Annotated in this window: 86 protein-coding genes and 1 pseudogene (1 of these 87 only partly in view); 64 read left to right on the top strand and 23 right to left on the bottom strand. The window is 71.2% G+C overall.

Annotated elements, in window-relative coordinates:
* Nucleotides 1-132, top strand: a 132-nt coding sequence (locus K4G59_RS06380; RefSeq protein ID WP_231250136.1) for an integrase core domain-containing protein, incomplete at its 5' end; no start/stop codon positions are given.
* A 233-nt stretch (nt 133-365) separates the two neighbouring features.
* On the opposite strand, the gene K4G59_RS06375 is transcribed toward K4G59_RS06380, so the two are convergent.
* A complete protein-coding gene (locus tag K4G59_RS06375) occupies nt 366-794 on the bottom strand; it encodes a VOC family protein (RefSeq protein WP_231250118.1) in 429 nt (142 codons plus the stop codon).
* A 209-nt stretch (nt 795-1003) separates the two neighbouring features.
* On the opposite strand from K4G59_RS06375, the gene K4G59_RS06370 reads away from it, so the two are divergent.
* Both K4G59_RS06370 and K4G59_RS06365 read left to right on the top strand, forming a co-directional pair.
* Complete coding sequence (locus K4G59_RS06370) at nt 1004-2611, top strand: Na+/H+ antiporter NhaC family protein (RefSeq protein WP_231250117.1); 1608 nt, start codon at nt 1004-1006, stop codon at nt 2609-2611.
* 101 nt (nt 2612-2712) lie between these two features.
* Nucleotides 2713-3561: an alpha/beta fold hydrolase gene (locus K4G59_RS06365; protein ID WP_231250116.1), complete on the top strand. Its 849-nt coding sequence runs from the start codon at nt 2713-2715 to the stop codon at nt 3559-3561.
* Here the strand turns inward: K4G59_RS06365 and K4G59_RS06360 are convergent.
* The 6 genes from K4G59_RS06360 to K4G59_RS06335 all read right to left on the bottom strand — a co-directional run bounded on the left by K4G59_RS06360 (nt 3547) and on the right by K4G59_RS06335 (nt 7827).
* Entirely contained in the window at nt 3547-4116 is a 570-nt protein-coding gene (locus tag K4G59_RS06360) for a GNAT family N-acetyltransferase (RefSeq protein WP_231250115.1), read from the bottom strand. The two genes, K4G59_RS06365 and K4G59_RS06360, sit on opposite strands and share 15 nt — an antisense overlap.
* Complete coding sequence (locus K4G59_RS06355; protein WP_231250114.1) at nt 4113-4529, bottom strand: VOC family protein; 417 nt, start codon at nt 4527-4529, stop codon at nt 4113-4115. Before K4G59_RS06355 ends, K4G59_RS06360 begins: the two co-directional genes overlap by 4 nt.
* A 66-nt stretch (nt 4530-4595) precedes the next feature.
* The gene (locus tag K4G59_RS06350) at nt 4596-5510 is read right to left on the bottom strand and encodes a YihY/virulence factor BrkB family protein (protein WP_231250113.1); all 915 of its coding nucleotides are present in this window, start codon (nt 5508-5510) and stop codon (nt 4596-4598) included.
* 127 nt (nt 5511-5637) lie between these two features.
* Complete coding sequence (locus tag K4G59_RS06345; protein ID WP_231250112.1) at nt 5638-6543, bottom strand: pseudouridine-5'-phosphate glycosidase; 906 nt, start codon at nt 6541-6543, stop codon at nt 5638-5640.
* Complete coding sequence (locus tag K4G59_RS06340) at nt 6540-7442, bottom strand: carbohydrate kinase family protein (RefSeq protein WP_231250111.1); 903 nt, start codon at nt 7440-7442, stop codon at nt 6540-6542. The genes K4G59_RS06345 and K4G59_RS06340 overlap by 4 nt, the downstream gene beginning before the upstream one ends.
* Before the next feature lie 37 nt (nt 7443-7479).
* Nucleotides 7480-7827, bottom strand: a complete 348-nt coding sequence (locus K4G59_RS06335; RefSeq protein WP_231250110.1) for a DUF3054 domain-containing protein — start codon at nt 7825-7827, stop codon at nt 7480-7482.
* Nucleotides 7828-7879: 52 nt separating this feature from the next.
* On the opposite strand from K4G59_RS06335, the gene K4G59_RS06330 reads away from it, so the two are divergent.
* The 8 genes from K4G59_RS06330 (at nt 7880) to K4G59_RS06295 (ending at nt 17174) form a co-directional block, all read left to right on the top strand.
* A complete protein-coding gene (locus tag K4G59_RS06330) occupies nt 7880-9166 on the top strand; it encodes a cytochrome P450 (protein ID WP_231250109.1) in 1287 nt (428 codons plus the stop codon).
* 29 nt (nt 9167-9195) lie between these two features.
* Nucleotides 9196-10260 (top strand): glycoside hydrolase family 43 protein, encoded by a 1065-nt coding sequence (locus K4G59_RS06325; protein WP_231250108.1) that lies wholly within the window; start codon nt 9196-9198, stop codon nt 10258-10260.
* Nucleotides 10261-10285: 25 nt separating this feature from the next.
* Entirely contained in the window at nt 10286-11092 is an 807-nt protein-coding gene (locus tag K4G59_RS06320) for an acyl-CoA thioesterase (protein ID WP_231250107.1), read from the top strand.
* Between the two features lie 155 nt (nt 11093-11247).
* Nucleotides 11248-13476, top strand: coding sequence for a hybrid sensor histidine kinase/response regulator (locus K4G59_RS06315; RefSeq protein WP_231250106.1), 2229 nt, complete (start codon nt 11248-11250; stop codon nt 13474-13476).
* Nucleotides 13473-13850, top strand: coding sequence for a response regulator (locus tag K4G59_RS06310; RefSeq protein WP_231250105.1), 378 nt, complete (start codon nt 13473-13475; stop codon nt 13848-13850). The genes K4G59_RS06315 and K4G59_RS06310 overlap by 4 nt, the downstream gene beginning before the upstream one ends.
* Nucleotides 13847-15004, top strand: a complete 1158-nt coding sequence (locus K4G59_RS06305) for an adenylate/guanylate cyclase domain-containing protein (RefSeq protein ID WP_231250104.1) — start codon at nt 13847-13849, stop codon at nt 15002-15004. The genes K4G59_RS06310 and K4G59_RS06305 overlap by 4 nt, the downstream gene beginning before the upstream one ends.
* The gene (locus tag K4G59_RS06300) at nt 15001-16563 is read left to right on the top strand and encodes a peptide ligase PGM1-related protein (RefSeq protein WP_231250103.1); all 1563 of its coding nucleotides are present in this window, start codon (nt 15001-15003) and stop codon (nt 16561-16563) included. Before K4G59_RS06305 ends, K4G59_RS06300 begins: the two co-directional genes overlap by 4 nt.
* A complete protein-coding gene (locus tag K4G59_RS06295; RefSeq protein WP_231250102.1) occupies nt 16560-17174 on the top strand; it encodes a histone deacetylase in 615 nt (204 codons plus the stop codon). Before K4G59_RS06300 ends, K4G59_RS06295 begins: the two co-directional genes overlap by 4 nt.
* Here K4G59_RS06295 and K4G59_RS06290 read toward each other — a convergent pair.
* A complete protein-coding gene (locus K4G59_RS06290; protein ID WP_231250101.1) occupies nt 17171-18277 on the bottom strand; it encodes a hypothetical protein in 1107 nt (368 codons plus the stop codon). The two genes, K4G59_RS06295 and K4G59_RS06290, sit on opposite strands and share 4 nt — an antisense overlap.
* 58 nt (nt 18278-18335) lie before the next feature.
* Nucleotides 18336-19388: a hypothetical protein gene (locus K4G59_RS06285; RefSeq protein ID WP_231250100.1), complete on the bottom strand. Its 1053-nt coding sequence runs from the start codon at nt 19386-19388 to the stop codon at nt 18336-18338.
* Between the two features lie 124 nt (nt 19389-19512).
* On the opposite strand from K4G59_RS06285, the gene K4G59_RS06280 reads away from it, so the two are divergent.
* The 4 genes from K4G59_RS06280 to K4G59_RS06265 are packed head-to-tail and all read left to right on the top strand — an operon-like array spanning nt 19513 to nt 22849.
* Nucleotides 19513-19815 carry a hypothetical protein gene (locus tag K4G59_RS06280; protein WP_231250099.1) on the top strand — a complete coding sequence of 101 codons (303 nt, stop codon included), beginning with the start codon at nt 19513-19515 and terminating at the stop codon, nt 19813-19815.
* A gap of 5 nt (nt 19816-19820) precedes the next feature.
* Entirely contained in the window at nt 19821-20723 is a 903-nt protein-coding gene (gene mshB / locus K4G59_RS06275) for an N-acetyl-1-D-myo-inositol-2-amino-2-deoxy-alpha-D-glucopyranoside deacetylase (protein ID WP_231250098.1), read from the top strand.
* Nucleotides 20720-21085: a hypothetical protein gene (locus tag K4G59_RS06270; protein ID WP_231250097.1), complete on the top strand. Its 366-nt coding sequence runs from the start codon at nt 20720-20722 to the stop codon at nt 21083-21085. Before mshB ends, K4G59_RS06270 begins: the two co-directional genes overlap by 4 nt.
* Before the next feature lie 9 nt (nt 21086-21094).
* Nucleotides 21095-22849, top strand: coding sequence for a VanW family protein (locus tag K4G59_RS06265; protein WP_231250096.1), 1755 nt, complete (start codon nt 21095-21097; stop codon nt 22847-22849).
* A gap of 14 nt (nt 22850-22863) precedes the next feature.
* Here K4G59_RS06265 and K4G59_RS06260 read toward each other — a convergent pair whose 3' ends face one another.
* Nucleotides 22864-23781: a GNAT family N-acetyltransferase gene (locus tag K4G59_RS06260; protein ID WP_231250095.1), complete on the bottom strand. Its 918-nt coding sequence runs from the start codon at nt 23779-23781 to the stop codon at nt 22864-22866.
* Between the two features lie 54 nt (nt 23782-23835).
* On the opposite strand from K4G59_RS06260, the gene fdxA reads away from it, so the two are divergent.
* Together fdxA and dapC are read left to right on the top strand one after the other, a co-directional pair.
* Nucleotides 23836-24162, top strand: a complete 327-nt coding sequence (gene fdxA, locus K4G59_RS06255) for a ferredoxin (protein ID WP_056604759.1) — start codon at nt 23836-23838, stop codon at nt 24160-24162.
* Entirely contained in the window at nt 24159-25265 is a 1107-nt protein-coding gene (dapC, locus tag K4G59_RS06250) for a succinyldiaminopimelate transaminase (protein WP_231250094.1), read from the top strand. Before fdxA ends, dapC begins: the two co-directional genes overlap by 4 nt.
* 4 nt (nt 25266-25269) lie before the next feature.
* Here the strand turns inward: dapC and K4G59_RS06245 are convergent, their stop codons facing one another.
* Genes K4G59_RS06245 through K4G59_RS06235 form a run of 3 tightly spaced genes read right to left on the bottom strand, consistent with a single transcriptional unit; the run spans nt 25270 to nt 27759 of the window.
* Nucleotides 25270-26238 (bottom strand): VldE C-terminal domain-containing protein, encoded by a 969-nt coding sequence (locus tag K4G59_RS06245; protein ID WP_231250093.1) that lies wholly within the window; start codon nt 26236-26238, stop codon nt 25270-25272.
* Nucleotides 26239-26240: 2 nt separating this feature from the next.
* Nucleotides 26241-27170, bottom strand: a complete 930-nt coding sequence (gene dapD / locus K4G59_RS06240; RefSeq protein ID WP_231250092.1) for a 2,3,4,5-tetrahydropyridine-2,6-dicarboxylate N-succinyltransferase — start codon at nt 27168-27170, stop codon at nt 26241-26243.
* A 43-nt stretch (nt 27171-27213) separates the two neighbouring features.
* Nucleotides 27214-27759: a DinB family protein gene (locus K4G59_RS06235; protein ID WP_231250091.1), complete on the bottom strand. Its 546-nt coding sequence runs from the start codon at nt 27757-27759 to the stop codon at nt 27214-27216.
* A 318-nt stretch (nt 27760-28077) separates the two neighbouring features.
* Here K4G59_RS06235 and K4G59_RS06230 point away from each other — a divergent pair, with 318 nt between their 5' ends.
* The 3 genes from K4G59_RS06230 (at nt 28078) to ileS (ending at nt 33129) form a co-directional block, all read left to right on the top strand.
* A complete protein-coding gene (locus K4G59_RS06230; protein ID WP_231250090.1) occupies nt 28078-28983 on the top strand; it encodes a hypothetical protein in 906 nt (301 codons plus the stop codon).
* A gap of 204 nt (nt 28984-29187) precedes the next feature.
* A complete protein-coding gene (locus K4G59_RS06225; protein WP_231250089.1) occupies nt 29188-29673 on the top strand; it encodes an SRPBCC family protein in 486 nt (161 codons plus the stop codon).
* 252 nt (nt 29674-29925) lie between these two features.
* The gene (gene ileS / locus K4G59_RS06220; protein WP_231250088.1) at nt 29926-33129 is read left to right on the top strand and encodes an isoleucine--tRNA ligase; all 3204 of its coding nucleotides are present in this window, start codon (nt 29926-29928) and stop codon (nt 33127-33129) included.
* An 11-nt stretch (nt 33130-33140) separates the two neighbouring features.
* Here ileS and K4G59_RS06215 read toward each other — a convergent pair whose 3' ends face one another.
* Nucleotides 33141-33626, bottom strand: a complete 486-nt coding sequence (locus K4G59_RS06215) for a quercetin 2,3-dioxygenase (protein ID WP_231250087.1) — start codon at nt 33624-33626, stop codon at nt 33141-33143.
* A gap of 130 nt (nt 33627-33756) precedes the next feature.
* Between K4G59_RS06215 and dapE the strand changes: the two genes are divergently transcribed.
* From dapE to K4G59_RS06190, 5 genes are read left to right on the top strand one after another with little or no spacing between them, the layout of a single operon-like run.
* Nucleotides 33757-34821, top strand: a complete 1065-nt coding sequence (dapE, locus tag K4G59_RS06210; RefSeq protein ID WP_231250086.1) for a succinyl-diaminopimelate desuccinylase — start codon at nt 33757-33759, stop codon at nt 34819-34821.
* Complete coding sequence (locus K4G59_RS06205; protein WP_231250085.1) at nt 34818-35588, top strand: LOG family protein; 771 nt, start codon at nt 34818-34820, stop codon at nt 35586-35588. Before dapE ends, K4G59_RS06205 begins: the two co-directional genes overlap by 4 nt.
* A complete protein-coding gene (locus K4G59_RS06200) occupies nt 35585-35893 on the top strand; it encodes a DivIVA domain-containing protein (RefSeq protein ID WP_231250084.1) in 309 nt (102 codons plus the stop codon). The genes K4G59_RS06205 and K4G59_RS06200 overlap by 4 nt, the downstream gene beginning before the upstream one ends.
* Nucleotides 35894-35909: 16 nt before the next feature.
* Entirely contained in the window at nt 35910-36332 is a 423-nt protein-coding gene (locus K4G59_RS06195) for a hypothetical protein (RefSeq protein WP_231250083.1), read from the top strand.
* Nucleotides 36333-36355: 23 nt separating this feature from the next.
* Nucleotides 36356-37087 (top strand): M14 family zinc carboxypeptidase, encoded by a 732-nt coding sequence (locus tag K4G59_RS06190; RefSeq protein WP_231250082.1) that lies wholly within the window; start codon nt 36356-36358, stop codon nt 37085-37087.
* A gap of 3 nt (nt 37088-37090) precedes the next feature.
* Here the strand turns inward: K4G59_RS06190 and K4G59_RS06185 are convergent, their stop codons facing one another.
* Complete coding sequence (locus K4G59_RS06185) at nt 37091-37888, bottom strand: enoyl-CoA hydratase/isomerase family protein (protein WP_231250081.1); 798 nt, start codon at nt 37886-37888, stop codon at nt 37091-37093.
* 184 nt (nt 37889-38072) lie between these two features.
* On the opposite strand from K4G59_RS06185, the gene K4G59_RS06180 reads away from it, so the two are divergent.
* The 3 genes from K4G59_RS06180 to K4G59_RS06170 are packed head-to-tail and all read left to right on the top strand — an operon-like array spanning nt 38073 to nt 40130.
* A complete protein-coding gene (locus K4G59_RS06180; protein WP_082587569.1) occupies nt 38073-38240 on the top strand; it encodes a DUF3117 domain-containing protein in 168 nt (55 codons plus the stop codon).
* A 2-nt stretch (nt 38241-38242) separates the two neighbouring features.
* Entirely contained in the window at nt 38243-39775 is a 1533-nt protein-coding gene (locus K4G59_RS06175) for a leucyl aminopeptidase family protein (protein WP_231250080.1), read from the top strand.
* A 16-nt stretch (nt 39776-39791) separates the two neighbouring features.
* Nucleotides 39792-40130: a hypothetical protein gene (locus K4G59_RS06170; RefSeq protein ID WP_231250079.1), complete on the top strand. Its 339-nt coding sequence runs from the start codon at nt 39792-39794 to the stop codon at nt 40128-40130.
* 20 nt (nt 40131-40150) lie between these two features.
* Here the strand turns inward: K4G59_RS06170 and K4G59_RS06165 are convergent, their stop codons facing one another.
* Entirely contained in the window at nt 40151-40810 is a 660-nt protein-coding gene (locus K4G59_RS06165) for an O-methyltransferase (RefSeq protein ID WP_231250078.1), read from the bottom strand.
* 223 nt (nt 40811-41033) lie between these two features.
* On the opposite strand from K4G59_RS06165, the gene sigE reads away from it, so the two are divergent.
* Genes sigE through K4G59_RS06150 form a run of 3 tightly spaced genes read left to right on the top strand, consistent with a single transcriptional unit; the run spans nt 41034 to nt 43713 of the window.
* Nucleotides 41034-41624 carry an RNA polymerase sigma factor SigE gene (gene sigE / locus K4G59_RS06160; protein WP_231250077.1) on the top strand — a complete coding sequence of 197 codons (591 nt, stop codon included), beginning with the start codon at nt 41034-41036 and terminating at the stop codon, nt 41622-41624.
* Complete coding sequence (locus K4G59_RS06155; protein WP_231250076.1) at nt 41621-42136, top strand: anti-sigma factor family protein; 516 nt, start codon at nt 41621-41623, stop codon at nt 42134-42136. Before sigE ends, K4G59_RS06155 begins: the two co-directional genes overlap by 4 nt.
* Nucleotides 42133-43713, top strand: coding sequence for a trypsin-like peptidase domain-containing protein (locus tag K4G59_RS06150; protein ID WP_231250075.1), 1581 nt, complete (start codon nt 42133-42135; stop codon nt 43711-43713). The genes K4G59_RS06155 and K4G59_RS06150 overlap by 4 nt, the downstream gene beginning before the upstream one ends.
* Here the strand turns inward: K4G59_RS06150 and K4G59_RS06145 are convergent, their stop codons facing one another.
* Nucleotides 43714-43965, bottom strand: a complete 252-nt coding sequence (locus K4G59_RS06145) for a helix-turn-helix domain-containing protein (RefSeq protein WP_231250074.1) — start codon at nt 43963-43965, stop codon at nt 43714-43716.
* A 100-nt stretch (nt 43966-44065) separates the two neighbouring features.
* On the opposite strand from K4G59_RS06145, the gene K4G59_RS06140 reads away from it, so the two are divergent.
* The 3 genes from K4G59_RS06140 to K4G59_RS06130 are packed head-to-tail and all read left to right on the top strand — an operon-like array spanning nt 44066 to nt 47006.
* Entirely contained in the window at nt 44066-44785 is a 720-nt protein-coding gene (locus K4G59_RS06140; RefSeq protein WP_231250073.1) for a hypothetical protein, read from the top strand.
* A gap of 4 nt (nt 44786-44789) precedes the next feature.
* The gene (locus K4G59_RS06135; RefSeq protein ID WP_231250072.1) at nt 44790-46073 is read left to right on the top strand and encodes a CpaE/TadZ family protein; all 1284 of its coding nucleotides are present in this window, start codon (nt 44790-44792) and stop codon (nt 46071-46073) included.
* Between the two features lie 54 nt (nt 46074-46127).
* Nucleotides 46128-47006, top strand: coding sequence for a calcium-binding protein (locus tag K4G59_RS06130; protein ID WP_231250071.1), 879 nt, complete (start codon nt 46128-46130; stop codon nt 47004-47006).
* Here the strand turns inward: K4G59_RS06130 and K4G59_RS06125 are convergent.
* On the bottom strand, nt 46985-48319 hold the full coding sequence (locus tag K4G59_RS06125) for a hypothetical protein (protein WP_231250070.1): 1335 nt from the start codon (nt 48317-48319) through the stop codon (nt 46985-46987). The two genes, K4G59_RS06130 and K4G59_RS06125, sit on opposite strands and share 22 nt — an antisense overlap.
* Nucleotides 48316-48771: a hypothetical protein gene (locus tag K4G59_RS06120; protein WP_231250069.1), complete on the bottom strand. Its 456-nt coding sequence runs from the start codon at nt 48769-48771 to the stop codon at nt 48316-48318. Before K4G59_RS06120 ends, K4G59_RS06125 begins: the two co-directional genes overlap by 4 nt.
* A gap of 150 nt (nt 48772-48921) precedes the next feature.
* Here K4G59_RS06120 and K4G59_RS06115 point away from each other — a divergent pair, with 150 nt between their 5' ends.
* The 4 genes from K4G59_RS06115 to K4G59_RS06100 are packed head-to-tail and all read left to right on the top strand — an operon-like array spanning nt 48922 to nt 52615.
* Nucleotides 48922-50352 carry a wax ester/triacylglycerol synthase family O-acyltransferase gene (locus K4G59_RS06115; protein ID WP_231250068.1) on the top strand — a complete coding sequence of 477 codons (1431 nt, stop codon included), beginning with the start codon at nt 48922-48924 and terminating at the stop codon, nt 50350-50352.
* On the top strand, nt 50349-50693 hold the full coding sequence (locus tag K4G59_RS06110) for a DUF6912 family protein (protein WP_231250067.1): 345 nt from the start codon (nt 50349-50351) through the stop codon (nt 50691-50693). Before K4G59_RS06115 ends, K4G59_RS06110 begins: the two co-directional genes overlap by 4 nt.
* Nucleotides 50694-50739: 46 nt before the next feature.
* Nucleotides 50740-52380 (top strand): L-glutamate gamma-semialdehyde dehydrogenase, encoded by a 1641-nt coding sequence (pruA, locus tag K4G59_RS06105; protein WP_231250066.1) that lies wholly within the window; start codon nt 50740-50742, stop codon nt 52378-52380.
* Nucleotides 52381-52417: 37 nt separating this feature from the next.
* Entirely contained in the window at nt 52418-52615 is a 198-nt protein-coding gene (locus tag K4G59_RS06100) for a hypothetical protein (RefSeq protein WP_231250065.1), read from the top strand.
* Here the strand turns inward: K4G59_RS06100 and K4G59_RS06095 are convergent.
* Nucleotides 52605-53072, bottom strand: a complete 468-nt coding sequence (locus K4G59_RS06095) for a DUF2505 domain-containing protein (protein WP_231250063.1) — start codon at nt 53070-53072, stop codon at nt 52605-52607. The two genes, K4G59_RS06100 and K4G59_RS06095, sit on opposite strands and share 11 nt — an antisense overlap.
* Before the next feature lie 75 nt (nt 53073-53147).
* Between K4G59_RS06095 and K4G59_RS06090 the strand changes: the two genes are divergently transcribed.
* Nucleotides 53148-58013 carry an NAD-glutamate dehydrogenase gene (locus tag K4G59_RS06090; RefSeq protein ID WP_231250061.1) on the top strand — a complete coding sequence of 1622 codons (4866 nt, stop codon included), beginning with the start codon at nt 53148-53150 and terminating at the stop codon, nt 58011-58013.
* 78 nt (nt 58014-58091) lie between these two features.
* Here the strand turns inward: K4G59_RS06090 and K4G59_RS06085 are convergent, their stop codons facing one another.
* Both K4G59_RS06085 and K4G59_RS06080 read right to left on the bottom strand, forming a co-directional pair.
* Complete coding sequence (locus K4G59_RS06085) at nt 58092-58862, bottom strand: sulfite exporter TauE/SafE family protein (protein ID WP_231250059.1); 771 nt, start codon at nt 58860-58862, stop codon at nt 58092-58094.
* The gene (locus tag K4G59_RS06080) at nt 58859-59569 is read right to left on the bottom strand and encodes a FadR/GntR family transcriptional regulator (RefSeq protein ID WP_231250058.1); all 711 of its coding nucleotides are present in this window, start codon (nt 59567-59569) and stop codon (nt 58859-58861) included. Before K4G59_RS06080 ends, K4G59_RS06085 begins: the two co-directional genes overlap by 4 nt.
* Before the next feature lie 120 nt (nt 59570-59689).
* Here K4G59_RS06080 and K4G59_RS06075 point away from each other — a divergent pair, with 120 nt between their 5' ends.
* Genes K4G59_RS06075 through K4G59_RS06065 form a run of 3 tightly spaced genes read left to right on the top strand, consistent with a single transcriptional unit; the run spans nt 59690 to nt 63637 of the window.
* A complete protein-coding gene (locus K4G59_RS06075) occupies nt 59690-61009 on the top strand; it encodes an SLC13 family permease (RefSeq protein WP_231250056.1) in 1320 nt (439 codons plus the stop codon).
* A gap of 4 nt (nt 61010-61013) precedes the next feature.
* Entirely contained in the window at nt 61014-62195 is a 1182-nt protein-coding gene (locus K4G59_RS06070; RefSeq protein WP_231250055.1) for a CaiB/BaiF CoA transferase family protein, read from the top strand.
* On the top strand, nt 62192-63637 hold the full coding sequence (locus K4G59_RS06065; protein WP_231250053.1) for a carboxyl transferase domain-containing protein: 1446 nt from the start codon (nt 62192-62194) through the stop codon (nt 63635-63637). Before K4G59_RS06070 ends, K4G59_RS06065 begins: the two co-directional genes overlap by 4 nt.
* 185 nt (nt 63638-63822) lie before the next feature.
* On the opposite strand, the gene ku is transcribed toward K4G59_RS06065, so the two are convergent.
* Complete coding sequence (ku, locus tag K4G59_RS06060) at nt 63823-64755, bottom strand: non-homologous end joining protein Ku (RefSeq protein ID WP_231250051.1); 933 nt, start codon at nt 64753-64755, stop codon at nt 63823-63825.
* A 16-nt stretch (nt 64756-64771) separates the two neighbouring features.
* Between ku and K4G59_RS06055 the strand changes: the two genes are divergently transcribed.
* The 22 genes and pseudogenes from K4G59_RS06055 to K4G59_RS05955 all read left to right on the top strand — a co-directional run.
* Nucleotides 64772-65701 (top strand): ATP-dependent DNA ligase, encoded by a 930-nt coding sequence (locus K4G59_RS06055; protein ID WP_231250049.1) that lies wholly within the window; start codon nt 64772-64774, stop codon nt 65699-65701.
* Nucleotides 65698-66603 carry a non-homologous end-joining DNA ligase gene (gene ligD, locus K4G59_RS06050; RefSeq protein WP_231250048.1) on the top strand — a complete coding sequence of 302 codons (906 nt, stop codon included), beginning with the start codon at nt 65698-65700 and terminating at the stop codon, nt 66601-66603. The genes K4G59_RS06055 and ligD overlap by 4 nt, the downstream gene beginning before the upstream one ends.
* Nucleotides 66604-66724: 121 nt before the next feature.
* Nucleotides 66725-66871 carry a hypothetical protein gene (locus tag K4G59_RS06045; protein ID WP_231250046.1) on the top strand — a complete coding sequence of 49 codons (147 nt, stop codon included), beginning with the start codon at nt 66725-66727 and terminating at the stop codon, nt 66869-66871.
* A gap of 22 nt (nt 66872-66893) precedes the next feature.
* A complete protein-coding gene (locus K4G59_RS06040) occupies nt 66894-67586 on the top strand; it encodes a response regulator transcription factor (protein WP_231250044.1) in 693 nt (230 codons plus the stop codon).
* A gap of 15 nt (nt 67587-67601) precedes the next feature.
* Nucleotides 67602-68792, top strand: coding sequence for an FAD-binding protein (locus tag K4G59_RS06035; protein ID WP_231250042.1), 1191 nt, complete (start codon nt 67602-67604; stop codon nt 68790-68792).
* Nucleotides 68793-68862: 70 nt separating this feature from the next.
* The gene (locus K4G59_RS20635) at nt 68863-69222 is read left to right on the top strand and encodes a hypothetical protein (protein WP_372461790.1); all 360 of its coding nucleotides are present in this window, start codon (nt 68863-68865) and stop codon (nt 69220-69222) included.
* Nucleotides 69223-69437: 215 nt separating this feature from the next.
* Nucleotides 69438-71006, top strand: a complete 1569-nt coding sequence (locus tag K4G59_RS06030) for a M20/M25/M40 family metallo-hydrolase (RefSeq protein WP_231250040.1) — start codon at nt 69438-69440, stop codon at nt 71004-71006.
* Between the two features lie 214 nt (nt 71007-71220).
* Nucleotides 71221-71979 (top strand): annotated as a pseudogene (locus K4G59_RS06025) (ATPase, T2SS/T4P/T4SS family); the annotation flags it as partial.
* 20 nt (nt 71980-71999) lie between these two features.
* Nucleotides 72000-73364 (top strand): recombinase family protein, encoded by a 1365-nt coding sequence (locus K4G59_RS06020; RefSeq protein ID WP_231250039.1) that lies wholly within the window; start codon nt 72000-72002, stop codon nt 73362-73364.
* Entirely contained in the window at nt 73361-73732 is a 372-nt protein-coding gene (locus K4G59_RS06015) for a hypothetical protein (RefSeq protein ID WP_231250037.1), read from the top strand. The genes K4G59_RS06020 and K4G59_RS06015 overlap by 4 nt, the downstream gene beginning before the upstream one ends.
* A gap of 498 nt (nt 73733-74230) precedes the next feature.
* Nucleotides 74231-74554, top strand: coding sequence for a DUF2742 domain-containing protein (locus tag K4G59_RS06010; RefSeq protein WP_231250036.1), 324 nt, complete (start codon nt 74231-74233; stop codon nt 74552-74554).
* Nucleotides 74551-74826, top strand: a complete 276-nt coding sequence (locus tag K4G59_RS06005; RefSeq protein ID WP_231250034.1) for a hypothetical protein — start codon at nt 74551-74553, stop codon at nt 74824-74826. Before K4G59_RS06010 ends, K4G59_RS06005 begins: the two co-directional genes overlap by 4 nt.
* Nucleotides 74823-75191 carry a hypothetical protein gene (locus K4G59_RS06000; RefSeq protein ID WP_231250033.1) on the top strand — a complete coding sequence of 123 codons (369 nt, stop codon included), beginning with the start codon at nt 74823-74825 and terminating at the stop codon, nt 75189-75191. The genes K4G59_RS06005 and K4G59_RS06000 overlap by 4 nt, the downstream gene beginning before the upstream one ends.
* A gap of 214 nt (nt 75192-75405) precedes the next feature.
* The gene (locus tag K4G59_RS05995; RefSeq protein WP_231250031.1) at nt 75406-75711 is read left to right on the top strand and encodes a WhiB family transcriptional regulator; all 306 of its coding nucleotides are present in this window, start codon (nt 75406-75408) and stop codon (nt 75709-75711) included.
* 145 nt (nt 75712-75856) lie between these two features.
* Entirely contained in the window at nt 75857-76006 is a 150-nt protein-coding gene (locus tag K4G59_RS05990; protein ID WP_231250030.1) for a hypothetical protein, read from the top strand.
* A gap of 14 nt (nt 76007-76020) precedes the next feature.
* Complete coding sequence (locus tag K4G59_RS05985) at nt 76021-76287, top strand: hypothetical protein (protein WP_231250028.1); 267 nt, start codon at nt 76021-76023, stop codon at nt 76285-76287.
* Nucleotides 76288-76299: 12 nt separating this feature from the next.
* Nucleotides 76300-77091: a hypothetical protein gene (locus K4G59_RS05980; RefSeq protein ID WP_231250027.1), complete on the top strand. Its 792-nt coding sequence runs from the start codon at nt 76300-76302 to the stop codon at nt 77089-77091.
* Between the two features lie 268 nt (nt 77092-77359).
* Complete coding sequence (locus K4G59_RS05975) at nt 77360-77539, top strand: hypothetical protein (RefSeq protein WP_231250026.1); 180 nt, start codon at nt 77360-77362, stop codon at nt 77537-77539.
* A 611-nt stretch (nt 77540-78150) separates the two neighbouring features.
* Entirely contained in the window at nt 78151-78669 is a 519-nt protein-coding gene (locus K4G59_RS05970) for a hypothetical protein (RefSeq protein WP_231250024.1), read from the top strand.
* 575 nt (nt 78670-79244) lie between these two features.
* Nucleotides 79245-79820, top strand: coding sequence for a helix-turn-helix transcriptional regulator (locus K4G59_RS05965; RefSeq protein WP_231250022.1), 576 nt, complete (start codon nt 79245-79247; stop codon nt 79818-79820).
* Nucleotides 79821-79873: 53 nt separating this feature from the next.
* Nucleotides 79874-80356, top strand: coding sequence for a hypothetical protein (locus tag K4G59_RS05960; RefSeq protein ID WP_231250021.1), 483 nt, complete (start codon nt 79874-79876; stop codon nt 80354-80356).
* A gap of 450 nt (nt 80357-80806) precedes the next feature.
* On the top strand, nt 80807-81164 hold the 5' portion of the coding sequence (locus tag K4G59_RS05955; RefSeq protein WP_231250019.1) for a thermonuclease family protein. The gene runs 344 nt beyond the window's last position; the window shows 358 of its 702 coding nt (coding positions 1-358); it begins with the start codon at nt 80807-80809; the stop codon falls past the right edge of the window.

Genomic DNA, 81164 nt, shown 5'->3' with positions numbered 1-81164 from the left:
ACCTCAGAAGACGTCCGTCGAGGAGCACTGTCAGGATGGCTTCATCAGTACAACCACCACCGGCCCCACTCAGCCCTCGGTGGCCAACCACCCATCACCCGGTTGGACAACCTGGCTGGAGATCACATCTAGGTCGGGGCTCGGACCAGCCTTGACCGTCCGGCGGTCCGCAAATAGTCCGCAAGAAGTCACGCGGAGCCCGTTCCTGACCAACGGCTGCCAACGGCTCACGAGCAGCGTCTTGCCCAGGTCAGAGGCCCTCTTCCGGCTGGGCCCGCACCATGTCCGCACGGGTGTTCACGGGGATCGACCTGAACGGGTCGCTCAGGTAACCACCTGGTTCAACCCCCGGCCTGCGGGTCTGATCAGAAGAACTGGTCGATGAGCACCGCATTGCCGTCGGGGTCGGTGAGTGTGATCGACGCCGGACCGGACTCGCCCTCGGCGCGGGTTTGCAGGGCGACACCCTCCTCCTCGAGAGATGCCTGGATCGTGCGGACGTCCGCATACGACTCCAGTCTCTCCATCCGGTTGGTGAGGCCCGGATTGAAGGTGAGGACGTTGCCCTCGAACATCCCGTGGAACAGACCGATCGTGGTCTCACCGTTCTTGAGGATGAGGTAGTTGTGCTCGGCCGAACCGCCGGTCACCTCGAAACCCAGCTTCTCGTAGAACGCACGTGACGAGTCCAGGTCCGCCACGCTCAGGGAAACCGAGAAGGCACCGAGCTCCAGGCTTCCGGGGAGGCCGGTGGGGGCGGCGGCGACCGCGGGCAACTCCTCGAAGTCCGACATCCGGCAACTGTCGCTACCGGGGTCACGCATGTCAACCGCGCCGGACCGGCCTTCTGAGGAGTGACACGCGACGGCGTCACCGACCGATCCCGGTCAGGGCCCGCGTTCCGTGGCTGATCTGCACCGGATCCGCCTCTGGGCGAGGGAGCGGGTGCCGCGAATCGGGGTTCGGGTCTAGTGTCGTGCCCACCGTCCGCAGAGGAGTCGGCATGGTCGACAGCTACCCGATCCTGACCCTGCTACCACCGCTGCTCGCCATCGGGCTGGTGGTGGCCACCCGCAAGGTGCTGCTCAGCCTCGGCCTCGGGGTCGTGGTCGCGGCGCTGCTCATCGAGGGGTTCTCGCCCTGGGGCTCGCTCCAGCAGGTCCTCGGAGCGTTCGGCGAGATCTTCTGGGTGGACGGAGCGGTCAACACGACGAAGGTCTACATCCTCATCTTCACCCTCATGCTCGGCGTGATCACGGCCTTCATCATGATGTCGGGCGGCACGCACGCCTTCGCCGAGTGGGCGCAGACGAAGATCAAGACCCGCCGCGGGGCGACGATGCTCCCGGCTGGGCTGGGCATGGCGATCTTCGTCGACGACTACTTCAACGCACTGGCCGTCGGCCAGGTCAGCCGTCCGGTGACCGACGCCCACCGGGTGTCGCGGGCCAAGCTGGCCTACCTGGTCGACTCCACCTCCGCGCCGGTCGCCGTGCTGGTGCCGTTCTCGAGCTGGGGGGCCTTCATCCTCGGCCTGATCGGCACCGAGGTCGCGGCCTCGTCGTTGGACCTCAGCGACATCGGTGCGTTCCTGCAGGCGGCCTGGGCCAACTACTACGCGTTCGCGGCGCTGCTGCTGGTCGCCTTCGTGGCCGTCATGCAGCTCGACCTCGGCCCGATGCGCGGCGAGGAGCGGCGCGCGATCCTCGAGGGCGAGTGCTTCGACGGCAGCGACGAGATCCCCGGCCAGCTCGCCGAGGACCTCCCGGTGCACCGTCCCGGCGCCAAGAACGCGCTCCTCGTGCCGTTCGCGATGCTGGTGCTCGGCGTGCTCGGCGGCATCGTGTGGACCGGCCAGCGGGCTGCCGGCTCGTGGTCGGTGGTCGACATCCTCGCCTCGACCGACGTCACGTTCGCGCTGATCGTCGGCGGTCTGTTCGGTTTGCTCGCGGCGGTGTACTACTACGCCCGCGACACCTCGGAGAACCCCAAGTTCGGCTACAGCACCTTCGGCCGGGGATGGCTCGAGGGCGTGAAGTCGATGCTGCCCGCGGTCAGCATCCTCATCCTTGCCTGGATGCTCGGCTCGCTGATCGAGGCCGTGGGCACCGGGGAGTACCTCGCGGACCTCATCGAGAGCTCGTCGCTGTCCCCGTCCTGGCTGGTGCCGATCGTGTTCCTGCTCGCCGCCGCCATGGCGTTCGCGACGGGCACCTCCTGGGGCTCCTTCGGCCTGCTCATCCCGCTGGCCGGCGGCATCATCAACTCCCTCGACGCACCCGAGCTGCTGCTGCCCGCGCTCGGTGCGGTCCTGGCCGGAGCCGTCGCGGGGGACCACGCCTCGCCGATCTCCGACACGACGATCCTCAGCGCGACCGGGGCCGGGTGCAACGTGATCACCCACGTCACGACCCAGCTGCCCTACATGGTCACGGCGGTCGTCGCCTCGACGGTGGGCTACGTGGTGGTGGCCCTCGGCGGCTCGGTCACGCTTGGTCTGGCGGTCACGCTGGTGGGCACGGGCGCGCTGGCCCTCCTCGCCATCCGGGTGTGGGGGCCGGTGGTCGACGACGCGCACCGGCCCGAGCGACAGGGCACCGGGACGGACTGATCCGTTCCTGCGTGGACGACCGGCACGGCCGTCGTTCCTGACCGGGATCCTTCCCGGGCTACCGTTGGGTAACCACCCCCCCGACGGCAAGGACCCCGACGATGACCCGACTGGCGCCGGACACGGTCGTGCTCCACGGCCACGAGCTCTCGTACGTCGACAGCGGCGAGGGTCCAGCGGTCCTCTTCATCCACGGGATCCTCGGCTCCCAGGGTCAGTGGGCCCACCTGGTCGACGAGGTCGACGAGGACCACCGCGTGGTGGTGCCGGACCTCTTCGGCCACGGGGCCTCGGCGAAGCCGACCGGCGACTACTCGTTGAGCTCGCACGCCGCCACCTTGCGCGACCTGCTCGACCACCTCGGCATCGACCGTGTCACCCTCGTCGGGCACTCGCTCGGCGGCGGGATCGCGATGCAGTTCTACTACCTCTTCCCCGAGCGGGTGGACCGCATGGTGCTCGTCTCGAGCGGGGGCCTCGGGCGTGAGGTCAACCTCGTGCTGCGATCGGCCACCCTCCCCGGCGCCGAGCAGGTGCTGAGCGTGATCGCGTCGGCGCCGGTGCTCGACAAGGTGGAGGCGGTGGGCCGCGGTGCGCAGAAGGTCGGCTGGAAACCGGGCGCCGACATGGGGGCGATCTGGCGTGGCTTCACGTCCCTCGGCGACCGTCGGAGCCGCCGCGCGTTCCTGGCCACGACCCGCTCTGTCATCGATTTCGGTGGGCAGAGCATCAGCGCCCATGACCACCTCGGTGCCGTGACGGCGCCGCCGACGCTGATCGTGTGGGGCTCGAAGGACCGGATGATCCCCGCGTGGCACGCACTCAGCGCCCAGCGTGCGCTGCCGGAGTGCCGGGTCGAGCTGTTCGAGGGCGCCGGGCACTTTCCCCACCTCGACGACCCCGACCGGTTCGCGCGGGTGCTGCGGGAGTTCATGTCAGCCGACGGCTGAGGGTTCGCGCCACTCGTCCTCGAGGAGGGCGAAGACCAGCTGGGTGGCCCACGCGCCCTTGAAGTGCACGCCGTCGACGAGCCGCGCCTCCTGTCGGAACCCGAGGCGACCGAGCAGGCGGGCGGACATGTCGTTGCCGTCGATCACGACGGCGCTGACCCGGTGGAACCCCAGCCCGTCGAAGGCGAGGTCGAGGACCGCGGTCGCGGCCTCGGCGGCGTACCCCCGGCCGTGGACGTCGCGGGCGAAGGCGAAACCGAGCTCGCCCTGGCGCTCGGAGGCCCACTTGAGCAGCACCTCGCCGATCACGCGGCCGGTCTCGCGGAGCTCGACGGCGAGCACCAGCCACTGGCCGGGCTCGCGCAGCTCGGCCTGGTCGAGCTTCACCGCCAGCGTCTCCTCGGTGGCCGCGCGGTCGCGCACCGGCCACGGGATGTGGCGCACGGCCTCGGGGTCGCTGTGGAAGACGACGAGGTCGCCGAGGTCCTCCGACCGGTGCGGGCGCAGGAGCAGCCTCTCGGTCGCGATCGGCAGCGACACGGCGAGGGGACTCACAGCGCGAAGTGCCCGGGGGCCAGGCTGCGCAGCACGCAGAACTCGTTGCCCTCCGGGTCGGCCAGCACCACCCAGGTCTCCTCGCCGGTCTGCCCGACATCGACGTGCGTGGCGCCCACTGCGAGCAGGCGCTCGACCTCCTCGTCGCGCGAGCGGTCGACGGGGGAGAGGTCGAGGTGCATCCGGTTCTTGACCACCTTGTCCTCTGCGACCGCGGCGAGGAACATCGTCGGCGGCACCGGCCCGCTGCGTACGGCGTCGAGCAGGGCCTGGTCGCTCGCGCGGGCCGGACCGATCTCCACCAGCCCGGGCTCGCGGTCGAGCACCACCCAGTCGAGGGCCGCGGTCCAGAAGTCGGCGAGCCGGTCGGGGTCGTGGCAGTCGAGGGAGATCTCGGTCAGTCGGGAGGCCATGCGCCGATCCAAGCACGGCGCACACTGGTCGGGTGCCCACCCGCGAGCCTGCTGAGCGGGTCGCGCTCACCACGTCGTGTCGCGGTCCGTCTCCTTCTCCGCCTCGGCGTTGACCTCGGCGCCCACCAGGACGACCAACGCGGTGATCCAGAACCAGAGCATCAGGACGGCGACCCCGGCCAGGGAGCCGTACGTCGAGCTGTAGCGTCCGAGGTTGTCGACGTACAGCGAGAACCCGAGCGAGGCCAGCATCCACGTCGCGGTGGCGACGACGGAGCCGACGGACACCCACGCGAGCCGTGGCGCGTCGCGGTCGGGAGCCACGGTGTAGACGACTGCCGTGCCGGTGAGCACCGCCAGGACGAGTCCGACCCAGCGACCGACGTCGAGCATCGTGCGGGTCGTCCCGGGCGAGGCAAAGGTGTCCAGCAGGACCGGCGCGACCGCGATCAGTCCGATCGCGACCAGCACGAACACGATGGCGCCGAGGCTCAGCAGCAGCGCAAGGCCCTTGCGCCGGACGTAGCTCCTGGTCTCCTCCTCGTCGTAGGCGGCGTTGACGGCCGTCATCAGGTTGCTGACCGCGGCGGAGGAGGACCAGAGCGAGAGCAGGACCGAGAGCGCGAGCGACAGGCTGAGCGCGTCGCGCGACTCGGCGCTGATGGCCTCCATCTGGCTCACCACGAGCGCAGCGGCGTCCTGCGGCAGCGCGGCGGCGACGGCCTCGGCCTGGCGCGTCACGGTGGAGGCGTCGGCCAGGAGCCCGTAGACCGACACGGCCGCGACCATCGCGGGGAACAGCGAGATGAAGGCCCAGAAGGCCACTCCGGCAGCCATCAGCGGTACCTGGTCGGCGCCTGCCTCCTGCCACACGCGCCGAGCCACCTGCGTCCAGCCCTCGCGGGGGATCCCCGTGGGGTAGCGCGGTCCTGTCCGCCGCCGGTGCTCGCCACCCTTGTCGGGGCGTGTCGACTCAGGCATGCGTGCCTCCGGCGGTGCGACGGGCTGGTGGTCCACCCTTACCCGCTCAGCTGGGTGGCGACGCGGCTTGGTCGAAGTCGTCATCGAAGTGACACATCCGCCGGGGCGGCGGCACGGGCGAGGCGGGTCAGGGGCGGGCGTACGCCGTCGCGATGGCCGCGCCGAGGCGCGCGTTGTGCTCCACGAGCGCGATGTTGGCCGTCAGCGAGCCACCCTCGGTGATCTCGACGATCCGTCCGAGCAGGTAGGGCGTCGCGTCCTTGCCGCGGATGCCGAGGGCGTCCATGTCGGCGAGCGCGCGGTCGATGATCACGCCGATCTCCTCGGCCGGGATCTCCGACTCCTCCGGGATCGGGTTGGCGACGACGACGCCGCCGGCCAGCCCGAGGTCCCACTTGGCGCGCATCAGCGCAGCGACGTCGGCGGGTGAGTCGAGGCGCATGGGCGCGGCGAACCCCGACCAGCGGGAGAAGAAGGACGGGAAGTCGTCGGTGCCGTAGCCGACCACCGGCACGCCGAGGGTCTCGAGCTTCTCCAGCGTCAGGCCGATGTCGAGGATGCTCTTCACTCCGGCGCACACCACGGCCACCGACGTGGTGGACAGCTCGGTGAGGTCGGCCGAGACGTCGTACGTCGTCTCCGCGCCGCGGTGCACGCCGCCGAGCCCGCCGGTGACGAAGACGCCGATGCCGGCCAGGGCGGCCAGCCGCATCGTCGAGGCGACGGTCGTCGCGCCGTGCAGGCCCTGCGAGACGACGTAGGGCAGGTCGCGGATGGAGACCTTGATGACCGAGTCGTCGGAGGCGAGGAGCTCGAGGTCGTCGGCCGAGAGCCCGATGGTGGGCCGGCCGCGCAGGACCGCGATCGTCGCGGGAACGGCGCCGGCCTCGCGGACGATGCCCTCGACGGTGCGCGCCATCTCGACGTTCTGCGGGTAGGGCATGCCGTGGCTGATGATCGTGCTCTCCAGCGCGACGACGGGCTGCCCGGACGCGAGCGCGTCGCGGACCTCGTCGGTGACGGTCAGGTTCAACGGTGCTCCCTCGTGTGGTGGTGCATGGCTGCGGCCAGGTCCGGCCGGACGGTGTGGGGGCTCCCGATGGTGGCGGCAGCGGCCCGGTGGCCGTCGCGCGCCGACTCGACGGGGTCGTCGCCGCGCAGCCACGCCGCGACCCAGGCGGCGAGCATCGCATCACCGGCGCCGGTGACGTCGACGACCTCGGCCGGGACGGCGGCCAGGTGCACCGGTTCGGTGCCGCGGCTGCACATCCACGAGCCGTCTGCCCCGTGGCGGACCCACACGTGCTCGACGCCGCGGGAATGGAGATCGGCGACCGAGGAGTGCCAGTCGGCGGTCGGGCGCCCGGTCAGCGCCGCGAGCTCGTCGGCGTTGGGCGTGACGAGGAAGAGGTCGTGCACCAGGTCGGCCAGTCGGGCGGCCTTGGCGACCGAGACCGGCTCGAAGGCCAGCGGCACCCCTGCCCGCGCGGCGGCCGCGACCACGCGCGCGGCCTGGGCGTGCGCGAGGTTGCCGTCCAGGACGACCAGTGCCGCGTCGGTGAGGTGGACGGTCTCGAGGACCAGCTCGTCGACCACCGCCATGTCGGACACCGCGGCCACCAGCTCGCCGCGGTCGTCGAGGACCGCGGTGTAGGTGCCGGTCGCGCCCGGCACGCGGCGTACGGCGGACACGTCCGCGCCGCATGCCGCGGTGACCCGCAGCGCCTCGTCGCCGAAGGCGTCGTCGCCGACCGCCGAGACAAGCCGCACCGGCGCGCCGAGCAGACCGAGGCAGGCGGCGATGTTGCGCCCGACGCCGCCCGGCGAGATGCGCGTGCGGCCCGGGTTGCTGGTCGCGGCGACGAGCGGGGCGGACGTCCGCGCGACGACGTCCATGTTGGTGCCGCCGACGACCACCACCCACTGCTTCACGCCGCCGATCCTGACAGACGCGGCCGTGGGGCGGGCGTCAGCGTCGGGCGCGTGCACCGACACTGGCGAGGACACCCCTGGGCAGGACCAGCAGTGCGCCCAGGACGAGGGTCGCGACGACCACGAAGGCCGTCGCCGTGCCCTGCCCCGCGACCTGCCGCAGCACCATGCCGCCGACGAGCGCACCGAGCCAGACCACCACACCGGAGGTGACCGCAGCAGGTGGGCGACGGGCCGCGGCCAGGAGCGCCCGGGCGAGCAGCGCGCCCACGAGGAAGGGCCAGGCTGTCGACCACCAGCCGCCCACGGTGAGGGTGCCGTAGTGGCTGAGCCGGCCGACGACCGCGAAGACGCCGACGAGCAGGAGGTCGATCAGCAGCCACATGCGAGCCAGCCTAGGCAGGGCGCGGATAGTCTCAGCGGATGAGGTGGGGCGCATGAGGTCGGCGGTCCACTGGGGTGTGGCGCACGGCCTGCCGACGCTGCTGCTGCGCCGTGCCGCCGACCGGGGCGACCTCCAGGCGCAGCTCATCCGCGTCGGCTCGCTCGGCACTGACGACGTCTTCGGCCTCGTCGAGGCGATCCGCTCCCGCGGCCCGATCTACCGCTCGCGGATCGGCCACGTCGCCACGAGCCACGCCGCGGTGCGCCACGTGCTCACCAGCGACGACTTCCGCACCGGCCTGCCGACCTCGCAGGGGCCGATGGGGCGGATCTCGCGGTGGGCGGCGCCGACCACCCTGCACCCGGTCGAGCCACCGTCGTTGCTGGTCACCGAGCCGCCCGACCACACCCGCTACCGCAGGCTCGTGACGCGGGTCTTCACCATGCGCGCCGTCGAGCGACTGCGCGAGCGCACCGAGGAGATCGCCGCCGACCTGCTCGACGCCCTGGAGCCGCGCGCGGGCGGCGCGGTGGACCTCGTCGGGGCCTACTGCGCGCAGCTGCCGGTCACCGTCATCGCGGAGGTGCTCGGGGTGCCCGAGCGCGACCGCGCCCGCGTCCTGGACTTCGGCTCGGCCGCGGCGCCCAGCCTGGACCTGGGACTCGGACTGCGGCGCTACCGCTCGGTGTCGCGGGCGCTGGCGGAGTTCGACGCCTGGCTCGGCCACCACCTCGACCACCTGCGCCGCCACCCCGGCGACGACCTGCTCAGCCAGCTGGTCGCCGTACGCGACGACGGTGCCGGGCTGAGCGAGACCGAGCTCAAGGCCACGGCGGGCCTCGTCCTCGCCGCGGGCTTCGAGACCACGGTCAACCTGCTGGGCAACGGCATCGCGCTGCTCCACGACCACCCCGACGAGCGCGCGCGGGTGGTCGCCGACCCGCCGCTGTGGACCAACGTCGTCGAGGAGGCCCTGCGCCTGGACCCGCCGGTGCTGCTGACGGGCCGGATGGCGGTGCGCGACACCGAGGTGGCCGGGCAGCCGGTGCGTGCCGGGACGATGGTCACCGCGATCCTCGCCGGCGCCAACCGCGACCCCGACGTCTTCGAGGACCCGACCCGCTTCGACGTCGCGCGGGCCAACGCACGCGAGCACATCGCCTTCTCCGCCGGCCGCCACCACTGCCTCGGCGCGCAGCTGGCTCGCCTGGAGGGGGAGGTGGGGCTGCGGGCGATCTGGCGGCGCTTCCCCGACCTGCGCCTCGAGCCGGGGGCGCGACGCCGCGAGACCCGCATCCTGCGCGGCTTCGAGACCCTTCCTGCCACGTTGCGCCCCTGAGGGACCACCCGACGGGGTAGGTTCCCCCGGTGCCGATCCGGGGAGCAGCGCGCCTGCTCGTGCTGCTGCTGACCGCTGGTCTGCTTTCCGTCGGGCTGTTGTCCCTTCCCGGACCGGCGCTCGCCGCCGACCGCGTGCCCCGACCGGTCCTCGACCTCGACTTCCCGGACCCCGCGGTCGTGTCCGCGCCCGGCGGGCTGGTGGCGTACGCCACCGGCGATCGCGTGCCGCACGCGTGGTCGCGCAGTGCCGACGGACCGTGGCGGCGCGGCGGCAGCCTGCTGTCCCACCGTCCCTCGTGGTCGCGCGACGGCGGCATCTGGGCCGTCGACGTGGCCCGCGTGCGTGGTCGCTGGCTGCTCTACTACGCCACCCCGGTGAAGGGGATGGGCGAGCACGGGCGCTGCATCGGAGTGGCCCGCTCGCGCTCGGCCCGTGGGCCGTTCCGCCCGGTCGGCCGCGCACCGCTCGTCTGCCCGTCGTACGCCGGCACGCCGACCGCCCAGGACCCGTTGCTGCCGCGCGACCCCACGCTGCCGCGCGCGGGCGTGATCGACCCGTCCTTCTTCCGCGACGTCGACGGGACGGCGTACCTGCTCTACAAGACCGACCGGATCCCCTCCACGCTGCGGATCGTGGCGCTGACGCGCGACGGGCAGTCGGTGGGCGCCGGGGCGACGAGCGTCGAGCTGGTGCGCTCCGCCGGAGTCATCGAGAACCCGGTGCTCACGCCGCGCCCCGAGGGCTACGTGCTGCTGGCTTCGGAGGGCGACTGGACCCGGTGTGGCTACCGCACTCGCTGGCTGCGCTCGACCGCGCTGCTCGACTGGACGCTCGCGGAGAGCGGGACCCTGCTCGACACCGCGACCACGGGCCTGTGCGGCCCCGGCGGCGCAGACCTGGTCGAGACGCCCGACGGGCGCACGCTCGCCTTCCTGCACGGCTGGACCTGCCGTGGCACCACGCTTCCGTGCGCCGGCACCGGCAAGTGGGACCACAAGCCGCGCCAGCGCGGCCGCCGGTCGATGTACGCCGCCCGCCTCGACTGGGTCAGCGGGCTGCCCGTGGTCGCGGGGTGGCTCCGCGCGCGTTGAGGCTCCCTCGACCTAGGCTCGGGCCATGGCCTCCGAGTGGGACACCCACACCGCCCTGACCGCGACCGCCGACGGCACCCACGCCGTCGAGCTCGACCCCGGGTGGGTCGTCGGTGGTGGCGTCAACGGTGGCTACCTCCTCGGCGTGGTCGGCACGGCGATCGCGGAGGCGGTGCCGGCCAGACCGCACCCGCTCGCGGTGAGCGCCTACTACCTGTCTGCCGCGCGGCCGGGACCGGCGCAGGTCTCGACGGAGGTGCTGCGCGAGGGCGGCTCGGTGGCGACGGTGTCGGCCGAGCTCGCTCAGGACGGGGTCGCCCGCATCCGCGTCCTGGCGACGTACGGCGACCTGCGCGCCATGCCGGACGACGTCGCCACCACGGCCGAGCCCCCGCAGCTGCCGCCGCTCGAGGACTGCGTGGCCGGCTCGCTCGCACCGGAGGAGACACGTCGGGTGGCTCCGGTGATGGAGCGCTTCGACATGCGCTTCGACCCGGCCTGCATCGGCTGGGCCATGGGTGCCCCCAGCGGTCGCGGGCACATCCAGGCCTGGTTCCGGATGGTCGACGGCCACGACGTCGACCCGGTCGGCCTGCTCATGGTGTGCGACGCGCTGCCGCCGGTCACCTTCGACCTGGGGCGGCCGGGCTGGGCGCCGACGCTCGAGCTCACCGTCCACGTCCGTGCCGTCCCGACGCCGGGGTGGCTCCGGGTCTCGCACCGGACCCGCAACGTCGCCGGCGGCATGTTCGAGGAGGACTGCGAGGTCTGGGACTCAGCCGGTCGACTGGTCGCCCAGAGCCGCCAGCTGGCGATGCAGCCACGCGGCTGACCTGCGCACTTGCGGTTGAGTCGCCCAGAGACTCAACCCGTATCCCGGGCGTGTCGCGGTCAGGACCACGCGCCGCGGGATCCCGCGAATGGGGCTTGCCGCCATCGTGGCCGGTGGAGCACACTCGAGGTGCGGGGGCTTGTGTGGAGGGTGCGATGGACGGTGGCCCACTGGGCGAGACCGAGAGCGGCCCGGACAGCGACCGCGTGCTGCTCGACGTCCAGACGGCCGCCACCCGCGAGATCCTCGAGGCCCTCGGGCGGGCCGGCACGGACCCCAGTGGTGTCCTCGACACCATCATCGACCGGGCCGTGCACCTCTGCCGGGCCCAGGTCGCCCAGCTCTACCTCGTCGACGGCGACACCTTCCGGCTGTCCCGCATCTCCGGCGACGTGCCCGCCGACTTCATCCGCTATGTGGAGGACCACCCGGTGGGCCGCTCGCGAGAGAGCCTCCTGGGCCGGGTGGCCGAGGACCGATGCACCCAGCAGATCACTGACGTGCTGCAGGACCCCGACTACGGCCGGCACGACCTGCAGAGCCTGGCCGGGTTCCGCACACTGATGTCGGCCCCGATGCTGCTCCACGACGAGGTCATCGGCATCCTCTCGGTGTGGCGCACCGAGGCCCAGCCGTTCGACCCTGCGGAGGTCGACGTGCTGAGCGCATTCGCGGTCCAGGCCGCGATCGTGCTTCGCCAGGTCGAGCTGGTGGGCGCGCTGGAGGCGCGGAGCGGTGAGCTGGCCGCCAAGGTCACCCAGCTCGAGGTCCTCCGCGAGATCGGTGAGGCGATCAGCTCGACGCTGGACCTCGACGAGGTCCTGGGTCGCATCGTCAGCGGAGCCGTGCGCCTCTGCTGGGCGGCCGGCGGGTCGATCATGGAGTACGACGCGGCCGCCGACTGCTTCCGGGTGCGCGCCACGGCCGGGGGGAGCCTGGCGCTGACCGACCGGCTGCGGGCCCTCACCATCCGGCGGAGCACGTCGCCCGTGGGCCGGGCCGCGGTCGAGCGCTCGACGCTGGTGGTGCCCGACCTGGCCTCTGCCTCCCGCGACGAGCACCTCGACATCCTGCTGGCGGACGGCTGGCGCTCGCTCCTCGCCGTACCGCTGGTCCGGCAGGACCAGCTCGTAGGTGCGCTGGTGATCCGCCGCCGCCGTCCCGGTGACTTCGGCGCCGACACCCCCGAGCTGCTGCGGACCTTCGCCAACCAGTCCGGGCTGGCGGTCGTCAACGCGCGGCTCTTCGGGGAGCTCGACACCAAACGGGCCGAGCTCGAGGTGGCCAGCCGCCACAAGTCGGAGTTCCTCGCGAGCATGTCGCACGAGCTGCGTACGCCCCTGAACGCCGTCATCGGGTTCTCGGAGGTGCTCCTGGATCGGATGTTCGGCGACCTCAACCCTCGGCAGGAGGAGTACCTCCGCGACATATGGACCTCGGGCAGGCACCTGCTGGAGCTGCTCAACGAGATCCTCGACCTCTCGAAGGTCGAGGCCGGTCGGATGGTCCTGGAGCCCAGCCTGGTCTCGGTGCGGGCCTGTCTGGACTACGTCCTGTCCCTCGTGCGTGACCGCGCCGCGGCGCACGCCATCGACCTCGGCCTCGAGGTGGCCGACGACGTCGGGATCGTGTGGGCCGACGAGCTGCGGCTCAAGCAGGTGGTGCTCAACCTCGTGTCGAACGCGGTGAAGTTCACCCCGGACGGCGGGGCGGTACGGGTCCTCGCCACGCGTGAGGGCGAGGACGTCGTCGTCCGCGTGAGCGACACCGGGGTGGGGGTGTCCCCGGAGGACCGGGAGCGGATCTTCGAGTCGTTCCAGCAGGGGCGCCGCGGTGCGCCCACGGAGGAAGGGACCGGGCTCGGGCTGACCCTCTCGCGCCGCATCGTGACGCTCTTCGGCGGCACCCTGTGGCTCGAGCCCCAGACCGTCGGCAGCGTCTTCGCGTTCCGCCTGCCGCTGCCGCCCGTCGAGCCCGCGATCGAGGGAGACGCTGACAGCCTGAGCACGGTTCTCCTGGTCGATGACGATCGGGCCTCGCTGGACCTCATGACCGCCTATCTGGCTGCCTCGCCCGTACGGGTGCTCCATGCGCGGGACGGGCACGAGGCGCTGTCCGTCAGCCGCACGGCGGCGCCGGACGCCGTCGTGCTCGACATCCGGTTGCCACGCATGGACGGCTGGGAGGTGCTGGCCCGGATGAAGGCGGACCCCGCGACGCGGTCCATCCCGATCGTGGTCGCCTCCATCATCGACGAGCGGCAGCGAGGCCTGCAGCTCGGCGCGGCGGCGTACCTGCTCAAGCCGGTGCGCCGCGACGACCTCCTCGACGCCCTGCGGGGCCACGGGCTGGAGCTCGAGGGGTCGGAGGTGGCGTTGCCGTGAGCCCGCGCATCCTGGTGATCGAGGACAACGCCCTCAACCTCAAGCTGGTGCGCGACGTGCTCGAGCACGCCGGCTACGTCGTCGGCTCCGCAACGACCGGCGAGCTCGGCGTACGCGCCGCCGCGACCGAGCCCCCCGACCTCGTGCTCCTGGACCTGCAGCTCCCGGGCATCGACGGCCACGAGACCCTGCGATGCCTGCGCGAGGAGGTCCTGGCCGACGGGGTCCCAGTCGTCGCGGTGACCGCGTTGGCGATGGAGGAGGACCGCGAGCGGGCCCGGCGATCGGGCTTCGACGGCTACCTGGAGAAGCCCATCAGTCCGCGCGCCCTCCCGGGTCAGGTCGAGAGGTTCTTGACGCGAGGCCCTGGATGAACGTCACCGAGGAGCAGGGGCGACGCCGCCTCACGACCGTCCTGGCGGTCGACGACCAGGCGGCCAACCTGCGCCTGCTCGACGCGATCCTCTCGCCGCGCGGCTACGACGTGCTCACCGCGGCGAGTGGCCAGGAAGCCCTGGACGTCCTCCGGGACCGACCCGTCGACGTGGTCCTCCTCGACGTGCAGATGCCCGGCATGGACGGCTGCGAGGTGTGTCGCAGGATCCGGGGCGATCCCACCACCGCCTTCCTGCCGGTCGTGATGATCACCGCGGGCGGCTCTGCGCAGCGGCTCGAGGGGCTCGAGGCGGGTGCCGACGACTTCATCACCAAGCCGTTCGAGCAGGGCGAGCTCCTGGCGCGGGTGCGCTCGCTCGCCCGGATCAAGGGCTACCAGGACACGATCGGTCGGCAGGCGGCGGAGATCTCGGCCTGGAACCGGGAGCTCGAGGCGCGGGTGACCGAGCAGGTGGAGGAGCTGGAGCGGGTCGGCAGGCTGCGACGCTTCCTCTCACCGCAGCTGGCCGACCTGGTCGTCAACGACGAGGAGATGCTGGCCAGCCACCGCCGCGAGATCGTGGTCGTCTTCGCGGACTTCCGGGGCTTCACCTCGTTCGCCGAGGCGTCGGAGCCCGAGGAGGTGATGCACGTCCTCGCTGAGTACCACTGCGCCCTGGGCGCCCGCATCGACGAGCATCGAGGCACGCTCGAGCGGTTCACCGGGGACGGGGTGATGGTGTTCTTCGGCGACCCCGTCCCCGACGAAGACCCCGCCGGCTCGGCTGTCGCGATGGCGCTCGACGTGCGGGAGGACGTACGCCGCCTGGCAACCGGCTGGCACCGGCGCGGTCACGACCTCGCCCTCGGCGTCGGGGTCGCCCAGGGCTACGCGACCCTCGGGCGCATCGGCTACCCGGGTCGCTCCGACTACGCCGCCATCGGCAGCGTGACCAACCTGGCCGCACGGTTGTGCGCCGACGCGGGGCCGTGGCAGGTGCTCGTCACCGACCGCGTGCTGGCCGATGTGGAAGAGCGCGTGGCCTCAGAGCTCGTCGGCGACGTCCAGCCGCGGGGGTTCAGCCGACCGGTGAGGATCCACGACGTCACCGCCGTGGCCACGGGGCGGGACCACGAGGAGGTGAGCCGATGACCCAGCAGACCACGCTGCCCGATCTCGACGAGGACCAGCGCTACGAGGCGTACGACCGGTTGCAAGGGCGGTTGTCCGGCATCTGGCAGGCGATGCGGACCGACCACGCGGACGAGTCCGCCGTCGTCATCCCCTCGATCAGCCTCGAACGCACGACGGCCGGCAGCGGCACGCTCATGCAAGCCATGGAGGAGCGGGCCCTCTTCCTGCTCCTGCTGCTGCGCCAACCCATGCTGAGGATGGTCTACGTCACCTCTGGACCGATCGACGAGGAGATCGTCGAGTACTACCTCGGGCTGCTGCCCGGCATCATCCCCAGCCACGCCCTCCGGCGCCTGCACCTCGTCTCGGTCGGGGATGCTTCCCCGCGGCCGCTCAGCGCCAAGCTGCTCGAGCGGCCCCGGCTGCTCCGCCGGATCCGGGACCTGATCCCGGACCGTTCGGTCAGCCACCTGATCCCCTACAACACCACCGAGCTGGAGCGGGACGTTGCGCTGAGCCTCGGCATCCCGGTCTACGGCTCGGACCCGCGGCTCGCTCCCCTCGGCAGCAAGTCGGGCTGTCGCCGGCTGTTCGGCGAGGTCGGCGTACGTGCCCCCGTCGGGGCCGAGGACCTCACCACGCTCGACGACCTCGTCACAGCGGTGGCCAGGATGCGGACCCGTCGTCCCGAGCTGGCCGAGGTGATCGTCAAGATCAACGAGGGCGTGTCGGGGTCGGGCAACGCATTGGTCGAGCTGAGGGACCTGCCCACGCCGGGCTCGGACGACGAGCCTGCCGTGCTCCGGGACCGACTCGAGGGCCTCCAGCCAGAGGCTGCCGACCTCACTCCGAGCGACTTCCTGGTCGCGTTCGAGCAGCTCGGCGGCGTCGTCGAGGAGCGCATCACGGGCATGGCGCTGACCAGTCCGAGCGTGCAGATGCGGGTCCTGCCCGACGGGACCGTCGAGCTGCTGTCGACCCACGACCAGCTCCTCGGCGGTGCCAGCGGGCAGAAGTACCTGGGGTGCGTGTTCCCCGCGGACCCGGCGTACTCCCGCAAGATCACGGAGCCCGCGATGGCCATCGGGCGCCACCTCGCAGGCAAGGGCGTCCTGGGTCGCTTCGCCGTCGACTTCGTGACCGCGCAGGACGACGCGGGGGATTGGGAGGCGCACGCGATCGAGCTCAACCTGCGCAAGGGCGGCACGACCCACCCGTTCCTGACGCTCCAGTTCCTCGCCGGTGGCTGCTACGACGGCGACCTCGGCACCTACCGCACCGCGTCCGGGGCCGCGAGGTATCTCGTGGCCACCGACCACCTCGAGGACGACCGGCTCCGCGCGCTGACGACGCGCGACGTGCTCGACGTAGTCGTACGGCGCCGGTTGCATTTCGACCAGTCCCGCGAGACCGGTGTGGTCCTCCACATGATCAGCTGTGTCACCGAGTGCGGTCGGCTCGGCATGACCGCGATCGGCGACAGCCCCGAGCAGGCCTGGGCGCTCTACCAGGAAGCGTGCGCGGTCCTGCTGGAGGAGGCGGGCAGGGCCGGCGAGCCGGGGGACCTGCCGGAGTGAGCGACGACGGACTCGTCTGGTATGCCTCGTTCGGCTCCAACCTGTCGAGGGCGAGGCTCGGCTGCTACATCTCCGGCGGCACCCCGCCCGGCGCACGCCGCTCCTACGAGGGCTGCCGCGACCGGACGCCCCCGCGTGACCACCGGACCACCACCCTCCCCGGTCACCTGCGCTTTGCCGGTGAGTCGACGGTGTGGGGAGGGGGTATGGCGTTCTACTCGCGGTCGGGCGAGGGCATCGTGCACGCGCGTGCCTACCTGCTGGGCGTCGAGCAGCTCGTCGACCTGGTCGCGCAGGAGGCGCGACAGCCGGTGGGCACGGCGCTGGCACTCGCCGCCGACGGGCCCACACGGCACGGGTTGTCGGCGGTCTACGACGTGCTGATGGATCTCGGCAGGCTGGACGGTCGCCGAGTGCTCACCCTCAGCTCGTCTCGGCACCACCCGCTCAGGCCGCCGTCGCGTGCGTACCTCCGCACGATGGTCGACGGGCTCACGGACGGGTTCGGGCTCGACGAGGATGCCCTCGTCGGCTACCTCGCGTCGGCCGAGGGGATGCTGCCGACGTGGCCCGAGGAGGCGCTGCGCAAGGTGCTCACGCCCGGTCGCTAGTCGAACCAGGCCCGGTCCATCGCGACGATCCAGCGCCGTCGTGGGTGCTCGGTGAGCGACCAGATCCGGTCGGTGGACGGCCAGTAGGACAGGTCCTCCGGACCCATCGGCAGCGCCCAGCGTCGCCGCCGCATGGACCCCGGCCGACCGGCGTACACGCTTCCGGGCATCCAGGGGCCGTGGGAGACGCTGACGTGGAACCGGCCGGCCGCCATCACCGCGCCCTGCATCTGCCGCACCCCGCCGTCGTCAAGGGCCAGCGGTCGGGAGAACCCGTCGTCGCCGGTGGAGAGCTGCCACGTCATCGGGTCGAGGGGGTAGCGGGCCAGGCGAGTGGTCGCGCCGGCGCGCAGGGCGTACTCGCCCGCGACGAGCGCGGGCGGGTCCGAGTGCCGGTCGAGCGACATGAAGGAGTAGCGCAGCTTCTCGTGGCCCTCGTCGGTGAAGGCCTGGTGGGTGAAGCGCACCGGCAGGACGTAGCGGTGGCCGAAGGAGTGGACCGCGCTGCCCTCGACGCCGAGCCGGTCCGGGTGGTCGTCGTCGCCGGGGACCCGCATGATGTCGTCGACGCGCGCGGTGACGAAGCCACGGCTGGTGGCCGCGACGTGGAGGTAGGGCCCGGCCCAGACGATGCCGCCGGCGTGGATGTTCATCGGCCGCAGCACCAGCCGCCCGTCCTCGTCGAGCACCGGCGAGACCAGCAGCACGTGGCGGTAGGTGCCCGAGTCGAGGTCGACGAAGGTCACCCGCGACCCGCGCTTGGTGCCGTCCCTGCCGGTGGAGTACCACGTCGTGACCAGCACCCGGCGGCCGTCGACGTCCTCGGTGTCGGAGGCGTCGGCGCTCGTCGAGATGCCCTGGGGGTACCACTGCTCGTCCCGCTCGTCGTAGTCGTCCCACCGCCACGCCTCGCGCACCGCGCGCCCGAGGAGCCGGGGCAGCACCCGGGCGCGCCGGACGCGGTACTTCAGGTCAGCGAGCAGCCCGCCGAGGCCCGCGGGCTCGCCGAGCAGCCCGGCGAGGGCTGCGATCTCCCGCACGTTCTCGTCCGTGCGCTGCAGGTGCACGCCCTCGACGTACGGCATCTCCGACGCGGTGGACATGCGGGTGACCCTAGTCGCCGGTACGCCCGTGTCACGCGACACGACTGCCCGCCCCGTCTCAGGTGCAGGGTGTCACCGGCTCACCGTCCAGCGTGTTGCCGGACTGCACCGACGGCCGGGACGCCGCGCTCTGGGCGCTGCACAGCCCCCACCGGACGTCCCCACCGAGCCTGTTGCCGGTGAGGACCACGCCGTCGTCGCGGGCACCGCCGAGCATGATGTTGAAGGCCCCGCCCGACACCCAGTTGTCGACGACCCGCGCCGCCGAGTAGCCGCCGTTGGCGTCCTCGAGGTAGACGGCCGCGTTGTAGGTGTCCTGGAACGAGCCGAGGTCGAAGTTGTTGCACTCGACCAGGACGTCGGTTGCCCCGCGCACCTGGATGCCGTCGTAGTGGGAGTCTGCCGGCACGTCGATGTCGTGGATCCAGCTCCTCCGCAGCGTGAAGCCCTCGATGTAGCCGCCGGAGTCGCTGGTCACGTGGACGGAGTCGCCGTCCCGGGCGCCACCGACGTCCGTGCGGTCCACCAGCATCCCGGACGCGGAGGAGGCCCAGATGTGCGGGACGGTGGAGTCGAGGATGCGGGTGCCGGGGGCAGTGCTGCCGATGGGCGCGGTCGAACGCACGTTGCGGATCGTGACGTCGGCGGCCGCGACGACGAGAGGGGACGAGATCTCCACGTCCTGCACCACCGTGCCCGGGGTCGTGATGCGACCGGGTCCGTCGTAGGGCTGCAGCGTGCCGGTGTGGCCGGTGTTGCCGGCGTCGGGCTGTGCGCACGCCGACGGGCTCGTCGGGGTCTCGGTCGGGGTCTCGGTGGGGGTCTCGGTGGGGGTCTCGGTGGGGGTCTCGGTCGGGGTCTCGGTCGGGGTCTCGGTCGGCGTGGACAGCTCGGCGACCCGGGCCTCGAGGTCGGTGACGCGCTCGTCGAGGGCGTTGAACTCCTCGAGCGACGGCACACGGAGCCCCTCGCCTGGCTCGGACGCCGCGAAGGCCGCGACAGTGACGACGGAGATCGTCGCCAGCACGAGTCCGGTGGGTGCGAGACGCCTGAGCGCGGCCACCACCCGTCGGGCGGGGCGCGTTTCGTTGCGGGGGGTCGGGTCTGACATGGGGGCGTCCAATCTGGGCGAATGGGGCTTGCTCCCACTCTCCGTGGCCGCGCTGCCGATGTATACGGCCCAAATGGGGGAGGGACGTGCGGCGCTCGCGACACGTGGGAGCGAGGATGGAGTCGTGAGGGCGATCTTCTTCGACGAGGACGACGCGCAGACGGTCGTCGCGCGGCTGCGTGCGGACGGCTTCGAGGCGCGCGTGGAGCGGGAGCGGCTGGCCGGCGAGGACGACGACGAGGACCACCCGTGGGCGGTGGTGAGCGACGCACCTGCCTTCATGCTGGAGGTCCTGGTGGACACCCACGACGGCTGGCTCGACGAGGACGACGGAGGTCCCGGCACGGGTGAGGAACACGGTGACCCCCTGCCTCCGTTGCACCTCCCGACCGCGCCGAAGCGCATCAAGCGCCCCGACCTAGGCTGAGGAACATGACCGACCGCCGCATCCTGCTCGTCCACGCCCACCCCGACGACGAGTGCATCGGCACCGGAGCCACCATGGCCCGCTACGTCGACGAGGGCGTCGGCGTCACCCTGGTCACCTGCACCGCCGGTGAGATGGGGGAGGTCCTCGTGCCGGACCTGGCGCACCTGGCCTACGACGAGTCGGGCGGGCTGGGCGAGCACCGCCGCGGCGAGCTCGACGAGGCGATGAAGGTCCTCGGCGTCACCGACCACCGCTTCCTCGGCGGCTTCGGCCGCTTCCACGACTCCGGCATGGCCTGGCACGCCGACGGCCACGCGATCGCGGCCGAGAAGATCCCCGACAACGCCTTCTGGACCGCTGACCTGAACGAGGCCGCCGACGAGCTGGTGCCGGTGATCCGCGAGGTCCGGCCGCAGGTGCTGGTCACCTACGACCAGTTCGGCGGCTACGGCCACCCCGACCACATCCAGGCCCACCGCGTCGCGATGTACGCCGCCCAGCTGGCAGCCGCGCCCTCCTACAAGCGCGAGCTCGGCGAACCCCACGACATCGCGAAGATCTACTGGACGGCGATGAGCGAGTCGCGGATGCGCGCGAGCCTGCGGGCGCTGCGCGAGTCGGGCGACACCGAGACCTTCAAGGGCATGGAGCCTGACGGCAAGCTGCCGGCCTTCGTGACCCCGGACGACCTGATCAGCGCCCGCGTCGACGGCTCGAAGACCGTCCAGCGCAAGATGGACGCCCTCGCCGAGCACGACACCCAGGTGGAGACGGACGGGGGCTTCTTCTCGGGCGCCGAGAGCGGCCACGCGTGGTGGTCGGAGGAGTTCTACCGCCTGGTCAAGGGCACCCCCGGTCCGCCCGACGCCGACGGCTTCGAGGACGACCTCTTCGCAGGTCTGTGAGGACGCTGGCCGCTGTCCTGGGCGCCCTCCTCACCGGCGCCGTCTCCGGCGCCGCCGGGACGCTGCTGCACCAGAGGTGGTGGGGGCTCGCCCTCGCGCTCGTCACCGGCCTCGTCGTGCTGGCCTGGTTGCCGCCCGGCGTGGTCCGGCTGGCCTTCGCCCTGGGGTGGTGGGTCCCCGTCGCGCACGGGGCGCTGGAGCGCCCGGCGGGCGGCTTCCTGATCTCCGCCGACACCGCCGGCTCGTCCTTCCTCGCAGGCTCCGCAGTCCTGCTCCTCGCCGCCGTCGCGACGGCCGCGTCGGGCCGCCGGCGCCCCGCGGAGCGCCCCGGGGATCACGGGGTTCGGCGCACGGCGACCTAAACTCGCGGCGTGCCGAAGAACCAGTTGCGTCCCGACGGCCAGCCCCGCGACAAGGCTGGCGCCTCTGTCGTCGTGTGGCTGCTGCTCGGCCTCGTGGTCCTGTTCGGCGGGCTCTACGTCGCCGCACACTACGTCGCCGGCGACAAGGTGCCGCGCAACACCACCGTGTCCGGCGTACGCATCGGAGGGCACCCGCAGGGCGAGGCCGCGCAGCGCCTGCAGGCGGGCCTGGCCGACCGGGTCAACCGGTCGATCGCGACCACCATCGACGCTCAGCAGGTCGCCATCGACCCGGCCCGCGCGGGACTGGCAGTCGACTACGACGCCTCGGTCGCCGAGGCCGGCGGCGAGCGCAGCTGGGATCCGGTGCGCCTGTGGAACTACTTCACCGGCGGCGACGACTTCCAGGCCGAGGTCGAGGTCGACGAGACGGCGTACGCCGCCCAGCTCGCCGAGCTGGACGAGCAGCACGGCGCCGCTCCCCGCGACGGTGCCGTGGCCTTCGACGGCGCCGACATCCGCACCACGAAGGCCCGCGCCGGCAAGGCGCTCGACCCGAGCGACACCCTGGCCGCGCTCCAGGACGCCTACCTCGCGGACTCCCCGGACGTGGTCGCGCTCGAGATGTCCCGGGTGACACCTGACATCGACGCGAGCGACGTCCAGCAGGCACTCGACGGCTTCGCCTCGCCCGCGGTCGCGGCGCCGGTCACCCTCGGGTTCGAGGGCTCCGAGGTGAAGGTCTTCCCCGAGAACTACACCGCCGCGCTGAGCCTGGTGCCCACCGACGGCGAGCTCGTGCCCACCCTCGACGGAGCGGTGCTGACCGAGGTCGTCGGCTCGCGCGTCACCAGCGGCGCCCCGGTCGACGCGAGCGTCGCCCTGGTGAACGGTCGCCCGCAGGTCGTGCCGGCGAAGCCCGGCGTCACCTTCGACCCCGCCGAGCTCGAGGCAGGCTTCCTCGACGCGGTCGCCCGCCCGCAGGGCGAGCGCCGGATCGACCTCACCGCCACCGTGGCGAAGCCGGACTTCACCACCAAGGAGGCGCGGGCGCTGAAGGTCCGCGAGGAGGTCTCGTCCTTCACCACCTACTTCCCCTACGCGGAGTACCGCAACACCAACATCGGCCGCGCCGCGGAAATCGTCGACGGCACCCTGCTCGAGCCCGGCGAGACCTTCTCGATGAACGACATCGTCGGGGAGCGCACCGAGGCCAACGGCTTCACCAAGGGCTACATCATCAGCGACGGCATCCTCGTCCAGGACCTCGGCGGCGGCGTCTCCCAGATGGCGACCACGCTGTTCAACGCCATGTTCTTCGCCGGGCTCGAGGACGTCGAGCACAAGCCCCACTCGTTCTACATCGACCGCTACCCGGTCGGCCGCGAGGCCACGGTCGCGTGGGGTGCGGTCGACCTGAGGTTCAGGAACGACACCCCCTACGGCGTGCTGGTCGACACCGCCTTCACGAACTCGACCCCGTCGTCGTCGGGAGCGGTGACTGTGACGATGTACTCCACGAAGTACTGGGACGTCACGACCACCACGGGCGAGCGCCACAACATCACCAAGCCCAGGACCCGGCGCATCGACGACCTCACCTGTCACCCCAACGAGGGCTTTGGCGGCTTCGACATCGACGTCGTGCGCTACTTCACCCCGGTCAACGGCAACCCCGAGACGCGCGACGACGAGGTCTTCAGCACGACCTACACCCCGAGCGACACCGTCATCTGCACCAACCCCGACGCCGTCGACGAGTAGGCGACCGGTCTTCCTCAGCGCGCGACGAGGTAGCGGTTGGTGTGGTGGGTGGTGAAGCCGTGCCGCCCGTAGAGCGCGATCGCGCCAGCGTTGTCGGTCTCGACGTGCAGGAGCGCCGTGGTCGCGCCGAGCGAGGCACCCCAGTCGAGGACCTCTGCCAGCACGGCGGTGGCCAGGCCCCGGCGCCGACTGCCCGGGTCCACGACGAGCGACTCGACCAGCAACCAGTCCCCGGACAGCACCCCGCGGCCGGAGGCGACCCCGCCGTCGAGCGACACCACCACGGAGTCGGGCAGCTCCTCGATCTCGGCCGGCACGTCGGGGGCGGCTGATCGGACGGACCTCAGGGCGCGCGCCACGGACGCCAGCTGGGCGTGTGCGTCGCCGTCGCCCATCGGAGCGAAGCCGAGGGGTGCCAGCGTCTGCTCGACCTGCGAGCCGCGCTGCACCTGCACCGTCGGCACCTGGCCGAGGGCGTCGTAGAAGCGGCGTACGCCCCACGCCGCGTCCGCCCACCCGATGCCCGGGCCGTCCATGGCGAGCGCGGAGTTGCCGCGGCGGCGGAGCCGGCCGCCGTGCGGGGGAGACGCCCGCAGCTGCCACTGCCCCAGCGGCTGGATCGTGATGGACGACCAGAGCGCTGCGACGTGCTGCTCGACCTCCTGCGCCGGGACGCGGGCGCGCACCGACGCGCGCGGCGGCACCGGCTTGCCGGTGACCACCTCGGCCAGCGGGACCGTCACGGGACCGTGCCCTTCCCGGTCGACCGTGAGCGAGCCCGAGCCCCACTCCGTGCAGGTGCCGAGGATGTCGCTCGCGCGGCCGTCGGGGAGCAGGTGGCGCACCACGACGCGCTGCCCGACGACGTGGGGACCGAGGCCGTGGCTGCCCACGCCAGTCTCGTGTGACTGGGGTTCCGGCGCATCGGTCATGGCGAGATACTAAGGTTGCCCGCGTCCCACCCCGTGCCCCCTCAGGAGGATCCGGTGACCTACGTCATCGCCCAGCCGTGCGTCGACCTCAAGGACCGCGCGTGCGTCGACGAGTGCCCCGTCGACTGCATCTACGAGGGCAAGCGGATGCTCTACATCCACCCCGACGAGTGCGTCGACTGCGGCGCCTGCGAGCCGGTCTGCCCGGTCGAGGCGATCTTCTACGAGGACGACACCCCGGAGGAGTGGAAGGGCTACTACGACGCCAACGTCCACTTCTTCGACGACCTCGGCTCGCCCGGCGGTGCCGCCAAGATGGGCGTCATCGACAAGGACCACGAGCTCGTCGCCGCGCTGCCCCCGCAGGAGCACGACGAGTGACGGGTGGGCCGGTCTCCGGCCGCCTCCCGGACTTCCCCTGGGACAAGCTCAGCGCCCACGCGGCCACGGGCCGAACGCATCCCGACGGCGTGTGCGACCTGTCGGTGGGCACCCCGGTCGACCCGACCCCGCAGGTCGTGCAGGACGCGCTCCGGGAGGCCGCGGACTCCCCGGGCTACCCGACGACCATCGGGCTGGAGACCACCCGCCGGGCTGCGATCGACTGGCTGGCCCGCCGACACGGCGTCACCGGCCTCGGCCTCGACGGCGTGCTGCCGGTGATCGGCTCCAAGGAGCTCATCGCCTCGATGGCGGTCCACCTCGGCATCGGCGCCGGCGACCTCGTCGGCTACCCGGCGCTGGCCTACCCGACGTACGAGGTGGGCGCGGCGCTCGCGGGCGCCGACAGCCTCGCCACCGACTCGCTGACCGCGTTCGGTCCGCGCGCCCCGCGGCTGCTGTGGATCAACAGCCCGGCCAACCCCAGCGGCCGGGTGCTGCCGCTGGAGCACCTGCGCAAGGTCGTCGACTGGTGCCGCGAGCGCGGCACGCTGCTGGTCTCCGACGAGTGCTACCTCGAGTGCGCCTGGGAGGGTGACGCACCGCTGTCGGTGCTCGACCCGCAGGTCAACGGCGGCTCCCTGAGGGGCATCCTCGCCGTCCACTCGCTGTCCAAGCGGTCCAACCTCGCGGGCTACCGCTGCGCCTTCGTCGCCGGCGACCCCGCGGTGGTGGGAGAGCTGCTGGCGGTGCGCAAGAACCTCGGCCTCCAGATGCCCGCACCCCAGCAGCGCGCGATGATCGCCGCCCTCGAGGACGACGACCACGTCGCCGAGCAGCACGCCCGCTACGCCGCGCGGCGCGCGACCCTGCGGGCGGCACTGGAGTCGGCGGGTTTCCGCATCGACCACTCCGAGGCCTCGCTCTACCTCTGGGCGACCCGCGGCCAGGACTGCTGGACGACCGTCTCCGAGCTCGCCGAGCAGGGGATCCTCGTGGCTCCCGGTGAGTTCTACGGACGCGCCGGACGCGAGCACGTACGCGTCGCCTTCACCGCCACCGACGAGCGGGTCGAGGCGGCCGCCGCGCGCCTGCGCGGCTGAGGAGTCAGTCGAAGACGTCCACGTGGACGTGGTCGCGGTGCTCGAGGATCGCCCGGTCGCCCCGCGACGACGACGGCACCCGGTAGTCGCGCCAGCCCTCGCCCGCCCAGGACCCGGCCCGCCAGATCCGGTCGTCGAAGATGATGGTCCTGATGTCGAGGCGATCGGCGTTGGCGACGAGGTAGGAGGCGATCGCCCAGCCCCGCTTGGTGTTCTCGGCGTTGACCGGGCGGAAGAACACGTCGACCGCACGACCCTCGTAGTGCGCCGACCCCTCCATGTGGCCGCTCGAGACGCCGCCGGGCTCGAACCCGCCGAGCGACAGCCGGCCGAAGCGCTGCTCGAGGTCACGGCGTACGACCGCGGCGCGCGGCACCAGGCCGGTCTCGTCGAGCTCGTCGCCGGCCTCCTCGGCATCGCCCGGCACGTCGCACCAGAACGCGCCCGGCGAGTTGCCGGTCAGCGCGGAGGCGAGGGCCCGGCCGTCCTGCTCGTGGTCGGCGTAGGCGTCGGGGTAGGCCGAGCGCTGCACCTCCTGCGCGGCGACCGTGATCTCCATCGTGTCGTAGCCGTCGACCTGCGCGAGGGCGTCGTAGAAGGCGTTCGTGGCGAAGACGGGGTCCGTCAGCTGCTCGACGCTGCCCCAGCCCTGCGACGGTCGCTGCTGGAACAGCCCGACGGAGTCGCGGTCGCCGTAGTCGATGTTGTAGAGCTTCGACTCCTGGTAGGCCGTGGCCAGCGCGATGCTGGCTGCGCGCGCCGGCATGCCGCGCTCGACCGCCACGGCCGTGATGAGCGCGGCGTTCTCGGCCTGCTCCAGATCGACCTCGACGGTGTGGCCGTCGACCTCCGCGGTGCACCCGCTGGTGTCGAGGATCGACGGCACCCCGCCGCGGTCCACCACCACCAGCGCGGTGGCCACCGCGCCGGCGGCCACGAACGCGCCGATCGCGGCCTGGCGCACCGACGGCATGGCTAGTTGGCGTGCAGGGCCGCGTTGAGGGCGATCCCGTCGCCCTTCCACGGCACTGCCTCGATGGCGCCGCTGACCGAGTTGCGACGGAAGAGGATGTTGTCGACCCCCGAGAGCATGGCCGCCTTGACCACCTGCGACGTGCCGTCGACGTCGCTGACGGTGACCTTGGTGCCGGCGGTGACGTAGCAACCGGCCTCGACGACGCAGTCGTCGCCGAGGGAGATGCCGATGCCGGCGTTGGCACCGAGCAGGCAGCGCTCACCGACGGAGATGACCTCCTTGCCGCCTCCCGACAGCGTGCCCATGATCGAGGCCCCGCCGCCGACGTCCGAGCCGTCGCCGACGACCACGCCGGCGGAGATGCGACCCTCGACCATCGACGCGCCGAGGGTGCCGGCGTTGAAGTTGACGAAGCCCTCGTGCATGACGGTGGTGCCCTCGGCGAGGTGGGCGCCCAGCCGGACGCGGTCCGCGTCGGCGATGCGTACGCCGCTGGGCACGACGTAGTCGACCAGGCGTGGGAACTTGTCGACCCCGAGGACGGTGACGTGCTGGCCGGTGGCGCGGAGCCGGGCGCGGGTCGTCTCGAAGCCCTCGACCGCGCAGGGGCCGGCGGAGGTCCACACCACGTTGGTGAGCAGTCCGAAGACGCCGTCCATCGACATGCCGTGCGGCTTGACCAGCCGGGTCGAGAGCAGGTGCAGCCGCAGCCACACGTCCTCGGTCGTGGCCGGGGCGTCGTCGAGGTCGGCGATCTCGACCAGGCGCACCTCACGGCGTACTCCGCGGGCCTCGTCGTCCCCCTCGAGCGCGGCGAGCTCCGCAGGCACCGCACTCCCGGTCGCGCCGAGGACGGGGGAGGGGAACCACACGTCGAGGACGGTGTCGCCGTGCAGGGTCGCGAGGCCGTAGCCGGAAGCAGCAGTCACGCGGCAAGGGTACGGAAGCGGCCCCACCCGGCCGGGCGGAGGGCTACTGCCCGGCGCGGCCGTCGACGCACTCGCGCACGAGGTCGGCGTGCCCGCAGTGGCGGGCGTACTCCTCGATCATGTGGACCACGATGTCGCGCACCTCGACAGGATCACCGTGCACGTCGACGATCGCGTCGAGGTCGGTGCGTTCGAGGACCTCTCGGGCGTGGGCGATCTCCTCCTGCCACAGCGCGTGTGACTCGCGCACCAGCTCGTCGTCGGCCTCGGGGAAGGCGAAGCCGGCGTCCTCGGCCTCGTCCTGGAACAGTCGGGGGACGTCCATCCGGGCCTCGACCACCCGGCGGAACCAGCTGTGCTCGACCCGCGCCATGTGTCGCACCAGCCCGAGCAGCGAGATGCTCGACGGCGGCACCGCCTTCGTCGCCAGCTGCGCGGCGTCGAGGCCGTCGCACTTGAGCGCCAGCGTCTGGCGGTAGTGCTCGAGGTAGCCCACCAGGCACTCCCGCTCCCCGCGGGTGGGCCCCATCTGCATCCGGGGGTCCTGGTCGGTCGGGAGCCACATGCCGTCGTACCCGGGGTTCGCCATGGAGGTCAGCCAAGCGCACGGCTCGTGGGGTAGTCCACCGGGATCTGGCTGGTAGTCCACCGGGAAATGGTCGTCCCGGAGGCATTCCGAGGACCACATGCCGGTGGACTACCCCGACGGTCTCAGCTCGAAGAACTGCCCTGTGGATGACCTGCTGGGCGGACGCGAGGCGGGAAGGCTTCCGTCGTGTTCGTCCCGAGACCTTTTCACCGTCGACGACCCGGCCTGGTCGGTCCGGTCCGCCCGGACGCGTCGGGGAGCGAGGGCCCCACGCACGGTCAGGCTCGCGGGCCGCAATGGCGCAGGACGAGCCAGGGCTTGTACGTCCCGGCTGCGGTCGACGTCACTCCGGATCAACGAATCGTCGAGGCGGCCGCCGTCCTCCGCGCCGACGAGGCGGTGACGGGGTGGGCCGCGCTCCGCTGGCAGGGCGCGGCGTGGTTCGAGGGCACCGACGGGCAGACCGGCCGGCGTGACGTGCCACTGCTGGCACGCAGAGACCGGGCGGCGCCGACGGGAGCGATGGTCAGCCAGGAGTTCCTCCACCCGGACCAGATCACGACCGTCGACGGCGTCCCCGTCACGCTTCCCGTGCGGTCGGTGGTCCACGAGATGAGGTACGCCGACACGCTGGGTGAGGCCGTGGTCGCGCTCGACATGGCGTGCTACTCCGACCTCGTCAGCCTCGCAGAGGTGACGGCGTACGTCGCGACGCTGGGGCCGGTGACCGGGATCCAGCAGGCACGCGACGCCCTCGTCCTGGGCGAGGAGAACTCGTGGTCACCGAAGGAGACGGCGATGCGGGGTGTCTGGACGATGCGGGCCGGGCTCCTTCGCCCTCTGTGCAACGCGCCGGTCTTCACGCTCGAGGGCCGCCATGTCGGCACGCCCGACCTTATCGATCCCGAGCTGGGACTCGTCGCGCAGTACAACGGCTCCGACCACATCTCGCTCGCCGGGACGGCCGCCGACGTGAACAAGGACGCCTCCTACCGCGACCTCGGCCTCGAGAGGGTGACCATGCTCGTCACCGACTGGGGCGAGATCGACGACTTCACCCGCCGGCTCCTGGAAGCCGCGGGACGAGCCAGCGCCCGGACGGCCCCGCGACGGTGGCGGATCGAGCCGCCGACCTGGTGGACACCGACCCACACGGTCGAGCGCCGTCGGGCTCTGCCGGGCCTCGAGCGTGAGCGCCTGCTGGGTTACCGGCGTACGGCCTGACGGGCTCGTCGTTCGGGCAGCGACCCTCTCCGTCACGTCGGGGTAGTCCACCGGGAACTGGCTGGGTTGGGGGACCCGGAGCGACCAGATCCCGGTGGACTACCCCGACCGAGCAACCAGATCCCGGTGGACTACCACCTACCGCCGGGACCCCACCGCCCACGTTCCCGCACGCCAGCCGCAGGCGTGCGCGAGACTCGGACCATGAGGACGCGTCGACGCTGGATCCGTGTGCTGGACAGCCCGGTCCGGGTGGAGGAGTCGGTCACCTTCGAGGTGCCGCGCAGCGCGGAGGAGGTGTGGGACTTCATGTGGGACCCGCAGTCCCTCTACGTCATCGAGCCGGACGTGACCTACGCCGGCACGCTGCCCGGCACCCCCGACGGCCAGGTGGGGGAGGTCCAGGTGTCGATGCACCGCACCGGTCCTGAGCGCCAGCTGACCGCGCTCGAGGTGGTCGCCCTGGAGCCCGGGCGGATGGCGACGACCCGCACCCTGACGGCTGCGCTCCCCAGCGGCGGACGTCTCGACGTCGAGCCGACCGGCGAGCACTCCTGCCGGCTGACCCAGCGCTTCCACACCGACGTGCCCGTCGGCGTCGAGGCCGGCTACGTGGAGATTCAGCGTGCCGGCCTGCGCGAGGCGGCGCTCGAGCTGGAGGCACGGGTGCTGGGCCACTTCGGCAACTGATTCGCGCGTGCCCGAGCACACGCCGTACGATCGCCGCAGGCGTCTGAGCCGTCATCAGCGGCGAGCCTCGGGAAGAACGGGTACGGCGATCCGGCCGCCACCTCACTAGACCCCGACGGGTGCGGCCCGACACAGCCGGAACGAGCGGTCGTCTCCCCGCCGGGGAGCGGCAAGCGAGGTGGTACCGCGGTCTGCAGATCGTCCTCGTGGTGAAGACCCGAGACGTACGACGCACCGCGAGGAGCACCCCAGATGGCCTACCCCAAGGTCTCGCACACCGACGCCACGACCGTCGCGAGCAGCCCCCGCTTCCCCGAGATCGAGGAGGCCGTGCTGGCCTACTGGGAGGCCGACGACACCTTCCGCGCGAGCGTCGAGCAGCGCGAGGCCGGGGCCGACGGCGGCAACGAGTTCGTCTTCTACGACGGCCCGCCCTTCGCCAACGGCCTGCCGCATTACGGCCACTTGCTCACCGGCTACGTCAAGGACCTCGTCCCGCGCTACCAGACGATGCGCGGCAAGCGCGTCGAGCGCCGCTTCGGCTGGGACACCCACGGCCTGCCCGCCGAGCTGGAGGCGATGCGCCTCAACGGCATCAAGACCACCGACGAGATCGTCGAGCTCGGCATCGAGAAGTTCAACGAGGCGTGCCGCCAGAGCGTGCTGAAGTACACCGGCGAGTGGCGCGACTACGTCACCCGCCAGGCGCGGTGGGTCGACTTCGACAACGACTACCGCACCATGAACCCCGAGTTCATGGAGTCGGTCATCTGGGCCTTCAAGCAGCTGCACGACAAGGGGCTGGTCTACGAGGGCTTCCGCGTGCTGCCCTACTGCTGGCAGGACGAGACGCCGCTGTCCAACCACGAGCTCCGCATGGACGACGACGTCTACCAGATGCGTCAGGACCCGGCCGTCACCGTCGGCTACGACGTCACCACGGACGGCCCGTTCAGGGGCGTGAAGGTCCTCGTCTGGACGACGACGCCGTGGACGCTGCCGTCCAACCTCGCGGTCATGGTCGGCGAGGACATCGACTACGTCGTCGTCACCTCCGACGGCCCCACCGGCAGCCCCGAGCGCTACCTCGTCGCCGAGGCCCGCCTGGCGTCGTACGCCCGTGAGCTGGGGGAGTCGCCCGAGGTCAGCTGGCGCGGGACGGGCGCCGACCTCGTCGGCCTGGAGTACGCCCCCCCGTTCAGCTACTACGCCGGCCACGAGCGCGCCTTCCGCCTCGTGCCCGCCGAGTTCGTCACGACCACGGACGGCACCGGGTTGGTGCACACCGCCGGCGCCTTCGGTGAGGACGACAAGGTCGTCACCGACCGCGAGGGCATCGAGGCGGTCATGCCGGTCGGCAAGGACGGGCGGTTCACCTTCCCGGTCACCGACTACGAGGGCATGCAGGTCTTCGACGCCAACCTGCACGTGATCGACCACCTCAAGGCATCGACCAAGGGTGACGGCGAGACGGGAAGCGTCACCCCCGGCACCGTGCTCGTCCGCCGCGAGACCTACGACCACTCCTACCCGCACTGCTGGCGCTGCCGGCAGCCCCTGATCTACAAGGGCGTCTCGTCGTGGTTCGTCGAGGTGACCAAGGTCAAGGAGCGGCTCATGGCGCTCAACCAGGACATCCGCTGGGTGCCCGACCACATCAAGGACGGCCAGTTCGGCAAGTGGCTGGAGAACGCCCGCGACTGGTCGATCACCCGCAACCGGTTCTGGGGAAGCCCCGTCCCGGTGTGGAAGTCCGACGACGAGCACTACCCGCGCCTCGACGTCTACGGCTCGTTCGAGGAGATCGAGCGCGACTTCGGGACGCTGCCGCGGGACAAGGACGGCAACCCCGACCTCCACCGCCCGTTCGTCGACGAGCTGACGCGTCCCAACCCGGACGACCCGACGGGCAAGTCCACGATGCGCCGCGTCACCGACGTCCTCGACGTGTGGTTCGACTCGGGCTCCATGAGCTTCGCGCAGGTGCACTACCCGTTCGAGAACAAGGACTGGTTCGACCACCACTTCCCCGGCGACTTCATCGTCGAGTACATCGGCCAGACCCGCGGCTGGTTCTACACGATGCACGTCCTGGCCGGCGCGATCTTCGACCGACCCGCGTTCTCGACCTGCCTGAGCCACGGCATCGTCCTGGGCAACGACGGCCAGAAGATGTCGAAGTCCCTGCGCAACTACCCCGACGTCCGCGAGGTCTTCGACCGCGACGGCGCCGACGCGATGCGCTGGTTCCTCATGTCGAGCCCGATCCTGCGCGGCGGCAACCTCGTCGTCACCGAGCAGGGCATCCGCGACTCGGTGCGGCAGGTGCTGATCCCGCTGTGGAACAGCTGGTCATTCTTCACCCTGTACGCCAACGCGGCGGGTGGCGGCGCCGGTCACGAGGCGACGTGGCGCACCGACAGCGCGCACCCGATCGACCGCTACATCCTGGCCAAGCTGCGCGACTACGTCGCCGCGATGACCGACCAGCTCGACAACTACGAGGTCGCTGCTGCGTGCGACTCCACGCGCAGCTTCCTCGACGTGCTGACCAACTGGTACATCCGGCGCTCCCGTGAGCGTTTCTGGGACGAGGACGCCGACGCCTTCGACACCCTCTACACCGTGCTCGAGGTCGTCTGCCGGGTCACCGCGCCGCTGATGCCGCTGACGACCGAGGAGGTCTGGCGCGGCCTCACCGGCGAGCGCTCGGTGCACCTGGCCGACTGGCCCGCCGCTGACGACCTGCCGGCCGACGAGGCGCTGGTCGCCTCGATGGACACCGTCCGCGACGTCTGCTCGGCGGGCTCGGCGCTGCGCAAGGCCGCGAACCTCCGCAACCGCCTGCCGCTCTCGCGCCTGACGGTGGTCACCGAGGCCGACCTCACCGGCTTCGAGTCGCTGGTGGCCGACGAGCTGAACCTCAAGGGCGTCGAGCTGTTCGCGACCGACGCGCCCGAGGCGGCGGCGTACGGCGTCTCGCAGCGCCTCACCGTCAACGCCCGCGCGGCCGGCCCGCGCCTGGGCAAGGACGTCCAGCTCGCCATCAAGGGCTCGAAGTCCGGCGACTGGTCGGTGGCCGAGGACGGCACCGTCACCGCCGGCGGGCTCGCGCTCGTCGCGGGGGAGTACGCCCTGGAGACCGTCGCCGGCACCTCCGCGGACGACACCGTCATCGGCATGCTGCCGCGCGGTGGCTTCGTCGTCCTCGACACCGCGGTGACGCCGGAGCTCGAGGCCGAGGGCACCGCCCGCGACCTGGTGCGTGCGGTCCAGCAGGCCCGCAAGGACGCCGGGCTCCAGGTGAGCGACCGCATCTCGCTCACCCTCGCCGGCCCGGAGGAGACGCTCGCCGCCGCCCGGACCCACGAGGCCCTGATCGCGGAGGAGACGCTCGCCGCCAGCGTGGCGTACGCCGACGCCAGCGAGGTGTCGGTGGGGGTCACCAAGGCCTGAGCCGGCCGGACTCAGTCGAGCGGCGGCGGTGGCGGACCGAGCACCTGGATCTGGAACTGGGCGCACACCTGTGCGACCCGCTCTCCGTCGACCTCGGTCGGTTCGGGCAGCCCGGGCGCCTCCGCAGGCTCCCCGAGCGTCCGGACGAAGTCGTCGAACTGGGCCGGGGTGGTGACCTGGAAGACGCGCGCGGTCGGCGAGAGCACCTGGAACTGGTGCGGGCGCTGCTTGGGCAGGAAGACCGTCGCGCCCTCACCGACGACCGCCTCGACGTCGCCGCTGACGAAGCGCACCTCACCTGCCAGCACGCGGAACAGCTCGTCCTCCAGGTCGTGGCTGTGCAGGGGTGGTCCGAACCCGCGCCTGGCCTCGAACTCGAGCGCCGTCATCGCGCCGTCGGTGTCGTCGCCGCCGACCAGCAAGGTCTGCAGCGTGTTGAGGAAGTGCCAGTGCTCTCCCTCGCCGGGACCGAGCACCTGGGGGGTCTGCAGGGTCATGGGACTCGCCTTCCTGTCGCGGACGTCGATGCACGCCACGCTAGGAGCCGGCCCCGGCGACCGGTCTGCCATGGACGGCCCTACCCGAGATGGGGGAGGCGATCCGGTCGGCCGGGCCCACGCTGACAAGATGGGCGACATGGATATCGACCTGGGCGCCGACGTCGTCACCCTCACCCAGCAGCTCGTCGACATCTCCTCGGTGTCCCACGAGGAGCAGGAGATCGCCGACGCGGTCGAGGCCGCCCTGCGCGGGCTCCCGCACCTCGTCGTCACCCGGCGTGGCCACACGATCGTGGCGCGCACCGAGCTCGGCCGCGGCGAGCGCGTCGTGATCGCGGGTCACCTCGACACGGTGCCGCTGAACGACAACCTCCCCTCGCGCCTCGAGGGCGGCGTCCTCCACGGCCTCGGCAGCTGCGACATGAAGGGCGGCGACGCGGTGATGCTGAAGCTCGCCGCCGACGTGCCCGAGCCCAACCGCGACCTGACCTTCGTCTTCTACGAGGCCGAGGAGGTCGACTCGGTCCACAACGGGCTGCGCAAGCTCACCGAGAGCGACCCGCACCTGCTGGAGGCCGACTTCGCGATCCTCATGGAGCCCAGCAACGCCGCGGTCGAGGCCGGCTGCCAGGGCACCATGCGCGTCGACGTCCGCACCACCGGCGAGCGCTGCCACAGCGCGCGCAGCTGGAGGGGCGTCAACGCCATCCACCTCGCCGGGCCGGTGCTGGCGCGGCTCAACGACTACGTTGCGCGCGAGCCGGAGATCGACGGCCTGATCTACCACGAGGGCCTCAACGCCACCGGCATCCGCGGTGGCGTCGCCGGCAACGTGATCCCGGACGAGTGCGTGGTCGAGGTCAACTTCCGCTTCGCCCCCGACCGCAGCGAGGCCGACGCCGAGGCGTTCGTCCGCGACTTCTTCGAGGGGTACGACGTCACGGTGACCGACATCGCCGCAGGTGCGATGCCCGGCCTCGACCGCCCGGCGGCGAAGCAGTTCCTCGAGGTGGTCGGCGGGGAGGTCGCGCCGAAGTTCGGCTGGACCGACGTCGCGCAGTTCACCAAGCTCGGGATCCCGGCGGTCAACTTCGGCCCCGGCGACCCGATGTTCGCGCACAAGCAGGACGAGCACGTGCCGATCGAGCACATCGAGCGCTGCGAGCGCCTGCTCAAGGACTGGCTGGCATGACCGACCGCTCCCACGACCGGATGAAGGGTCCCGTCATGACTCGCCGCAGCCAGGTCGAGGAGGGGTCGACGACCGACCAGCGCCTGCTCGACTCGCGCGGGCCCAGCGACTGGGTCCACACCGACCCGTGGCGGGTGCTGCGCATCCAGGCCGAGTTCGTCGAGGGCTTCGGCGCGCTCGCCGAGCTCGGGCCCGCGATCGCTGTCTTCGGCTCGGCCCGCACCGCGGCCGATCACCCGTTCTACGCGATCGGTGAGGAGGCGGGTCGCAAGCTGGCCGAGGCCGGCTTCGCAGTGATCACCGGCGGTGGACCCGGCGCGATGGAGGCGGCCAACAAGGGCGCCTGCGAGGCCGGGGGAGTGAGCGTCGGCCTCGGCATCGAGCTGCCCTTCGAGTCCGGCCTCAACCAGTGGGTCGACAAGGGCATCAACTTCCGCTACTTCTTCGCCCGCAAGACGATGTTCGTCAAGTACTCCCAGGGCTTCGTGGTGCTGCCCGGCGGGCTCGGCACCTTCGACGAGCTCTTCGAGGCGCTCACGCTGGTGCAGACCCAGAAGGTCACCTCGTTCCCGATCGTGCTGATCGGCACGTCCTACTGGCAGGGCCTGCTCGACTGGCTGCAGGGCACCGTGCTCGCCGAGGGCAAGATCAACGCCGCGGACCTCGACATGCTCGTGGTGACCGACGACGTCGACGAGGCCGTGGCGCTGATGGTCGCCGCCCGCGAGGACCGCTTCCCCACGCCACCGCCGGAGCGTCCCGAATGATGTGGCTGTTCGCGGTGCTGATCGTCCTCGCCATGGCCGGCGTGGCGATGGTGGCCTCCGGCCACGGCGGCTCGATGGCGCCGGCGTACGACGACCGCCCCGACCTCGCGCTGCCCGAGGACCGCCCCCTGGAGGCGCGCGACCTGCGCCGGGTGCGGTTCCCCCTCGCGCTGCGCGGCTACCGGATGTCCGACGTCGACGCGCTGCTCGCGCGCCTGGCCACCGAGCTCGAGGACCGGCGCGAGGACGGGACCCGCGACGGACCCGACGCCGACGGCTCGTCTGGCGAGCCGCTTCGCGACTAGGGCAGACTGCACGGCCATGTCGTTCCCGATCGTCGTGTGGATCCTCACGGCCCTCGCCGCCGTGGCGATCGTGCTGACCCGCCTCCGTCTCAAGGGCGACGGCGCGGCCGGCCAGTTCGCGATCAGCAGGCGGGTTCCGCTCGCCCACTTCGTGGCAGGCGTGCTCGCGCTCGTGCTGTGGTCGGGCGTGCTGGTGGCTCCCGAGGACTCCTTCGTCGGCGGCCCGCTCATCGGCATCGTGGCGATCGCCTGCTGGTGGGTCACCGCCATCTGCGGACTGCTGATCCTGGCCCGCTGGCTGCCGTCGCGGGGACGGCACGTGCCGGCCGCGGCGGGCGACAGCTGGAGCGACGGGCCCGGCCTCTCCCTGCTGGCCCACCTCGGCATGGTGGTCGGCGTGCTGGTCTTCACCTACGCCTACCTGACCGCCGCCGTCTGATGCCACGTCGGCGGGCGACGGTCGTGGTCGGCCTCCTGCTCGCGGGCCTCGTGACGCCCTCGCCGGCAAGCGGCGTACGGGCCACGTCCGACGAGCGCCCGGCGGTGGTCGAGGCGCGCACCATCGGCCACTCCGTGGAGGGACGGCCGATCCGCGCCTGGCGCCTCGGCGAGCCGGGCAGGCGCCGGATCGTGCTCGTCTCGACGATGCACGGCGACGAGCCCCACACCCGGGCGATCCTGGAGACGCTGCGCGACGGACGCGCGATCCGGGGCGTCGACCTCTGGGTGGTCCCGACCTACAACCCCGACGGGTTGGCGCGCGGCACCCGGCGCAACGCCCGCGGCGTCGACCTCAACCGCAACTTCCCCCATCGCTGGAAGGACCTCGACGGGCGCTACGAGTCCGGCCCCGGGCCCGCCAGCGAGCCCGAGACGCGGGCGGTGATGGCGTTCCTCGAGGAGATCGACCCGGTGCGGGTGGTGAGCTTCCACCAGCCGCTCAATGGTGTCGACACCGACACCAAGGACCCGCGGTTCGCCCGTCGCCTGGCCCGCGCCCTGCGCCTGCCGCGCACCTCCCTCGACTGCGGCGGGCTCTGCCACGGCACCATGACGATGTGGTTCAACCACCGGATGCGCGGCTCGGCGCTCACGGTCGAGTACGGCGCGCGCCCCCCGCGCCACCGGATGGTCGTCCAGGCCCCGCGGCAGCTGCTCGGCGCCCTCGGCGCGCACCGCACCTCGCGCGGCTGATGCTCAGCGGCCCCGGAAGGCCGGCTTCTCCTTGGCCATGAAGGCGGTGACCGCAGCGAGATGGTCCTCGGTGCCGCCGGTGAGCGCCATCTTCTCCGCCTCGAAGTCGAGCGACTCCTCGAGCGGGTGCGAGGCGGCGTACGCCACTGCCTGCCGGATCGCGCCGAACGCGACGGTCGGCCCCGCCGCGAGTCGCGCCGCGAGCTGCCCGACGGTGGCGGCGAGCTCGGCCTCCGGCACGACCTGCGTGGCCAGGCCCAGCTCGAGCGCCTCGTCGGCCGGGACGGTGCGGGGGAAGTAGAGCAGCTCCAGCGCCTTGGCGCGGCCCACGAGGCGCGGCAGCGTCCAGCTCGACCCGGTGTCGCACGACAGTGCGACCCCGGCGAAGGAGGTGTTGTAGCCGGCCGTGTCGACCAGGATCCGGAAGTCGGCGGCGAAGGCCAGGCTCGCCCCGGCGCCGGCGGCGACGCCGTTGACCGCCGCGATCACGGGCTTCGGCATCGTGGACAGCGCGAGCATGATCGGGTTGTAGTGCTTCTCCACCGTGTCCGACAGCGGCACGTCGGCCTCGCCGGTGAGGCCCGAGAGGTGCTCCTTGAGGTCCTGGCCCACGCAGAAGGCGCGGCCGCTGCCGGTGAGCACGACGCAGCGCACGCTCGCGTCGTCGGCGACGCGTCGCACGGTCTCGAGGAGCAGGTCCTTGGTGGCGACGTCGAGGCCGTTCATCGCCTCGGGCCGGTTGAGGGTGATGGTCGCGACGGCGTCGGAGACGTCGAGGAGGACGGGAGCAGTGCTGGTCATGGGGGCAGTCTGCCCGACGCAGTTCGCCTGTCCGGGTGCCCTGTGGTGCCGATCACGCCGTCCATGGGGGATAATGGAGGAGTACGACGCCGATCGAGGTGGCCAGGCACGACTCAGCCGCCTCGATTCGCATGTGATGAGCCACCATCGCCGAACCGATGGCAGAACAGGAAGAGGTGCGCCGATGGCCGCCATGAAGCCCCGCACGGGCGACGGACCCCTCGAGGTCACCAAGGAGGGGCGCGGCATCGTCATGCGCGTCCCGCTCGAGGGCGGTGGGCGTCTGGTCGTCGAGCTGAACGCCGACGAGGCACGCGCTCTCGGCGACGCCCTCAAGGACGTCGTCGGCTGATCGTGGCCAACCCCCAGCTGCCGACGCAGGTCTCCCCGCCCGAGTTCGCCCTCAGCCCGGCGCTTCCCCACCAGATCGGTGGCGCCGAGGTCTGGGCCTTCCCGGTCCTTCCCGGCGACGACGGCCCCCTGCTCGGGCCCGGCGCCGACGAGGCCTCGGAGCTCCTCGGGACCGACCTCCTCGCCGCGCTCGAGGCCGCCCGGGCCACGGGGCGCACGGGTGAGGTCACCACGGTCCCCGTGGCTGGCCTCCCGTCGGCCGACGACGTGAGCGTCGTGCTCCTCGTCGGCGTGGGTGAGGCCTCGGTGACCGACTTCCGGCGCGCCGGTGCCGCCCTCGCGCGGGCGACCAAGGACCGCGTCAGCGTCGTCACCTCGGTGGCGGCGATCGCGCCCGAGGACGGGCTGGGTGCCTTCGTGGTCGGGGCCATGCTGGGCTCCTTCGCCTTCCACTGGCGCTCCACCGGCCCGCGGGAGCGGCCGGTCGCCCGCATCGTGCTGGCCGACGTCACCGACGACGGTGCCGACGACGAGCTCGCCCGGGCGATCGCCCTCGGTGGGGCCGGGTGGCGCTCGCGGGCGCTGGCCACGGTCCCGGCGAACCTGAAGACGCCCGCGTGGCTGGCCGAGCAGGCCGTCGAGGTCGGCGAGGCCGCAGGTCTCGAGGTGCGCGTCTGGGACACCGACCAGCTCGCCGAAGAGGGATTCGGCGGCATCCTCGCCGTCGGCGGCGCCTCGGCCCACGGGCCGCGGCTGATCCGCATGGACTACACCCCCCGCGGGGCGACGAAGAAGGTCCCCACCGTCGTCCTCGTCGGCAAGGGCATCACCTTCGACACCGGTGGTCTCGACATCAAGCCCAGCGAGGGCATGCTGACGATGAAGCGCGACATGAGCGGCGGCGGCGCGGTCATCGCCGCCATGGCCGCCCTGCGCGACGTCGACTGCCCGGTGCGCGTCATCGGGCTGGTCCCCGCGGCCGAGAACGCCGTCAGCGGCACGGCCATGCGCCCCGGTGACGTGATCACCCACTTCGGCGGACGCACCTCCGAGGTCAACAACACCGACGCCGAGGGCCGTCTCGTCCTCGCCGACGCGATGGCGTACGCCGTCTCCGAGCTCGCGCCGACCGTCCTGGTCGACGTCGCCACCCTGACCGGCGCGATGAAGGTCTCGCTAGGGCAGTGGACCGGCGGCTACTTCGCCAATCACGAGGGACTCGCCGTGCAGGTCGAGTCCGCTGCCGCCGCCTCGGGCGAGAACGTCTGGCGGATGCCGCTGGTCGAGGACTACGAGGAGCGGGTCGCGTCCAAGATCGCCGACGGCGACAACGCCGCCGGTGGCGCCGGCGCGATCACCGCGGCCCTGTTCCTCCAGCACTTCGCCGGTGACGTCCCCTGGGCGCACGTCGACTTCGCCTCCGCCGCGGAGTCCCCGGCCGACCGCCACGAGTGGACGGCCGGCCCCAGCGGCTTCGGGCCCCGCCTGCTGCTCGCCTGGCTGGGCTCCGAGGACCCCCTGGCCGGGATCGCCTGATGCAGGGCCTCGGCTGATGCTCGGCCTGACGGTCCGCTGGTCGCTGGTCGACGCTGCCGAGGGCGTGGAGGAGGAGCTCGCGACCTATGTCGCCGAGACCTCGCACGCACGCTTCACCGGCATGTCCGGACTGCGCTTCAAGACGTGGCGGTGCGTGCCGGGGGAGTGGTTCGAGGGCTGCTACGTCTTCGCCACCGACGAGGCGCGCGAGGAGTTCCAGCGCAGCTTCACCGCCGGCGCGGACGAGTCGCCGGGGTCGCGGATCATCGGCTCGTCGCCGGTCCTCATCGAGGCGTGCGACATCGTCGCGGTCGCCGAGGGCTGGGACGGCTTCGTCGCCGCACCGCGCGCCTGAGCGCCGCCCGAGGTCCCGGGTCAGGCCTCCGGCGCCCACTCCTTCTTGGCCGCCAGGAGCCCGTCGCCGACGGGCAGCAGCACCGGCACCAGCGCCTCGTGCTCGAGGATCGTGCGACCGAGCTCGCGGATGGTGACGGTCTCGTCGTCGCGCTGCGCCGGGTCCGCGACGCGGTCGTGCCACAGGGCGTTGTCGAAGGCCACGATGCCGCCGGGGCGCAGCAGGCGCAGCGCCTCCTTGAGGTAGGCGGCGTACTCACGCTTGTCGCCGTCGCAGAAGACGAGGTCGTAGTGGCCGTCGGTGAGGCGGGGGAGCACGTCGAGCCCGGCACCGGCGATGGTGCGGGCGCGGTTGCCGGGGATCCCGGCCTCGGTGAACGTCTCCTTGGCCAGGCGCTGGTGCTCGGCCTCGATGTCCACCGTCGTCAGCACGCCGTCGGCGCGCATGCCGCGCAGCAGCCAGAGCCCGGAGACGCCGGTCCCGGTGCCGATCTCCACGACGGCGCGCGCGTCGAGCACGGAGGCCAGGAAGCGCAGCGCGGCGCCCACGCCGGGGCCGACGGGCGAGACGCCCACCTCGTCGGCACGGCTGCGGGCGGCGGCCAGGATCTCGTCCTCGGCCACGAACGACTCGGCGTAGGACCAGCTCGCGGGCTTGATCGGGGTGGTGTGGTGGGGCACGGGCGGACTCTATCGCGCGCCCGACGTCGCGCGTGGCCGGGAACACATGCACCACCCCGCTCGTTGGAGGCAGTGCGCCCGCGAGACCGCGGGTGGACGGACCCCGAAGTTCTTGGGTGGCCCGCATGAGGTTCACAGGGAACTCTCAGGCGTGACGCCTAGCGTCAGGAAGGACAGCGAACCGTTGCAGCTGCGGTCGAGGAAGTCGAGCCAGGGAGCGCCCGTGGGCGAGCAGGTCGGCACCACCACGAGCCAGGTCCCGACCTGGGACGAGGTCGTCGAGGAGCACTCCGACCGCGTCTTCCGCCTGGCCTACCGCCTCACCGGCAACCGGCCCGACGCCGAGGACCTCACCCAGGAGGTGTTCGTGCGCGTCTTCCGCTCGCTCGACACCTACACCCCCGGCACGTTCGAGGGATGGCTGCACCGCATCACCACCAACCTCTTCCTCGACGGTGCGCGTCGCAAGCAGCGGATCCGCTTCGACCCGCTGTCCGACGAGCGCGCAGCCCGACTCACCAGCACGACCCCGGCCCCGGAGCTGGCCTTCGCCGACCGGACCTTCGACGACGACATCGAGACCGCGCTCGCCACGCTGCCGCCGGACTTCCGCGCCGCGGTCGTGCTGTGCGACGTGGAGGGCCTGAGCTACGAGGAGATCGCCGCGATCATGGGCGCCAAGCTCGGCACGGTCCGCTCCCGCATCCACCGCGGCCGCACCATGCTGCGCACGGCACTCGCGCACCGCGAGCCCACCGAGGGTCGTCAGCGCTACTCAGGTCCTCACCAGGCGCGTGGGACGGTGTCGGGATGAGCCACCTCGGATCGCGCGTCAGTGCCCTGCTCGACGGCCGCCTCGCGCCGGAGGAGGAGGAGCGCTGCTGGAGCCACGTCCACGGGTGCCACAGCTGCCGTGACCTCGTCGAGCAGGAGGGATGGGTCAAGACCCAGCTCGCCCAGCTCTCGATGGGCGACTCGTCGGCCTCCCACGACTTCAAGACCTCCTTGCTCGGGCGCTGCGCTGCGGCCTCCGGCTCGCCGCTCACGCCCGCCGCCTTCCCGGTCGCGGGCCACCGTCCGCGCCGCGGCCTGGTGGCCATCGGCGGCGGGGCGGCGAGCGCCTGCGTCGTCGGTGTCCTCGTGCTCGGCGCCGCCGGCGCCCCCCGCGTCGACCCGCGCCCGCCGACCACCGACCTCAGCCGCCCGACCGTGCCGGCGACCCCGGTGGTCAACGCCGACGACCGGTCCGCCCGCGGGCCCGTCCCACCCTCCCGGACGCCCCTGGCCGAGCGCCTCGTGGCCATCCGGGAGAAGATTGCCCCGTGAGCGACGAGCGCGAGCCGGACGAACAGGCGTACGACGACCCGACCCACGACGAGACGGCCCCGACGCAGCCCCTCGCGGGGTGGCGCGACCCCGCATCGCGGGTCGAGGAGCCCGAGTCGGCGGTGCAGCCCGACGGTCTTCCCTACGGCCACGACGAGGCCGTGCTCGCCGGTCCGCCCCCGTCCGCCGACGGGCCCTCCGACCGGCTCCCGACCGCGGCCCCCGGCGAGTCCGCCGAGCAACGTCCCCACGAGCCGGACACGCCGACCGTCCCGATGAGGCAGGGCCCCGGCCCGTGGTCCGGTCACGGCCAGGCCCCCTACGGCCAGGCCCCCTACGGCCAGGCCCCCTACGCCCAGGCCCCCTACGCCCAAGCCCCCTACAGCCAGGCCCCCTACGGCCAAAATCATTACGGCCAGAATCCTTACAGCCAGTCGTCCCATGCCCGGTCTCCCTACGCCCGGAATCCGTCCACCCGCCGGCTCCCGCTGTGGGTGTGGCCGGCCGTCGCGTGCCTCGCCCTCGTCGTGGGGATCCTCGGAGGCCTCGCCGGCGGCGCGCTCCAGGACGAGCTGGCCTCGCAGCGCGGCACCAACGACAACGGCCTCGGAGGGGTGCGCACGCAGGCCGCGGCGCCCCTCGAGGCCGACAATGGCTCGGTCTCGGCCGTCGCGCAGGCGCTGCTTCCGAGCACGGTGCAGATCCTTGCCGAGCTCGACGGTCGGGCCGCCGGCGCCACCGGCTCCGGGTTCGTGCTCGACCGCGACGGCCACGTGGTCACGAACAACCACGTCGTCGCGTCGGCTGCCGCGGACGACGGGTCGATCGTCGTCATCGACCAGGCGGGTGAGCGCCGCGAGGCGACCGTGCTCGGTCGCAGCGCGGTCTACGACCTCGCCGTGCTGACCGTCGAGGACGCCGGGTCGCTGGAGCCAGCCGCGCTCGGGGCGTCCCAGGCGCTGCGCGTCGGTGAGTCCGTCGTCGCCTTCGGTGCCCCGCTCGGCCTGAGCCAGACCGTCACCTCCGGCATCGTCAGCGCCCTCAACCGACCGGTCACCACGTCGGGCGAGTCCGACGACGAGTCGTCGTACATCAACGCCGTGCAGACCGACGCCGCGATCAACCCGGGCAACTCCGGCGGACCGCTGGTGAACCTCGCCGGCGAGGTGGTGGGGGTCAACTCCGCCATCGCGACCACCGGCGGTGCGTCCGGCGAGTCCGGCAACATCGGCGTGGGCTTCGCCATCCCGATCGAGCAGGTCCGCACGACGGTGGACCAGATCCTGCGCACCGGGAAGGCGGAGTACCCCGTCATCGGGGCGCAGGTCCGCACCGGCGGTGAGCCCGACGCGGAGGGCGCGACGATCACCGAGGTCATGCCCGACACCCCGGCCGAGCGCGCCGGCCTCCAGCAGGACGACGTCATCACCTCGGTCGACGACCAGCCGGTCAACGACGGCATCGCCCTCATCGTGGCGATCCGCACGCACCTGCCGGGCGAGACCGTCGAGATGTCGGTCGTGCGCGGTGGCGAGGAACGGGTCGTGCAGGTCGAGCTCGACGGCAAGGTCGGCTAGTCAGTCCTTCGCCGGGTCCGCCCCGGCGTCCGCCTCGACGAAGGGGTGCTGGTCGACGAAGGTGCGCGTCTCGGCGTACATCCGCTGGATGAAGTCCTCGAGCTGCACCCGCTCCACGCGCCACTGGCCACGCCCGCCGATCTTGATCGCCGGCAGGTCGCCGCGACGCACGAGCGCGTAGACCTGCGCGCTCGAGGTGTTGAGCACCTCGGCCACGTCGGCGAGCGTCAGGAAGCGGGGGTCGTCGGCCATGGGGTCATGGTGCCACCGAGGCGGTGGCGCCCGTGCCCGACCTCCCAGCCCCTGTGGAGAGACAGGTGTGAACTCCGCCCGGCGTGGCAATGATGACCCCGTGTCTCGGAACCTGTCTCGGAACCTGTCTCGCAACTCCTCCCGCCGTCCCGCCCGCACCTCCGGCGGCCTCGACGTGCCGCCGGCGACGCGTGCCGCTCCTCCGGGCTGGCGCGACCCGCGACTGTGGATCGGCGTCGCCCTCGTCACCGGCTCGGTCGTCGCCGGCGCCCGGATCCTCGCCGGCGCCGACGACATGACCCAGGTCTGGTCGGCCTCCACCGACCTCGTCGCCGGCCAGACGGTGGACGCCGACGACCTCGAGGCGACGCGGATCCGCTTCGGCGACGACCTCGACCGTGGGCGCTACCTCGCCGTCGACGACGAGCTACCGGCCGCCCTGACGCTGACCCGCCCGCTGGCGGCCGGCGAGCTCGTGCCGGCAGCCGCACTGGGGGAGGCCGCCGCCGAGGACGCGGTGGCGGTGTCGATCGCCGTGGCCGCCGAGCACGTGCCGCCCGACGTGGTCCGCGGCTCGCGGGTCGACGTCTGGGTGATCGGCGACCCCGCTCTCGGCGCCGGCGGAGGACGACGCGGTGCGGGCGCCGAGGCGGTGCTCGAGGACATCGTCGTGCTCGACGCACCCGTCGTCTCGGACTCCTTCGCCTCCGCGACCAGCCGGCAGCTGGTGCTGTCGGTCCCCGCAGCCGAGGACGAGTCCCTCGGCCTCGTCCTCGCGGCCAGCGGTGACGACCGCGTGCGGGTCGTCGGCCGGGGGTGAGGTCGTGATCTGCGTGCTCGTCATGGCTGCGGGCGAGGCCTGGGAGTCACCCGCCCTGGCGGACCTCGAGACCCGCCCGGGTGTCGTCGTGCTCAAGCGCTGCGTCGACGTGGACGACCTGCTCGCAGCGGTGTCCAGCGGGCAGGCCGACGTCGCGGTCGTGTCCCTCGATGCCCCCGGGCTGGACCCGGCATCGGTGTCGCACCTGCGGCGCCACGGCGTGCGCCCGGTCGCCGTGACCACGTCGGCCTCGAGCGACGTCGACGTCCGCGAACGCGCTCAGCGGTTGGGGGTGGCTGCGGTGGTGGGCTCGGGGGAGCTCTCGACGCTGCCCGACGTCGTGGTGGTCGTCGAGGACGCGGCCGACACCGGGGTGCGACCCGCCGACCCCGCACCCGACCGGCCGGGGTCCGACCTCACCCCGGCGGCGTCCGCGACGGAAGGGGGTCGGGTGGTGGCCGTCTGGGGCCCCGCCGGCGCCCCGGGGCGGACGACCGTCGCCACCCACGTCGCCTGCGAGCTCGCGGGCCGCGACACGGACGTGGTCCTGGCCGATCTCGACCCCTACGGGGGTGCGGTGGCCCAGCAGCTCGGGATCCTCGACGAGGTCTCGGGCCTGCTGTCGGCGGCGCGGCTGGCGGCAGCCGGACACCTCGGAGAGCGCTTGCCCTCGGTGTGCCGAGGAATGGGTGACCACCTCGCAGTGGTCACCGGCCTCCCGCGGGCGGACCGGTGGCGCGAGGTCCGGGCCGCGCAGGTCGAGCAGCTCCTCGAGCGCTCGCGCGACCTCGGCCACGTCGTCGTCGACACGGGCTTCTGCCTCGAGGACGACACGGCGTCCGACTTCGGTGGGCGTCCCGGCCGCAACGCCCTGACGCTGACCGCCCTCGAGCAGGCCGACGAGATCGTGGTGGTGGGCGCCGCCGACCCGGTCGGCCTGGCGCGGCTGGCCCGCGGGCTGGTGGACCTGCGCGCGCAGGCGTACGCCGCCCCGGTGCGGGTCGTCGTCAACCGGATGCGCCCCTCGATCGGGTGGTCGGAGAAGGAGATCGCCGGCATGGTCGAGGGGTTCACGCGGGCCGCGGGACTGCACTTCCTGCCCGAGGACCGACCTGGTCTGGACCGTGCCCTGGTGGCGGGGCTGCCGGTGCGGGACGTCGGGGACTCGGCGCTGGGGCAGGCCCTGGCCACGCTCACCGATGCGGTCTTTCCGGAGTCGGTCACGCCCGAGGAGCGGCGCGTCAGGAGGAGCTCTCGCGCACGCCGAAGGCCAACCCGGCGAAAATGACGCCAAACCTCAAGATTTAACTTAGATTGGGTTCTGATTCCAAGGAGAACCCACGTGATATCTACCCCTCGCGCCGGCGTCCTCGCCCTGACGGCGCTTGCCCTGACCGCCACGCCGGCCCTCGCAGCGCCCGTGGCGCGCGGCACCACGACCAACGACGTCATCCTGGGTCGGGCCAAGGCGGACCGGATCATGTCCCTCGGTGGCCGCGACCGCGTGCGCGGCTACGGTGGTGACGACACGATCTACGCCGGCAAGGGCCACGACGTCGTCTACGGCGACGGCGGGAACGACTGGATCACCCTGCAGCCCGGCGACGACTGGGCCGCGGGCGGCCTCGGTGACGACAAGATCGACGGCGGCCAGGGCGACGACGTGATGTACGGCGGCGAGGGTGACGACATCCTGGCTGCCAGCAAGGGCAACGACACCGTCTACGGCGAGGCCGGCAACGACCTCCTCGGAGGAAACGACGGCGACGACCGCCTCATCGGCGGCGAGGGCTCCGACAAGATGATCGGCGGCGCGGGCAACGACTGGATCGACGGTGGCCCGGGTGACGACGGCGCCATCCAGGGCGGCGCCGGCAACGACGTGCTCATCGACGGCGAGGGCCACGACTGGCTGATCAAGGGCGACGAGGGCGACGACGTCGTCTTCCTCGGCCCGGGCGCCGACAAGGTCTTCACCGAGCAGGGCAACGACACGATCTACGTCCTTCCCGACGGCTTCGTCGACAAGATCCGATGCGACGACGGCGGCCAGGAGCAGGGTCAGTCCGACCGGGTCGTCTTCGTCGGCTGGCGCGACCCGCTGGACATCGTGGACCCCTACGGCACCTGCGAGTTCGTCATGACCGTGACCGAGCTGCCGGCCGGCTGGCCCTACGGTCCGGTCGCCCCTCCTGCGCGTCAGGCTGCGAACAACAGGTAGAGCCCGCCCACGGTGAAGCCGACCATGGCCACGAGCAGCGGGAGCTGACCGGTCAGCTGGTGGCGCCGGGGGAGCAGCTTGATCGCGCGGTCGTGTGCTGCGACGACACCGACGACGTGCCCGAGCGCGACCGCCACGACCTTCGTCACCGCGAGGAACGTCGGGTGCATCGACAGCCAGTAGTTGATCTGCAGGTCGGCCGTGCCGAGGTAGTCGTCACCGCGGCTGAACGGGTCGCTCAGCTGGATCAGCGTCTGCTGGCCGTACTCGAAGAAGTAGGTCAGGTAGTGGGCGACGATGTAGCCCACGATGATCGGCACGACCGAGTGGGCGAAGAGGTCCGGCAGCGCCCGGCGCGGGGTCTCGCTGGTGACGCCCGTGGCCATCGTGGCCAGCGTCAGCACCAGTGCGACGCCGGCGGAGAAGCACACCAGGGCCAGGGTGTCGGGCAGCACCCGTGACGCCGACATCGACTGCACGAGCTGGAGCCACGGCGTCGACTCGCGGAAGGAGTCGAAGGCCGTGCTGCCGAGGAGGATGCCGACGACGGCGACCAGGCCCGGGCGCGCGACCAACGTGTCGAGGTTGGCGAGCGGGCTGCGGATCACGAGCACCCCGTCGCGGCGGCCCCAGACCGACAGCTTGGCGACGAGAGAGGAGTAGACCTCGAACGGGTCGGCACGGGCGAGGAACGTCGTGCCCCACACTGCGGAGCCGATCAGCATGATGCCGAGGTAGGCCGCGACCCACAGACGCACAGGGCCCAGGTCGGTGGAGCCGGGGTAGACCAGCTCGAGCCATACGAAGGCGAAGAGCCCCGCCGCCGCGGGCCAGTAGCCCAGGCGCGCGGGGTAGGCGTACAGGCCCTGTCCCCCGGGGACGCCGGAGATCCTGGCGAAGAGCATCGCGATCGTTCGGGCCGGGCTCACGGCCTTGAAGAACTCGCCGAACACCAGGGACGCGGGGACCAGCCCGACCCACAGCAGCACGTAGAAGGTGCCGAGGAAGGGATTGATGAGGCTGTCCTTGCCGAAGACGGCCGCGGCCCCGACGTAGAGGAAGAACGCCATGCCCAGCACCCGGGCGGCGACGGTCGACGCCTGCGAGGACACGAGCCGGTCGAGCCAGGCGGGTGCCGGCCTGCCGCTGGTCGCGGCGTCGTAGCGCGGCTCACGCCACGCGACCGCCAGGACGGTGAAGGAGACGACCAGCGCGGCGACCGCGCCGGCGATGGCCAGCTCGGAGGGGATCGGGAGGTCCTTGGCGCCGCCCAGCCCGTGGGCCGAGATCGCGCCGCCGGCGCCCGGGCTCAACGGACTTCGAGCTGGAGCACGATCGAGTCGGGGTCGTGGCTCTCGACCTCGACCACGCCGGGACGGTCGACGGTGATCTCGTGCTCGGAGGTACCGGCCTCGTAGACCAGGTCCTGCTCCGGGGTGCTGTGGACGTGGAGCCCGCCGGCCTCGTCGGCGGTGAGCCGCAGGACGAGCGTCTGGCCGACGGCGAGCTCGACGCGCTCACCGTTCGGCGTGAAGGTGTCACCCTCGCGGGTCACCTCGAGGGTCACGGTGTCGCCCTCGGTGTCGTCGCCGCCGGACTCGTCCTCGGGGGTCGAGGAGCTGGTCGAGGAGCTGGTCGAGGAGCTGGGAGACTCGCTCGCCGCCGGGCTGCCGGTCGAGGGATCGGCGTCCTCACCGCAGGCGCTGAGGCTCCCGGCGAGGACGAGGACGAGGGGGACGAGGCGCGCGAGACCGCGACCGGACACAGGGCTTCTCCTTCAGGCTCTTCCACGAGTGGCGGTGGCCACGGCTCACGCCGTGCCCGCGCCTCTGCCAGAATCCCATGCGGGACAAGCCAACGACGACTCGGCCTCAGGAAGGGGCGAACCCCATGAGCGAGCGCAGCGAGCACGTGCATGAGTGATCGGCTCGGGGCGCGGGACCTGGCGATCCTGGCCGCCGAGTCCCCGACGACGCCCATGCACAACGCCACGGTCGAGATCTTCGACCCGGGCGACTCCGGCTTCGACCACGACCGGCTGGTCGAGCTGATCGCCGACCGCATCGCGTTCGTGCCGCGCTACCGCCAGCGGCTGCAGGTGGTGCCGGGGCGGCTGGCCAACCCGGCCTGGGTGGACGACGAGAACTTCGACCTCGGCTACCACGTGCGCCGCTCCGCGCTGCCGCGTCCGGGCACGATGGACCAGCTCCGCGAGCTCGTCGCCCGCATCGCCTCGCGCCCGCTCGACCGCAGCCGTCCGCTGTGGGAGTGCTACTTCGTCGAGGGCCTGGCCCACGGACGGATCGCACTGCTCACCAAGAGCCACCAGATCCTCGTCGACGGTCGCGAGACCGTGGACATCGGGCAGGTGCTGCTCGACACCTCGCCCGACCGCTCGACCCTCGGGCACGACGACGACTGGCGCCCCCGGCGCACGGCCGGTCCGGTGGCGGTCGCGCTCAACGCGGTGACCGACAGCCTCGAGAGCCCCCGCACGCTGTGGTCGACGACCCGGGCCAACGCCGAGGCGGTCGGGCGGCAAGCCTCGGCCTCCGGCGCCCGCGTCGCGGAGGTCGCGAGCGCGCTCGCCGGGCGCGGCCCGGTGCACTCCACGCCGGTGCACCGCAAGCTCTCGCAGCAGCGCCGCTTCGTCGCCGTGCGCACCGAGCTGGCCGACTACCGCACGATCCGCGAGGTCCACGGCGGCACCGTCAACGACGTCATCCTCGCCACGATCGCCGGCGGTCTGCGTGGCTGGCTGATGGCACGCGCGGAGTCGATGGCAGGTCTTCGGACCATCAAGGCGATCGTGCCGATGTCGGTCATCGACGACGAGCTCGAGGCCACCTCGCTCGGCACCCAGATCACCGGCCACCTCGTCAACCTGCCGGTCAGCGAGGCGAGCCCGGTCGTGCGCCTGCACCAGGTGAGCTACGACCTCAAGGCCCACCGCGACAACGGCCGCAACGTCTCGGCGCGGAGGCTCTCCGGCATCGCAGGCTTCGCCCCGACGACCTTCCACGCCCTCGGCTCGCGACTGGCCGCCGCCGAGCTGCGCCACGGCTTCCACGTCTCGATCACCAACGTGCCGGGCCCGCAGTTCCCGCTCTACGCCGACGGTGCACGGATGCTGGAGTCCTACCCGGTCCACCCGCTCCTGCCCGACCACCCGCTGGCCATCGGTGTGACGTCCTACGACGGCGGGGTGTTCTACGGCATCACCGCGGACCGTGACGCCGTCGCCGACGCGGACACGCTCGGCCAGTGCGTGCTCGAGTCGCTGGAGGAGCTCAAGGACTCCGCCTCCGACTCGCGCCCGCGCGCACCCCGAGGACGCAAGAAGTGACCCGTCGCTACCTGCCCAGCACCCTGATGAAGCTGACAGAGGACTGGGAGCGCGAGGGCCCGTCCCTCGTCGACCCCGTCCCGGCCGAGGACGACGGCGAGGAGAGCGAGTACGCCGCCCTGATGACCGCCGCGGACGTCTCCGCGGAGCTGGTGGCGGGACTGCCCGACGGGCAGCGTCGCCGGGTGGTGGTGGTCGTGGAGACGGCCACCACCGACGCGCCCGCGACCTGGCGTGACGTGGTGGCCGTGCACGTCGACGACCGCGACGACGCGCACCCCGACGACGACCTCGCCTGGTGGGCGACGCAGGAGGTCGGCGACCTCCTCGCCGCTCGCTGACCCAGGCACTTGGAGGCGCTGCTCGGTCTCTGACACGATCAGTGCCATGGACGCGATCACCTTCCCGCCGGCTCCGACCAACGAGCCGAACCTGACCTACGCCCCCGGCAGCGCGGAGCGTGAGGCGCTCCTCACCGAGATCGCCGCGCTGGAGAAGAAGCAGCACTCCTTCCGCGCCGTGATCGGTGGGAAGCGACGCAACGGTGGGGGCGCGGAGATCAAGGTCGTGCAGCCCCACGACCACGCCCACGTCCTCGGCACCTTGAAGAACTCCACGACCAAGGACGCCGAGGCGGCGGTCAGGGCCGCGACCGACGCTGCCCCGGACTGGCGCGCGATGGGTTTCGACGAGCGCTGCGCGATCCTGCTCAAGGCCGCCGACCTGCTCGCCGGGCCGTGGCGCCAGCGCCTCAACGCCGCGACCATGCTCGGCCAGTCCAAGACGGCCTTCCAGGCCGAGATCGACGCCGCGTGCGAGCTGATCGACTTCTGGCGCTTCAACGTCCACTACGCCAAGCAGATCCTCACCGACCAGCCGATCGCCAACAGCCCCGGCATCTGGAACCGCACCGACCACCGCCCGCTCGAGGGCTTCGTCTACGCGATCACGCCGTTCAACTTCACCGCGATCGCCGGCAACCTGCCCACCGCCCCGGCGCTGATGGGCAACACGGTCCTGTGGAAGCCCTCGCCGACCCAGCAGCTGGCCGCCTCGCTGACGATGGAGCTGCTCGAGGAGGCCGGCATGCCCCCCGGCGTCATCAACATGCTCCCCGGCGACGGCCTCGACGTCTCCAAGGTCGCCCTGGCGCACCGCGACCTCGCCGGCATCCACTTCACCGGCTCCACCCCGACGTTCCAGCACCTGTGGGGCACGGTCGGCGCCAACATCTCCGGCTACCGCACCTACCCGCGCATCGTCGGCGAGACCGGCGGCAAGGACTTCATCGTCGCGCACCCCTCCGCCGACCCCGACGTGCTGCGGGTCGCGATGATCCGCGGCGCCTTCGAGTTCCAGGGCCAGAAGTGCTCGGCCGCCTCACGCGCCTACGTCCCGCGCTCGGTCTGGGTGAAGATCAAGGACCAGCTGATCGCCGACACCGAGGCGCTCGCGATGGGTGATGTCACCGACCTCACCAACTTCATGGGTGCGGTCATCGACGACCGGGCCTTCGCCAAGCACAAGGCGGCGATCGCGCGGGCGAAGCGCAACAAGCACCTCACCGTGCTGGCCGGCGGCCAGGTCGACGACTCGGTCGGCTACTTCGTGCGCCCGACGATCGTGGAGTCCACCGACCCGAGCGACCAGATGTTCTCCGAGGAGTACTTCGGCCCGATCCTCGCGGTCCACGTCTACGACGACACCTCCGGACAGGCCGGCTTCGAGAAGGTCGTGGCGCAGATGGAGTCGTTCGCGCCGTACGCCCTCACCGGGGCGATCATCGCCCAGGACCGTGCGGCCATCGCGTGGGCGCGCGAGACGCTGCGCTTCGCGGCCGGCAACTTCTACATCAACGACAAGCCGACCGGCGCGGTCGTGGGCCAGCAGCCGTTCGGCGGTGGCCGGGCATCGGGCACCAACGACAAGGCCGGCGCCGCGGTCAACCTGCTGCGCTGGACCTCGCCGCGCTCGATCAAGGAGACGTTCGTGCCGCCGAAGGAGCACCTCTACCCGCACCAGGGCTGAGGTCGCCCTCCCCGACGGGGTGGGGGAGGATGGGGGCGTGATCGACCCCGTCCTCCGCCCGCTGTGGCACATGGGCGCCCTGCATCCCTTCGAGCAGGCGCTCACGCTGCTGCTCGCCTTCGGGCCGTTCGTGGTGCTCGGGCTCGTCGTCCGGGCGCGCCGGCGCCAGGACGCAGTCGAGAAGGCGCGGGAGGCGCAGGCGGGGGACGAGGTCCGGCCGGACGTCAGCGGCTGAGCCACTCCACGCCGACCTGGTGCTCGACGTCGAGCGCGTGTCCGACCATGTCGGCGATCATCGCCTCGATCTTGCCCCCGACCAGCGGGATCCGCACGCTGACGTCGAGCTCGACCGTCTCGGTGGTCGTGCCGCCGGACTCGACGAGCACGAGCGTGCCGACCGCCTCGCCCGGCTTGCCGGGGATGGCCAGCTCCACGTCGGCGCCGTGGGCGGAGGTCCACGTCTCGGTCTGCACGATCACGATCTCGTCGCCGACGAACTTCCGTGCGAAGGACGGGATGTCGTCTCCCGAGCGCACCTGCTCGATCCGTGCCACGTCGCCGTCGATGTCGACCGAGCCGCGCTCGACGCGCTGGCGCTCGAGCACCGCCTCGCGAAACGCGGGGTCGTCGAGCATGGCGGCCACGGCGTCGGCCGAGGCGTCGTAGGTGAGCTGCTTGGAGAGCTTCTTCATGGCGCCCATCATGGCCCAGCAACAGCCTCCACCCCCCTGTTGTGAGGGTCACACGGCGGGTCCTATGGTCGGTGCGTGGCCACGCCCGAGGAGACCAAGGACCAGCAGCTGGACGCCGCGACCCGGGCTCGCCCCGCATGGGGTGACCTGCTCCGCGCCTACTACCGGCACGTCGCGCCGGAGGAGGTCGCCGAGCGCTCGCCCGAGGACCTGCTCGGCGCCGTCGCGTCGCACCACGAGCTGGCCACATCCCGGCCTCAGGGCACTGCGGCGGTCCGCGTCGTCACGCCCACCAGCGCCGACTCCGGCTGGTCGGCCTCGGGCCGTTCGGTCGTCGAGGTGGTCACCGACGACATGCCCTTCCTCGTCGACTCGGTGACCATGGAGCTCAACCGCCAGGGCCACACCGTGCACGCGGTGATCCACCCGCAGTTCACGGTCGAGCGCGACATCACCGGGGAGCTGCAGGAGGTGGCGGTCCACGCGGTCGAGCCGCGTGCCGGCACGGCCGAGTCCGGCGCCGAGTCCTGGATGCACGTCGAGATCGACCGCACCGACGACGACGAGGCGGCGGAGATCACCGAGGGCGTGCAGCGGGTGCTGCGCGACGTACGCGAGTCGGTGGAGGACTGGGCCAAGATGCACGCCCAGGTGCTCGCCGTGGTCGACCAGCTCGACCAGGACCCCCCGCCGCTCGCGGACGCCGAGCTGCGCGAGGGGCGCGACTTCCTCACCTGGCTGGCCGACGACCACTTCACCTTCCTCGGCTACCGCGAGTACCTGCTCGAGGCCGAGGAGGGCGCGCCCGACGAGTGCGGGCTGCGCGCCGTGGCCGGCTCGGGCCTGGGCATCCTGCGCAGCGACCAGGACCTGTCGAGCTCGTTCGCCAAGCTGCCGCCGCTGGCGAAGGCCAAGGCGCGCGAGAAGACGCTCCTGGTGCTGGCCAAGGCCAACTCGCGCGCGACCGTGCACCGCCCGGCGTACCTCGACTACGTCGGGGTGAAGACCTTCGACGCGGACGGCGAGGTCGTCGGTGAGCGCCGCTTCCTCGGCCTGTTCTCCAGTGCGGCCTACACCGAGTCCGTCACCCGCATCCCGGTGCTGCGCAAGAAGGTCACCGAGGTCATGCACCACGCCGGCTTCGACCCGCGCAGCCACGCCGGCAAGGCGCTGATGGACACCCTGGAGAACTACCCCCGCGACGAGCTGTTCCACACCTCGCCCGACGAGCTCGCCCCGATCGCGCAGGACGTGATGTTCGCCCGCGAGCGACGCCAGCTGCGGGCCTTCGTGCGCCGCGACACCTACGGCCGCTACGTCTCCGTCCTCGTCTACCTGCCGCGCGACCGCTACAGCACGGCCGTGCGCGAACGGTTCTCCGACATCCTGCGCGAGGACCTCGGCGGCGAGCACGTCGAGTTCACCGCCCGCGTGAACGAGTCCACCACCGCGCGCGTGCACTTCGTGGTCCACCCGCCCAAGGGCGACCACATCCCCGAGATCAACGTCGCCGACCTCGAGCGTCGCCTGACCGAGGCGTCGCGATCGTGGCGCGACGACTTCATGGCCGCCGTGGTGAGCGAGTACGGCGAGGACCGCGGGTCGCGGCTGGCCCGGACGTGGGCCGACGCGTTCCCCGAGGCGTACAAGGAGGACTACCACCCCCAGCGCGGGTCCGCCGACCTCGGCCGCATCGAGGCGATCGAGGGCCAGGTGGGCATCGACCTCGCGCTCTTCGACCAGGATCAGCAGTCCGGCCTCTACCGCCGCGGCGAGTCACGCCTCAAGGTCTTCCGCGTCGGGGAGCCGCTCTCGCTGAGCACGGTGCTCCCGATGCTCACCTCCATGGGCGTCGAGGTCGTCGACGAGCGCCCCTACGAGCTCGCGGGCCTGGGCCGGCCCACCTACATCTACGAGTTCGGGCTGCGCCACGGGCGCACGCTCCCGCCGCACGAGCGCACCCTCTTCGCCGAGGCGCTGCGGGCGGTGTGGGACGGCTACAACGAGATCGACGGCTTCAACCAGCTCGTCCTCGCCGCCGGGCTGACGTGGCGGCAGGCCACGGTGCTCCGGGCCTACGCCAAGTACGCCAAGCAGGGCAACTCGCCCTTCGCCCTCGACTACATCGAGGAGGCGCTGCGCAACAACGTCGACATCACCCGGCTGCTCGTCGAGCTGTTCGAGGCGCGCTTCGACCCCGGCCGCACCGAGGGCCGGGTCCTGGCGGCCGACGCCGAGGCCCGCACGGCCAGGGTCGAGGCGATCGAGGAACGCCTGGCCAAGGCGCTCGACGACGTGGTCAGCCTCGACCACGACCGCATCCTGCGCTCCTACCGCACGCTCGTGCGCGCCACCCTCCGCACGAACTTCTTCCAGCGCACCGCCGAGGGACAGGTGCACAACTACATCTCCTTCAAGCTCGAGCCGTCGGCGATCCCCGACCTGCCCGAGCCGCGCCCGCGCTACGAGATCTTCGTCTACAGCCCGCGCGTGGAGGGCTCGCACCTGCGCTTCGGGTCGGTCGCCCGCGGCGGCCTGCGCTGGTCGGACCGACGCGACGACTTCCGCACCGAGGTGCTCGGCCTGGTCAAGGCGCAGATGGTGAAGAACACCGTGATCGTGCCGGTCGGCGCGAAGGGCGCGTTCTTCTGCAAGCAGCTGCCCGACGCCTCCGACCGCGACGCGTGGCTGGCCGAGGGCGTGGCCTGCTACAAGACCTTCATCTCCGGCCTGCTCGACATCACCGACAACCTCGTCGACGGCGAGACGGTCCCACCGACCGGGGTCGTGCGCCACGACGGCGACGACTCCTACCTGGTGGTGGCCGCCGACAAGGGCACCGCGACCTTCTCCGACATCGCCAACGGCGTGGCCAAGGACTACGGATTCTGGCTCGGCGACGCGTTCGCGTCCGGCGGCTCCGTCGGCTACGACCACAAGGCGATGGGCATCACCGCCCGCGGCGCGTGGGTCTCGGTGCAGCGCCACTTCCGTGAGATGGGTGTCGACTGCCAGCGCGAGGACTTCACCGCGGTCGGCATCGGCGACATGTCCGGCGACGTCTTCGGCAACGGCATGCTCTGCTCGGAGCACACCCGGCTCGTCGCGGCGTTCGACCACCGCGACATCTTCATCGACCCGGCGCCCGACGCCGCGTCGTCGTACGCCGAGCGGCGCCGCCTCTTCGACCTCCCGCGCTCGAGCTGGAAGGACTACGACACCTCGCTGATCTCCGAGGGCGGCGGGGTGTGGCCGCGCTCGGCGAAGTCGATCCCGATCTCGGCGCAGGTGCGCGAGGCGCTGGGACTCGGCTCCGGTGCCACTGCGCTGACACCAGCCGAGCTGATGAGGGCGATCCTGCTGGCACCGGTCGACCTGCTGTGGAACGGCGGCATCGGCACCTACGTGAAGTCGTCGGAGGAGACCGACGCCGACGCCGGTGACAAGACCAACGACGCGATCCGGGTCAACGGCGAGGACCTGCGCGCCCGCTGCATCGGTGAGGGTGGCAACCTCGGCTTCACCCAGCTCGGTCGGGTGGAGTACGCCCGCTACGGCGCCGGTGGCCAGGGCGGTCGGATGAACACCGACTTCATCGACAACTCCGCCGGCGTGGACACCTCCGACCACGAGGTCAACATCAAGATCCTGCTCGACCGCGTGGTGCGCTCGGGCGCGATGGACGAGTCGGCGCGCAACGTGCTGCTCGCCGAGATGACCGACGAGGTCGGCTCGCTGGTGCTGCGCGACAACTACGAGCAGAACCTCGCGCTCGCCAACGCCGAGGCCCACGCGCCGTCCCTGCTGCACGTCCACGAGGACTGGATGCGTGCGCTCGAGCGGCGCGGGGTGCTCAACCGCGACCTCGAGGGCCTGCCCAGCACGCGCCAGGTCAAGCGCCGCCTCGACCGCAAGCAGGCGCTGTCGGCGCCGGAGCTCTCGGTGCTGATGGCGTGGACCAAGATCGTGCTGGCCGACGAGCTGATCGGCTCGGACCTGCCCGACGACCCCTACCTGCGCGAGGACCTGCTGGCCTACTTCCCGAAGCAGATGGTGCCCGACCTCCAGCAGGCGATCGAGGACCACCCGCTGCGCCGCGAGATCATCGTGACCCAGGTCGTCAACGACCTGGTCAACGGCGCCGGCATGACCTTCTGGCCGCGCCTGCAGGGCGAGACCGGTGCAGGCCCGGCCGAGCTGACGCGTGCCAACTTCGTCGCCCGCGAGATCTTCGGGTCGCTGCCGCTGCGCGAGGAGATCGCGGCGCTGGACAACCAGGTGCCGGCCGAGCGCCAGACCAGGATGCGGATCGAGATGCGCACCCTGGTCGAGCGCGCGTCACGCTGGCTGGTGACCAACCGGCGTCCGCCGCTGGACTCCAGCGCGACCGTGGAGTTCTTCCGCGGTCCGGTGCAGACGGTGATGGCCGAGCTGCCCGGCATCATGAGCGGCCGCGAGCTCGACGACTACCGCGCTCGCGAGAAGCGGCTCACCGACCACGGTGTCCCCGCCGACCTCGCCACGCGCGTCGCGGTGCTCGCCTCGGCGTACGCCCTGCTCGGGATCGTGGAGACCGCGGACCGGCTCGGCCTCGAACCGGCCGACGTCGCGCGGGTCCACTTCGCGCTCGGCGAGCGGCTGGGCCTGCCCGCGCTCGTCGAGCGGATCTTCGCGCTGCCGCGCGACGACCGCTGGCAGACCATGGCCCGCGCCGCGGTGCGCGACGACCTCTACGGCGTGCACCAGCAGCTCACCGCTCAGGTGCTCGAGTCGACCAGTGCCGACGACAGCGCCCCGGCGCGGGTCGCTGCGTGGGAGGACTCCGAGGAGGAGCTGGTCGCCCGTGCCAGCGCCACCCTCGACGAGATCTGCCGCGAGGAGACCGCCGAGCTGGCCCGCCTGTCCGTGGGCCTGCGGGTGGTGCGCGGCCTGCTGTCCTGAGCCACGCCCGCAAGCCGCGCCCGGACGTCATGGCGAATGGTCGTCCGGGCGACCACCGGCCATGACCTCCGGCGGTGATCAGAACAGCAGCAGGGCGGCGACGACGCCGGCAGCCACCACGGCCCAGCGGAAGACCGCGTCGGGCAGCTTGCGCCCGATGCGGGCGCCGGCGTAGCCGCCCACCAGGGAGCCTGCGGCGAGCGTCACCACGACGTCCCAGCGTGGCTCGGCCACGACGACGAAGATGAGGCCGGCGACGAGGTTGCCGACCATCAGCGACAGTGTCTTGAGGCCGTTGACGACGCGGAGCTCGAGGTCGGTGCCGAGCCCGAGTACGGCGACCATCATGACGCCGGCACCGGCGCCGAAGTAGCCGCCGTAGACGCCGGTCACCGTGGCGAACGCCGTCGTGGCGGGGGACATGTGGCGGCGCTCGGCGCGCCCCTCGCCATGGCGTGCCTCGTGCCGCTCGCGCAGCCACCGGGCGACCCGGGGTTGTACGCCGACCAGCAGGCAGGTGAAGAGGATCAGCCACGGCACGATCGCCTCGAAGACGCCGGGCGGCAGGCCGATCAGCAGCGCCGCCCCGGCGACGGCCCCGAGGGCGCAGACGAGGACGATCGCCCGGGCGATCGGACCCGCCTCGCGGACCTCGTCGCGATAGCCCAGGACGCCGCCCAGGCCGCCGGGGATCAGGCCGAGGGTGTTGGAGACGTTGGCGACGACCGGCGGCAGCCCGAGGGCGACCAGGACCGGGAAGCTGAGCAAGGAGGCGACCCCGACGGTCGAGGACAGCACGCCGGCACCGAAGCCGGTCGCGACGACCAGGATCGCTTCGAGCGGGGTCACCGCTGCTCGCGCAGGAGGGCGACGTCGCTGACCATGGCGACGTGCGCGTGCATCGCCTCGGCTGCGCGCGCGGGGTCGCCGGCGCGGATGGCCTCGGCGATGGCCCGGTGCCCGGCGAGCGAGTCCTGCGGTCGTCCGGGTTGGCCGAGGGACTCCAGGCGGGTCTCCTTGATCAGGTCGCCGATCTCGTCCATCAGCCGCGCGAGGAGGAGGGAGTGGGCAGCGGCGGTCACGGCCCCGTGGAAGCGCTCGTCGCCCTCCACGCCGCGTCCGCCGGCGTCGATGTCGGCGGCCATGAAGGCCAGGGCGTCGTCGATGCGCGAGAGGTCGTCGTCGGTGCGCCGGGCGGCGGCGAGGGAGGCGATCTTGGTCTCGAGAGCGTCGCGGGTCTCGATGATCTCCGGCAACCGGTCGGCGTGGCTGCGGATCGCCTCGACGATGCGGCTCGACGTCTGGTGGCCTGCGGTGACCACGGTGCCGTCGCCGTGGCGTACCTCCACGACCCCGACCACCTCGAGCGCCACGAGCGCCTGGCTCAACGTGGCGCGGCTGACCCCGAGGCGCTGCGCGAGCTCGCGCTCCGGCGGCAGCTTGTCGCCGTCGCCGAGGCCGTTGTCGCTGATCCACGACGAGATCTGACCGGCCACCTGCTCGTAGAGGCGGGTGCGCAGCAGCCGGGGAGGGAACGGCGACTCGGGCGCTGACATGCACTCACCCTATTGACGTTCGGCTCATTGTCCTATTGGCTAGGCCACTGAGCCAAGCGCGTGACGCGGGTCACCCCCGCGGTCCCGGGCGCGCGGGCCACCAACTCGGAAGGTTTCGCCATGGGTCCGGAATGGATTGCGATCATCGCGCTCGTCGCGCTGTTCGTCGTCGGCACGCTGCTACCGATCAACATGGGAGCGCTAGCCTACGTCGCGGCCTGGTTCGTCGGGATGTACGCCCTCGACCTCGACGAGAAGGAGATCCTGGCCGGTGTCAGCGGAGACCTGATCCTGACGTTGATCGGTGTCACCTACCTCTTCGCAATCGCGCGCAACAACGGCACGGTCGACCTCATCGTGCGCACGGCGGTCAAGGGCGTCGGCGGCCGCGTGGCCCTGATCCCGTGGGTGATGTTCGCGGTGACCGCGGTGCTGACGGGCATCGGTGCAGTCAGCCCGGCGGCCTGCGCGATCATCGGCCCGATCGCCCTCGGTTTCGCCGGCCGCTACGGCATCAGTCCGCTGATGATGGGCATGTTCGTCGTGCACGGCGCGCAGGCCGGCGGTTTCTCGCCGATCAGCATCTACGGCGTGATCACCAACTCCGTCATGGAGGACGCCGGGCTGCCGTCCAGCGAGATCACCGTCTTCCTCGCCAGCCTGGTGGTCAACACGCTCATGGCCGCGATCCTGTTCGTCGCCCTCGGCGGCCGGAAGCTGATGTCGATGCGGATCGACCCCGACGACCCCGACACCCTCGACGACGACCTGCACCGCGGCGGCGCCACGGTGCCGGCTCGCGGCTACGGCACGTCCGCGCCGACCGGCACCCTCGCCCAGGGCGTGCGCCGCGACCAGGTGCTCACCCTGCTGGCCTTCGTCGGCGTGGCGCTCGTCGCGCTGGTCTTCGACAAGAACATCGGCTTCGTCGCGATCACCGCCGCGGTCATCCTCGCGATGCTCAACGCCGACGAGCACAAGGACGCGGTCAAGCAGATCGCGTGGCCCACCGTCCTCCTCGTCGCCGGTGTCAGCACCTACGCCACCATCCTCACCACCGCGGGCTCGCCGGAGTTCGTCGGCACCTGGGCCGCCGGTCTCGGCGCTGTCGCCATCGGCGCGCTGATCCTCTGCTACGTGGGCGGCGTCGTCTCGGCGTTCGCCTCCTCGACGGCGTTGCTGCCGGTGATCATCCCGATCGCCGTGCCGCTCATCGCCGACGGCGGGATCAACGCGGCCCTCTTCGTGGCCGCCCTCGCCGTGTCCTCGACCATCGTCGACGTGAGCCCGTTCAGCACCAACGGCGCGCTGATGCTCGCCAACCGGCCCGACTCGATCAGCGAGTCGGTCTACTACAAGCAGATCCTGGGCTACGGCGTGATCGTGACCCTGGTCGGACCGCTGCTCGTGTGGGCAGCCCTCGTTCTCCCCGGATGGTGACCCCATGACCCAGCACGGCCCCCTCTCCGACCTCCTGGTCGTCGACCTCACCCGCGCCCTCGCCGGGCCCCACGCCACCCAGATGCTGGGCGACCTCGGTGCCCGCGTGATCAAGGTGGAGGCGCCCGGCAGCGGCGACGACACCCGCGGCTGGGGACCGCCGTTCGTCGGCGAGCCCGAGGCGCGCCAGTCGACCTACTTCCTGTGCACCAACCGCAACAAGGAGTCCATCGCCCTCGACCTCAAGGACGAGGCCGACAAGGACGTCCTGGTCGGGCTGGTCGAGCGCGCCGACGTGCTCGTGGAGAACTTCCGCACCGGAGTGCTCGAGCGCCTCGGCCTGGGGATCGAGGAGCTCATGCGCCGCAACCCACGCCTGGTCGTCCTCTCGATCACCGGCTTCGGCCACGACGGCCCCGAGGGCGGTCGCGCCGGCTACGACCAGATCGCGCAGGGCGAGGCCGGCCTGATGTCGCTGACCGGCTCGGGCCCCGACGACCCGCAGCGCGTCGGCGTACCGATCGCGGACCTGCTGTCGGGGATGTACGGCGCCTACGGCGTGATGGCGGCGCTGCACGAGCGCGAGCGCACCGGCAAGGGCACCGTGGTGCGCACGTCGCTGCTGGCCTCGGTCGTCGGCGTCCACGCCTTCCAGGGCACCCGCTGGACCGTGGCCGGCGAGGTCGGCCGCGCACAGGGCAACCACCACCCCTCGATCGCGCCCTACGGCCTGTTCCACTGCCGCGACGGAGCGGTGCAGATCGCGCTCGGCAGCGAGGGGCTGTGGAAGAAGTTCTGCGCCGGCTTCGGCCTCGATCCCGACGCCGAGGGCCTGGCCACCAACGGCGAGCGTGTCGCCCGCCGCGAGGACGTCATCGCCCTCGTCGAGCAGGCCTTCGCCGAGTGGGACGCCGAGCCGCTGCTGGCCCGCCTCTCCGAGATCGGCATCCCCGCAGGCAAGGTCCGCAGCCTCGACGAGGTCTACGAGTGGGACCAGGTCGCCAGCCAGGGCCTGCTCGTCGACGTCGAGCACCCCACGCTCGGCGAGATCACCCTGCCGGGCCCGCCGCTGAGGTTCTTCGACGCCGCCGGTGCCGAGGTCACCCGGCGCGACCACGTGGCCCCGCCGCTGCTCGACCAGCACGCCGATGAGATCCGCGCCTGGGTCGGCGGGGGCGGCGCGTGAAGCGCTGGACCTCGCACGAGATGCTCGACCTGGTGCTCGACGAGGGCACCTTCAGCTCCTGGGACGAGTCCATCGACCTCTCCGGGGTCGACCCGGGCTACCGCGCGGTGCTCGAGGCCGCCGCGCAGAAGGCCGGCACCGACGAGTCGGTGGTGACCGGGCGCGGTGAGGTGCGCGGGCGCCCGGTGGCCGTCGTGGTCAACGAGTTCGGCTTCCTCGCCGGCTCCATCGGCCGCGCCGCAGCGGACCGCATCACCGCAGCCGTACGCCGTGCGACGGCCGAGGGGCTGCCGCTCCTGGCCAGCACCGCGTCCGGCGGCACCCGCATGCAGGAGGGCACCCCGGCCTTCGTGCGGATGGTCGAGATCTCCCGGGCGCTGATGGACCACCGCGCTGCCGGGCTGCCCTATCTCGTGCACCTGCGCCATCCCACCACCGGTGGCGTCTACGCCTCCTGGGGCTCGCTGGGCCACGTCACCGTGGCCGAGCCGGGCGCACTCGTCGGCTTCCTCGGACCGAAGGTCTACGAGGCGCTCAACGGCCGGCCCTTCCGGCCCGGCGTCCAGGTCGCGGAGAACCTCGCCGCGGCCGGCGTCATCGACGGCGTCGTCGGTGCGGAGGACCTGCCCGCGATGGTCGACGCGGCCCTCGCCGTGCTCGTCGACGGCCCCGGCCCCGGCCGGCTCGAGCCCAGGGCGCCGCGCACGGTCGGCGAGCACGCCGCCTGGGACAGCGTCGAGCGCACCCGGCGTACGGACCGGGCGGGCGTGCGCGACCTACTCGCCCACGGCGCCACCGGCACCCTCCAGCTGCGCGGCACCGACGAGGGCGAGCGCGACTCCACCGTGCTGGTGGCCCTGACCCGCCTCGACGGCCAGCCGTGCGTGGTGATCGGGCAGGACCGCTCCCGCCAGACGCCGGGCCATGCCATGGGTCCCGGCGCGCTGCGCGAGGCCCGGCGCGGCATGCGCCTGGCCGAGGAGCTCGGGCTGCCGCTGGTCAGCGTCATCGACACCCCGGGCGCCGAGCTGTCGCCCGAGGCGGAGGAGCGCGCCATCGCCGGTGAGATCGCCCGCTGCATCGCGACCCTGACCACCATGACCGTGCCGACTGTGTCGGTGATCCTCGGCCAGGGCTGCGGGGGAGGGGCGCTGGCGTTCCTCCCGGCCCGGACAGTGGTCGCCACCGAGCACGCGTGGCTCTCGCCGCTGCCGCCCGAGGGCGCGAGCGTCATCGTCCACGGCGACGTCACCCACGCCGCCGAGATGGCCCAGCGCCAGCGGGTGCGGGCCGCGGACCTGTTCGCCGACGGCGTCGTGCACCGCGTGGTGCCCGAGGTCGACGGGGAGTCACCACGCGAGCTGGCGGTCGCCGTCGCCGCCGAGGTGTCCGCGCTGCTGCGCGAGCTCACCGGGCGTACGCCGGTCGTGCGCTCAGCCTGAGCTCCTGCCCGAGCTCCTGCCCGAGCTCCTGCCCGAGCGGTGGGTGAGGCAGCTTCTGGGCCTCGGAAAGCTGTCCCAGCCACCGCTGGCAGGTCGTCTCTCGGCGGAGCGGTGAGTGAGGCAGGTTCCGAGCGCCGAGAACATGTCTCACTCACCGCTCGAGCGGCACGACGTGCGGCTGGCGACTAGCTCGCCTTCTTCGCCTGCTTCTTCGCGGCGGTCTTCTTGGCAGGGGCCGTCTTCTTGGCAGCGGTCTTCTTGGCAGCGGTCTTCTTGGCGGGGGCCTTCTTCGCAGCCGACTTCTTCGCCGGCGCCTTCTTGGCCGGCGGCTCCTCGGCCTCCTCGCCGCGGGCGGACTTCGCTGCCGCCACCGACTTCTGGAGCGCCGCGAGCAGGTCGACGACCTCGCCGGAGGTCTTGGTGGAGGTCTCGGTGCGCTTGATCTCGCCGCCCTCGATCTTCGACTTCACCAGGGCCTCGACGGCGCCGGCGTAGTCGTCCTCGAACTCGCTGGCGTCGAAGTCGCCGGCGAGCGTCTCGACGAGCATGTGGGCCATCTTGACCTCGGAGTCCTTGACATCGCCGGCCTCGACCGAGAAGTCGGGGGTGCGGATCTCGTCGGGCCACATCATGGTCTGCAGGACGATCACGTCGTCCTTGACCCGCAGCACCGCGATGCTGGTGCGCTGGCGCAGTGCCACCGTCACGACCGCCATCCGGTCGGCGTCGAGCAGCGCCTGGCGCAGCAGGGCGTACGGCTTGGCGCCGGCGCCCTCGGGCTCGAGGTAGTAGGACTTCTCGAAGAGCAGCGGGTCGATCTGGTCGCGGGGGACGAACTTCTCCACCGCGATCTCGCGCGACGACGTCGACGGCAGCTCGGCCATGTCGTCGTCGGTGAGGATGACCATCTCGCCGTCCTCGGTCTCGTAGCCCTTGGCGATGTCGGCGTACGCCACCTCCTCGCCGTCGAGGGAGCACACGCGCTGGTACTTGATGCGACCGCCGTCCTTGGCGTGCACCTGGCGGAACGAGACGTCGTGGCTCTCCGTCGCGGCGTAGAGCTTGACCGGCACCGACACCAGGCCGAAGGAGACCGCGCCCTTCCAGATGGCTCGCATGGGGTAAGCATGTCCCATGCGCCCCATGCTCGCCACCAAGGGAGACGTCGTCCCCACGGGCGACGAGTGGACCCACGAGGTCAAGTGGGACGGCGTGCGGATGCTCGCCGACGTGCCGGCAGGGGCCGACCGGGCCCGGCTCACCACCCGCAACGGCAACGACGCCACTGTCGCGTGGCCCGACCTCAGCACCGCCCCGATGGGTGGTCGCGACCTGCTCGTCGACGGCGAGGTCATCGGCATCAACGACGCCGGGGTGCCGGACTTCGCGGTGACCCAGGAGCGGATGCACGTCCGCTCCGCGACCACCGCGGCCCGGCTCGCGAAGAGCGTGCCGGCGACCTTCATGGTCTTCGACGTGATGCGCCTCGACGGCCGCGACCTCACCGGGCTGCCCCTGTCGGAGCGCCGCGAGATCCTCGAGGGTCTCGACCTCGGCGGCTGGCAGGTGCCGCCGACGTACGACGACGGGACGATGCTGCGCGAGGCCACGCTCGCGCAGGGGCTCGAGGGGATCGTGTCCAAGCGGCTCACCTCGACCTACCAGCCCGGGGTGCGGAGCAAGGCGTGGCTGAAGTTCGCCCACCGGCACCGCTTCTCCTTCGTCGTCGGCGGCTGGCGTCCGCAGGAGGGGACGAAGGACCGCCTCGCCTCGCTGCTGGTGGGGGAGCCGAGCACGGACGGGCTGCTCTACCGCGGGCGCGTCGGCAGCGGCATCGGCGGCGCCGCGAGCCGGCTGCTCAGCGCGCAGCTCGCAGGCCGGGAGCTCGGAGCCAGCCCCTTCGCCGACGAGGTGCCGGCCGTGGACGCGCGCGGCACGCGGTGGGTGGAGCCGTTCCTCGTCGTCGACGTCGACTCGCTGAACAAGATGCCCGTCACCCGCCTGCGCCAGCCGTCGTACCGCGGCATCCGCACCGACGTCGGACCCGAGGACGTGAGCGGATGAGCGAGGTGCAGGTCGACGTCGAGGGCCGCACGCTGACGATCAGCAACCTCGACAAGGTGCTCTACCCGCGCACCGGCACGACCAAGGGCGAGGTGCTCAACTACTACGCCCAGGTCTCCCCGGTGCTCCTGCCGCACCTCAGGGACCGCGCGGTCACCCGCATCCGCTGGCCGCACGGTGTCGAGGGGTCGAGCTTCTTCGAGAAGAACGCCCCGCCCGGGACGCCGTCGTGGGTGCGCACCGTCGAGGTGCCGACCACCGGCTCGCGCTCGGGCAAGGGCGACGGCACCATCCGCTTCCCGATCTGCGACGACCTCGCGACGCTCACGTGGCTGGCCAACCTCGCCGCTCTCGAGCTGCACGTCCACCAGTGGCAGGTCGACCCCGACGGCACGCCGCGCCACCCCGACCGGCTGGTGATCGACCTCGACCCCGGTGAGCCCGCCGGCCTCCACGAGTGCGCGCAGGTGGCGCTCATGGTCCGCGAGGCGCTCGCGGAGCGCGACCTGGTCTGCACGCCGGTCACGAGCGGCAGCAAGGGCCTGCACCTCTACGCCCACCTGCCGGCCACTGGTCGGTCGAGCCTCGACAGCGACGGCACCACCGCGCTGGCCAGGGAAGTGGCCGAGGGGCTGCAGAAGGGTCACCCCGACCGGGTGACGGCGAGCATGACCAAGGCGAAGCGCCCCGGCAAGGTGTTCCTGGACTGGTCACAGAACTCCGGGTCCAAGACGACGGTCTCGCCCTACTCCCTGCGCGGGCGCGAGCGGCCCACCGTGGCGACCCCGCTGACCTGGGACGAGGTCGAGGCCGGGGCCGAGGACGAGCTCGCCCTCGAACAGCTCACGCTCGAGCAGGTGCTCGCCCGGGTGGGGGAGCTGGGCGACGTCTTCGACGCCTGATCGGAGCATCTGGTCCCTCACGCCCGGTGGCGCCCCGTTGTGCCCGTTCAGGTTTCAAGTATTCCCCTTGTGTGACCGCTCTGAGGATCCGGTGTGGATGTGCCCGCCACATGCTTTACCCATGTCCCGCATCCTCCTGGTCCCGGTCGCAGTCCTCCTGGCTGCCAGTGGCGTCGTGCTCGGCCCGGGCGAGCAGGCCCCGGCGCAGCCCGCCACCACGGTGCTCTCGTCGACGGTCGACTCAGGCGTTCAGTCCACCAACCGCTGACCCTGCCTCTATGCTCGCTTGCATGGTGCAGGACGTGTTGGTTGTTGAGGACGAGGAAGACATCGCAGTACCCCTCATGCGCACCCTCGAGCGTGAGGGCTACGAGGTCAGCCGCGCGTCAGGCGGCGCCGAGGCGGTGTCCTTCGCCGTCGACAACGACCCGGCGGTCGTGATCCTCGACCTGGGCCTTCCGGACATGGACGGCCTCGACGTGTGCCGTCAGATGCGCTCGGGCGGCTTCGAGGGCGGGATCATCATGGTCACCGCCCGTGCCGGCGAGCTCGACCGCGTGGTCGGTCTCGACGTCGGCGCCGACGACTACCTCGCCAAGCCCTTCGGCCTCGCCGAGCTCCTGGCCCGGGTGCGCGCCCTGCTGCGCCGCAGCGGTACGCCGACCGCGACCGACGACACCACCGTGACCACCTCCTCGGGGTTGCGCATCGACGCGGCCTCGCGCCGCGTCCACCTCAACGAGCGCGAGATCGCGCTGACGGCCAAGGAGTTCGACGTCCTGGCCGTGCTCGCGTCCAACCACGACAAGGTCGTCCCGCGCGAGACGCTGATGAACCAGGTGTGGGACCAGAACTGGTACGGCTCGACGAAGACGCTCGACGTCACCATCGGTCGCCTGCGCAGCAAGCTCGAGGCCGCCGACGCCGGCGAGAAGGTCGTCGCCATCCGCGGCGTCGGCTTCCGCCTCGAGACCGGCACCTGAGAGCGCATCCACCCCATGGGCGCTGAGGCCGCTCACCACGACGTCCTCGTCGTGGGAGGCGGCAACGCGGGCATCTCCCTGGCCGCGAAGCTGCTGCGCGACGGCGCACACGACGTCGCGGTGGTGGAGTCGCGGCCGGTGCACCGCTACCGCCCCCTCCTGAACTACGTCGGCGGGGGTGAGGCCACGATGAGCGACCTCCAGCGCCCTGCCGACTCCGTCGTGCCGGACGCCTGCGTCTCCATCCGCGACGAGGTCGTCGTCGTCGACCCGGACGCGATGTCGGTCCTCACCGCGTCGGGCCGGCGCATCGGCTGCTCGACGATGGTCGTGTGCCCGGGCCTCGACGAGGACTGGGCTGCGACGCCGGGACTCCGTGAGGCCTACGCGGCGCGATGGGCCGCCTCGTCCTTCGACGACGACACCGCAGCCGACGTGTGGCTGGCGCTGCGCGACCTCAGGTCGGGGAGGGTGGTCTTCACCGTGCCGCCCGAGCCCGCCCCGTGCGGTGCGACCGCGCTCAAGCCGCTCTTCCTCGCGTGCGACCACTGGCGTCGGGCCGGGGTGCTGGGCGACCTCGACGTGCATCTCGTGCTGCCGGGCGCCTCGCCGCTCGGGCTGCGAGGCCCGGACGAGCGGCTCGAGCGGCTGCTGGCGGCGTACGGCGTCCGCGTGCACCGCAACGCCACGGTCAGGTCCTTGGGTGACCGGAGTGCCACCGTGGCCACCCCCACGGAGGACGAGGTGCTCCAGGGGCTGGCGTTCGCCCACGTCGTGCCGCACTACCGCGCGCCGCGTTGGGTCGCCGACGGTGGGCTCGCCGGGAGCCACCCCGCTGGCCTGGTCGACGTGGACCCACGCACGTTGCGCCACCGGAGGTTCGCGGACGTCTGGTCGTGCGGCGACGTCGCCGACCTGCAGACGCGGCCCTCGGGCGGCGCGCTGCGCAAGCAGGTCGCGGTCCTGGCAGCCAACCTCGTTGCGGCCCGCGACGGCACGACGATGGAGGAGTACGACGGCTACACCGTCATGCCGATCACCACGGCCCGCCGCAGGCTGATGCTCGTCGAGGTCGACCGCGACGGCCGGCCGCGACCGAGCGTCCCCTTCCCCGACCTCACCCGTCCCCGCTTCCTGACCTGGTGGGTGGACCGCTACGCGCTGCCCCAGGTCTACTGGCGGCGGATCCTCCGCGGACGGGTCTGAGAGCGAAGCAGGAGCGGCCCGAGGTTCTCCGTACCGGGCAGGCTGGCCGCGACCATGCTCGCCAGCCATCGTGGTCGTCGTGGACGCCTCGGCGGCGTATCTCCAGCGGCGGGGACTCGACAACCTCGCCGACGGGGCCGCGCTCCACGGAGTCGACCTCGGGTCGCCGGCATCTACGAGCAGGGACTCGACGGGCAGCGCCTGCTGCAGAAGGAGGCTGCAGTCGAGATGGCCGTCCGCGACTACCTCGTGCGGGCGGACGCCGCGGCGACCTACTTCCCCCATCGACGTCGCCGTCCGGGTCGACGCGGCCGGTCGCTCGGTCACGGTGCTGCTCCGCGCGCCGCTCGACCTGCCGCTGCGCGTCCCGGGGTCGCCGGCCAGCCCGAGGGTCGGGGCCAGCAGCACGGCCGCGGTGGCGGTGCGCTGACCACCGGCGGGTCACGTCGCAACTGGTCTGGACGGGTGGTGCGCCATGACCCGAACGGGCCGTTGTGGCACTAGTCACAGTCAGGCTGAGTCACTAGGTTGCGTCCACACGGGCAACACCCCGAATGCCCGGTGCTCCACAGATGAGTGACAAAGGAGTCCTCCATGGTCAGCAAGCGTTCTGGACGATCTCTAGGCGCCGCGGCAGCCGGTCTCATGGTTGCCACAGCAGGACTGGCGGTGCCGCTCGCGGCCTCGCCCTCGGTCGCGGCACCCAGCAACAAGGCGTGCGACACCCGCAACAACAACACGTACGACAAGCTGCTCGGGTGCGTCTCGGCCGAGGGGGTCACCCGGCACCTCGAGGCCTTCCAGGCCATCGCCGACGACAACGGCGGCACCCGCGCCACCGACACGCCCGGTTATCAGGCCAGCGTCGACTACGTGGTCGACGTGCTCGAGAAGTCGGGATGGTCGGCCGACGTCGTGCCCTTCACGTACAACGCCACCGACACGGTCCTGCAGCAGATCACTCCGACGCCCACGGCGCACCCCCACGCCGGCGCGACCGGCACGGGCGAGGGCGACGTGACGGCGTCCGTCGTGCCGGTCGACGTCGCCCTGACCGGCACCCGGGCCAACTCCAGCGGCTGCGAGGCCGCGGACTTCGCCGGCTTCCCGGTCGGAGCCATCGCGCTGGTGCAGCGTGGCAGCTGCGCGTTCGCCGTCAAGGCGTTGAACGCCGAGGCGGCCGGTGCCTCAGCGGTCATCATCTTCAACCAGGGCGACGCGTCCGCGGGAGACCGGTTCGGCGTCATCCGGCCGACCCTCAGCCCGACCCCGGACAACCCCACCGTCGTCGACATCCCCGTCGTCGGCACCAGCTTCGCCGCCGGTCAGTCGCTGGCCCAGACGGGCTCGACGGCACGGGTCGCCATCGACTTCCGGGAGGTGACCGACTACAACGTCATCGGCGAGCTGGCGGGCGAGGTCAGCGACAACGTCGTCATGGCCGGTGCCCACCTCGACTCGGTTCCTGCGGGCCCCGGCATCAACGACAACGGCAGCGGCTCGGCCGGGCTGCTCGACGTGGTCGAGGCGATGAGCAACAGCAAGCCCCACAACACCGTGCGCTTCGCCTGGTGGGGTGCCGAGGAGATCGGCCTGATCGGTTCGTCCGCCTGGGTCGCACAGCGCACCCAGTCCGAGAAGGACGAGATTGCGCTCTACCTCAACTTCGACATGATCGGCTCGCCCAACTACTACTTCGGTGTCTACGACGCCGACGAGTCGAGCTTCGTGGCGCCCGTGCCGGTGCCGGCGGGCTCGGAGCACATCGAGGGCACGCTGGAGTCGTTCTACACCGTGCGCAGCGAGCCCTACGACGACTCGGCGTTCAGTGGTCGCAGCGACTACCAGGCCTTCATCAACAACGGCATCCCGTCGGGCGGCCTCTTCACGGGTGCGGAGGTCGTCAAGACCCCGCAGCAGCAGGCGATCTGGGGTGGTGTCGCCGGCGAGTCCTTCGACCAGTGCTACCACCTGGCGTGCGACACGATCGCCAACGTCAACCAGAAGGCGCTCGACGTCAACTCCGACGCGGTCGCGTTCGCGGTGCTCACCTACGCCTACTCGACCGAGGGCGTCAACGGGATCAAGGGCCGCAAGGTGCCGGGCAACTTCACGGTCCCGTCCCCGGCCGGTCCTGAGCACACCTTCGCCGGGCCTCTCGGCGGCGATGACGGGCACGACCACGACCACGACCACGAGGAGGTCGCCAGCTGAGCCCCATGGGGGCGAGCTGAGACCAGCACCGAGCAGCATCGTTCGGCCGGGAAGGGCGACCACCGTCGCCCGACCCGGCCGAACGCCGTTCTCGACCTCGGCTTGCGACCCACCGGCGACCGCAGGTCGTCCACAACCTTTACCGGTGACCTGTTTTCGGCCCCGTCCTGCTGGGTAGCGTCCCCAGAGCACGATCTCGGGGAAGCAGGTAGCCATGGCAGTGGACCGTCTGGCGGTCGAGCGACCGCAGCAGGAGCGCACGCCCGTGCGCGACGACCTCGTCGAGCGCCTCGACGCGTCGGTGCGCGAACGGGTGCGGCGCGAGGGTGTCGACCCGCAGCGTGAGGCACTCGTCGTACGCCGCATCGCCGAGGACGTGGTCCGCGACCACGACCAGCTCAGCCTGACCGGCGCCGTCGCGCCGATCGCCGACGACGAGGCGATGGTGGGCGAGTTGGTCGCGCGGGTCTCCGGGTTCGGTCCGCTCCAGCCCTTCCTCGACGACCCCGAGGTGGAGGAGGTGTGGATCAACTCCCCGGAGCGGGTCTTCATCGCGCGCCGCGGTCGCCACGAGCTGACCAACCTGCGCCTCGACGCCGCCCAGGTCGGCGAGCTGGTCGAGCGGATGCTCAAGTCGAGCGGGCGCCGCCTCGACATCAGCACGCCCTTCGTGGACGCGATGCTGCCCGAGGGGCACCGTCTCCACGTGGTGCTCGAGGGGATCACGCGCGGATTCACGGCCGTCAACATCCGCAAGTTCCTCCTCCGCGCGCACCGCCTGTCCGACCTGGTGGCGCTCGGGAGCCTCACGCCGCAGGCGGCGGCGTTCCTCGAGGCCTCGGTGCGGGCGGGGATGAACATCCTCGTCGCCGGCGGCACCCAGGCCGGCAAGACCACGATGCTCAACTGCCTCGCCGCCGCCGTGCCCGGCGGCGAGCGGGTGGTCAGCGCCGAGGAGGTCTTCGAGCTATCAAACATGAGTAGAATACAGACATGCGCGCCGTCGTCTATACCCGACAAAGCTTTGATCGGACCGGAGAGGGAGCGGCTGTCGCGCGCCAGCTCGAGGACTGCCTCCGCCTCGCCGAACTCCGCGGCTGGACCATCGTGGAGCAGCACTCCGACAACGACATCTCAGCAGCGGGAAAGAAGAAGCGCCCCGGCTTCGAGGCCGTCCTGTCTGCCATCGCGGAGGACCGTGCGACCGTCGTTATCGCGTGGGCTCTCGATCGCCTGAGCCGCAACAGGGCCGATGAGCTGCGGCTCGTGGAGCTGTGCGAGCGGAAGGCCGCGACCATCGCCCTCGTGCGCGGTACCGACCTCGACATGAGCACCCCCGCGGGCATCCTGGTCGCCGACGTCATGGGTGCAACGGCTCGCCACGAGATCAAGCAGAAGTCAGACCGCCAGCGCCGAGCGCAGCAGCAGGCAGCCGAACAGGGCAAGCCAGCGGGCGGAAGGCGGGCATTTGGCTACGGCAGTGACGGTGTCACGGTCAACGAGGCAGAGGCGCGGCATGTACGCGAGGCGTTCGCCGACGTCATGCACGGCGCTTCACTTAAGGGCATCGCCCGCCGTTGGAACGACGCCCAGGCACTCACGACGGCCGGTAACCTGTGGACGCACGGCACTGTCAGGGGTGTGCTCAAGAATCCCCGCTATGCGGGCCTGCGCACCTACCGCGGTGAAGTCGTCGGCCCCGCCGTCTGGCCGGCGCTCATTGACGAGGACACCTTCGAGGCCGTGCGCGCGATCCTCTCCGTCCCCGAGCGCCGCACGACTCTCACGACCGCACGCAAGTACCTCCTACCCGGACTCGCGCTGTGCTGGAAGTGCGGAAGCGACTGCGCCACGGGACATACGCGCCACGGGAAACGGGTCTACGTCTGCCGCGCCAACAAGTGCATCAGCCGCAAGGCAGACGATGTCGACGCGCTTGTCGAAGCCGTCATCGTCGAGCGTCTGTCTCGCCCGGACGCGGGCGACCTTCTGGCGACCGACAACCGCGACGAGCTCCGCGAGCTGCAAGGCAAGGCCGCAGGCATCCGCCAGCGACTCGACGACCTAGCGACAGGACTCGAGGAAGGAGTCTTGACCCTGGCTGCCGTGCGGAAGTCCAGCGAACGGCTACGCAACGAGCTGAGGCGCGTCGAGGTGGAGATGGCGGCCACGGTCCACACGGACGCCCTCGGGCCACTGGTGGACGCTCAGGACGTTGCTGCTGCTTGGTCTGCGCTCGACGTGCAGCAACGCAGGGGAGCGGTGGACGCACTGATGAGGGTGACCCTGCTCAAGCCAGAGACTGGCCGTCGAGACTTCGATCCGGCGAGCGTTCGAATCGACTGGAGGGCACCATGAGCCGCCGCAGGAGCACCCCGCGCCACAGGCCGGACCACATCCGCTTCGACATGGAGTGCGACGGCACAGTGACGCGACCTCACACCGTGTCGCGCATCGCCAAGATCACCATCAGGGAGTGGCCGGACGCGACGAACACGGATGGCGGGGCGGTCCGCGTGGAGTATGTGCGAATCGACATGGATCCCGAGGACAACGACTACACGATGCCTCTGCGGTCTGGCGCGGGCGAGGCACACATGACGCGCCGATTCGTCTGCGCCAAGTGTCGAGCTGACAAGCCAGTGCGAGACCTCGAGATCGTCCGCTTAGGGAGACGGCTCGAAGCGCTTGGGGTGCGCCGGGTGAGGCTCCGCGAGCTCCCCTGAGCCTCTGCTATTGTTAGGTACGAATAGCGCGAGCCGGTCAGGTATGGCCGTTCACAAATCCAGTCACGAGTTCTCCGGTAGAGGGCTGAGAAATCAGCACGCCCGGAGGCATTCGTGTCTTGGACACAGACGCGATCTCGCATCGCGCACGCAAAGAAGGCTGACCCTAAGGCCGACGTCACTGATCTACGTCGCCAACTCAAGGCCGAGCGCCTTGAGGACTACATCCAGCGCACTGTCGACGCGGCTCCGCCGCTAAGCCAAGAGCAGAGGCAGAAGCTCGCAGCCCTGCTGAGCGGCGGTGGTCTGCATGGGGCTGCCTGAACATGACGGAGGGCGCCCCGCCACAGAGCGCCCTCGAAACGTCAACTCAACTGCCGCCAGTGTAGCGATCGCAAAGCCCATTCCGCGCGACACGGGCCCGTGGTGCTGCGCATCGTCGGATCTGGCCCTGTTGCGGCTGGGGTTTGGCTGCCCTGAGCACACCGTGGGGCCTCTGTGAGCGCCCGGAAGGAATGGGCGGCCCAGATGATCGCCCGCGCCCCCGGAGCGCCCTCCTATGGCTCTCCTGAGTGGTGTGCGCTGCCCGAGAGTTCGCCTGCGAAGGTCGCCGCCGTTGTCATTGCCGCTGAGTCATGGGCGCGCGACGGAGACGAGCTCGAGGAGCGTCTACGCCACGAGGTGCTTGCGCTGAGCCGTGCGAACAAGCAGGCCGAAGACGGCGAGTACGTGGCGCAGATGAACACGTCGCCCATCCGGCGCCCCGCACCCGCCGAACTTGAAGCCGAGTTCTGGGAGTGGATTCGCGGTGATGTCGCATGACGTGGCGCGTTGAGTTCGATCACGCAACGGCATTCGTGAGCGGTCCGAAGGTGGAGGCACGTCGCCGCCTGGCCGCTCTTGGCGAGCACTCTCCGATCTGGGTCAACCGCCGATCGGCATGGGCCACCTCAACCACCATCGCCAACCGCCTTCTCGACCAGATCGAGGGTCGCGCGCCCGCGGTCATAGAAGACGCTCAGCAGGCCGCGCTCGACCTCTCAGAGACCGTGCCCGCCAATCAGCCCTCCCTCGCACAGGAGGCGTTGTGGTGAGGCGCGAAGGCGAGTGGGCGCGGCACTATCAGGATTCCTGGCTCGAGCGGTCGGGAAGCCCTGCGCTGCCCCGGTGGCTCCGAGTTGTCGCGCTGGCCTACGGAAGCCACGACAACGACGGTCACGCCCGCTTCAAGCGCGGAGAGGTCGCTCTCGTCCTCGCCGGCCCCTTCCCGCGGGGAGACGTGCCCAAGCCGCTGAGTCGTCAGCGCGTCCACGAAGCCGTACGTCAGGCCGTCGAGCTCGGATTCCTCGATGAGGGCTCGATCCCGATGTGCCTCATCGTGCCCGCTCACGACGTCCGCAAGGGGTCACTGGACGGCAAGAGCAAGCCCTGCCCGGTCCACAAGAGGAGGGCGTCGTGAATCGATCACCGTCACGCTTCAACCGTGACGTTAGGTCCGAAACGTCTGTGTCAGACCGTGACGTTTCGACCAAACGTCGCACCCCAACCGTGACGTTTACGCGATGGCCCTCTCTTCTCTCTGAACACCTCAAGCCGACAGCGGATCTGCACCCCGATTCGGCCCCCACGGGTGACAACGGTGACACGGGTGACACCACGCTGGGAGTCATCTGATGAGCCGCCGTGCAGGCTCGGCCTTCGGCATCCGCCCCGAAGCCGTCAACGCCTTCCAGGCACTCGCCGACGCCCTCGACACCATGGCCGACGACGGACGACAGCCCGTGTGCAAGCAGCGCCCCGACCAGTGGAGCAGCGACGCCGACGCACCCGCACGACAGGACGCCGCCGCTGCGTGCGGCTTCTGCCCCGCACAACCCGCCTGCCTCGCCTACGCCCTCGCCCAACGCGAACCCGCAGGCGTCTGGGGCGGTCGCGACCTCACCCCGACCACCCGAAAGCGCAAGGAGAACGCCGCATGACCGCCCACCCACTCGCCTGGCTCGAGTGCCGCGCACCTGACTGCAAAGCACGAACCGCCGTCGACCCTCGACACGTCGACAACCTCACCGCCACGGGCGGCTGGCAGTGCCACGCCCACAACCACGCCGAAAGGAGTAACAGCCAGTGAGCACCGACCCGCTGACCCCGCTAACCCGAGCTCTCTTCAACCGCCCAACCCCGGACGACGAGATCGAGGCGCCGCAAGCCGTCGACGACCCCGAGCAGATCATGCGCCACTTCGTCGCCCGCCTCTTCGCCCCCGACAACGACTGACCAGGAGCCCCGCCATGACCGAAACCATCGAGCACGAGCGCACCGCCCCGAAGATCCCTGACCAGCTTTACGAAGAGGCCCGTGACCTCATCCGCGATCTCGCCTCATCGGCCGGCGATGCAGCCGCGACCTACGCGCACTTGCAGGAGTACTGCAAGCCGCAGACCAAGGACGACGCCTTCGCAGGCTTCGCCGCCGCACTGCTCGTGATGTTCACCGAGTGCATCACCAACCCAACCGACCCCGGCGAGTTCGCCGAAGTCTCCCTCCCCAGTAACTGACCAGGAGCCACCATGTCTGACCTTGCAACCCGCACCGCCCTCCCGTTCGTCGTCGCTACCACCAAGCGCCTCGGCGCCACACTGCCACCCAAGCTCGCCGAGGCACTCGAGTCCGTCGAGCGTCTCCGCACCGAACGCCGAGCATTCAAGGATGTCCCCGACATCACCGCAGCCGTCGCCGCCTCGATCCTCGCGGGAAAGGACCCGCTGGCCTCCAAGGATGTGCAGCGCGCCGCCATCGCCCAGCAGCTCATCGACCTCAACATCGAGCACCGACTCAACGAGCACGCACACCAGCGCGGCGCTAACGCTCTGCTCGAGCACGCAGACGCCGTCATCGACTCCTGGCGTCCTGCGGTCGAGAAGGCCGAAGCAGCACTCAGGCGCTTCCGTGATCTGGTCCCTGGCGTCAGCCCTCTAGACGACGGACTCCCGGTAGGTCTGCCGACCCAGGCGCTCACGCCGTGGGGTGAGGCACGGGAAGCTGCGGCCATCGTCGAAGAGGTCGGCAAGGGATGGCACGCACTTGCGAACCTCGGCGCCGCGTACGTCGGACAGCATGGGCGCCCCATCATGGTGGCGGACCTCACCTACGAGCAGGTGCAGGGCTTGGGCACAACCCCGAAGTGCATCGACGTCATCCGCCTCGACGTGCCGATCGAGCTCGCTAGCACCACCACGTACGCCGAGCGCGCCGCGAGGATCGCACAGGGCGCCCAGGACCACCAGAACTATGAGGCAGCAGCTCCCGAGCGCGCCCGCGAAGAGCGCCGCCAGCAGATGGGCGTGGTGATGATCCCGTGACGACCATGCGTGTGTGTGAGAGGCGTTCAGCCCCTGTGGATCTCGCTCTGTGTGAGTCAGTTGACCTAGTCATGCAGTGCTCTCGATCAGCGCAGTGGGGAGGGCACCCTCCCCACCCACCCGCGAAGGACTGCTGGCCTATGTCCGCATCCCTCCCTGCATGAAAACACTGGACCGGAGGTGGCCTGAGATGGCCCGTAAAGACAACGTAGGGCCCCGTAGGGACGTCAGGACCGCTGCGGCGTCGGATGATCGCAGGCAGCTTCTCGTGGCTCTGAGGGACAAGCTGTGGGCTGCGTTCAACGATGAGCGCACTCAACCGCGCGACCTGTCGCCTTTGACGCTTCGGCTCAAGGAGATTCAGGCCGAGATCGAGGCGCTCGACCTCCGTGACGAGCAGGAGGCCATGCCCGTCGAGGACGGAATCTTCGATCCGGAGTCGATCTGATGAGGGCGGCTGTGGGACAGGGCTGTCTGCTTGAGGCCGCCAAGAAGCCGTGCAACGAGTGCCCGTGGCGCCGCAACGCCGAGCCGGGGTTCCTTGGCCCGCACCCGGCCAACGAGTGGGCCGCCATGGCGCACTCTGGCGGATTAATCACGTGCCACAAGACGATCAAGGTCGACAAAGACCCCTCGCAGCCAAGCCTGCGCCAGTGTGCGGGGGCGGCGACGTTTCGGAGCAACGCAGCGATCCAAGGTCAGGGCGGCCTAGAGAATGCGATCGGACCTGACGATCCGGAGAACGTTTTACTTCCAGTCGGGAGTTCCTCCAGCACCATCAAGCGCCTCCGGAGGGCACACCTAAAGGCCGTCGAGCTCTCGCGCTGGTACTGGTCGACCACTCTCGACGATGGCCGGCAATCTGCCAGCGGTGGCGACAGAGCTCGACCGATGGACCAATGACTTTAGGTCGGCTCGGATCGGCCAGGTGACGAGCGAGGCCGCAGCGATCATGTTCGGCGAACGGCTCAGGGTCGCGCACTGATCCACAGCGGCGAGGATGTCCTGACCGGGACGTTCTCGCCGCTGTAGCGTCCCCGAGACGATCAAGGGGCAGTAGTGGACATGGACGCGTTGGGGAACCTTCTGAGCGGCTTGATCGGCGCCGTGGTCGGCGCACTCGTCGGCGCGAGGGCTGTTGGCGTTGTGGCAGCGCGGCAGATAACTGCAAACGAGGGCCTACAGCGCCGGGATGAACTCAGGGCCCTGATAGCGGACTTTTGGGGCGCCTGCGATGCGCTCTGGGTTGCCCAGCAGGATCTCGGATGGACAATTCTCGAGTTGCAGATTCACCGTGAAGCGGGCAACGGCCAAGGAAACCAGGACCAGTGGGACCGGCGTGGAGATGCTTTTAGAGACATCGCGGCCGCGCTCAAGGACTGTCGACGTTCGATGGCCCTGATCCGATTGCTTCATCCCGAACTGACGCCTTCGGCGCACGAGCTCATGGTTGCGTCCCGCGACTTTCACCCAAGGCAGAACGACCCTAACCCGGGCGCCGCGTTTGAGGACGCTCGAGCAACTGCGCTGCGGTCGTTCGAGGAAGCGGCGAAAACTCATCTCGCCTCCAAGCTTTGACCCGCGACATCGAGTCCCTGCGCGAGAACGTGCCTCGAGCCAGTGCGGGAGCGAACTGGAGTTGTGCGTGTGCGGAAGGACTTGTCGCTGACGACTGGCAAGATGTCCCTGACAAGCTGCTACGGCGGCCTAGCGCGACCCTGCGGTGTCTTGGGGGCGCCGATCGATCTATCAGGAGGGGGCAGCGTGGTGTCTGCGCGTAAGGCGCGCGCCCCCGGAGACCACCCCGAGAAAGAGGTCCGGAAGGCGCTCAAGGAGATCCTCAAACTCAAGGGCGCTGGATTCGAGTTGCTCGCGGGAGGGCACTGGGGCCTGCTCTGCTGCGCCAACGGATGCTGTCAGGTATCCGTGAGCGGTAGCCCCCGCAATCCGCAGCGACACGCACAAGACTTGCTTCGCGAGGCACGCAAGTGCCCGCGCAAGGACGGCGACATCAGGAAGCAGCAGCGCCGCTGGGGGAGCAAGCGCCGCCAGGGCGACTAGACAGTCCCGCCATGTGAGCCGATCGTCATTGCTCACTAGTAGGTATCCCTATAGTGTTGTCAAGTGACAACAGCGAGTAGGGGAGCTCACTAATGGCGGAGTACCGGGTCGGGCTCGAGGCGACCTCACATCTCTCGGTGGAGAAGCTGAGCGAGGAGTTCTACGAGCAGTTCGACGGGACGCTGGTCGAGCGTTGCGGACGGATCAGTGTGTTCGTCTACGTTGACGGCCCAACGGGACACGACGCTGCCATCGCAGTCGTTCCAAAGCTAGAGACTGTCCACCTGAGCATCGTTCGAGTGGACCACGACTTGGTGGATGGCCCGGAGATTGCCGAGCGCCTAGGCCTCACCCGCCAAGCGGTGCAGAACTGGGCCAAGGGAACGCGCGGGTCAAGCTTTCCGCGTCCGTTTGGGTTCCCGGGCGGCAAGAGGGTCTGGGCATGGAGTGAGGTCGTGGACTGGGCTCGCAGGGAACGAAAGCTCGACGAGACGAATGGTCTTAGCCTGGACTCCGCTGCGATCGTCGACGCCTGGCTGGCGCGGCGGCGCCAGAGCGTCGCCCGCTCCGGCACGGGATTGCGGGTAGGTGCGGGGTCCGTGAAGGGCCAGGCTGGCACTTCGGGGGCTGAGGACTACCTGAAGAGCAAGCTTCGGAGCCCCCTTTGAGGTCTCGCACCGTTCGGGATCTCAAGGAGACTGCGCGCGTCGTTCTGAAGCACGTGGAGCTTGCGCAGGTCTACACGGTGGGCACGCAGCTCGAGACGTTCGATAGATTTCAAGGTCCACCCTTCATCACGGATACGCAGGTCCATGTCGTCGGAGAGCGCCGGGGCGACGCTGTGGAGGTCCGCGCCCGCTACACGACTGACGCCAGCAAAGAGCGCGAAGATGACGGGGAAGGCGAACCGATCCCGCTGTGGACTATCTCGGCTGAGTGCATCGCGACTTTCCACATCACGGGAGATCCCGAGGAGGTCGAGTTCACAGACGACCAACTTGAGGGCTTCGCTCTGTTGGTAGGTGCTCCCGCTATCCACCCGTACGCTCGCGAACTGACTCAGGACTTGAGCGGTCGCACGCTCTACCCCGCGTTCACTCTGGGCCTGCTGCATTCATTCGCCGAACTCGATGACCAGACCGAGATCGAACTGTCGGATCCTCAGGGTGGCGGAGCAACGGCCAACTCGGTGAACGCTGACTAGGGTCAAACTGGCAGGACATGGAGCCCTCCGCAGGTCGGTCCTGGCCCTGCCTCGGCTTTGGGGGGGATTTTGCTGAACTCAGCCCCGCTCGTCGGCGGGTTTCACTAGCGCCGCTGACACCCACGCCTGTGTCAGGAGAGTCTCAACGCCGTGCCCCGTGGAGTACGACTCTGCGCGCACCACCCACGCCTCCCACCCGCGCCGGTCGCTGTGTCGCCAAGCCAACAGGACCCCAGGGGCAGCCCCCGCCCACTTGCCCGTGAGGTCAACCCACACGTGGAACGGGGGTGTGCGCGGCATCCCCGCAGAATAGAACACATGTTCGAGCAATCTGGTGCCGCACCCGTGATGGATTGGCCCAAATGGGGGGAGATCTTCCGAACGCCAGCGGACGTCAGGACTGGCATGACAGCGTGACGCCGTCAGCGTCACCACAACAGGGGAAACATCATGATCAAGCACATCGCCAGGGCGCTCGCCCTGCTCGTGGCCCTCGCCGGCCTCGCCACCTTCAGCCAGCCCGCTCAGGCGTTCTACGACCGCGACTGCAGCGACTTCGCCACCCAGGCCGCCGCCCAGACGTTCTTCAACAACGCCGGCCCCGGGGACCCCCACCGTCTCGACTCCGATGGCGATGGAGTCGTCTGCGAGTCCAACCCGTGCCCCTGCATCGGCCGCGGCAACCCACAGCCCGCCCCCGGCAACACCGGCGGCAACAACAACTCGAACCCCGGCCCTGCGCTCTACCGCGAGACCGGCAACGTCGTGAAGGTCATCGACGGTGACACGCTCAAGGTCCGTCTCAAGA

Source organism: Nocardioides furvisabuli, assembly GCF_021083185.1.
In the GTDB taxonomy this organism is placed as follows: domain Bacteria; phylum Actinomycetota; class Actinomycetes; order Propionibacteriales; family Nocardioidaceae; genus Nocardioides; species Nocardioides furvisabuli.
The sequence above is the reverse complement of the archived record's forward strand: the minus strand, read 5'-3'. Positions and strand labels throughout refer to the sequence as shown.

Excerpts from the sequence above, each read along its gene's own strand:
- K4G59_RS06375 (WP_231250118.1), bottom strand. The coding sequence starts at position 794 with ATGTCGGACTTCGAGGAGTTGCCCGCGGTCGCCGCCGCCCCCACCGGC.
- K4G59_RS06370 (WP_231250117.1), top strand. The coding sequence starts at position 1,004 with ATGGTCGACAGCTACCCGATCCTGACCCTGCTACCACCGCTGCTCGCC.
- K4G59_RS06365 (WP_231250116.1), top strand. The coding sequence starts at position 2,713 with ATGACCCGACTGGCGCCGGACACGGTCGTGCTCCACGGCCACGAGCTC.
- K4G59_RS06355 (WP_231250114.1), bottom strand. The coding sequence starts at position 4,529 with ATGGCCTCCCGACTGACCGAGATCTCCCTCGACTGCCACGACCCCGAC.
- K4G59_RS06350 (WP_231250113.1), bottom strand. The coding sequence starts at position 5,510 with ATGCCTGAGTCGACACGCCCCGACAAGGGTGGCGAGCACCGGCGGCGG.
- K4G59_RS06335 (WP_231250110.1), bottom strand. The coding sequence starts at position 7,827 with ATGTGGCTGCTGATCGACCTCCTGCTCGTCGGCGTCTTCGCGGTCGTC.
- K4G59_RS06330 (WP_231250109.1), top strand. The coding sequence starts at position 7,880 with ATGAGGTCGGCGGTCCACTGGGGTGTGGCGCACGGCCTGCCGACGCTG.
- K4G59_RS06320 (WP_231250107.1), top strand. The coding sequence starts at position 10,286 with ATGGCCTCCGAGTGGGACACCCACACCGCCCTGACCGCGACCGCCGAC.
- K4G59_RS06315 (WP_231250106.1), top strand. The coding sequence starts at position 11,248 with ATGGACGGTGGCCCACTGGGCGAGACCGAGAGCGGCCCGGACAGCGAC.
- K4G59_RS06305 (WP_231250104.1), top strand. The coding sequence starts at position 13,847 with ATGAACGTCACCGAGGAGCAGGGGCGACGCCGCCTCACGACCGTCCTG.
- K4G59_RS06300 (WP_231250103.1), top strand. The coding sequence starts at position 15,001 with ATGACCCAGCAGACCACGCTGCCCGATCTCGACGAGGACCAGCGCTAC.
- K4G59_RS06290 (WP_231250101.1), bottom strand. The coding sequence starts at position 18,277 with ATGTCCACCGCGTCGGAGATGCCGTACGTCGAGGGCGTGCACCTGCAG.
- K4G59_RS06285 (WP_231250100.1), bottom strand. The coding sequence starts at position 19,388 with ATGTCAGACCCGACCCCCCGCAACGAAACGCGCCCCGCCCGACGGGTG.
- mshB (WP_231250098.1), top strand. The coding sequence starts at position 19,821 with ATGACCGACCGCCGCATCCTGCTCGTCCACGCCCACCCCGACGACGAG.
- K4G59_RS06260 (WP_231250095.1), bottom strand. The coding sequence starts at position 23,781 with ATGACCGATGCGCCGGAACCCCAGTCACACGAGACTGGCGTGGGCAGC.
- K4G59_RS06245 (WP_231250093.1), bottom strand. The coding sequence starts at position 26,238 with ATGCCGTCGGTGCGCCAGGCCGCGATCGGCGCGTTCGTGGCCGCCGGC.
- K4G59_RS06235 (WP_231250091.1), bottom strand. The coding sequence starts at position 27,759 with ATGGCGAACCCCGGGTACGACGGCATGTGGCTCCCGACCGACCAGGAC.
- K4G59_RS06225 (WP_231250089.1), top strand. The coding sequence starts at position 29,188 with ATGAGGACGCGTCGACGCTGGATCCGTGTGCTGGACAGCCCGGTCCGG.
- ileS (WP_231250088.1), top strand. The coding sequence starts at position 29,926 with ATGGCCTACCCCAAGGTCTCGCACACCGACGCCACGACCGTCGCGAGC.
- K4G59_RS06215 (WP_231250087.1), bottom strand. The coding sequence starts at position 33,626 with ATGACCCTGCAGACCCCCCAGGTGCTCGGTCCCGGCGAGGGAGAGCAC.
- dapE (WP_231250086.1), top strand. The coding sequence starts at position 33,757 with ATGGGCGACATGGATATCGACCTGGGCGCCGACGTCGTCACCCTCACC.
- K4G59_RS06205 (WP_231250085.1), top strand. The coding sequence starts at position 34,818 with ATGACCGACCGCTCCCACGACCGGATGAAGGGTCCCGTCATGACTCGC.
- K4G59_RS06200 (WP_231250084.1), top strand. The coding sequence starts at position 35,585 with ATGATGTGGCTGTTCGCGGTGCTGATCGTCCTCGCCATGGCCGGCGTG.
- K4G59_RS06195 (WP_231250083.1), top strand. The coding sequence starts at position 35,910 with ATGTCGTTCCCGATCGTCGTGTGGATCCTCACGGCCCTCGCCGCCGTG.
- K4G59_RS06185 (WP_231250081.1), bottom strand. The coding sequence starts at position 37,888 with ATGACCAGCACTGCTCCCGTCCTCCTCGACGTCTCCGACGCCGTCGCG.
- K4G59_RS06180 (WP_082587569.1), top strand. The coding sequence starts at position 38,073 with ATGGCCGCCATGAAGCCCCGCACGGGCGACGGACCCCTCGAGGTCACC.
- K4G59_RS06170 (WP_231250079.1), top strand. The coding sequence starts at position 39,792 with ATGCTCGGCCTGACGGTCCGCTGGTCGCTGGTCGACGCTGCCGAGGGC.
- K4G59_RS06155 (WP_231250076.1), top strand. The coding sequence starts at position 41,621 with ATGAGCCACCTCGGATCGCGCGTCAGTGCCCTGCTCGACGGCCGCCTC.
- K4G59_RS06145 (WP_231250074.1), bottom strand. The coding sequence starts at position 43,965 with ATGGCCGACGACCCCCGCTTCCTGACGCTCGCCGACGTGGCCGAGGTG.
- K4G59_RS06115 (WP_231250068.1), top strand. The coding sequence starts at position 48,922 with ATGAGTGATCGGCTCGGGGCGCGGGACCTGGCGATCCTGGCCGCCGAG.
- pruA (WP_231250066.1), top strand. The coding sequence starts at position 50,740 with ATGGACGCGATCACCTTCCCGCCGGCTCCGACCAACGAGCCGAACCTG.
- K4G59_RS06095 (WP_231250063.1), bottom strand. The coding sequence starts at position 53,072 with ATGAAGAAGCTCTCCAAGCAGCTCACCTACGACGCCTCGGCCGACGCC.
- K4G59_RS06080 (WP_231250058.1), bottom strand. The coding sequence starts at position 59,569 with ATGTCAGCGCCCGAGTCGCCGTTCCCTCCCCGGCTGCTGCGCACCCGC.
- K4G59_RS06075 (WP_231250056.1), top strand. The coding sequence starts at position 59,690 with ATGGGTCCGGAATGGATTGCGATCATCGCGCTCGTCGCGCTGTTCGTC.
- K4G59_RS06070 (WP_231250055.1), top strand. The coding sequence starts at position 61,014 with ATGACCCAGCACGGCCCCCTCTCCGACCTCCTGGTCGTCGACCTCACC.
- ku (WP_231250051.1), bottom strand. The coding sequence starts at position 64,755 with ATGCGAGCCATCTGGAAGGGCGCGGTCTCCTTCGGCCTGGTGTCGGTG.
- K4G59_RS06055 (WP_231250049.1), top strand. The coding sequence starts at position 64,772 with ATGCGCCCCATGCTCGCCACCAAGGGAGACGTCGTCCCCACGGGCGAC.
- ligD (WP_231250048.1), top strand. The coding sequence starts at position 65,698 with ATGAGCGAGGTGCAGGTCGACGTCGAGGGCCGCACGCTGACGATCAGC.
- K4G59_RS06045 (WP_231250046.1), top strand. The coding sequence starts at position 66,725 with ATGTCCCGCATCCTCCTGGTCCCGGTCGCAGTCCTCCTGGCTGCCAGT.
- K4G59_RS06040 (WP_231250044.1), top strand. The coding sequence starts at position 66,894 with ATGGTGCAGGACGTGTTGGTTGTTGAGGACGAGGAAGACATCGCAGTA.
- K4G59_RS06035 (WP_231250042.1), top strand. The coding sequence starts at position 67,602 with ATGGGCGCTGAGGCCGCTCACCACGACGTCCTCGTCGTGGGAGGCGGC.
- K4G59_RS06030 (WP_231250040.1), top strand. The coding sequence starts at position 69,438 with ATGGTTGCCACAGCAGGACTGGCGGTGCCGCTCGCGGCCTCGCCCTCG.
- K4G59_RS06020 (WP_231250039.1), top strand. The coding sequence starts at position 72,000 with ATGCGCGCCGTCGTCTATACCCGACAAAGCTTTGATCGGACCGGAGAG.
- K4G59_RS06015 (WP_231250037.1), top strand. The coding sequence starts at position 73,361 with ATGAGCCGCCGCAGGAGCACCCCGCGCCACAGGCCGGACCACATCCGC.
- K4G59_RS06005 (WP_231250034.1), top strand. The coding sequence starts at position 74,551 with ATGACGTGGCGCGTTGAGTTCGATCACGCAACGGCATTCGTGAGCGGT.
- K4G59_RS05995 (WP_231250031.1), top strand. The coding sequence starts at position 75,406 with ATGAGCCGCCGTGCAGGCTCGGCCTTCGGCATCCGCCCCGAAGCCGTC.
- K4G59_RS05985 (WP_231250028.1), top strand. The coding sequence starts at position 76,021 with ATGACCGAAACCATCGAGCACGAGCGCACCGCCCCGAAGATCCCTGAC.
- K4G59_RS05980 (WP_231250027.1), top strand. The coding sequence starts at position 76,300 with ATGTCTGACCTTGCAACCCGCACCGCCCTCCCGTTCGTCGTCGCTACC.
- K4G59_RS05965 (WP_231250022.1), top strand. The coding sequence starts at position 79,245 with ATGGCGGAGTACCGGGTCGGGCTCGAGGCGACCTCACATCTCTCGGTG.